Here is an 89,484-nt window from a genome sequence, read left to right as displayed (position 1 = left end):
ACCACGAGGGGTCCCCCCCCCCTCTCCCACCGGGGGAGGGGGCGTGCCCCTGGGGTGGGGGGAAAGGGGGCGGGGGGGGGGTGGGGGGCGCCCCCCCCCCCCCCCCCCCCCCACGAACCTGCGAAACCGGCCTCAGCTCTGCGGACGCTTGCCGTGGTTGGCGCCGTTCTTGCGGCGGGCCTTCTTCTTACGACGACGCTTCGAGGACATCGAACCCTCCTCTTCCCTCTGCTCGGTGGGGCACATCTGATCCTCCGGACCATGGGGCCCGGAGGTGAGGAGGACCACTCCTCGCCCCTACCGTCACAAAGACGGGCCGCGGTCGCAAACCGCCGCCCCGCCGTTCGAGGTCACTTGAACAGGCTCTCGCCGAAGTCCTCCGCGCAGCGGTCCTGTTCGGCCTGGGTGACCGCCTTCTCCATGCAGCTCTCGAAGTCCTTGAACGAACCGGAGTTGACGACGGATATGGCGATGACGAGAACGATGGCCGAACCGATCAGGCCCAGGACACCGAGAACGAGTCCGGCGATCGCCATGCCCTTGCGCGGCGCCCGGCCCTGGCGGGCCCGGAGCGTCCCGAGGATGCCGAAGACCAGCGCGAGCAGACCGAAGAGGAGTCCTCCGAAGACCGTCCAGAAGAAGAGACAGGCGATCAGACCCAGCACGAGGGCGGTGACCGCGAAACCGTTGCTGCGGGCGGGTTCGGGGGCCCCGTAGGGGGCACCGTACGGGGCCCCGTACTGCGCCTGGTCCGCGTTCGGCTGCTGAGGGTAACTGGGCATGGACATCGGATGCGAACTCCTCACAAAAGTTGTCCTGTCCATATGCCCCAGAAGACCGCCCATATGCAAATCCGATCTTTGTCCGGGGGCGCTGCACTACCCCTCGCCGCGCCTGCGGAACCGCGCCGACAGATGGTGCTGCAACGGCTGTCCGACCGCCGCGAGCTCGTGCTCGAAGGTGAGGGTGTCGCCGTCCACCAGGGTGTAGCGGCGACGGGTGGCGTCGACCTGCTTGGCGGTGGGGGCGAGGGCGACTTCGTGGGTGGCGAGGTCGACGGCACCGGCAGCGGCCCGGCCCACGGCGATCTCCGCGACACCGGTGGGCTGGGTGACCAGTGCCTCCACCCGTCCCCCCGGCTGGAGCCGCCACCATCCGCTCTCCCGGGCGGAGGGCCGCAGGGGGTGCCCGTCCGCGTCGACCAGCCAGGCGCGCGAGGAGTAGTGGAGGAACGGGCGTCCGTCATGACTGAAGGTGATCTCCTGGGCGTAGGCGAACGCGTCGTCCAGCGTGGGGTACCCGCCCCTCCCACTCCCCGTCCAGGTGCCCAGCAGCCCGAGCACCGGCGCGAGGAGCGGGTGTGGTGCCGGTGTCTCGCCGGGCCCGAAGGCGTCGGGGTAGGGGTGGAGCGGTGCGGGGTCGGACATGGGTGTGCTCCTGGGTCGCTGCCGGTTCGGGTGCCGGGCAGCAGCCTAGGGGCCAGGCCCGTCATCCCCGGCGGAACAGCGCACGGCGTCGGACGCGGTGCATCGCGAGGCGGAGGGGCGTCCGCGTACGGGAGGCGCTCGGGGCGTTCCGACAACGCGGCGAGGTGCCGTAGCCGTCGTTGCCGCCGCCGGTGAGGGCGCCGTGCAGCTGCGCCCCGGTACCGAGGGACAGGGCGGCCACGTCGGCGGCGGCGCGGACCTTTCGCCTCGGGGCCGGTCCCCCAACAGGGGCACTTCGGGGTCCTGGGCGAAGGGGACCAGGCAGCGGGTCCGGGGAGGAGGTGATCGTAGGGGCCCGCATCAGCTGCCCAGGCCGCGCCTTCGCGGCCTGTCCCGGTGAGACGGGGGCCCGCCTCGCGGACAGCGTCGGAGAAGTCGTCGAGCGGGATGCCGAGTGCGGCGGTCATCGGACCGGGGCGGGGTGGGCGGTGGGCGTCCGGCTCTGTGCCGCCCCCCGTGCGAGGGCGAGTCGGGTGCCGAGGGCCGCCCCGGTGCTCACCGGCCCGGCTCCGATGAGGAACCCTCGGCGGGCGACCGGGTGCGGCGGCTCGGGGAAGGGCTCAGGCCGGATCGGCCGCCATGCTCTCCATCAGGCTCTTCGGCCGCAGGTCCGTCCAGTTCTGCTCGACGTAGTCGAGGCAGGCCTGGCGGGTGTCCTCCGGGTGCGCCACGGTCCAGCCGGCGGGCACCTCCGCGAAGGCGGGCCACAGGGAGTGCTGGCCCTCGTCGTTGACGAGCACAAGATAAGTGCCGTTCTCGTCCTCGAACGGGTTGGCCACCGATCCTCCTCGAATTTAGGCAAGGCTATCTTTACCAGTGACGACAGCGATCGTACCCGCCCTGCTGTCGGTTGACTCACCGAATCCCGTAACTCCCATGACTACCAGGCGGATTGCCGACCGAAGTCGGACGCCACCACCCCGGCCACCCGCTCACAGGGTGCCCCTGCCGCGCCGCTTGACCAGCACCCGGGCGAGGTGGACACCACCCGGCACGGCCGTGAACCGACGAGAAGCAAGGTGCGCGGCAGGCGGCCCCGACACACCGTCTCCCGCGCCGCCACGGCGCGGGACGGTCGACGCTCCCGTCACAGTCCGAGGTCACTGAGGCGCGCCTCATAGCGGATGGCGACGTCCTCCTCGTCGTCGGCCGGGGCGTCCCAGAGGGCCACCAGCTCGGCGCGGACGGCGTCCGGCAGGGCCTCGTACCGCTCGTTCCAGCTGTCGGCGTTCGGTATCCAGTAGCCGACGACCTTGAACCTGGTCGCGGGCAACCCCAGCTCCTTGCGGAGGTAACGGCGTGCGGTACGCAGCGCGTTGGTCTCGCCGGCGACCCAGATGTAGCCGCCGGTCATGTCCGTGCCGGCCGGGACGGCACCCTCGACCAGCTCGGCAAGCCGACTGGCGCCGTGGCCGTTGCCGCCGTAGGTCCAGGTGACCTTGGTGCCGGGGAGCGGCTGAACGGCCTCGGGGCCGGGCAGTTCGACGACCACGCGGGTGGCGACCGTGTCCGGGGTGTTCTCCAGCAGACGGGCCACGGCCGGCAGACCGGTCTGGTCCGCGATCAGCACCTGCCAGGCGAGGTCGTCCGGCGGACTGTAGAGCCCGGTCGGGTCGTTGACGCCGAGCACGTCCCCGGGCCGCGCGTCGGCCACCCAGGTCGAGGCGACCCCGGTGTCGTGGAGCACGAAGTCGACGTCGATCTCGTCGACCTCGGGGCGTGCCGCCCGGACCGTGTACGTGCGCATCGGGGCGACGGGCGCACCCTCGGGGGTCTCCCAGCCCTTCTCCGTGGTCAGGGGCAGGGAGACGTCCTTGCGGTCCGGGCCGTGCGGGAAGAAGAGGCGGACGTACTCGTCGCCGACCCCGGTGGACTCGAAGCCGGCCAGCCCTTCGCCGTGCAGCGTGACGCGGGTCATCGTCGGGGTGAGCGGCTGGACTCGGGCGACGACGGCTCGATGGATCGTCATGGACGTACCCCTTCGTACGGAGTTCCGGGATCGACTTAGGTCAGCCTAACCTTCTGTGGGGGGTTGTTCGATACCACCTCGGCGTTCCCGGTTGGGGTCCCCCGGGTCCGGTATCAGCAGAGGTACGGCACGTGCTCGCGGAGCGGCATGTCCACCGCCCGCGTTCCGCCGGGGCCGGTGGGGCCCCCGTCGCCGGTGGGCCCGGCGGTGCTCGGCAGATGCTGACCGACGGGTCGTGCTCGGATGTGCCCAGCACGCCCGCGTCCGCCCCGGTGGCGGTCGGGGGTGTCCATGAGCCCGCCTCAGGTCGGACCGCGGCAGGCGCTTCTCGCGGACAGTCCCTTTCCTGGATACCTCCCGCACGTCCCGGCAGGAACGTGCGGGAATGACGCTGTGGCCTCGATGCCCCCGCGGCGGGGGCAGGCATACCGACGGCCCCCGCCGCGGTACGCGGGCGGGGGCCGTCGGGCACGATCCAGGACTCGGCACGATCCAGGACTCGGCACGATTCAGGACTCGGTGAGCACCGCGTCGATCTCGCGGAGGAAGTCCTTCAGGTCACCGGGGTCCCGCGAGGTGATGAGCGGCCAGCCGCCCTCGTCGTCGCGGACCACCGGCCGGTCGACCCAGGAGCCTCCCGCGTTGGTGATGTCGGTCTTCAGGGAGGCGTAGGAGGTCAGGGTCTTGCCCCGTACGTAGCCGCCCTCGACCAGCGCCCACGGGCCGTGGCAGATGGCCGCGACGGGCCGTCCGGAGGCCGCGAAGGAGCTGACGATCCGGGTGGTGGCGTCCTGGAGGCGCAGTGTGTCGGCGTTGAGCGTGCCGCCCGGGACGAGCAGGAGGTCGTACGCGGCGGGGTCGACGTCCGCCAGGGTGAGGTCGGGGCGCACGCTGTCGCCGGGGTCGCGGTCGCCCACGAGGGTGCGGATCTCCTCGTCGGAGAGCGCCGCCACGCTCACCTGGGCCCCGTGGTCGCGCAGGTGTTCCACGGGGACGACGAGTTCGTCCTGCTCGACTCCGTAGTTGGTGACGATCGCCAGGATCCGGCGGTTGCCGTGATCGGTGGTGGCCATGTCTCGCTCCCTTCCTCGTACGTCATGCGGTCGTGTCCGTCCGGTGCCGCTTTGCGCTATCCGCCGGTGAGGCGGACGCACTCCGCGACGGTGTCACGGAGGCTGCCGGTCCGCTCCAGCAGTTCGCGCTGGATCCGGGCCCCGTTGCCGCGCCGCTCCAGGGCGGCGAGCGCCTTCTGCGCGGCCTTGAGGTCGCCGCTGTCCTCCAGGGAGTCCCGCACATGTGCCAGCAACGCGCCGAGTACCTCGGCGGCGGGCTCGGGCCGCAGGGTGCGGGGGTGGATGAGCCGGTCGTCGAGGCCGGAGCGGGCCGCCTGCCAGGATGCCACCCGCACCAGGGCCACCTCGGTGTCCTGGGGTGGTTCCCCGGCCCGCCACTCCCGCGCGGCCGTCTCCACCAGCGCCCTCACGAGCGTGGCCAGCAGCGCGGTGTCCGCCGGGTCGAGGCAGACGTCGGCGATCCTGACCTCCACTGTGGGGTAGCTGTGCGAGAGGCGCGCGTCGAAGTAGACCATCCCCTCGTCCTTGAGGACCCCGGTGGAGATGAGGGCCTTCACCTGCTGGTGGTAGCGCTGGGCGGAGCCGTGGATTTCCACGGGACCGGCCGAGGGCCACCGGCCCCACACCCGGCTGCGGTAGCTGGCGTACCGGGTGTCCTGCCCCTGCCAGAAGGGGGAGTTGGCGGTCAGGGCGAGCAGGACCGGCAGCCAGCAGCGCACCCGGTCGAGGACCGCGACCCCTTCCTCGTCCGACTCCACGGAGACGTGGACGTGGCAGCCGCAGGTCAGCTGCTCCTGGGCGGTCAGCCCGTAGCGCTCGGCCATCCAGCGGTACCGCTCCCCCGTCCCGATCATGGGGCTGACCGGCAGCGGCGAGGTCGCCAGGGCCGCGACCGACGCGCCCACGTCCGCGGCGTGGCGGCTCGCCTCGGCCCGCCACCGGTGGACCGCGTCGGCGATCTCGGCCATGTCGCGGCAGGGGTGCGTGGCGAACTCCAGCTGCTGGCGGTGCAGTTCCGCCTCGAAGGCCGACTCGCCCTCCGCGTCCTGCTCGGCGCGGGCCAGCACGGCCGTGGAGAGGGCTCGTGCCTCCCCGCTCTCCGGGTCGACCAGCAGCAGCTCTTCCTCGACGCCCACGGTGCGTACCACTGCGCCCACCCCTTCGGTGATCATCCGTCGGCCGTCGCTCAGGCCGAGAGGATGGAGTCGTCCTCGGGGCGGGCCCCCGGCAGCCGGTACCGAGCGGCGACCAGGGCGCTGTCGACATCGCCCGTGCCGGTCGAGACGCACAGGGTGTAGGCGACGTCGTCCATGCGCTGCCGCGCCTGGGTGCTGCCGCTCTCCGCGTGCAGCAGACGCAGGGCCTCGTACTGCTCGACGAGATTACGCAGCACGGTGGGGTGGGCCATCAGCATGCGGGGGTCCTTCCGGGCGGTTCGTCGTGTGCGTGTCCTGATTGCCCGGTCCGTGTCCCCGGGCACAGCCCCGAGTACCCCCGTCGGAACCGGCCACACCTGGGTGAATCGTTCCCTCCGCAGGGGGTACCCAGCACAACGGACCATCCCTCCCCGGGCGCTCCGGGGCACCACGGAAGGACGCTCCCATGACCGACCGCAGGCCGGAAGGCACCGCCTACAGCGGGGCTTCCCCCAGTCCGCCCCCTGTCGGGGCGGATCTCCCGGACCAGCAGGTGAGGGAGGGCGAGGACCCTCTCGACATACCGGTGCCGGAGCGGGTCGCCCGCGAGAGCGGCGACGGGCCCGACCCGGACGAGGCGGGTTCGGGCCGGGGCGAGCCGCGCAACGCCGGGGTCCACCCCGAGAAGCATCCGACCCCGGACGAGTCCACCGGGTAGCCGCCCGCCGGGGCGGGGGTCTTCCGCGCCCGTCCCCGGTAACGCCCTTGGGCCCCCGGGACGCGGTGCGTCCCGGGGGCCCAAGAGGTCGTAAAACCCGGATCAGGCGGTGGTGATGTTCTCCGCCTGCGGGCCCTTCTGGCCCTGGGTGATGTCGAAGGTCACCGCCTGGCCTTCCTGGAGCTCACGGAAGCCGGTGGAGTTGATGTTGGAGTAGTGCGCGAAGACGTCGGGGCCGCCGCCGTCCTGCGCGATGAAGCCGAAGCCCTTTTCCGAGTTGAACCACTTGACGGTTCCGCTGGCCATGCCTGTACCTCTCAGCAGTAAACGGATCCGCACCGCGCGGACCCGGAGGTGATCGCCCTGGTTCTCAGGCACTGCACAGCAAAACGCCCGCGCCAGGCGCGGGCAGGTACTGCGAACCACGACATCTGCCGGCGACGCTACACGGCGGGATCACTCCTCACCAGAGAGCAACGCCATTTTGGCGTGGATCTTCCCCCTCCCGTTTGGCTCGAACGGTACGCACGGCGTCCGATCAGGGCGTTCGGCCATCCGCTACTGGATGAACCGGGGCAGCCACCGTGCCTGGTAGTCCGGGTGTCCGGCGTACTCGGCGGCGAGCTGGCGTACGGCGAAGCCCAGGCCCACCGCGCGTCCCGAGCCGAAGTCCTGCGCCGGGCGGTCGGTGTCCAGCTCGGCCACCTCCACGTACTCCCCCACCAGCACCCGGTGGGTCTCGATCCGCTCCAGGGTGCGGGCCGGGTCCTGGAGCGCGATGTGGTGGTCGAAGCCCCGGTCCCGCACCGTGAACGCGACGCCGCCCTTGCGGTCGTGGACCTCGCCGGGCACATCCGCCGGGCACCGCCATCGGTCCCCGCCGGCAGCCAGTGCGACCTGTTCCTCATCGGCGAGACGCGCACGGACGAAGGCCACCATGTCTGCGTTGCCGGCCATTGGATGCTGCTCCCTCGTGTCCATGGATCACTGCGGTGATACGGGGAGCATTGTGGTGGACCGGAGCGGCACGATCCACCGCGGCGTGCGGCGCGGTCAGTCCGCGCTCCCGCCGCTCCCCTTGGCGGCGAGGTCGGCGAGGACCCGGTGGAGGGGTTCGGCGAGCCGACGGCGGTACTCCTGCACGGCCCAGCCGTTGCCGTCGGGGTCGGTGAAGTACATGAACGTGGCCCCGTCCTCGGGGGCGTACCTCTGGGGTTCGGAGACCTCGACCCCGCGGGAGACCAACTCCGCGTGGGCGGCGTCGATGTCGGTGACGCAGAGCTGGAGCCCGTGGTACGTGCCCGGTTGCGGGTCCCCCGTCGGGTTGGGTACGCCGTCGGTGAGGGCGATCGAGCAGCCCGAGCCGGGCGGGGTGAGCTGGACGACGCGGGCACCCGGCATCACCTCGTCGTCGATGTCGACGTGGAAGCCGAGCTTGTCCCGGTAGAAGTCGCGGGCCCGGTCCAGGTCGGTCACGGGGAGCACGATCACTTCGAGGGTCCAGTCCATGGCTGCGGTGCCTTTCACTGTTTCGGGGGCGCACGTGAGGTGTCGTCGGTTGCCTCGGGGACGGCCTGTTCCGGTGCCGTCACCTCCGGCGCGGATGCTCCGGGGACGGTCTCACCGTGGGTGGCGCCGCTCTGGAGTCCGGCCGGGTCACAGGCGCGGACCTGGACGGCCCGCATGGCGGCCGGGGCGGCGGGCACGGCGCAGCGGGCCGCGGCGGCGAAGGCGCTGGGACACCGGCGGAGAGGACCTCGCGCTCCGGGGCGGTGGCAGCTCCCCGGTCGTTGGGAACTGCGGCCGCCGGGCCGAGGCCGCCTCTTCCGGGAAGCGCGGCACCTGCTCGGTGGCCTCGTGGCGGCTGGCCGTGCCGTCCATCGTCATGAGAACGGAGCGTCCGAGGAGCCGCCGACCGGACGCTCCCCCGCAGGGGCGGTCGGTCTCCCGCGGGGCGGGCGAGCGCGGGGCGTTCACCCGGTCGACGTTATGACGGAACCCGGAGCCCCGCCATTCGATCACCGGAGGGCCGGGCGCCCTACTGGAGGGCGCGGACCACCGTACGGAAGAGGGCGGGCGCGTGGTGGGCGGCGGTGACGATCAGCGGGCGGGTCGCGGGGCGGGTCGCGGCGCCCAGGAGGGCCTGGGTGAGCAGCCGGTAGCGGCGGGTCGCCCGCCGCCACCGCGCCGGGTAGTCCTCGGGGCGTCCGGCGGCCAGGCAGCCCACGGCCGACGTCGCGGTGGCAACGGCGAGAGCGACGCCCTCCCCGGTCAGCGCGTCGGTGTAGCCGGCCGCGTCCCCGACCAGCAGGACCCGCCCGGCCCGTGGTCCGCGCGCCCGCTGCCGCAGCGGTCCGGCCCCGCGTACGGGGGTGGCGCCGGGGCCGGTCAGCCGGGCGGCGAGGGCCGGGAAGGCGGCGAGGTGATCGTCGTAGGGGCGGCGGTCGCGGCTGAGGACGGCCACGCCGACCAGGTGGTCGTCGACGGGGGTCACGTACGCCTCGGCGTGCGGGGACCAGTGGACCTCGACCAGGTCGCTCCAGGGTGCGGTGCGGTAGTGGCGGCGCAGCCCGTAGCGGCCGGGCCCGGGTACGGGGTGGTCCAGGCCGAGGGCGCGGCGCAGCGGGGAGTGGAGCCCGTCGGCGGCGATGAGCCAGCGGGCGGTGAGCCCGGCGGCGGTGACGGTGAGCCCGTCCTGCCTGATCTCGCGGACCTTGCCCTCCACGGTGCGTACGCCGAGGGCTTCGGCCCGCTCGCGGAGGGCCGTGTGCAGGGCCGTGCGGCGGACTCCGAGCCCGTACGCGCCCCGGAACGGCGCCTGGGCGCTGCGCAGCCCGTCGGTGTATCGGATTCCGCGCAGGGGGTGTCCGGCCGGGCGGACTCCGAGAGCGTGGAGGGCGGCGAGGCCGCCGGGCATGATGCCCTCGCCGCAGGCCTTGTCGACGGGAGCGGGCCGGGGTTCGACCACCACCGCCTCCATACCGGCCTGGGCGGCACGGATGGCGGCGGCCAGGCCGGCGGGGCCGCCGCCCGCGACCAGGATGTCGATCACGCCCGCGCTTCCGCTGCCGGGAGGCGGGCCAGCGCCTCGTCCTCGCACCGGATGCGGACGGCCATGAGGGCGGCGTTGAGCACGGTGAAGGCGATGGCGGTGCTCCAGGCCCCGTGGACGAGGGGCAGCGCGAGCCCTTCGGCGGCGACGGCGACGTAGTTGGGGTGGCGCAGCCATCGGTAGGGGCCGCCGGTGACCGGCGGCAGGCCGGGGACGACGATGACACGGGTGTTCCAGCGGGGGCCGAGGGTCGTGATGCACCACCAGCGCAGCAGCTGTGCCGCGACGACGACGACCGCCATGGTCCAGCCGAGGGCGGGCAGGAAGGGGCGGTCGGCGAGATGGACCTCGCCGACGCAGCCGGCCAGCAGGGCGGTGTGGAGGGCGACCATCGCCGGGTAGTGGCCGCTTCCCGTCTCGGTGCCGCCCCGGGCGAGGCTCCAGCGGGCGTTGCGGCGGGCGACGACGAGTTCGGCGAGGCGCTCGACGGCGACGGCGAGGACCAGGGCGGTGTACCAGATCACGGTCCGAATCCTTCCTACCAGCGCAGCAGCACCAGTTCGCAGCAGAAGCCGGGGCCCATGGCCAGGAGGAGGCCGGGGGTGCCGGGTTCGGGGCGGCGGTGTCCGAGGGTGTCCCGCAGGACGTGCAGGACGGAGGCGGAGGAGAGGTTGCCGACGTCGGCCAGCGAGCGCCAGGTGACGTCGAGCGCCCCGTCGGGCAGGTCGAGCACCTCGGTGACGGTCTCCAGGACCTTGGGGCCGCCGGGGTGGCAGACCCAGCGGGCGATGTCCTTCGGCTTGAGGCCGTGATCGTCGAGGAACTCCCTTACGTCGTCGGCCAGATACCGGCGTACGACGTCGGGCACGCCGGGGTCGAGGACCACGCCGAATCCGGTGGAGCCGATGTTCCAGCCCATGACGTGTTCGGTCTCCGGGTACATCCGGCTGCGGGTGGCCACGATCTCGGGTCCGGCCACGGCCCGGCGTCCGCCGAGGGCGACGACCGCGGCCGCCCCGTCGCCGAAGAGGGCGGTGGCCACCAGATTGGCGGGGGTGGTGTCGTGGTGCTGGAAGGTGAGGGAGCACAGCTCCACGGAGAGCAGGACGGCCACGTCGTCGGGACGGCCGAGCAGATAGTCGTGGATCCGGGCCACCCCGGCCGCCCCCGCGACACACCCGAGGCCGAAGACGGGCAGCCGTTTGACGTCGGAGCGCAGGCCGAGGCGGTTCACCAGCCGGGCGTCGACGGAGGGGGTGGCGATGCCGGTGACCGAGGTGAACATCAGCAGGTCCACGTCGGTGGGTCGCAGCCCCGCCGCGCGGAGGGCGCCGCGCAGGGCCTGGCCGCCGAGGTCGACGGCCGAGCGGATGAACACGTCGTTGGCGTCGCCGAACCCTTCCAGGTCGACGTACGCGTCGAGCGGCAGCACGGTGTGCCGGGTTCGGACGCGGGCGTTGCGGTGGAGTCGGTCCAGGACGCGACGGTCGGCTCCGGGCGGCAGACAGGTCCGGGCCACCATGTCGGTGACCTCGCGCTGGGGGTGGCGGTGGGGCGGCAGGGCCCCGTGGACCGCGGCGATCCGGGTCATTGCGGCTCCTGCGTCGGGGACGTCATCGCCCCATTCTGACCGGAAAATCCGGTGAATCCCGGTAAGGGACCCGTGTGGTCACCGTGTTGACGGGCTGCCAGGTCCCTACGATCGCCCGATGGATGCCATGGACGGGGCAGCAGCGGTGACGACGGCGGTCCGGCGGCCGGGCCGGGGTGTGGGGCTGGCGCTGGCCTGCCATCCGGGGCCGGTGGCGGCGGTGACCGCACTCGCCTGCGCCCTGGCCGCCGGGGTGGGACTCTCCCCCGGACGGCTCGCCCTGGTGGGGGCCGCGGTGCTCGCCGGGCAGCTCTCGGTGGGCTGGTGCAACGACGCCCACGACGTGCGGCGCGATGCCCTCGCCGGGCGCCGGGGGAAGCCGGTCGCCGACGGCGCGGTCCCCGTCCGGGTGGCGTGGGGTGCGGCGGCGGTCGCGGGCGTCCTGTGCGTACCGCTCTCGCTGGCCTGCGGCCTCCTCGCCGGTACGGTGCACCTGGCCGCGGTCGCCGCTGCCTGGCTCTACAACCTCCGACTGAAGGCGACGGCACTCTCCTGGGTCCCGTACGCGGTGGGGTTCGCCGCCCTCCCCTCGCTGGTGGCGCTCGCCGCGCCGGGTGCGCCCTGGCCCCGGTGGTGGGCAGTGGCGGCGGGGGCACTGCTCGGGGTGGCGGCGCACCTGGGTGACACCCTGCCGGACGTCGAGGCGGACCGGGCCGCCGGGATCCGGGGTCTCCCTCACCGGCTCGGCGCCACGGGTACCCGGCTGCTGCTGCCGGTGCCGCTGCTCGGGGCGACGGCCGTGCTGGCGCTCGGCCCGCCGGGTCCGGCGGGCGCCGGAGCCCTGGCCGCCCTCAGCCTGGCGGGCGTGGTGGCCCTGGCGGGTTTGGTGCTCGGCCGGTGGTGGCGCAAGGCCGCGCTGGCGGGGGCGGTGGCCGTGGCGGCCGCGAATCTGGCACTGCTGCTCGCGAGCGGCACGGCGCCGGCCTGAACCGCGCACCCCCGCACGGTCTCTGACGGGCCGCCGTTCCGCCTGCCGTCGACGGGAGACGCCTCGGAGGCTTCACCACGCAGGCCCGTACCGCTCGCGTGGCGTATCTCGTCTCAGCAGAATGAAACAGGTTCCACTGTCGATCGCGTGGTGAGCCACGAAGAACTCGGGGGCGGCTTCGCGGGGCGCCCGAGGGGCCCTGGACCGTGCGGTCCAGGGCCCCTCGGGTTGTCGTACGCCGTGTACGCGTGGGGATCAGTAGGCGCCGAAGACGTTGTCGATCGAGCCGTAGCGAGCCGCGGCGTAGTTGCAGGCGGCGGTGATGTTGGCGACCGGGTCGTAGCTGTCGGTCGAGGTGCCGGGCACGTGGTAGGCCCGGAAGGTCGGGTCGATGACCTGGAGCAGCCCCTTGGACGGTGTGCCCTTGGCCGCGTTGGAGTCCCAGTTGTTGATGGCGTTGGGGTTGCCCGAGGACTCGCGGATGATGTTGCGGTGGATGCCCTCGTAGGTGCCGGGGATGCCGTGCCGGGCCATGACGGCCAGCGACTCCTTGATCCAGCCGTCGAGGTCGTTGGTGTACGCGACCGGGGCGGCCTTGGCGGCGGCGGCGCGCGCGGAGCGGTCGGCTCGCTCGGCCGAGGCGGCACGGTCGGCGGTCGGGGTCGACTTGCCGGCCTTGCCGGCCTTGGCGTCTGACGAGGCGGCAGCCTTGGCACCGACGGTCAGCGTGACACCCGGGTGAATAAGGTTCGGGTTCTCCCCGATGACCTTCCGGTTGCCTTCGTAGAGCTTTTTCCAGCCGCCACTGACGGAATAGTCGCGGGCGATCTTGGAAAGCGTTTCGCCGGACACCACGGAGTGCTTGACGGGCGCGGCCTTCGTCACGGAATTCACCTGGGCGGTCACGGAGACGGCAGCCACGGGCTTTTCGGCGACGGCGGGCACGGGGGCGGCCAAGGCGGTGGTGGCACCGAGGACCGGCAGGGCCAGAACGGCTCCACCCGTGGTCACGGCGGCGATGCCACGGCCCAGCGAGACGGACTTGGGACGGCGGTGCTTACCCTGTGCGGGCATGGGGAATTTCCTCTCCGGCGCCTACGGGGTGAGCTGTCGGGTTCAGACGGGAGATGTCTGGCCGCATGGACATGCGACTTCACCCCTAGCCGCTCCGTGTTCCGGATCGGCGACTTACCTGGGTCCCCCGCTCCTGCCGTACGTGAGTGGGTTGCGGATTCCCGGACGGCGGCAGGATTCGGCGTTCCATCCGGATTGCCGTGACCGTAGGCGAAAAACATCGGGGGGAACAAGCCCTGAATTCTGGATCTTCTTTTTCCGCAAGATCGAACAACGGAATTCCGGGCCGGGGCCGACTCCGTCGCGGTGTCAACTTTCTTCGCGCAGAAGGGAACCGAACCCTCCGCTTCCGCGTCCGCACTCCCGGGCGTGACGCTCGCCACTTCACGCGAGGGCGGCCGAAATGGCTACAGTCAAAATTACCCAAGAACCCCAATAGGCCCCTTTACGGAAAGGAGTAATAAAAGGGTAAAATCGCCCAAACCGCTTCACGAAAACGGACTTATCGGGCGGCTCCGTAGGGCGGGTCGGAAGCCGCACCCGGCCTTGGCTTACCGTGTGGGGTGGACACTAGTAAGCCCACCCTTACTTGCCGCGTACTCTGTAACCTGCCCGACCTGCCTGACCTGCCCGCGTTCGCCCGCCTTAAGGATCAACACGCCATGACACGCCCCGTCCGCGTCGCCATTGTCGGAGCCGGCCCCGCCGGTATCTACGCTGCGGACGCGCTGCTCAAATCCGAGGTCTGCCAGGACCCGGGGGTCTCGATCGACCTGTTCGAGCGCATGCCCGCTCCCTTCGGTCTGATCCGTTACGGCGTGGCCCCCGACCACCCCCGGATCAAGGGCATCGTCAAGGCGCTGCACCAGGTGCTGGACAAGCCGCAGATCCGTCTCTTCGGCAATGTCAGCTACCCCGACGACATCGACCTGGACGACCTGCGCTCGTTCTACGACGCGGTGATCTTCTCCACCGGCGCCGAGGCCGACCGGGCCCTCGACATCCCCGGCATCGAGCTGGACGGCTCCCACGGCGCGGCCGAGTTCGTCTCCTGGTACGACGGCCACCCCGAGGTCCCGCGCACCTGGCCGCTGACCGCCGAGAAGGTCGCCGTCCTCGGCGTCGGCAACGTGGCGCTGGACGTGGCCCGTGTCCTGGCCAAGACGGCTGACGAGCTGCTGCCGACCGAGATCCCGGACAACGTGTACCAGGGCCTCAAGGCGAACAAGGCGCTGGAGGTGCACGTCTTCGGGCGGCGTGGCCCGGCGCAGGCCAAGTTCAGCCCGATGGAACTGCGGGAGCTGGACCACTCCCCCAACATCGAGGTCATCGTCAACCCCGAGGACATCGACTACGACGAGGGCTCCATCGCCACCCGTCGGGAGAACAAGCAGGCCAACATGGTCGCGCAGACGCTGGAGAACTGGGCGATCCGCGATGTCGGCGACCGCCCGCACAAGCTCTTCCTGCACTTCTTCGAGTCCCCGGTCGAGATCCTCGGCGAGGACGGCAAGGTCACCGCGCTGCGCACCGAGCGGACCGAGCTGGACGGGACCGGCAACGTCCGGGGCACCGGCGCGTTCACCGACTGGGACATCCAGAGCGTCTACCGGGCCGTCGGCTACTACTCGGAGGAGCTGCCGAAGCTCCCCTTCGACGTGGCCTCCGGCACGGTCCCGCACGAGGCGGGCCGGGTCGTCTCCGGTGGCGAGCACATGGCCTCGGTCTACGTCACGGGCTGGATCAAGCGCGGCCCGATCGGTCTGATCGGCCACACCAAGGGCGACGCCAACGAGACCGTCGCCTGCCTCCTGGAGGACCGCGCCGCCGGCCGGCTGGCCGAGCCGGCGACGCCCGCCCCGGAGGCCGTCGAGGCCTTCCTGGAGAGCCGGAACGTCCGCTACACGACGTGGGAGGGCTGGCACAAGCTGGACGCCCACGAGCAGGCGCTCGGCGCGGCCCAGGGCCGTGAGCGGATCAAGGTCGTGGAGCGCGAGGGCATGCTGGACGCCTCGGGCGCCTGAGGCATACGGGGCTGTTGCCCGTCAGGCCGGGCCCGGGGTGCTTCCCGCGCCACCCGGGCCCGGCCCGCGGAAGGTCCGCCACAGGTCGGGCGGGGCGGTGCCACGGGACGGCGGCGGCGGCTTCTCGGGAGTGTGCGTCCAGCGGGCCGCGAGCAGCAGGGCGATGTCGTCGGGGCGGTCCGCCGCCTGCCGGGCCTCCCCCATCACCCGGTTCGCCGTCTCGGCCAGCGGGACGGTGCCGACCCCGGCGATCGTGGCGCGCAGCCGTTCGATGCCCTCGTCGATGTCGGTGCCGGGCCGTTCGATGAGCCCGTCGGTGAAGAGGGCCAGCATGTCGCCCGGTGCGAGGGTCAGCTCGGCGACCGGGTAGGTCGCGTGCCCGTCGACGCCGAGCACGATGCCGCCGGGCAGGTCCAGCACCCCGGTCCGGCCGTCGTGGTGGCGCAGCACCGGCTGCGGATGGCCCGCCCGCACGGCGCGGGCCCGTCCGGTGACCGGGTCGAGCACGATGTAGCAGCAGCTGGCGAACTGCCCCGGGTCCAGGTCGATGAGCAGCCGGTTGGTGCCGCTCACCACCTCCTGCGGATCATGGTCGCTGAGGGCGAACGCCCTGACCGCACTGCGCAGTTGCCCCATGGTGGCGGCCGCGGACACACCGTGCCCCTGGACGTCCCCGATGACCAGGGCGAGCTCGTGGCCGGTCTCGATGACGTCGTACCAGTCGCCGCCCACCTCCATGTCCTGGGTGCCGGAGAGATAGCGCCCGAGCGTGTCGACCCCCTCCACCTCCGGCAGCCGGTGGGGCAGCAGGGCGTCCTGGAGCCCCCGGGCGAGCGCCGACTCGCTGTCGTACCGCTGCGCGCGTTGCAGGGCCTGGGCGATGAGTCCGGCGAGGGCGGTCAGGACGGTGCGCTCCTCCGGGCTGAACCCGCGCGGCCGGTCGAAGCCGAGGATGCACGAGCCGACGGGCCGCCCCGAGGCGATCAGCGGCAGGAACGCCCGCGCCCCTACGTCGGTCTCCATCGGGATGCCCGGGTAGGCGTCGGCCAGCCGCTGCATGGACTCGAAGAAGATCGGGCGCCCGGTGGTGAGGGTCTCCACGCCCGGGATGGAGACGTCGAGCCCGACCCCGTCGAAGCGGTCGAGGAACCCCTTGGGGAACCCCGTCTCCCAGGCGAGGTGGAGGTGGCGCTCGCTCAGCAGGTAGATGGCGAGCTGCCGCCCGCCGAACGCGGGCAGCAGCTCCTCGGTGACGACGGCGGAGACCTGACGGGCCGTGACCGCCTCGGTGAGCGCGATGGCCAGGGCGACCGGGCGGTAGAGCGCGGAGGCCCGGTCGGCGGCGGAGCCGATGCCCAGGCCGGGCGCGGTGACGGAGCCGGGAGCGTACGCCGGCTGTTCGGTCGCCTGGAATACCGCGCTCAGCCCGTCGTGACCCGGGTAGAGGGAGACGGAGAGCCAGACGGAGGGGTCACGCCGGGCGAGGAAGTGGACGGGTTCGTCGGAGATCAGGGCCGCCCGCCAGTGGTCCTCGTACGCCGGATGACCGAACCACGGCAGCACCTCCCACACCACATGGCCGACCAGCTCCCCCCGTGGGCGGTCGAGCAGCTTCTCCGCGAGCGCGTTGGCGTAGGTGATGCGGCCGATCCGGTCCAGGGAGACGATTCCCCGGGGCAGCCGATCGGCCGCCTCCGCGACGACGGGCCCGGCGCCGAAGTCGACGACGAAGCCGGTGAGATGGCTCTCGGCGCTCTCGCCGTCCGGATGGGTCCAGCGGCCGGAGAGCTCCAGCAGGTGGTAGCGGCCGTCGGGGCCGCGCAGCCGCATCCGCCGCACCACCGGATCGGCGGACTCCACCGCCTGCCGGGCCAGCGCCCACAGCCCGTACACGTCCTCCGGCACGAGGCGTTCCGCGAGGGCGTCGACCGTGCCCGGGAAGTCCTCCGGCTCGGTGCCGAAGATCGCGCACAGGTCGTCGTCCGCGGTGAGGCCCCCGGAGTGCAGGTCCCAGTCGAAGCGCCCGACCCGCACCGGCGGTGCGGGAGCGGCCGGCAGCTGGACGGGGATCGGCTCGCTCTCCCAGACGACGGGGAAGGACCGCGACTCCAGATCCGCGAGCGCGGCCCCCAGCCGACGGCCCAGGCTCAGCAGCCGCTCCCCGACGGCGGGGTCGACCTCCTCGCCGGGGGTGGCGGGGCGCAGGATGGCCAGGACCCCCATGCTGCCGTTCGGGCCGGCGATCGGGATCCAGAGCGAGCCGAAGGGGAACGGCAGCCCTGCCATCAGCTGCGGAAAGCGGCGCATGGCCTCCTCCGCGTCGGCGAGCAGCACGGGGCGCCCGGTGCGGTAGGCCTCGGAGACGGGGAACGGCCGGTTGATGTGCATCCGCCACCAGGGTCGGAAGAGCGGTCCCGGCAGCCCGGCCAGCACGGCCAGGCGCAGCAGGCCGTGGGTACCGGAGCGGAGATAGACGCCACCCGCGTACCCCTCGGCGGACTCGACGGCGCTCACGATTCCCTGCGCGAGTACGAGGGACAGCTCGTCCGGTACTCGGCCGCCGTGGGCTTCCCCGGCCGCGGCCCCGCTGCCGGGGAAGCGGGCCGGGCGGGTCGCATCGTGCCGGGTCACACAGCCAGGATGCTCCAGGCGGAGGGGGCGGGCACGTCGGCGGACCGGCCGGGAGCCCCTCCGGCCGGTCCGCCGCGCCTGTCTCAGTGCAGCTTGGCGACCGCGGTGGCAGTGGTCTTCTTGAACCCCTTCAGCGGGGCGCCGTCCAGGCCACCGAGCTGTCCCCACTCCAGGACGGTCACCGTGCGCCCGTCCCGGCCGACCGCGTAGAGGCCGATGTCCGTGGAGCCGGCCTCGGGGTGGGAGGTGTCGATGCTGTAGACGTACGCGCCCTCCTCCACGTTCACCCGCCCGTGGTACCGGCTGACGCCCTCGATGCCCGGGTCCTGCTCCTTCATCCGTCCCAGGCAGGTCGCCAGCGCGGTCCGCAGCTCGGCGGCGAGCGCCTTCGCCTTCGCGGTGGTGGGTGCGACGGTGATCGTCTGGCGGGCCCCGGTGTCCAGCTCGGTACGGAAGTCCCGGTGGCGGGTGCCCGGGGCCGGGGTGGTGCCGGCCGTGCAGAAGGAACCGTCCTGGGGCAGCCCCTTCCGTACCGGACCGGCGGTCCAGGGGGTGTGGGAGGCGGGCCACTGCGCGGCGGAGAGGAACTGCGGCGCGGCGGAGGCGGAGGGCGCGGGGGCGGCGGAGACGGGCGCCGAGGACAGCGCGGTGACGGCCAGGCCCGCGGCGGCGGCGGTCAGGAGGGCGGTGCGGAGCGTACGAGTGGTGCGCATGGTGGAACTCCCCGTTCAGGTGGTCGCAGTCGGTCGGTGTGCCGGATCGGTCGGCACGGCAACAGACTGGGGCGGGTGCGGGGGCGCCGACAAGAACGACACCGGTTCCGGTCGGCACGGAACCGTCCCACCCCCGCTGACGTGGGTGTTCCCAGGGGGGTGGAACGCCCCTGGGACGGCCGGGGAGGCCGGGAGGAGGACTGCGGGTGTCGGACGAGGAGCGGGGAACGGCCGGGGGTTGCGCCCGCGAGGCGTTGGCGGAGCGCCTGCGAGGGCTCCGGGCGGACTCCGGCCGGACGTACGCGTCGCTGGCCCGCCGGATCGGGGTGAGCACTTCGACGCTCCACCGCTACTGCACCGGGCAGACCGTGCCGGCGGAGTTCGCCCCTGTGGAGCGGCTGGCCCGTTTGTGCGGCCGCACGCCCGAGGAGCGCCGGACCCTGCACCGCCTGTGGCTACGGGCGGACGCGGAACGGGTGGAGCGGATGGAGGCGGGGGCCGGGGCCGGGCAGGGGGCCGACGCGGGCCCTGCCCCGCTCCCGGTCCGGGCTCCGGGCGCCGAGGGCCTGGCAGCGGTGGGTACGGACTTGCTCGACGACGCGAGCCCCCGGGCGTCGGCTACGGACGGGACCGGCACCGAACGCCCGCACCCACCGGGAGGGGGCGCGCCCGGCGGTTCCGTGCCGCCCGCCGCCGGGCGACCTGCCGTGCCCGGCACCCCCGCCTCCGCCCCCGCTTCCGCGCACCCCGACACAAGTCCGTCCACCCACGCCGGCGCACCGCCCCCGGCCCGCCGCGCCCCCTCCGTACGCCGCTGGGCCCAGGCTCTCTCGGTGTGCGGGGCCGTCGCCGTGCTGGCACTCGCCCTGGCCGGGTCCCTGCCGAAGCGGGCCGAGGGGGCGGCGGACGTGTCAGCGCCACCGGCTCCCCCGTTCACCTGGACCAGTGACGATCACGTGTGGAAGTACGGCTGCGGGCACTCCTATCTCGTCGCCCGGCCCCCGGCCGCCGTCCCGCCGCCTCCGGAGGAGGCCGACGCGAAGGTCTGGGCGGCGGCGCTCGGCGCGGTGCACGCGGGTGAGACCGGCGTGCGGATCACCCTCCAGGGCAAGGACCAGGGGGCGGTGGTGCTGGAGGCGCTGCGGATCCGGGTGGTCGAGCGGCGGGCGCCCGCCGAGGGGCGGGTGCACCGGATGAGTTCCGGGTGCGGCGGGGCGCTCACGCCGCGGATGTTCGACGTCGATCTCGACAGGGAGCGTCCCGTGGCCCGGTCCGTGCCGGGCAACGACACGGGGGAGCCGATCCCGGCGGTCTCCTTCCCGTACCGGGTCTCGGCCTCGGACCCCGAGGTGCTGCTCGTCACCGCGCGTGCGGCCCGCTGCGACTGCGACTGGGTGGCGGAGCTGCGGTGGAGCGGCGGCGGCCGGTCGGGGACGGTACGGATCGACGACGGCGGGCGCCCGTTCCGTACGAGCGGGGCGCCGGGGCGGCCCGTCCACGACTACGACCACGGGGCCGAGCGCTGGGCCGTCGGCCCGTAGAGCGCTCCGGGACCGGTGCGGTGGCCGTACGGGGGCCGGGGCGGCCATCCTGGTGGGAGGCGGCCCGGACAGGGGTATCGGCCGGGCGGCCGACGAGCCTGTGGAGGTGCCGATGGACCCCGTCACCGCTCTGCGGCGGATCGCGTTCCTGCTGGAGCGCTCGCAGGCCGCCACCTACCGGGTGAAGGCCTTCCGTAGGGCCGCCGAGGTCGTGGCCTCGATGGAGCCCGGTGAGGCGGCCGAGCGGGTGGCCGCCGGGACCCTGGAGCGGCTCTCCGGGATCGGGCCGCGTACCGCCCAGGTGATCCGGGAGGCCCAGGCGGGCGAGGTGCCCGGCTATCTGGAGCGGCTGGAGGAGGAGGCCGCCGCCGAGCCGCCGCCGGATGCGGGCCGGGAGCTGCGCGCCCGGCTGCGGGGCGACTGCCATCTCCACTCCGACTGGTCCGACGGCGGCAGCCCGATCGTGGAGATGGGCCTCACGGCGGCGGAGCTGGGGCACGAGTGGGCGGTCCTCACCGACCACTCGCCCCGGCTGACGGTGGCAGGCGGTCTGTCGCCCGAGCGGCTGCGGGAGCAGTTGGAGGTGGTGGAGCGGCTCAATGAGGAGTGGGCGCCGTTCCGGCTGCTGACCGGGATCGAGTGCGACATCCTGCCGGACGGTTCGCTGGACCAGGAGCCGGAGCTGCTGGAGCTGCTGGACGTGGTGGTGGTCTCCGTCCACTCCAAGCTGCGGATGGACCCGGCCCCGATGACGCGGCGCCTGGAGGCGGCCGTACGCCATCCCCGGGCGAACGTCCTCGGTCACTGCACGGGCCGGCTGCTGTCCGGGCGCGGCAGGCCCGAGTCACGGTTCGACGCGGACCGGGTCTTCGCCGCGTGCGCCGAGGCGGGGACGGCGGTGGAGATCAACTGCCGGCCGGAACGGCTGGACCCGCCCCGCCGTCTGCTGCGCCGGGCGGTCGAGGCCGGCGCGCTCGTCTCCATCGACACGGACGCGCACGCCCCCGGCCAGCTGGACTGGCAGCCGTACGGCTGCGCGCGGGCCGAGGAGTGCGACGTGCCGGCGGACCGGGTGGTGACCACCTGGCCGGTGGAACGGCTGCTGGAGTGGGCGGCCTGAGCACACCCGCGCTCCGTCACTTCTGCGGATGGATGTCTCCGGCGGCCATACCGCTCTGCTGCTCGCTCCGGTCCCGCATGGAGCGGGACTTCCTCTCCAACCGCTCGCGTTCCCGCGGGTCGCTCGCGCGTTCCGCGGCCTCCGCCAGCTGCTGGGCCTTCTCACGCATCTGCCGCGCCAGGTCGGCGGGTTCGTCGGATCCGCTCATCACCACTCCTCGGTCTCTGGATGTGCTCCTGCTTGCCCTGGCCTTCTCGGACCTTCTCGGACAGCGGGCACCACTGCCCTCAGCGAACCAGCGACCGGAGCCGTCCGCATCCCGCGCGCGCCACCCGGACGGGTCACGCCCCGGTCCGGCTCAGCCGCCGCACCAGCGCACGGACCCGCGGGTGGCGCTCGTGGGCCTCGGACGAGCGCCGGTCCAGCTCCTCGCCGAGCCGCTTCGTCCGCTCGTCGATGTCGAGTTCGGCCAGCACCCGGTCGATCTCCGCGAGCAGCGCCCCGTGCAGCTGCCACTCGCGCGGGTGCTCCTGGACGTCCTCCAGGAGCAGGTCGGCCACCCGGTCCCGGGTGGCGCGGCTGCGGGCGAGGGCTTCGGCGAGCCGGTCCTCCGCCGCCTCGCCGTCGGCGGCGAGCGGGGTGGTGACGAGTACGGCGAAGGCCTCGATGGCGTCCGCGAGCCGGCCGAACAACTCCTTCAGCAGCTCCGCCACATCCGCCGGGAACAGCGTCTCCTCGGTGCGGGCCTTCGCCAGGTCGGTGAGGGTGCGGGACAGGACGCGCAGCACGACCGCGCAGATCTCCAGCGTGTCGAGCCCGGTGCGCAGGACCACCCGGTTCAGCAGCCCCTGTCTCACCCTGGGGTTGAGGGTGAGACTTTCCTCCGCCTGGCGGAGCGAGGCATCGACCTCGACGATGTCGTGGTCCAGCCTGCGGGCCTCGTGGAGCCGGGCCGCCGCCTGCGGGACGGGGTTGTTGCCCGTCACCTCCTCGCCCATGCTGCGGAGCATGGTGCCCATCCGACCGGCCAGGGAGGCGATCGACGCGCCTGCCGACCTGACCCAGACGGGCGGCGCGAAGACCAGGTTGAACAGCAGCCCCACCACCGCCCCGATGAGCGTCTCCCAGACCCGGTCCCAGGCGGTGTCCGCGACCTGCGAGACGCCGAGCACGAGCATCGCGCTGATCGCCACCTCGGGGACGAACTCGTTGACCCGCACCAGCCGCCCGATCAGCAGCGAGGTGAAGATGGTCAGCCCGAGGCTCCACCAGCTGAGCCCCACCAGGGAGCTGAAGGCGATGGCGATGAGGACGCCGACGACGACGGAGTTCACCCGGCGGATGCCGGTGGTGAGGGTGGCGTAGAGGGTGACCTGGACGACCAGGAGCGCGGTGAGGGGTGCGGTCAGCGGGGCCGGTTCGGGCAGCACCCAGACGGCCACGGAGTAGGCGATGACGGCGGCCGCGGTCGAGCGCAGCGTCTGCACCCCCGCCGGTTCGGTGGTGCGCTGCACGAGTTTGACGACGGGTGCGGGTGCGGAGACTGCGGGCATTCCTTGACGGTGCCCGGTTTTCGCCGCGCCGAGCGGTCTGCGGGCGGGGTGCCTCCGTACGGCCCTGCGCAGGTGGAGGAGCGGGGCCGGATGGCTACGGCGTGCGCCGGGGCCGGGACGGGGGGACGCTGGAGACATGGCTGTTCTGCTGAATCCCCCAGGAGAGACGCCCCCCGCCGAGGGCTCGATCGGCGAAGCCCATGAGGAGCGCCCCGACGGCGGTGTCTGGGAGCACCCGGCCGTCTGGATCGGCCTCATCGTGCTCGGCGCACTGCTGGTCGCCGGGTTCTTCCTCGCGCGGGTCTTCGGGCTGGCATGAGCGGGAGGCGGTCGCCCCCGGCGCGCCGGACCGTCGACGCGCTGGTGGCGGAGTGCGGGCAGACGTACGCCGAGGAGGCGGGCATCCGGCTCAAGGACACCCCGCAGCCCCTCTACCAGCTCCTGGTGCTGAGCCTGCTGCTCTCCGCCCGTATCCGCGCCTCGGTCGCCGTGGCGGCCGCCCGCGCCCTGTACGACCACGGCATGCGCACCCCGCGCCGGATGGTGGACGCCACCTGGCAGCAGCGGGTGGACGCGCTGGGCGAGGGCCACTACCGGCGCTACGACGAGCGCACCGCCACCCAGCTCGGGGAGGGCGCCCAGCTCGTCCTGGACACCTGGCGCGGCGATCTGCGCCGGTTGCGCGCGGAGGCCGACGGCGACCGGGACCGGCTCGTGGAAGGGCTCCAGCGGGTGCCGGGCATCGGACCGGCCGGCGCCGACGTCTTCGTACGGGAAGTGCAGTCCCTCTGGCCGGAGACCGGCCCCTGGGTGGGGGCGAAGGGGCTGCAGGGCGCCGAGCGGCTGGGCCTGCCCACCTCCCTGGGCCGGCTGGCCCGGGCGGCGCGCGGACACGACGGGGCGACGTTCGCGGCCGCGCTCGTCCGGGCGGCGCTGGACAAGGACGTCGCCGCCGCGGTCACGGAGCGGGCCCGCACGCGCTGACAGACGGCTGAGGAGCAGGAGGACGGCCCGGTCGGGGCGCCCGGACCGTACCTCGACTCCGTGACGACGGTCCGCGCCTCTCTTCCTCTCTCTAGAGCACCGGACCGCCGTCCTCGTCCGCCGGGCCGCCGGCCTCCACCCGCAGCGCCAGGTCCTGGAGGACGTCGGCCGAGGAGACGTCCGTCTGCCCGGAGTCGTGCACCTGCGCCAGCATCGTGAAGGCGAGGGTGAAGGCGCTCACCAGCTGCTCGACCGCGCCGCCGACCTCCCGCCCGACCACGGTCACCACCTCCTCGACGGAGAAGTCGTCGGGGATGGCGATGTGGGGCATCGTCTCGTTCAGCAGCGCCGTGACGGCGCCCGCCCCCGCGTCCAGGTCTTCCCGTTCGAGGTCCGCCTCCAGCAGGCGCTGCATTTCGCGCGCCTCTGTGAGGATGCCGATCACACGCTTCACGACTTCCCGTTGCTCCATGGCCGCGAGCATAGGGCGTGCGGCCCGGTCACCACGTCCGATCAGCACGCCCACGGCTCAGGCGGTGTCGTGTACGGCGACGATGCCGTCGAAGGCGCCGACGTACGCCCTTGCCGTCGGGGCCGACGGCAACGGCCCGCGACACACGGGCGGGGCGACGCCCCGGGGAACACGCCGAGGAGCGCACCGGACGGGCGGGCGGCGGCTTCGGGCCCGGGGCCCTCTCAGCGCGTCGGGGGCTTGCGGTGGGTGCGGTTCTCCACCATCGCCCGGCGGATCCGGGCCGCCGCCGCACGGGCGTGGTCCGGGTCGGCGGTGTGGCCGGCGACCGAGGTGACGAACCGGTGCAGCGGCTGTCGGCAGCGCGTGCAGGGGGCGTCGGTGGTGGTGAGGTGGCCGTCCTCGCACTCGGGGTCGGGGCAGGAGCCGGGCATCAGCAGTTGCTCGGCGATGTCCTGGGCGCTCCAGCGGCGGCGGCCGTCCTCGTCGCGCTCGTTGAGGGCGTGGGACCAGCGCTGGTTCCAGCGGCGTTCGATGCGCTCACGCAGGAGACCGGCGGTGCGCTTGCGTTCCAGCTCCTGGTGGATCAGGTCGTGGACGGTGCTCGGGATCCGGCCGCCGAGGGCCTGGACGAGCTGATGCGGCAGGGCCTGGAGGACATAGCCTCTGGGGTTGCTCTTGGCGTTCTCCCTCCAGCGGTCGCAGCCGCAGCCGCCGTCGGGCCGCCTGGGGGCGTTGCAGCGGCCGCAGAGGCCTCGGCACTCGGCGCAGAGCCCTCCGTCGAGCCCGTCCAGGTGGGGCGCGGGGGCCCGGCCGCACGCCTGGCAGCAGGCGGCGCACGGCCCGCAGAGCCGCTCGTTGCCCGCCTGGGTGGTCCAGACACGCATCTGGCACCGGCAGCAGAGGACGGTGTTGCAGTGCTCGTGGTGGGCGGCGCCCGAGTGCCGGCCGGAGGACGGAAAGGACATCCGCCCATTGTGCTCGATCGCCGGGCGCCGTGCGTACGGTCCGGGGCCCGTGCCCCCCGGGGCCGGGTCGCCCGGGGCCGGGTCGCCCGGGGCCGGGTCGCCCGGGGCCGGGTCGCCCGGGGGTCACGGCCCCTGACCCGGGCCCGGCTCAGGGGTGCAGGCCGCTGACCAGGTTGGCGGTGGCGCCGATCCCGTCGTGGATGGTCGGCGCCATGCTCGTACTGGCCAGGAGGAAGCCCAGCAGGGCACAGACGATCGCGTGCGAGAGCTTCAACCCGCCGTTGCGGAGGAAGATCACCGCCAGGATCGTCAGCAGCAGCACCAGTGAGATCGAAATGACCACGGCCAACCTCCTCCGCCGCGCCTGATTTGCGGCATTCGGCCGCCAGTGTGGCGCAGCGGGGCGGCCGTTCGGCGCACTGGCGTGTCCGCCGAACGGGTACTTCGCGGCTGTGCGGTGTTACGGGAGGCGGGACGCGCCCGCACGGGCACGGAGGAAGCGCTCGAGTCCGGCCGGGTCGTCGGTGTTGAGGTGGTCGGCCCCGGCGGCCAGGAGTTCGCTCCAGACGGCCTCCCGGGCGGGCCCCGGCTGGTCGGGGGGCCGGTCAACGATCATGGAACGGGGAGGGTGCGCTCCGGCTCCGCCCGGGCGCCCCAGCGGACCGTCCGGTCGCACCAGCGCTCCAGAAGCACCCGGTCGTGGCCCACGGCCAGCAGTGCGGCGCCGGACCGGGTCCGGTAGGCCTCCACCACCGCGACCAGGGCTGCGGTCGTGGAGGCGTCGAGCATCGCGGTCATCTCGTCGCAGATGAGCAGCCTCGGCCGCAGCACCAGCGCCCGGGCCAGGCAGGCGCGTTGGAGCTGGCCGTCGCTCACCGCGTGCGGGCGGCGCTCCAGCAGTTCGGTGGAGAGGCCGACCAGGGAGGCCAGCTCCGCCACCCGCTCGGGGACCTCACGGCGGCGGCCGGTGGCGCGGAGCGGCTGGGCGATGACTTCGCGGAGGCTGAGGCGGGGATCGGCGGAGAGCCGGGGCTGCTGGAAGACGACGCCCACGGTGGTCCGCTGGTCCCGCGGGGCGCGGTGGCGCCAGCCGCGTACGACCGTGCCGTCCAGGGTCACGGTTCCGGCGTCCGGGCGGTGCAGGAGAGCGGCCACCCTGGCCAGGGTGGACTTGCCGCAGCCGCTGGGGCCGAGCAGTCCCACCGCCTCGCCGTGGCCGACGCTCAGGGAGACATCGCGGACGACGGGGTCGCGGCGGTCGTAGCCGGCGGTGATGCCGGTCAGCTCAAGCATCGGCGGCCTCCTTCACGAGGGAATGCGTACGGCCGGTCAGCCCGTGGTGGCAGGCGAGCCGGTCCTCGAAGGCCGGGCGCTCGGCGGTGCAGCGGGCGTCCGCGCGGGCGCACCGGGCGGCGAAGGCGCAGCCGTCGGGAAGAGCTCCGAGTTCGGGCGGCATGCCGGGGATCGGGGCGAAGTCCCGTTCTGGCAGGGCGGCCAGCAGCCCCTCGGCGTACGGGTGGCGGGGGCCGGGGACGCCGAAGAACGGCCCGGCGTCGGAGATCTCCACGATCCGGCCCGCGTACATCACCGCGACCCGGTCCGCGATCCGCTCGGCCGCCGCCAGGTCGTGGGTGATGATCAGCAGCGCCCGGCCCTCGTCGGTGTGGCGGCGCAGCTCGTCCACGGTCCGCTCGACGAGGTCCCGGTCCAGGCCCGTGGTGGGCTCGTCCGCCAGCAGCAGCGGGGCGTCCCCGATCAGGGCGAGGGCGGTGGCCGCGCGCTGGGCGAGGCCGCCGGAGAGTTCGTGCGGGTAGCGGTCCAGGTGGTCGGCCGGGAACGAGGCCCGGGCGGCGGCCTTCTCCGCCGCTTCCCGGGCGGCTGCGGCCCCCCGCACCCCGGTCAGCTCGCGGAGGGTCTCCTCCAGCTGGGCGCGGACGGTGCGCACGGGCGTGAGATGGGCGGCGGGGCTCTGCGGTACGAGGCCGATGCGCCGCCCCCGTACCGTGCGGGCGAGGGTGCGCTCACCTGCCGTCAGCAGGTCGATCTCCCCGCCGAGCACCGCGCTGCCGGTGGTCTGCGCGTTGGCCGGGAGCAGGCCGAGCAGCGCGGAGGCCAGAACGGATTTGCCGCAGCCGCTCTCCCCGACCAGAGCCAGGCACTCCCCCGGGGCGACGGAGAACCGGGCGTCGGTGACGGCCGCGATGTCCCGCCCGCCGCGCATCCGGAAACGTACGGAGAGGTCCCGGACATCCAGAACGGCGGACTCGGGGATGTCCGTGGTCCCAGTAACCTCAGGGGTCTCCAAGGCCCCGGGGATTCCAGAAGCCCCGGGCGTCTCGCGGTCGGCGGTCACAGCATCAGCTCCGATTTCCGGCGCGGGTTGATCCGGTCCCGCCAGGCTCCGGCCAGCCCCGCCAGGGCGAGGGTCGGGATGATCAGGAAGAGGCCGGGGAAGAGCGTGGGCCACCAGTCCCCGGCGAGCAGCGAACCGCGCGCGGACTGGACGAGGTTGCCCAGGCTCGCCTGGTGGGCGGGGAGGCCGAGGCCGAGGAAGGAGAGCGCGGACTCGTGCCACATGGCGTGCGGGACCATGAGGACCGCCGCGAGCCCGGCCTGCGGCAGCACCCCGGGCAGCAGATGGCGGACGATGACCCGGCCCCGGGACGCACCGCCGGAGACGGCCGCGTCGATGAAGGGGCGCGAGCGCAGCGAGAGCACCTCGGAGCGGACGATCCGGGCGGTGGAGATCCAGTGGGTGAGGGCCACCGAGACGATGACCGGCCAGACACCGGGCCGGAACATGGCGACGATGAAGATGCCGAGCAGCAGATGCGGGATGGAGGACAGGGTGTCGACGACCCGCATCGCGATCCGGTCCGGCCAGCCGCCGAACGCCCCGGCGAGCGCGCCGATCGCCGTGCCGACGACGGTGGCGGTGAGGGCGGCGACCAGGCCGACGAGCAGCGAGACCCGGAGCCCGTAGACACAGCGCAGCAGCAGGTCGCGGCCGACGTCGTCGGTGCCGAAGGGGTGCGCCCAGGACGGCGGGTGGAGCTTGTTGGAGAGGTCGACGGCCTGCTCGTCGAGCTGGGCGAGCGGCGGCACGACCAGCACGGCGAGCGCGACGGCGACGACGACGGTCACGGAGGTGACCACCCGGATGCGGCGGGTGGTGCGGCCCGGCAGCGGGGCGGGCGCGGTCTCAGCCATCGAAGGCCACCCGGGGGTCGGCGAGCCCGTAGAGCAGGTCGGAGAGGAGGTTGCCGAGCAGGACGGCGGCGGTGGCCAGCACCGTGAGCGCGGCCAGCAGGGAGAAGTCCACCGAGGTGGCGGCCTCCACGGTGGCGGCGGCGATGCCGGGCCAGCTGAAGACGGTCTCGATGAGGAGCGCCCCGGTGATGAGTTCGGGGACGCGGGAGCCGATCAGGGTGAGCATGGGGAGCATCCCGGAGCGCAGGCCGTGGCCGAGGAGCACCGTGCGCTCGTTCAGTCCGCGGGCGCGTGCCCCGCGTACGGGGTCTTCCGCGAGGGCGTCGACGACCCCCTGGCGTACGTACAGGAAGAACCACGGCAGCTGGGAGATGCCGAGGACGGCCGCGGGCAGCACCAGGTGGGAGGCGACCTGGCCGAAGGTGACCACGTCGCTGCCCGCGTCGGTGAGTCCGCCGGCCGGGAGGACGCCCAGCTTCAGGGCGAAGAGCCAGATGGCGAGAAGGCCGAGCCAGAAGGCGGGGGCCGCTTCCAGCGTGTACGCGGCGGAGCTGACGGCCCGGTCGAGCCAGCCGCCGGGCCTGCGGGCGGCGAGGACACCGAGCGCGGTGCCGAGCAGGATCGCGATGACGAAGGCGGAGGTGGCGAGCAGGGCGGACCAGCCCATGCGCTCGACGATCACGTCGGCCACCGGCTGGCGCATCACGCTGGAGTCCCCGAGGTCGCCCTGGAGGGCCGAGGTCAGCCAGTTCCACCAGCGGGCGACGAGCGGCTGGTCCACACCGAGGTTGGCCCGGAGCTGGTCCAGGTTCTCCTGCGATGCGGTCAGCCCCGCGGTACCCGCGTACGCCTTGACCTGGTCGAAGGGGGACGCGGCCGCGACGGCGAAGACGCCGAAGGTGACGGTGAGGAGGACCGGGACGGCGAACAGGGCCCGCCGTCCCGCCATCCGTGCCATCGGCCCCCAGGGGAGGCGGGGCTTCACTTCTTCGTGTCTCCGGTGGCCTCGGTCTTCCACTTCTCGACGTTCCACCAGGGGCCGGAGGCCAGGCCGTGGTCGTGCGGCTCGACCTGGGTGGTGAGGGGGCCGAAGCGGTCGTCGACGACGTAGAGGTGGTCGATGTGGGTGAGGAAGGTGTAGCCCGGGTTCTTCACCAGCTCGCGCTGGACGGTGTCGTACGCCTTCTTCCGCTCGGCCTTGTCCCCGCTCTTGCGGCCGGCTTCGATCGCCGCGTCGACGGCCTTGTTGTCGTACCAGGCCATGTTGTTGAAGCCGTCGCCCGCGAGGGAGGACTTCAGCAGGGTGTACTGGTCGAAGTCGGGGTCGGCCGGGGAGCCGCCGCCCGCGAGCACGGCGTCGTGCTTCATCCGGGGCTCGATGACCTCCCAGGTCCCGGCCTCGGTGCGGATGTCGATGCCCGCCTTCTTGGCGTCGGAGGCGTAGGCGAGGGCGTGCTCCTGGCGGAGCTTGTCACCGCTGAGGTACCAGAGCGGGAAGGTGGCCCGTACCCCGTCCTTCACCCGGATGCCGTCCTTGCCCGGCTTCCAGCCGGCCTCGTCCAGGATCTTCCGGGCGGCGGCGAGGTCGTGGGTGCGCTCGGTGCCCCGGGTGAACCACTCGCTGTCGGTGGGGACAGGGCCGTAGGCGGGCTTTCCGCTGCCGTTGAGAATGGCGTCGACCATCGCCTGCCGGTCCACCGCCACGTCGAGGGCGCGGCGGACGGCGGTGTCACCGGCGACCTTGTTGTGGGTGGGCAGGGTCACCGTGCGGTAGTCGTAGCTGCTCGCCGCGTACGTCTTCTTGCCCTTGTCGCTCGCGAAGCCCTTGGCCAGGTTGGGCGGCAGGATCGCGCCGTCCAGGTCGCCGGAGCGCAGCCGGGTGGCGCGCACGTCGTCGTCCTTGATGATCGCCATGGTGAACTTCTTCACCTCGGGTGCGCCGCCCCAGTAGTGGGGGTTGGCGGTGAAGCTGAGCTTCTCGCCCTTGGACCAGTTGGTGAGGACGTACGGCCCGGTGCCGATGGGCCGGGTGGTGAAGGCCCCAGTGTTGACGTCCTGCTCGCCCGCGATGTGCTGGGGCGCGATGGGCAGGACGGTGCGCTGGGCGAAGGGCGCGTAGGGGTACTTGAGCGTGAAGACGACCGTGTCCTCGCCCTGGGCCGTGACGTCCTTGACGGCGTCCAGCTCGGTGCGGGAGGGGTTGTTGGTCTTGGCGTCCAGGATCGTCCGGTAGGTGAAGACGACGTCCTTGGCGCCGAACGGCTTGCCGTCGCTGAACTTCACGCCCTGGCGCAGCTTGTACGTGTAGGTCAGCCCGTCGGGGCTCACCTCGGGAAGCGCGGTGGCGAGGGCCGGCTGGAGCTTCATGTCGGCGTCCAGCGTGAGCAGCCCGTCGAAGATCTTCGAGTTGCCGTCCTTGCCGTAGCCGAGCAGGGGGCTCAGGCTGTCGGGCTCGTAGGCGATGCCGACCACGGCCGAGGTGGTCGCGGTCCCGGAGCCGCTGCCGGGGCCCTCCGGGTCGGAGCAGGACGCCGCGGTCAGGGACAGGGCGGTCACCAGCGTGGCGGCGACCGCCCCGCGTATCGATCGGGCCGTCATACTCTGCACATCCCTGTTCAAGATCGACTGTTTTTGCGAACAGCATGCAATTAAACAGGATGTAAAAGGCCCTGGTACACCCCGCCCCGCCCGTCGGGGCGGGGTGTACCAGGGCCGGTACGACAGGGGACGGGCGCTCGGGGAGCCGCCTCGCCCGCCTACAGCGAAGCGTCGGCCAGGTCGATGGTGAGCACGTCGTCGTCCCTCGTCAGGTGGTCGATCGTGATCGACCCGGCCGCGCCCGCATAGGCTTCCGTCCCTCCGGTGACCGCGAAGACGTGGGACCACGGCTGGGCGTTCACCGGGGACTCGGTCACGGCGGGGAGCGGCCGCTCGAAGGCCGTGGCCGCCGTGATCAGGCCGTCGTCGAGGCTCAGGACCAGCGTCGCCAGGACGAAGGAGCCGTCCAGCCCCACGGCGACAGGCAGGCAGTGCGCGTTCTCGGTGCCCACGCTGTCGCCCTGCGCGTCCGTCAGGTCGTAGCGGACGAAGTACGGGACGCCGGCCGTGAGGACGTCCGGGATGTTCGCGCCCGTGCGCCTGCCGGTCAGGACGATCCGGCGGGCCTCCCTGTGCTCCGCGTGGGCCACCCCGCCCGCCCCGGCGACCAGCCCCCCGGTGATGGTCGCCGCCGAGGTCAGCCGCAGAACCCTCCTGCGATCCATGTCCGTCATCGCCTGCCTCACACCCTTGTCGGTCGTCTGCCCGAGCGCGCTCGCGCCCCAGGGACCAACGCCCACCGGGGCGGAACGCATCGCCCCGCAGGCGCACACCACCGCAATGGACGAGCGCACCGATGTGCCCGAAGGCGAGCGTGCGCTATGGCGGGACAGCCCTTACGGAGCCGGCAGCTCCGCCAGTTCCGCGACGGCCTCGCGGTGGCTGCCCGACGAGCCGTACGCGATGGAGTCCGCCTTGGCGCGCTTGAGGTACAGGTGCGCCGGGTGCTCCCACGTCATGCCGATCCCGCCGTGGAGCTGGACGCACTCCTCGGCCGCGTGGACCGCCACACCCGAGCAGTACGCCTGCGCCACCGCGACGGCGAGCGGGGCGTCGGGGCTGCCGGTGGCCAGCGCGTCGGCGGCGTTGCGGGCGGCGGCGCGCGCCGAGACGACCTCCAGCCAGAGCTGGGCCATCCGGTGCTTGAGTGCCTGGAACGAGCCCACGGGCCGGTTGAACTGGTGCCGTTCGCGGGTGTACCGCACGGTCTCGGCCAGACACCACTCCGCGATCCCGAGCTGTTCGGAGGCGAGCAGCCCCGCCCCGGCGAGCAGCCCGCGCCGTACGGCGGTGGCACTGGCCTCCGGCGCGGCCAGCAGGGTGCCGGTCGCGCCGGAGAGGGTGACGGCGGCGAGGGGGCGGGTGAGGTCGAGCGGTACGAGGGGTTCCACCGCCGCTCCGGGGGCCGTGGCGTCGACCGCGTACAGCCCTTCGGCGGTCGGGACCAGCAGCACGTCGGCCACGGCCGCGTCCGCGATGCCCCGGACCGTACCGTCGAGCGCGGCGAGGGCAGCCGCCGCGCCTGCGGGCGGGGTGGCGAAGGGGACGGCGAGGACGGCAGTACGGGTGCCGGAGGCCAGCTCGCCCAGGAGCGCGGCGGCCGGTCCGCCGTCCCCGGCGAGGGCGAGCAGGGTCTCGGTGGCCACGACGGAGCTGGTCAGATAGGGGGCCGGGGCCACGCTGCGGCCCAGCTCCTCCAGGACCACGGCGGCCTCCCGGTGGGACGCGCCCTGGCCGCCGAGCTTCTCGGGGACGAGGAGTCCGGCGGCGCCGATGCCGGTGGCCAGGGCCTCCCAGAGCCGGGGGTCGTACGGTGTGCCCGCCTCGGTGGCCGCGATCACCGTGGGCGCGTCGGCCCGGTCGGCGAGGAGGGCCCGTACGGCCGCGCGCAGGTCCTCCTCGTCCTGGGAGTAGAGGAGGCCGGGGGCGGCGGCGTGGGGCAGGGGATCGGTGGGCGCGGTCATCGGCTCAGGTCCTTCCAGGCGACGTCCTTGTCGCTACGGGGTTCGGCGGGCAGCCCGAGGACGCGTTCGGCCACGATGTTCAGCAGGACCTCGCTGGTGCCGCCCTCGATGGAGTTGCCCTTGGAGCGGAGGTAGCGGTAGCCCGCGTCCCGCCCGGTGAAGTCGACCAGCTCCGGGCGGCGCATGGTCCAGTCCCCGTACAGCAGCCCTTCGTCACCGAGCAGTTCGACCTCCAGGCCGCTGATCTGCTGGTTGAGGCGGGCGAAGGCGAGCTTCATGCCGGATCCCTCAGGGCCGGGCTGCCCGGCGACGAGCTGCTGGCGCAGCCGCTCCCCGGTGAGCCGGGCGACCTCGGCCTCCACCCAGAGGGTGAGCAGGCGTTGGTGGATGTCGTGGGTGCGCAGTTCGGGGCGGTCACGCCAGGTCCGGGAGACCGGGCCGATCATGCCGCCCTCGCGCGGGATGCGGGAGCCGCCGATGGAGACGCGCTCGTTCATCAGCGTGGTCTGGGCGACCTTCCACCCCTCGCCGACCGGGCCGAGACGACGGCTGTCGGGGATGCGTACACCGGAGAGGAAGACCTCGTTGAACTCGGCCTCCCCGGTGATCTGGCGCAGCGGCCGGACGTCCACACCCGGGTCGGTCATGTCGCAGATGAAGTAGCTGATGCCCCGGTGCTTGGGGAGGTCCGGGTCGGTGCGGGCGATGAGGATCGCCCAGCGGGCCACATGGGCGCTGGACGTCCAGACCTTCTGCCCGTCGACCACCCAGTCGTCGCCGTCGCGGACGGCGCGGGTGGCGAGCGCCGCGAGGTCGGAACCGGCGCCGGGCTCGCTGAAGAGCTGGCACCAGACCTCCTCCCCCACCCACAGCGGGCGCAGGAAGCGCTGCTTCTGCTCGTCGGTGCCGAAGCCGAGGACGGTGGGCGCGGCCATGCCGAGGCCGATGCCGATGCGGCGCGGGTCGTTGTCCGGCGCGTCGGCGGCGGCGAGTTCGGCGTCCACGACCTGCTGGAGGGAGCGGGGCGCGTCCAGGCCGCCGAGGCCCACGGGGTAGTGGACCCAGGCGAGACCCGCGTCGAAACGGGCCTTCAGGAAGTCCGTACGGTCGGTCGTGGCAGGCGGGTGCGCGGCGAGCAGCTCATGGGTGCGGCGGCGGAGTTCGGCGGCGTCGGCGGCGGGGCTCATCGGGCACCTCCGGGCAGGACGACGATCCGGCCGGTGCTGGTGCCGTCGGCGACGCGCTGCACGGCGTCGGCGGCCCCGGCCATCGCGACGCGCTCACTGACCAGCGGCTTCACGATGCCCTGCGCGGCCAGCTCGGTGAGTTCGTCGTGACAGGCGCGGACGGCGGCCGGGTCATGGGTGTTGTAGAGGCCCCAGTGCAGCCCGACGATCGCGTAGTTCTTCACCAGGGCGTGGTTGAGCGCCGGGGCGGGGATGGTGCCGCTGGCGAAGCCCACGACGAGGACACGGCCCTCGAAGGCGATGCACTTGACGGACTTGGCATAGGCGTCGCCGCCGACCGGGTCGTAGACGACGTCGGCGCCGCGCCCGCCGGTGGCCTCCTTGACGGCTGCCACGATGTCCTCGCTCCGCCGGTCGACGACCAGGTCACAGCCCAGTTCGCGGGCGACGGCCGCCTTCTCCGGTCCGCCGACGACCCCGATGACGGTGGCGCCCGCCGCCTTGCCGAGCTGGACGGCGGCGCTGCCGACCCCGCCCGCCGCCGCGTGGACGAGCAGGGTCTCTCCGGGCTGGAGGCGGGCGCGGCGGTGGAGGCCGAACCAGCCGGTCTGGTAGCCGATGTGGAGAGCGGCCGCTTCGGCGTCGTCCAGGGCGTCGGGGGCGGGCAGCAGGGCCGCCTCGTCCGCGACGACGTACTCGGCGAAACCGCCGTACGGCAGGGCGGGGGTGGCGAGGACGCGCCGCCCGTCCTCCGTGGTGCCGCACACCTCGACGCCCGGTGTGAACGGCAGCGGCGGCCGCACCTGGTACTGCCCCCGGCAGAGCAGGGCGTCCGGGAAGTTGACGTCGGCCGCGCTCACCCGGACGAGCACCTGCCCGTCACCGGGGGTGGGCCGGTCCGTCTCCTCCAGGCTCATCACCTCGCCCGGCTCGCCGTTCCGGTGCACTCGCCATGCCTGCATGAGGGGGCCTCCACAACACTGTCGGCACTTGTCGGCATCAACCGCTGCCGCTGTCGGCACTATCACTGCCGCTGGGCATACTAAGCGGTCGCTTGCCGCGCTGGGAACACCCCTGCACCCCCGAGGCGCGGGCCCTCTCACCCCCGCTTCGGCTTCGCCCGTACGTGCATCCGCTCCCCCTGCGGCCCGAAGAGGCTCAGGAACTCCACCGGCTTGTCCTCCGCGGGACCGAACCAGTGCGGCAGCCGGGTGTCGAACTCGGCGGCCTCCCCGGGCTCCAGCACGAGATCGTGCTCGGCCAGCAGCAGCCGCAGCTTCCCCGAGAGCACGAACAGCCACTCGTACCCCTCGTGCGTCCGCTGCTCCGGCTCCTCGCCGTTCCCCGCCTCCTGCACCATCTTGTACGCCTGGAGCCCGCCGGGCCGGGCGGTCAGCGGCACCATCGTCCGCCCGTGCCGCACGATCGGCTTGGCCCGCACCCGGGGGTCCCCGACGGGCGGGGCGCCCACCAGATCGTCGAGCGGGACCTCATGGGCCCGGGCGATCGGGAGCAGCAGCTCCAGGCTGGGGCGACGGCCGCCGGACTCCAGCCGGGAGAGCGTGGAGACGGAGATTCCGGTGGCGGCGGAGAGCGCGGAGAGAGTGACCCCGCGGTCCTTGCGCAGGCGGCGCAGCCGGGGGCCGACCCCGGTGAGCACGGCGTCGAGTTCGGGGTCGTCCCGGTCGTGTTCCTTCATGGGGCCATTGCAGAATCGGCAACCGGTTTTGTCAATCCCGGCCTGTGGCCGGACCGCCCGCTCAGTGGCCGAAGACCTCGAAGGGGACGGCCGGACGGCCGCCGAACCGGTCGGCCTCGGCGCGCACCATGCCCTCCAGGAAGGACCGGCAGTACTTCTCCGGCGCCTCCTCGGTCAGCGCCTCGATGTAGGTGCGGTGTTCGAGCAGCGACCGCACCGACCGCTCGAACCCGGGCGTCGCGTCCACGGCGTGCGTGGGCCGGTCACTGCCCGCCACGGCGCTCCAGCGCACCCCGGACCACGGCTCCAGCCCCGCTTCGGTCAGCTCCGGGAAGATCCACCGGTTGCCCGCGTCGGCCACCGCGTCCAGGGTGGCACGGCCGACCGCCCGGTGGTCGGGGGTGTTCCAGGCGACACCGCCCCAGGTGTCGCGGTGGTTGAGCGTGACGACGAGTTCGGGGCGGTGGCGGCGGATGGCGGCGGCGATGTCGCGGCGCAGCCCGATGCCGTACTCGATCACCCCGTCCCGGTGGTCGAGGAACTCGACCGTACGGACTCCGACGACGGCGGCGCTCGCCCTCTGCTCCCGCTCGCGCAGCGGGGCGCACTCCTCGGGCGGCAGGTCGTCGATCCCGGCCTCGCCCCGGCTGGCGAGGAGGTAGACGACCTCACGGCCGCCGTCGGTCCACGCGGCCACGGCGGCGGCCGCGCCGTACTCCAGGTCGTCGGGGTGGGCCGCCACCGCGAGGGCTCGGCTCCAGTCGGTGGGCAGGGGGGCGAGTGGCTGCTGCGTCATACCGGCAGGCTACCGACGATCACCTGCGGTGGCCGTGAGCGGCGGGTTTCCGGGTACGAGGGGAATGCGGGCGCGCCGCACGGTACGGGAGAAACGTACAACCGCCGCTGGGGGCACGTGTAGAGTCCCAGCCCTCCCGCCGCCCGCCCCGGCCGTCGAAAGGACCCCCACCCGTGACCAGCCCCGCCTCCCTCTCCCCCGCCCAGGCCGCAGCCCGCCTGGAGGAGTTCACCGTCGTCGACGTACGGGCTCCCGGCGAGTACGCCGCGGGCCACGTGCCCGGCGCCCTCAACATCCCGCTCGACAAGCTGTCCGAGGCCCTGCCCGCCCTGAAGTCGGCCTCCGCCCGGGGTTCGCTGCTGGTGGTGTGCGCCTCCGGGGTCCGCTCCACCCGGGCCTGCGAGATCCTGGCGGGCGCGGACATCGAGGCCGTGACGCTGACCGGTGGCACCTCCGCCTGGGAGGGGGACGGCCGTGGCCTGGACCGGCCGGAGGGCGCCCGGGCGGTCTGGCCGATGGAGCGGCAGGTGCGGCTGGCGGCCGGTTCGCTGGTGGTGGCCGGGCTGGTGGCGGGCATCCGCTTCCCGGCCGCGCGCTGGCTCGCGGCCGGGATCGGTTCGGGCCTGGTCTTCTCGGCCGTCACCGACACCTGCGGCATGGCCTCCCTCCTGTCGAAGCTGCCGCACAACCGGGCTTCGCGCTCCGGCACCACGGACCTGGACGCGACGCTGGAGGCGCTCCAGCGGTGATGTCCGCAGCGCCGGTCAGGCTTCGCCCCTGACCATCGCCAGCAGCCGGTCCAGGACGCGCGGCCCGCCGGCGCGCACGCCGTCGTGCTCGTACTCGTTCGTCACCCAGGTGCGAAGTCCCCGGATCGCGGCGGCGGTGCGCAGCGAGTGCCCGGTGTCGACGTACATGTCGTCGTGGTAGACGGCCGCGGCGACGGGCACCTCGTTGACGGCGAGCCGCTCGGGATCGTAGAGGACGGGCCAGTCGGTGCGCCGCGCGAGGAGTTCGGCGGTCTCGCGCAGCGGGCGCAGCGCCGGGTCGACGTCGAAGTGCCAGGGGTGGATGGTCTCCCCGGTGAAGAGGAGCGGCCCGTCGCCCGCCAGAGCCGTGGCGGCGTCGAACCGGGGGAACTCGGCGCGTACGCGGTCGGCGGCCCAGGCGGTGGCGCGCTCGCCCTGTCCGTAGATCGCCTCGTGCAGCAGGGCGTAGAGCGGGTGTCCGGCGAAGGAGGTGGCGGAGCGCAGTCCCTCCTGGAAGGTGTCGGAGAGTTCGGTGCCGTGCGGGGTGCGGACGAACGCGTTCTCCAGCAGGTAGTGGAGCTGGTGGCTGCCGCTGCCGGAGCCGAGCAGGATGCCGAGCGACTGGAAGAGTTCGGGGGTCAGCCGGTGCCCCGCGCTCTCGGGGCGGTGCCCGGCGAGGTGTGCGGCGATGGCGCGGGCCCGGTCGACGTCCTGCGGGTAGCGGGCGTAGTGCGCGGCGACCTTCCGTTCGACACGGGGGTACGCGGCCCGGTAGACGTCGTCCGCGTGCGCGTCCAGCGAGGGCAGCCCGCCCGTGATGAGGACCGCCGCGAGCCCCTCGGGCGCCGAGGAGAGATAGCGGACCGCGCAGAACCCGCCGAAGGACTGGCCGAGGACCGTCCAGGGGGCACCACCGGTGACCTGCTGCCGGATGGCCTCGCAGTCGCGGACGATGGCGTCGGAGCGGAAGTGGGCGAGGTAGTCGGCCTGTTCGCGGGGGCCGCCGCGGAGCGGGAGGGTCTGCCGGTTGGCGGGGGTGGACAGGCCGGTGCCCCGCTGGTCCAGCAGGAGCACCCGGAACTCGCGCAGGGCCCGGCCGAGCCAGGCCTCCGTGCCGGTGAACCGGCGGGCGCCGAAGCCGGGGCCGCCCTCCAGGTAGACCAGCCAGGGCAGCGCCTCACCGGCCCGCCCGGCGGCCACGGCCTCGCGCCCGTAGACCTCGATCCGCTCACCGCCGGGGTCGCTGTGGTCGAGGGGGACGGTGAAGCGCCGGTCGGTGAGGACGACGCCGGGCTGGTGGTAGCTGGTCACGGATGCTCCTGGGTCGGGGGCCGGGCCTGATGGAGAACCCACTTCAGCACGTGGCTTGTCGTGGACGGCGAAGGGGCGGGCGGGTTCCCCGGAGGGCCCCGTGAGCAGCGGGCGGCCGGTGCGGGGGTCGGCCCGCGGTCCGGCCGCTCCTCGTATCTCCCCTGAGGGGACGGTCAGTTGAGCAGGGCGCGGGCGAGCGCGCCGAACGCACGGCCTATCGCTCCGAGCGCCCCGGTCTCCACCGCGACCTCCGCCACGTCGGTGCCCGTGTCGGCCGCGTCGACCCCGTGTTCCTTCAGCCGGCACCGGCGGCATACGCCTCGCCGCAGCCGCCCCCGTCGCGTGCACCGCGTGCACGCCTTGCGCAATATCCCCATGGGGCCAGGATCTCATCCCGGCCCGCAGGGGCGTCGCGTCACCTCACGCGCCGGTAGCTGCTGCCGTCCCGGGGGCGGACCAACTGCCCGCCGTCGACCAGATGGCGGCGCAGCGCCGAGCAGTCCTCGTGGACGGTGAGCAGCGCTTCGTCGACCTCCCGCTCGGTGTACGGGCGGTCGCGCTCGAACAGCGTCTCGGCGAGGTGCGTCAGCAGCTGCTCCAGCCGGGCCCGTCTGCGGGGGATCGTGGTCAGGCGGCCGTGCGAGAAGAGCGCGGTGACCTGGAGCGTACGGCGGACGGAGGGCTGCGGCGGGAGGGTGTCGTGGCGGGGCATGCCCCGACCCTCGCAGCCGCCCGACCGTACGCTGCCGGTCGTCGTCCTGGAACTCCCCGACCCGCGGACACCGGCCCCCGCCATCACCTCGCTGGCCGGCAAACTCACCGAGGTGCACACCTGGCTGCGCGGCCAACTGGCCCGGGTGCACGCGGAGACGGAAGCGCACTTCGCCGCCCGCGCCGCCCATCGGGGAGCCGGCGCCCCGCCCCTTCCCGGCCTCGGCCTCCAGATCCGGCAACGGTGTCTGGCGTTCTGCCAGGCACTGGATTTCCACCACACCGCCGAGGACGGCCATATGTTCCCGGCGATGGAGGGGTACCACCCCCACCTGCGCCCGGTCTTCGAGCGGCTCCGGGAGGAGCACCGGTCCATCGCCGCGGTGCAGTCGGAGCTGGCGGCACTGCTGGCCGGTGTCGCCGTCGCGGACCCGGGCCGCTTCCGCGCCGAACTTGCCCGGATGACCGAGCAGTTGGCCGCCCACCTCGCCTATGAGGAGGCCGAGATCCTGCCCCTGCTGGCGGACGTCCCCTGGCCGCCGACGCCTTGAGTGCCGTCACCCGCCCATTCCAGCCTGGCCGCGGGTCCGCCGCTCCTCCTGTTCGCCCGCCCGGGAGGTGGTTGAGCGAGTGCTCAACCACCTGGTAGCGTCCTCGGCACCAAGCGGTTGAGCGCCCGCTCAACCCAGCGCGGCCATCGGGGGGCAGGCATGGGGCTGTACATCGAGGCGCTGATCCGCGCCGACCCGGAGATGCTGTGGGAGCGGACCCAGGAGCCCTCGCTCCACCAGCGGTGGGACCTGCGGTTCACCGAGATCAGCCCGCTCCCGGGCGGCCCCGGGAACGAGCAGCGGTTCCGGTACGCGACCCGGGTGCTGCCCTTCGTCACCGTGGCGGGGACCGGCACCAGCGCGGGTGAGCGGCACCGGGCGGACGGCGAGCGGGTCTCGGCCCTGCGCTTCGCCTCCCCGCAGCGGCTCTCCCTGCTCGCCGAGGGCAGCGGCTACTGGCGTTACGTGCCCACACCCGACGGCATCCGCTTTCTGACCGGATACGACTACCGGACCCGGTGGGGCCGCTTCGGGGCGCTCGCGGACCGCCTGGTGTTCCGTCCCCTGATGGGGTGGGCCACCGCCTGGTCCTTCGACCGGCTGCGGCTCTGGTGCGAGCGCGGGATCAGCCCGGCACGCTCCCTCGCGCACGCCCTGTTCGAGGTGGTGGTGCGGATGACGCTGGTGGTGGCCGCACTGCCGCTCGGCCCGGCAGCCGTCCTCCCGGCCGCGCTCGCCGCGCTGCTCCTGCCGCCCCTGCCCGTGACCCCCGCCGCCCGCCGCTGTCTGCGCAGACCGCCCGGCCGGACGGCCGCCGCACCCCCTTCCCTCCTCACCCGACTGGAGCGCCCGTGACCTCGATCTTCCGCCGCGCGATGGGCGACGACTTCGACCGGCTCCACCCCCAGCTGCGACGGCGCTTCTCGGTCGGCCTGGAGAGCGGGGAGGCGTGCATCGGGCGCGGCTCCATGGACCGGATCTGGCACGGCCGCGCCTTCGTGAAGCCGTTCCTCGCGCTCGGCGCCACCCGGAACATCCTGGTGCCCCGGACCGGCCGCAATGTGCCGTTCACCATCGAGAACATCCCGTACGTCGATGCGTACGGCCGCGAGACCGTGACCTTCGTCCGCACGTTCGCGCTCCCCCGCGGGCCGCGCCGCTTCGACGCCACGATGGTGCACAGCCCCGAGCGGTCCTGCGTCCTCGACTACCTCGGCACCCACCAGCACCTCGCCACCGATCTGCGGCTCAGCGCCGAGCCCGACGGCTCGCTGCTGATCCGTTCGGGGGAACACCGCTTCCGCGAGGGCCCCTTCGACCTGCGGGTCCCGGAGCTGATCGGCGGCGAGGCCGAGGTGCGCGAGTCCTTCGACGACGCGACGGGCCGCTTCCGCATCCGGGTCCGGGTGGTGAACCGGCGCTTCGGGCCGCTCTTCGGCTACGAGGGAACCTTCCGCGCCCGCTATGTGGACGCGCTGCGCCACGGCGTACGCGCCGGTCTCCGCCCCGTACGCGAGGAGGCCCGGGCATGAGCGGCGGCGGAGCCGGGAGCGGCGGGCCGGCCGAGGGCACGCCGGGGAGCGAGCCGGGAACCGGCGCCGGGAGAACGGCCGGGAGCACCGCAGACGCCAGGAGAGCGACCGGAGCCGGGAAAGCGGCCGGGGCGGACACCCGGGTCAAGCTCCTGGAGGGCGCCCTGCGCACGCTCGCCGAGCAGGGCATCGCCAAGACCTCCGCCCGCTCGGTGGCGGCGGCCGCCGGGGTCAACCAGGCGCTGGTCTTCTACCACTTCGGCTCCGTCGACGAGCTGCTCGCGGCGGCCTGCCGCTACGGCGCCGAGCAACGCGTAACCCACCACCGCGACCGGCTCGCCGCCGTCACCACCCTCGCCGAACTGGTGACGTGCGGGCGGGAGCTGCACGAACAGGAGCGGGCGGGCGGCCAGGTCGCGTTCCTCGCGCAGCTCCTGGCCGGCGCCCAGACCCAGCCCCGGCTGGCGCCCGCCACCGCGGCCGGGCTCGACCTGTGGACCGCCGAGATCGAGAAGGTGCTCGTACGCGTCCTGGCGGGCTCTCCGCTGGGCGAGTTCACCGATCCGGTGGGGCTCGCGCGCGCGGTGGCCGGGTCGTTCGTCGGTCTGGAGCTGTACGAGGGGGTCGACCCCGAGGGCGCGGCCCGGGCGTTCGACGCCCTGGAGCAGCTCGCCGAGCTGGCGGCCGTCCTGGACGAGCTGGGCCCGGTGGCGCGGCGCGCGGTACGCCACCGGCTCCGGCGCACGGGCAAGGGGTAGGGGCCTCGGGGCGCACTGCGCGGAGCGGTCCGCCGCCGTACGGTGGAAGGAAGGCAGCCACACACGCCCCTACGTCCTGGCGAAGACGGCGGGAGGTGCCCGCGATGGCCGGTGAGATCTCGTTCTTCGAACTCGGGGTGGACGATCCGGAGAAGGCCCGGACGTTCTACGGTGCGCTCTTCGGCTGGCGCTTCGATCCGGGCCCCTCGGGCGAGGGCGGCTATGCGATCGGGACGCCCAGCGGGCAGGGCGGTGTCCACGGCGGCGACCCGGGGGCCGGGCCGTACCTCTTCTTCCGGGTCGACGACATGGCGTCCGCGGTGGCGCAGGTGCGCGAGCTGGGCGGCAGCGTGCAGGGCACCGACCCCGGCGAGGACGACGAGTCGGCCGCGCGGTTCGGACGGTTCCGGCTCTGCCGCGACGACCAGGGATCCCCCTTCGGCCTGCACGAACCGCCGGGCGTCCGCTGACCGTTCCAGGACCTCGACCACGGCCGGACCACCCGGAAGACGTTCCGGGAAGGTTCCGGGGAACGTTCTGCGCGGTGCGAGCAACCCCCGGCGCCTCGCCGCCGTCTTGATCACTGACAGAACGGTTCGTCGCCCCAGGCCGGGCGGCGTCCGCCCCACCTGTACCGGGCGGCCCACCGAACCGACCGACTATGCACTCCATGTATACACATGGCTCATAGTGGTCACCGGGCGGCCCGGCCACCGCGCGGAAGGCACCCATGCAGACCAAGGCACTGGCGCCCGAGTACCAGGGCGCGCTCACCAGGATGTCGGTGAACGCCTCCCTCACCGATGTACTGGCCGAAGGCGTACGGCATCTGAAACAGGCCGAGCTCTCCGGCTCCCAGGAGGAGGTGGCCCGGACCGGGCTCGCCGTGGCCGAGGCGCACCGCCGACTGGGTCAGGTGGAGGAGGCGGACCGGGCGTGGAAGGCCAGTTACCGGGCCGCGCGTTCGGCAGGGGCGACCGGGGCGATGGCCTGGGCGTTGTGGAGCGGGGGCACGCTGGCGCGTCAGCGGGGTTCGCTGCGCCTCGCGTTCCGGCTGCTGGGGCTCGCCGCCGAGCTGGGGAAGCAGGGTGGGGACGTGGTGGCGCGCGGCTACTCGCTCGCCGGGCTGGCCGAGACCGGGCGCATCCAGGGCGACTACGAGACCGTCGCCACCCTGCACGAACAGCTGCTCGCCGAGGCCCGCGCCCGCGGCGAGGCCCGCCACACGGTGTGGGCGCTGGAGGGGATCGCGCAGATCCACCGCAACACGGGCCGGCTCGACTCGGCCCTGGCCATGTTCGAGGAGGCGGCGTCGCTCGCGGGCGACGCGGACGACCGGCGGGGCCGGGCCTGGGCCCTGCGCGGCATCGCCGACATCGTTTCCCTCCGGGAGGGCGGGACGGAACGCGCGCTCGCCCTGCTCTCCGAGGCCGAGGCCACCTGCCGGGAGATGAAGCTCTCCAGCGCGCTCGCCTACAACCACAAGATGCGGGCCAACGTGTTCTTCCGCGCCGGACGGTACGAGGAGGCCCGCGAGGTCTACGAGCAGGCGCTCGGGGAGTTCCGCGCGATGACCGAGCCCCGGGGCGAGGCGCTGGCGGCCCTGGGCCTGGTCAAGTCACGGGCCCGGCTCGGCCGGGACCGCGCGGCCACCGCCGCCGACCTGGACGAACTGCGCGGCAGGCTCAGCCGGATCGGGCTGCTCAACGCCCGGGAGATGGTGGAGAAGGCGTACGCGGAGCTGGGGGTCGAGCCGGGCGCGGAGCGCGACACCCCCGGCCCCTCCGCCGCCCACGAAGGGGCCCCCGTCCGATGACGCTGTCCACGACCCGTCAGGCGGCCGCCCCCGAGATACTCGACCGGTGCCGCGAGCTGGTCCGGCCCGCGCTGGTCGAGTCGGTGCGCCGGCTCCACCCGTGGCACGCCGAGACCGCCGCCTTCTCGCTGGGGTGGAGCGGGGCCGACGGCGTCCCGGCCCCCGGTTCGCAGGGCAAGGGGGTCCGCCAGGCGCTCGCGGTGCTGGGGGCCGAGGCCGCCGGGGGCAGCGGCCCGGACGCGGTGGCCGGCGCGGTCGCCGTCGAGCTGGTCCACACGTTCTCCCTCATCCACGACGACATCATGGACGGCGACGAGACCCGGCGCCGCCGCCCGACGGTGTGGAAGGCGTACGGCACCGGGCCCGCGGTCCTGGCGGGGGACGCCCTCTTCGCCCTGGCCGTCCGGACGCTCACCGACGTCCCCGCGCCCACGGGCTGGACGGCGGTGCGGCGGCTGTCGGGGGCGCTCGGTGACCTGGTGCACGGTCAGGCACAGGACCTCCTCTTCGAGTCCCGGCCATGGACAGGTCCCGAGGCGGTCCTGCCGCATGAGTACCGCGCGATGGCCGCACAGAAGACCGGCTCCCTGCTCGGCTGTTCGGCCGCCCTGGGCGCGGTGCTGGCCGGGGCTCCGGCGGCCACGGCCGACGCACTGGACCGGGCGGGACGGCACCTGGGCGTGGCGTTCCAGGCGGTGGACGACCTGCTGGGAATCTGGGGCGATCCGCAGCTCACGGGGAAGCCGGTCCACAGCGATCTGCACCGGCTCAAGAAGACCTTCCCCGTCCTGGCGGCCCTGGCGTCCGACCACCCGGCGGCCCGGCGGCTGGAGGCCCTGCTCACCGGCCCGGGCCCGCTCGACGAGGCGGGGCTGCACCGGGCGGCCGGGCTCGTCGACGAGGCGGGCGGGCGCCGGGCCACGGTCACCGAGGCCCGCGAGCACCTGCGGGCCGCCCGCACCTGCCTGGACGGGGTGGATCTCGCCGAGGGCGCGCGGGGCGACCTGCTGACCCTGATCCCGTTCCTCGTCGACCGCGCGGGGTGACTCCGGGACCGGCGGGCGTTCCCCCCTCGCCACCCACAGATCACTCCCGGCCTCCCGGATGAAAGGATGAACGGCACACCAGGAGACCTCTGGTGGACCCGTGATGGGGCATGATCCACGACCGCGAAAGGCCGGAGCCCGTATGAACCGCCTCCCCGCCCCCGTACAGGCGCTGATCGTCGTGGACCTCCAGTCGGCCTTCGTGTCGGGCGACCGCCCGGTGCCCGACGCGCCCCGGCTGCTGGACCGGGTGGGCGGCCTGGTCCGCCGGGCCCGGGCGGCCGGGGCGCTCGTCGTCCACCTGCAGAACGACGGGCCGGCCGGGGAGCCCGACGAACCGCACACCCCGGGCTGGGAGTTGCACCTGCCCGTGCACACCGGCCCGGCGGAGAAGGTGATCCGCAAGAGCGAGGACGACGGCTTCGAGGGGACCACGCTGGCGGAGACGCTGACGGCCGCCGGGGTCGGTTCGCTCGCGGTGTGCGGGGTGATGTCGGAGATGTGCGTCCTCGCGACCGCACGCCGGGCGCTGGAGCTGGAGTACCGGGTGGTGCTGCCGCACGACGCCCACGCCACGTACGACATTCCCGCCGCGCCGGGAATCAGCGGGGCCGTTCCGGCTGCCATGGCGTCCCGGGTGGCCGAATGGGCCCTGGGCGACGAGGTGGAGATCGTCGCCCGCGCCGAGGACGTGCGCTTCCCGGCCACCCGTGCGGAGCTCTCGGCCGACCATAGAACTGCCTGACCGTCACACTGATGGCGATGCCATCCACTACGGCAAACGGCCTCTTTCGACGTGCGTGAACAGGGTGACACCTGACCCGAGCAATTCCCCCGCCGCGCCCCTCAATTCGCCCGCCGTCTCTCCACCGCTGCCCTTTCGCCGCAGGAATCCGATGCCTCCCGGGCAGCACGGAGCGACCTCACGGGCCACCTGATCAGCGGAATCATGCGCGTAATCCTCACGTGGTCGTATGAGCGAGTCACGCGCACGATTTCGCCACATGTCTGCCACAGTGCACTTCGGCTTTACTCACCGGATTGAGCGAAGAGAGCCGTACGTGCTGCACATGCGTCGTGCCGAAGAAAGACAATTGACGGTCCTTCATTTGGTTCAGCCCGTGGACGGTGGAGTGGCCAGGGTCGTCACCGATCTCGTCAGGGCCCAGGCCGGGGCCGGACTGCGGCCCGTGGTGGCCTGCCCGCCCGGGAGCCCGCTGGCCGCCGGGGCGGCCGCCGCCGGGGCGGGGGTCCACGGCTGGTCCGCCACCCGGGCCCCGGGCCCGCGGCTGGCCGGCGAGGTGGCCGCCGCGCGGCGGATCGTCCGCGACTGCGCCCCGCACGTGGTGCACGCGCACAGCGCCAAGGCCGGTCTCGCGGGCCGGATCGCCGTCCGGGGCAAGGTGCCCACGGTGTTCCAGCCGCACGCCTGGTCCTTCGAGGCCGTGGCCGGGCGTACCGCCGAACTGGCCCTGGGCTGGGAGCGGTTCGGAGCGCGCTGGGCCGATCACATCCTCTGCGTCAGCGAGTCCGAGCGGCGCACCGGCCAGGAGGCGGGCATCGCCGCCCGCTGGTCGGTGATCCACAACGGCATCGACCTCGACCGCTTCCGACCCGGCGGGCCGTCCGAGCGCAGCGCGGCACGGGCCGCGCTGCCCTTGCTCGACGCAGTCTCCCCCCAGGCCCTCCTCGTCGTCTGCGTCGGCCGACTGACCCGTCAGAAGGGCCAGGACGTGCTGCTCGACGCCTGGCGGCGCGTCGACGTTCCCGGGGCGCGTCTGGTCCTGGTGGGCGACGGCCCCGACCGCCCCGGCCTGGAGGCCGCGGCCCCGGCCGGGGTCCTGTTCACCGGGGCGTGCACCGACGTACGGCCCTGGATCCACGCGGCGGACGTCGTCGTCCTGCCGTCCCGCTGGGAGGGCATGGCGCTGGCCCCGCTGGAAGCCATGGCCTGCGGCCGGCCCGTGGTGCTCAGCGAGGTCGGCGGGGCGCGCGAGAGCGTCCCGCCGGGCGAGGAGGAGCACCTTCTCGTACCGCCTGAGGACCCGGCGGCGCTGGCGGCCTCGCTCACCGCGCTTCTCACCGATCCGGAGCTGCGCGAGGCGGTGTCCCGCCGCGCCCTGGGCCATGCCCGGGCGGCGTTCGACGTCCGACGGACCGCGGGGGCGGTTGCCGGTCTCTACCAGGAAATTGTCTCCCTGTCCGGCCCCACGATGAGGAAGCGCACCGAGCGATGACGATGGAGAGTGCACCGGTTCCCGGCGTCGGCCAGGCCACAGCCGTCCAGGCTCCCACGGTTCATCCGCCGCGAAGAAGCGACGGCGGTACCCGGGAGCTGGGCGGCGGGCGCTCCGCCGTGCGGGTCGGGCCCGCCGCGCAGCTGCTCGGCGCCGATGTGACCGCGCTGGCCGTCACCTTCGTCCTCTGCGCCCCGGCCGGGGCGCCCTGGGCCGTGCTCGCCGCGCAGGCGGTGGCGCAGGTGCTGCTCCACGCGTACCGGGGGCTCTACCGGCTCGCCCTCTCCCCATCGGTGCTCTCCGAAGTCCCCGCGCTCCTCGGCCTCGCGCTGCTCCAGTGGTACGTGACCATGGAGGTCGTCGAGTCCTGGGCCCCGGCCCACGCGTTCGGCTGGGCGGTCCTGGCGTACGCGGCGGCGGCGCAGACGGTGCTGTGCGCCTGCGGCCGCGCGGTGGTGCACCGGATCCGGCACCGCGCGGCGGTCCGCAACCCCCTGTCGACGCTGGTCGTGGGCCAGGGCACGGTCGCCCGCCAGGTGACGGCCGCGCTCTACGACCACCCCGGGTACGGGCTGCGCCCGGTCGGCCGGGTCGCCTCCTCCGCCGCCCCGGAGGAGGAGGTCCCGGCGGGGCCCGACGGTGGTGCACCGCTGCCGGTCCTGGTCTCTCCGCAGGAGGTGGGGCGGGCCGTGGTGCAGAACAGTGTGCGGCACGCCGTCTTCACCGCCCCGCCGGAGACCACGCCCGACGGTCCGGCCCTGTTCGCCCTGCTCACCGGGTACGGCTGCCGGGTGTGGCTGGTCACCGGCGACACCGCCGTCGCCACCCGCCCGGCCGGGGGCCGCCCGGACCATTTGTGGGGGTTCGCCGCCCACCCGCTCCAGGACGGCACGCACCGGCCCGTGGGCCATGCGGCGAAGCGGGTGATGGACGCCGTGCTCGCGTCGGCCGGCCTGGTGCTGCTCTCCCCGCTGATGGCGGTGTGCGCGCTGGCGGTGCGGATCTCGGACGGACCCGGGGTCGTCTTCCGGCAGGAGCGGGTGGGACGGCACGGACGTCCGTTCGTCCTGCTCAAGTTCCGTACGCTGCGGCCCGCCGACGCCCAGGAGTCCGCGACCCGGTGGAACGTGGCCTCGGACGGGCGGATGAGCCGGGTCGGCCGACTGCTGCGCCGCACCTCGCTGGACGAGCTGCCGCAGCTGTGGAACGTGCTGCGCGGCGATATGAGCCTGGTCGGCCCCCGCCCCGAACGCCCCTTCTTCGTCGACCGGTTCAGCCGTTCGCACCCCGGCTACCAGGACCGCCACCGGATGCCGGTGGGCATCACGGGGCTGGCGCAGGTGAACGGGTTGCGCGGTGACACCTCGATCGAGGAGCGGGCCCGGTTCGACAATCGGTACATCGAGACCTGGTCCCTGTGGCAGGACGCCTGCGTGCTGGTGCGGACCGCGGCCTCCTTCTTCCGGCTGGGAGGCAGCTGACCATGACCGCCGCACTCTCCTCCCCGGCGCTCGACGCGCCCGCCGCTGTCCCCGCACCCGCCCGTCCCGCTTCGCTCCGGTGGCTCCGCCACTGGCCGCTGCTCCCGCTGATCGCGACGGTCCTGCTGCCCGCCCTGCCGTACGGGCCAGGCGACGGCGGCGGCCCGGCGGTCGGGCCGGCCGACATCGCCTCCGGAATCGCGGTGCTGGTCTGTGCGGGGCGGCTGCTGTACCTCCGGCAGCGTCCGCTGAGCGGGGCCGCCGCCCTCGTGCTGGGGGTGCCCGCGGTGGCCTTCGCGGTGGCGACGGTGACGGCCGCCGATCCGGCCGCCGCCCTGCCGGGTCTGGTCCGCTACCTCCAGGTGTTCGTCCTGGTCCCGGCCGCCGTCTGCCTGCTCCTCAAGGATGCCCACGGCTTCCGGATCGTCGCCGGGGCGCTGGTGGCCCTGGCGCTCGTGCAGGGCGTCGTGGGGGTCGAGCAGTACGTCACCCAGACCGGCGCCTCGTACATGGGCGAGCAGGTCCGCGCGGTCGGCACCTTCGGGCCCAGCGACATCATGGGGATGGCCACGGTCGTCGCGTACGGGCTGCTGGCCGCCGCCGCGTGGGCCCTGCGGACCCCGCGCACCGCGCCCGCCTGGCTGCGCCCGTGCGCGGCGGTCGTCGCCGTCGGCCTGATCGTGCCACTGACGCTCTCCTTCAGCAGGGGCGTGTGGATCGCCACCGCGGCGGCCCTGCTCGTGGCATTGGCCCTGACCGGCCGCCGACAGGCGATGACGTCGCTGGCGGTGCTCGGGGCCTCGGCCGTCGTCCTGGTCGGCGGGTTCGGTATCGGCTCGGAGATGATCGCCGAGCGGGCCGTCAGCGTCACCCAGGTGACCCGCGCGCCGGACCGTTCGGTGAGCGACCGGTACGCCATGTGGAACGCGGCGGGCTCCATGTGGCGCGAGCACCCCGCGACCGGCGTCGGCCTCAAGGGGTTCCCCGCGCACCGGGACGCCCACGCCTCGGTCGGCCTCTCCTCCGGCAGCGACACGGCGGGCGCGGGCCAGGAGTTCCGGCGGCAGGCGCTGCTCTCCCCGCACAACATGTACCTGCTCATCCTCGGCGAACAGGGCCTGATCGGTCTGACCGCGGTCGTGGGCAGCTGGGCCGCGATCCTGGTCGGTGCCGTAGGGAGACTGCGGCGCGCCCGGTCGCGCGGCGACGCGGCGACGGACTGCGGTCTGGTGGCGGTGGCCCTGATGACCTGGAGTTGCGTCAACTTCCTGTACTCCGACATCGGTGGTCCCACCACCGTGCTGAGCGGCGTCGTCCTCGGGCTCGCCGCCTGGTGGGCACTGGCCGAGCCGGAGAGGGTGCGCACTCCGGCCGCGCCGGGGAAGGCGGGCACCGCGTGAAGGAGACCGGTACGGGGACGGGGGCCGAGGCTCTCCCGCACGCCGACGCCGCCCCCCGGGCGGAGGTCCTCCCCCGCGCGGAGCCCGCCCCTCCCCTGCTCCCGGCGCCCGGCCAGCCCCCCGGCTCCGGACCCGGCGGCCCCGGGACCACGGCCCTCGATCCCGCTCTGGACCCCGCCGACAGCGGCGAGGCTCCGGGCCTCGGCTCGTTCCTCGCCCGGGCGGCGGCGGCCACGGCGGTCCTCACCGTGCTCGGGGCAGCGCTCGGGCTGGTGCGGGACCAGGCGATCGCCCGGTACTTCGGCGCGAGCGACGCCAGCGACGCGTTCCTGATCGCCTGGACCGTGCCGGAGATGGCGGCCACGCTCCTCATCGAGGACGGGATGGCGCTGCTCCTCGTCCCGGCCTTCAGCCTCGCCCTCACCCGCCGCGCGGTCGACCAGGCCCCCGCGGAGCCCGGCGCCGGGAGCGCCCGAGCCACCGGGGAGCGCCGACCCGACCCCGTACGGGAACTCGTGGCGGTCACCCTCCCCCGGCTCTGTCTCCTGCTCACCGCCGGGGCCGCCCTGCTGATGCTCGGCGCCCCCTGGGTGGTCGCCGTCCTCGCGCCCGGGCTCGCCGATCCCGGGCTGGCGGTGGACTGCACCAGGCTGACCGCCGTCACCGTGCTCACCTTCGGCATCACCGGCTACTTCAGCGCCGCCCTGCGCGCCCACCGCAGCTTCCTGCCGCCCGCGGGGGTCTATGTCGCGTACAACGTCGGCATCATCGGCATGACGCTGGCGCTGCACTCCGTGTGGGGCGTACGGGCCGCGGCGGCGGGAGTCGCCGTCGGCAGCCTGTTGATGATCCTCACCCAACTCCCCACCTTCCTCAAGCTGTTGCCGCTGGCCAGGCCGCGTCTTCGGCGTCCGGTACGGCTCGGGCGGCGGGCCGTGCGGACCGCGCCGCTCCTGGGCATGACGGTCCTCGCGCCGATCGTGCTGTTCGTGGTGAGCCGCCAGTCGCAGGTACTGGTCGAACGGTTCCTCGCCTCCACGCTCCCGGCCGGGGCGATCTCGCATCTGAACTACGCGCAGAAGGTCGCGCAGATGCCGATGGTGCTCTCGCTGATGATCTGCACGGTGACCTTCCCGGTCGTCGCGCGGGCGATGGCCGCCGGGCAGCAGGAGAAGGCCCGGCGGCGGGTCGAGCGGGATCTCGCGCTGGCGGGCATGGTCGTGCTGCTCGGCACGGCGGTGGTGCTCGGTTACGCGCCCCAGATCATCGAAGTCCTCTTCCAGCGCGGCGCGTTCGACGTCTCCGACACCGAGGCCACCGCCCAGGTGATGCGGGTCTACGCGGCGGGGCTGCTCGGCCACTGCCTCGTCGGCGCGCTGAGCCGCCCGTTCTTCTCCTCGACCCGGCCCACCTGGTTCCCGGCGTTCGCCATGGGCACCGGGCTCCTGGTCACGATGGGCGCCGGATACGCGCTCACGTACCGCTTCGGCGTCGACGGCATCGCCACCGCCAACGCCCTCGGGATCAGCACCACCGCGCTGCTCCTGCTGATGGGGCTCGGCACCCGGGTGGTCCCGATCCGGGCGCGGGCGGTCGCCGTGTCGCTCGGCCGCCTCACGGGCGCCGCCCTGGTGGCCGGGGCCGCGGGATGGGCCGCGGCCCCGCTGCTTCCCGACGCCCTGCTGAGCCTGGCCGCCGGGTGTGTCCTCGTCCCCGCCGTCTTCTTCCTGACCGGGCTCAGCCTGCGCTCGCCCGAGGTCGTCTCCCTGCTGGCACTCATCCGACGGAGGTTCACTGATGGCCGCTGACCCCTCGGCGCCCTGCGCCGACGCTCCCTCGTCCCGGCTCCGCCCGCACACCCGCCGTCAGCCGTGGATCCTCACGTACCACTCGGTGACCGACACCGACGACGACCCGTACGGCATCACCGTCTCCCCCCGCCGGCTCGCCGAACAGCTCACGTGGCTGCGGAGCCGGGGGCTGCGCGGGGTGGGGGTGGCGGAGCTGATGCTGGCCCATGCGGCGGGACGGCGCGGGCTGGTGGGGCTGACCTTCGACGACGGGTACGCGGACTTCCTCGACGAGGCCCTGCCGGTGCTGCGCGGCCACGGCTGCACCGCGACCGTCTTCGTCCTGCCGGGGCGGCCCGGGGGCGTGAACGAGTGGGACCCGCTGGGGCCGCGCAAGCCGCTGCTGACCCACGACGGGATCCGGCGGGTCGCCGGGGCCGGGATGGAGGTCGGCTCGCACGGGCTGCTCCACCGGGACCTGACCGCGCTGACCGACGAGGAGCTGCGCCATGAGACCGTCCGCAGCCGTGAGTTGATCGGTGACCTGACCGGCGAGCCGCCGGCGGGCTTCTGCTATCCGTACGGGACGCTCGACCGTCGGGTGATGGAGGCCGTCGGTTCCGCCGGGTACGGGTACGGCTGCGCGCTGGCCCCCGGCCCCCTGCTCAGCCGGTTCGCCCTCCCCCGTACCCACATCAGCCAGGCCGACCGGGGCGTACGGCTCTGGGCCAAGGACCTGCGACACGGGCTGCGGCACGGCGCGGTCCCCGGCTCCCGGTCCCGGACCGCGCCCCCGGTGCGGGCGGGTGGCACCCGGTGAGGGCGCTGCACGTCATCACCGGGCTCGGAGTGGGCGGTGCCGAGCAGCAGTTGCGGCTGCTGCTGCGCCATCTGCCGGTGGAGTGCGACGTGGTGACGCTCACCAACCCGGGCCCGGTGGCGGACGGCCTGCGGGCCGACGGGGTACGCGTCATCCACCTGGGGATGCGCGGCAACCGGGACCTGTCGGCGGTCGGCCGGCTCACCCGGCTCATCCGCGACGGCCGCTACGACCTGGTCCACACCCACCTCTACCGGGCCTGTGTGTACGGCAGGATCGCGGCACGCCTCGCGGGGGTGCGGGCGGCCGTGGCGACCGAACACTCCCTGGGGCGCGCCGAGATCGAGGGCCGCCCGCTGACCCGGGGCATCCGCGCCCTCTACCTCTCCACCGAGCGGCTGGGCGCGGCCACGGTAGCCGTCTCCTCCACCGTCGCCGGGCGGCTGCGGGACTGGGGGGTGCCCGCCGAGCGGATCCGGCTGGTGCCCAACGGCATCGACGCGGACCGCTTCCGCTTCGACCCGGGGCGGCGGCTCGCCGTGCGGGCGGCGCTCGGGATTCCCGAGGGCGCGTTCGTGGTCGGCGGGGTGGGGCGGCTGGTGCCAGGCAAGCGCTTCGACGTGGCCGTACGGGCGGTCGCCGCCCTGCCGGGGGCCCGGCTGCTGCTGGCCGGGGACGGGCCGGAGGCACCGACGCTCCGGGCGCTGGCGGCCCGGCTCGGGGCCGCGGACCGCATCCGGCTCCTCGGGGAGTGCGGTGCGGAGGGAGCCGGTCCGGTCCCCGGGGTGCCCGCGCTGCTGAGCGCCGTGGACGCCTTCGTGTCGACCTCCCGTGAGGAGTCGTTCGGGCTGGCCGCCGTGGAGGCGCTCGCCGCCGGGCTGCCCGTGCTGCACGACGCCTGCCCGGCCATCGACGACCTGTCCGCCGCCCATGCCCCGGGCGCCACCCGGATCGCCGGGAGCCCCGACGAGCTGACAGCCGTGCTGCGCCGGCGGATAGATGCCTGTCCGGACCGCCGCCCGCCGCCCCGGGCCGTCGGCCACTACGACATCCGGCGCAGCAGCGAACGCCTGATGGATGTGTACGCGTACGCCCTCGACACCGCCCCACCGAACCGGAGAGCCCTTTCATGACCGACTCCCCCGAGCAGCAGCGCCTCGTCCTCACGCGCCGCCGGCTGCGCACCGTCCTGAACCGGCTGCCCCACTGGTGGCCGCTGCCCGCCTGTGTGCTGCTCGGCGCCGCGTCCGGGCTCTCGTACGGGCTGCTGGCAACCCCCCAGTACGAATCCACCAGCTACGCCATGGCGGTCGTCGAGGAGGAGACCAACCCCGCGGCCGCGCTGGGCTACGCGCAGTCCTACGGGCGTCTGGTCACCAGCGACGCGACCCTCTCCTACGCGCAGGGCGCGGCCGGTGAGCCGATGAGCGCGCTCCGCTCCCAGGTGCGTTCCGAGACCTCCCCCGACTCACCGATGATCGCGGTGACGGGCACGTCGGACGACGCGCGCAAGGCGGCCGACATCGCCAACGCGGTGATCGAGGCGGTCATCGTGAGCAGCGGCCACGTCTCCAAGGACACCGGGGTGAAGCTGATCAAGTTCACCCACGCCATGAAGCCGGACCAGCCGGTCTCGCCGTCGGTGCCGCTGGGCACCGCCGTGGGTGTGGCCGCGGGCGGTCTGCTGGGCGGGCTCGTGCTGCTGGTGCGGCCCCGGCGTACCGAGCGGAGCGTATCCGCCCCGGTGCCCGCGCCGACCGCCGCCGAGGGCCACGCCCCCGCCGAGGAACGGGAGCTGGTGCGATGACGGCCGACCGCGCGGGCCGTCTGGCGGTGACGCTCTGCCGCGACTTCCGGGAGTTCGGCGCGCTCGCCGGGGAGTGGGACGCGCTGCACCGGCGCTGCGCCACCGCCACTCCGTTCCAGAGCCATGCCTGGCTCCATTCGTGGTGGATCTCCTACGGCCAGGAGGGGCGGCTGCGGGTCCTGCTGGTGCGCCGGTCGGGACGGCTGATCGGGGCGGCCCCGCTGATGCTGGCACACCGTCCGATGCCGCTGCTGGTGCCGATGGGCGGGGCGATCTCCGACTTCTTCGACATCCTCGTGGACGAGGAGGAGGCCGGGTACGCGGTCGGGGCTCTCCAGCGTGGTCTGGACCGGGCGGCCCGGCACTGTGTGGTCGATCTGCGGGAGGTCCGCCCGGACGCGTCGGCGCAGCTGCTGTTCGGCCGGTGGCCGGGGGCCCGGAGCCGGCTCACGGACTCGACGTGCATGGAGCTGCCCGCGCGTCCGCTCGGCGACCTGGTGGCGCGGCTCACCGGCTCGCGGGGCCAGCGGCTGCGGGCCAAGCTGCGCCGCATCGAGGCGCTGGGGGTGGAGGCCCGCAGGGTCCCGCGGGACGGGGTGCCGGCGGCCGTCGGCACCCTGCTGCGCCTCCATGAACTCCAGTGGCGCGACCGGGGGGTCAACCCGGAGCATCTGCGGGCCCGGTTCTCCGACCATCTGGTCCGGTCGGTGGGCCGGATGGTGGGGGACGGTTCGGCCGCCGTCACCGAGTTCCGTATCGGCGGCGAGGTCGTGGCCGCCAATCTGTCCCTCCAGTCCGCGCGGCTGGCGGGCGGCTATCTGTACGGGGCGGACCCGGCGCTGCGGGAGCGGAAGGTCGACGTGTCGACCATGCTGCTGCGCGAGGTGTCCCAGCAGGCGTCCGACACCGGCCGGGAGGTGCTGAGCCTGCTGCGCGGCGCGGAGCAGTACAAGAACCACTGGCAGCCGGTGACGGTGGTCAACCAGCGGCTGCTGCTGGCCCGGCCGGGGCTGGAGCCGCTGCTGCGGCTGCGGGAGTCGCAGGTGGCGGTGCGGGAGCGGGCGGTGGAGACCGTGAAGGCGCGGTTCCCGGCCGCCCGGGACTGGCACGGGCGCCTTACCACGCTTCCGGTCATCGGGCGGTGAGGCGGGCGGCGACCGGCCGCAGGACAACACCGGCGACATCGCCTGGTCGTCGAACCGTTACCGGGCGGCGGTTCTCGCGTTGTCAGGGCATGCGGGCCTCGTGCTCCGCACCAACCCCCCTTTCTCACAAGGAGTTCTTGATGTCGCGTATGACGAAGGTTGCCGCTGTGATGGCGGGCACCGGTGCCCTGGTCGCCGGCGGCGCCGGCCTGGCCGTCGCGGACTCGGGCGCGCAGGCCGCGGCCATCGGGTCCCCGGGTGTCGCCTCGGGCAACATCCTCCAGCTCCCGATCCACATCCCGGTCAACGTCTGCGGCAACACGGTCAACCTGGTCGGCGTGCTCAACCCGGCGTTCGGCAACACCTGCGTCAACGCCTCCGAGGGCCACGACGACAAGGGTGACTACGGCTACGGCCGCTGATCCCCCGCTCCACAGCACAACGGCCGGCTCCCTCCTCCCGGAGGGGCCGGCCGTCGCGCTGTGCGCGCTCACGCGTAGCGGTAGACCTTGCTGTGGTCGAGGAGCGCCCGCGGGGTCACGTTCCAGGGGGGCATCGGGTCGTCCAGCCCGAAGACGTGACGGCGCTCCCGGTCGGGCGCGTCGGGCTTGCGGCCCGGCACGTAGGCCGCCTTGGGGTGCGCCTGGCGCCAGCGGTCCCAGAGCAGGTCGATGAAGGAGTGGTGGAGCCAGAAGACCGGGTCCTCGGGGGAGGCGGCCCCGGCCATCGGGCCGCCGACCCACTGGTGGACCCGGTTGTGGTTGCCGACCGCGCGCACCCGGTGGATGCCCCAGCCCTCGATGCGGTTGCGGAACCCCTCGGTGCTGACGCTGTTCCAGGGCTCGGTGTCGTAGACCGGGTCGTTCAGGGCCCGTGCCACGTCGTCGGCGGTGGGCAGGGAGACCGGGGCGCGGCCGGGCCTGCCGAAGTTGCGGGTGAGCCAGTTCTGGTCGGTGATCCCGGCGCCCACCTTCCAGTTGCCGGCGTCGTAGGCGAACGGGCCGGTGGTGACGCGGCGGTCGCCGGGCCTGCCGTTGCCGCCGAGGAAGTCCTCCGCCCAGAGCGAGGAGGTGGTCGAGCGGTCCTGGGTCCAGTCCCAGTAGGGCACGCTCACTGAGGGGTCGACGGCCTGGAGGGCCCGTTCGAACTCCAGCAGGTAGCGGCGGTGCCAGGGGAAGAACGAGGGCGTCATATGGGCGGGGCGCGACCGGTTCTCGGTGTCCATGACGTAGTACTCGCGGTGCATGACGACGAAGTCGTCGTAGCGGCCCGAGCGCTTGATCTTCAGGATCGCGTCGACGAGGCGCCGCTTCTCGGTACGCGTAAGGTCGCGCTGGTTCTTGCGGGTGTACACCGGTTCTGGTCCTCCTGGTTCACATGCGGTGCGACGTTCACTTGCCGTCCGGCGCCCCCGTGGGGTGCGGTACCTGCGGGCGGTGCGCCGCTCACCGGTGGCGCGACGCGGGCAGCGCGAGGCGGGCTGTGCCCAGCTCGTCCACGGCGGCGCGGGCCGTCTCGCGGAGCGTGGGGAACGACTCGTAGTGCGTGACATCGCTGAGGTAGGTGCCGTCCGCGCGTTGCATCACGTGCAGCGGGCGGCCGTCGATGCGGATCTCGGCCACCGGCTCGCCATGGTGCGCCCGGCCGTCGCCCGGCCCGGCGGCCGGGACCAGGACGCTCACGCCGCCGCGGATCTCCCGGCCCCGGTACATCTCGGCGAACTCCTCGGCCCCGGCGGCCCCGGCGGTGGCGCGACCGGGCCCCTGCCCGGGGGCGGTGTCCTGCGGGCGGTCGTGGAGCGGGGTGAGGACCGCGGCGGTGCCGGCGGCCACGACCGCGGTGAAGCCGGTCCGCAGGAGGATCCGGCGCGACGGACCGCGCGCTCCACGACGCGGTGCGTCGCCCGCTTGGGTGGTTCTGCTCATGGGTGACTGCCTCTCGTCGACTCGTCCGATGTGCTGTTGCTCGCGATGGTGGCAACGACACGGCGGCGAATCAGTTCTGCCGGGCGCGGCGTCGTCCGCGTTCCGTCAAACGCGTGACCGTGGACGGCCATCCGCGCCGGGGAACGCGTCGCGCGGTCCGCCCCGCGCGCCCGAGCCGACGATGGCCTGGCGAACTCGTGGAGGTGGATGGAGATGACCGTTACCGATCAGGTGTCCGGCGACCGTGCGGCACACCGCGATCTCGCCGACCCGGCCTTCTGGCAGCTGCCGCGCCCGGAGCGGCTCGCCGCCTTCGCCCGGCTGCGGGAGTTGGAGACCCCCGTACTGTTCACGCCCCGGCCGGGCACCGCCCGTACCTCCGGAAGGCCGTTCTACGCCCTGGTGCGCCACGCGGACGTGATGACCGCGAGCCGCACCCCGAAGGTCTTCGCGAGCGCTCCGGGGGCCACCACCCCGGAGCCGGCGGGGTGGGCGAAGGCGCTGTTCGGGAACTCGATGGTGAACATGGACGGGGCCGAGCACGCGGCGCTGCGCCGGATCATCTCGCGGCGCTTCACGCCCCGGCTGCTCGCCGCCGCCGAGCAGAACATCGGCACTCTCGCCGGACGGCTGGTCGACGAGATGACCGCCGAGCGGCCCAGCGACTTCATGGCGTCGGCGGCCTCCCGGCTGCCGCTGGAGGTGATCTGCGACCTGATGGGCATCCCGGCGGAGCACCGGCCGCGGATCGCCGCCCAGATCGGCCACGCGTCGGAGCAGGTGGGCGTCGAGCGGCGCGGCCGGGCCCGGCTGCGGATCCCCGGCCGGGGGACCGCCTCGCTCGCCATGATGCAGCTCGTCATGGCGCGGCTGGCCCGGGAGCGCCGCCGCCGTCCGCAGGACGATCTGGTCTCGGCGCTGGTGCGGGCGGACATCGACGGCGAGGGGCTCTCCTCCCGGGAGCTGGGCGCCTTCTTCTCGCTGCTGCTGGTGGCCGGGGTCGAGACCACCCGCAACGCGATCGCGCACGGGCTGTCGCTGCTGGACCGGCACCCGGAGCAGCTCGAGCTGCTGCGGTCGGACTTCGACCGGTACATCGGAGGTGCCGTGGAGGAAGTCGTCCGCCATTCGACGCCCATCATCCAGTTCCGCCGGACCGTCGTTTCGGAATTCGAGCTGGGCGGCCGGACCTTTCTTCCCGGGGAGAAAGTCGCGCTGCTCTACGCGTCCGCCAATCGCGATGAAGCGGTTTTCACCCGTCCGGATCTCTTCGACATCACCCGGTCGCCGAATCCCCACCTCGGTTACGGGGGCGGCGGCCCGCACCACTGCCTCGGCGCCCATCTGGCCCGGCTCGAAATGACGGCCCTGTTCCGGGAACTGCTCACCCGGCGGACCGTCATCCGGCGGACGGGCGACCCGAAGCTGGTGGATTCGAATTTCGACAACCGGGTCGGTTCCCTGCCGCTCTCCGTGGGCCCGACGATCACCTGATCGGACCGGTCGCGGCATAGAAATGCGATAAATGGACCATTCTGTTCGCATGTGACGCGTAATGATGGAACTCTCATCACATCGGGCCGAACCGGCCGGAATTTCCTTTCAGCCAGGAGGAGTCATGCCGGCCAAGCGCCGACTCATCACCACATGCATCGCCGCGGCCGTCCTCAGCCTGCTCGCGGGGGGCGGCATCGCGGGCCAGCCGCCGCCGGGCACCGATTCCGTTGACAGCGCCTCCCCCGGACCGCAGGGCAACCGGGGCCCCGGCACCACGGCCCACGGCGCCTATCTCGACTACGGGCCCGCCGGCGTACGCAGGATCGGCGAGCTGTCCCGCTGGCTCGGTGGCGCGGAGCTGCGGGTGGGCCACACCTATCTGCCGGGCGACATGTGGGTGAACATCGAGGGCGCGCCCGACTTCCTGGAGGCCTGGGCCGACTGGCGCAGGGCGGACCAGGACCGGATGTTCGTCCTCAACGTCCCCATGCTGGAGCGGAACGAGGAGCGCGTCCCGGACGCCCGGGTCCGCCGGCTGCTCCGGGCGGGCGCGGCGGGCGACTTCGACCGGCACTTCACCAGACTGGCGGAGCGGCTGGTCTCGCTGGGCGTGCCCGACACGGTGATCGTGCTCGGCTGGGAGATGAACGGCACCACCTACACCCACCGCTGCGGCCCCGACCCCGCCTCCTGGAAGGCGTACTGGCAGCGGATCGTGGCGGCGATGCGCGAGGTGCCCGGCCAGGAGTTCCGTTTCGACTTCACGCCCAGCCGGGGCCTGGACGCGGTGCCCTGGACCTCGTGCTACCCGGGCGACGACGTCGTCGACATCATCGGCATGGACTCCTACGACCAGCCGCCGGGCCGGACCTTCGACGACCAGGTCAACGACCCGTTCGGACTCCAGAAGCACGTGGACTTCGCGGCGGAGCGCGGCAAGCCGATCTCGTTCCCGGAGTGGGGGCTCTTCCGCAACGGCGACAACCCGGAGTACATGCGGCGGATGCTCGACTGGATCGACCGGCACCAGCCGGTGTACCAGACGATCACCGACTACTGCCCGCACGGGGTGTGGCAGTGCCGGAGCAACCCCCGCTCCACCCAGGTGTACCGGACGAAGCTGGCGGAGATGGCCGCGCCGGTGCGGCCCGTCCCGAGCCCGACTCCGCCGCCCACTCCGACGGCCCCCGCGCCGACACCCACGGTGCCGCCGACCGACCCGACCCCGCCCGCTCCGCCGACCGTACCGCCCACGCCGACGGCTCCGCCGACGCCCGTGGCCCCCGAGCCGCCGACCGGCCGTGAGTGGTGCATCACCGTGCCGTTCGGGGACTGGCTGAGCCAGTGGCTGAAGGATCGGAAGTTCTGCTTCCGCTTCTGACCGGCACCCACGGGACGCCGCCCGCGCCCATGGAAACGGCTCCGGCCCTCCTCTGGGGGGCCGGAGCCGTCCACCCACACGGGTCCAGCGCGGGGGCAGGGGGACAGAGCAACCGCTTGTCACTCCCCCAACGGGGGCGCGCCCTGCCGCGTCACGCCGCCGAACGGGCGAAAGGGACCCGGTCGGCAGACGGCCCGGTGCGCGCGCGGGACTGACGCGCGACCATGGAAACCTACAGATGGTGGTGAGGTGCATGGCATCCGCCGACGAGGGCCCCCCGGCGGGGCCCGGCCCGCTGCCCTCCGCGGACCCGCGGGGCCCCGTGCGGCTGAGCGACGACGCGGTGGCGGTGGTCGCCGGGGACGGGACGGTCATCGGCTGGACCCGTGGAGCGGAGGCGCTGCTCGGGTACGCGGCGGCCGAGATCATCGGCCGCTCCGCCGCGCTGCTGCTGGCCGGGACCCCCGATCCCCGGCGTACCGCCGCGGTCGCCGCCCGGGCCCGTGGCGGGTCGGGGTGGAGCGGGCTGCTCGCCCTCCGCGCCCGGGACGAGCGCCGGGTCGACGTCGACGTGCGGGTCTCCGCCTCCTTCCTGATCGCCGGGCGCGAGAGCTTCCTGCTCTCGGGCCGGGAGCGCACCCCGCAGTGGACGGTGGAGGGGTCGGTCCTGGAGGGGTTCCTCGCCCGGTCGCCGGTCGGCATGGCGGTGATGGATCCGCAGCTGCGCTACATCTGGCTCAACGACACCCTGGAGCGGTTCGGCGGGGTCCCCCGGGAGCAGCGCCTGGGGCGCCGGCCCGCCGATGTGCTGCCCGGACTGCTCGCGGCGCCCATCGAGCGGCTGATGCGGCAGGTCCTGGCGACCGGCGTACCCGTCACGGACTACGAGTACCTGGGGTGGAGCTGGTCCGACCCCAACCGCCGGCGGGCGTACTCCAGCTCGTTCTTCCCGCTGGTGGACGGCCGGGAGAGCCTGATCGGCATCGGCTACATGGTCCAGGACGTGACCGACCGGTGGAACGCGCGCAGGCTGCTGGCGCTGGTGAACGAGGCGGGGGCCAGCATCGGCTCCACGCTGGACGTCCAGCGCACCGCCCAGGAGCTGGCCGACTTCGCGGTGCCCCGGTTCGCCGACTTCGTCTTCGTCGATCTGCTGGAGACCCCGCTGGGCCGGGATCGGGATGCCCCGCCGCCCGCGGCCAGGGCGCGGGGCGGCAGACCGTCCATGCGCCGGATGGGGATGAGTTCCGTACGCGAGGGGTGTCCGGAGGCGGTCGTACGGATCGGGGAGAGCGTCGACTTCGTACCACCGCCGCACGACGCGCGCTTCCTTCTCGACGGCGACCCGGTCCTCCTGCCGCGGCTCGACCCGGACAGCCACGGGTGGGCCGTGGAGCAGCCGGACCGGGCGGCCCGGATCCGTGAGTTCGGGCTGCACTCGCTCATCTCCGTGCCGATGCGGGCGCGGGACACCGTCCTCGGGCTGACCACGTTCATCCGGTCGCAGAACCCGGTGCCGTTCGACCAGGACGATGTGGCACCGGCCCGCGAGCTGGTGGCGCGGGCAGCCGTCTGTGTGGACAACGCCCGCCGCTACACCCGGGAGCACACCGCCGCGCTGGTGCTCCAGGAGAGCCTGCTGCCGCACACCCTGCGCGGCGGGACGGCACTGGACGTGGCCTCCTCCTACCTCTCGGCGGACGCGAAGGACGGGGTGGGCGGGGACTGGTTCGATGTGATCCCGCTGTCCGGGGCCCGGGTCGGTCTGGTCATCGGTGATGTGGTGGGGCACGGGATCAGCGCGGCGGCGACGATGGGCCGGCTGCGGACCGCCGTACAGACGCTGGCCGACATGGACCTGGCCCCCGACGAGCTGCTGGCCCGGCTGGACGACCTCGTGATGCGGCTGAGCGAGGAGGAGCAGGCGGGCGGGAAGGCCGACCGCGGCGGGACGACGGTCCTGGGCGCCACCTGCCTCTACGCCGTCTACGATCCGGCGAGCCGGTGCTGCACGATGGCACGGGCCGGGCATCCGCCGCCGGTGGTCGTCACCCCGCAGGGCGAGGTCGTCTTCCCCGACCTCCCCCCCGGTCCGCCGCTGGGGCTGGGCGGGCTCCCCTTCGAGTCCCTGGAGGTCGAGCTGCCCGAGGGGAGCCTGCTCGGCCTCTACACCGACGGCCTGATCGAGGGTACGGACAAGGACACCGAGCGGGGCAAGGTCCGCCTGGGGCGGGCGGTCTCCCGGGAGGGGCTGCCGCTGGACGAGCTGTGCGCGGCGGTGGTCAAGGAGTTGCTGCCCGTCCCGCAGCCGGACGACATCGCTCTGCTCCTCGCCCGCACCCACGCCCTCAGCCCCGACCGGCTGGCCTCGTGGGACGTCCCACTGGACCCGGCCGCCGTCGGAACGACCCGGAGCAAGGTGGCGCGCCAGCTGGAGGCGTGGGGCCTGGACGAGCTGACGATGACGACCGAGCTGATCGTCAGCGAGCTGGTGACCAACGCGATCCGGTACGCCTCCGGTCCCGTGCGGCTGCGGCTGCTGCTCCAGTCCGTGCTGACCTGCGAGGTCTCCGACGCGAGCAGCACCACTCCGCGGTTGCGGCACGCCCGGACGACGGACGAGGGCGGACGGGGTCTGTTCCTCGTCGCGCAGCTCGCCCGGCGCTGGGGCACCCGGTACACCCACCGGGGGAAGATCATCTGGGCGGAGCAGGGTCTGCCGTCGCCGCTGCCCGTTCCGCCGGGCTCCCCGCTGCCTCCTGCCTCTCCCCCGGCTCCCGGGCCTCCGCCGCCGCCCGGCTGAACAGCCTGCTGAACGCGGTGCCGCTCCTGGCCAGCTCGGACCAGGTGCCCTCCTCGACGATGCGTCCGCCCTCCAGCACGGCGATGCGGTCGGCCCTGCGGACGGTGGCGGGCCGGTGGGCGATGATCAGCGTCGTACGGGTACGGGCCCGGAGGTCCGCCGCGAGCGACCGCGCCAGCTCCGCGTCGCCCCGGTGGTCGAGGTGGGCCGTCGTCTCGTCCAGGACGAGGACGCGGGGGTGGCCCAGCAGTCCCCGGGCCAGGGCGACCCGGGCCCGCTGGCCCCCGGAGAGCGTGGCGCCGCGCTCCCCGACCGGAGTGTCCAGGCCCTGCGGCAGGGCGTCGACGACGGGGGTGAGGCCGCAGGTCCTCACGGCGGCGGCCAGCTCCCGGTCGGTGGCGCCGGGGGCGGCGAGGCGGAGGTTCTCGGCGAGGGTGCCGTGGAAGAGCGGCGCCTCCTGGCCGACCACGCAGACGGTGGCCCGGAGGTCGTCCTCGGTGAGGTCCCGCAGGTCGACGGGGCGGGCGGTGAAGGCGGGGGCGGCGGAGTCGGCGGCGCTCGTGGGCACCAGCTCCACCGTGCCCTCCTGCGGGTCCCAGTAGCGGGCCAGGAGGTGGGCGCAGCTGGTCTTGCCCGCGCCCGAGGCCCCGACGAGGGCCACCGTCTCGCCCGGCCGTACGGTGAGGTCGAGCCCGTCCAGGACGGGGGCGGCGCCGTAGCCGAACCGTACGCCGCGCAGCCGCAGACCCAGCGGCCCCGGTGGAACGGGCACCGGCGAGGCGGGAGCGGGGGCACCGGCGGGGGCGTTCACGGCCGCGCGGACCCGGGCTGCGGCGGCGCGCAGACTGCCCGCCCGGCCCAGTGCGGCCGCCGACTCGGCCACCGGGGCGAGCGCGCCGAGGGCGAGGGCCATGGCCGCGGGGGCCCAGGCTCCGTCGAGCCGCCCGCCGCCCGCCGCGTGCGCGGCGGCCGCGACCACCCCGATGACGGCGGCGACGACCAGCAGGTCGCGGGCGGCCCCGGCCCCCGTCTCCCAGGACTGCTCGGCGCGCTGGGCGCGGGCCAGCCGTCGGCCGCCGGAGCGCAGCCGGGCCCGGGTGCGGCCCAGGGCACCCGCGGCCAGCAGTTCGCGGAGCCCGTCGACGGCCTCCGTGCTCTCGGCGGAGAGGTCCGCGAGCGCGGCCCTGGTCCGTGCCCCGCGTTCGGCGCGGCCCCGCGCCTCCACCAGGGGCGACCAGAGGAGCAGCAGGGCGGCGGGCACGACGGCGAGCAGCAGCCACGGCCCGAGGATGCCCAGCAGGGTGGCGGCCGCGGCGAAGACGAGTCCGGAGGCCAGGAGTTGGGCGATGGCATGGGCGTAGAAGAACTCCAGCGCCTCCACGTCGGCGAGCGCGGTCGAGGCGAGGTCCCCGCTCCGCCGCCCGGCGATCCGCGCGGGGGCGGAGCGGGCGAGCCCGTCGAAGACGCGTACGCGCAGCTCGGCCAGGACCCGGTAGGCCAGGTCGTGCGAGAGGTCCATCTCCCGCCAGGTGGCGAGCGCCCGGAGCAGGACCAGCCCGACCAGGACGCCCACGGTGCCGGGCGAGGGGGCCCGGTGCTCGATGACCGCCGTCCCCACGGTGTGCGCGGCGAGGGTGACGAGGGCGACCAGGGCCGCCTGGTCGACGAGGGCGGCGAGACAGGTGCGCAGGACGGTGACGCGGTGGGCGCCGAGGACGGGGAGGAGGGAGCGGAGGGCGCCGGTGTCGGGGGCGAGGGTGGTCCGGGGCGCGGACCGAGGGGTCCGGGCGTTGCGTGGGGCGGCGGGGGCGGCCTCGGGGGCAGGGGCCCGGGTGGGGGCGGCTGCGGAGGCGTTCTCGGAGGCGGACACGGCTGCGGTGGCCCTCTTGGAGGCGGCGACGCGGTCCGACGCGGGTGCGGCGGCTTTCCGGGAGCCGGCGGCGGGTTCGTTCGCGGGGGTGGCGGGCGGGGTCATGCGGCGTGGTCCTCCTGGACGGGGCGGCCGGCTGCGACGAGTGAGGCGTACACCCCGCTGTCCGCGAGCAGCCCGCTGTGGTCGCCGCACGCCTCGACCCGGCCGCCGTCGAGGACGACGATGTGGTCGGCGTGGCGTACGGCGTCGAGCCGGTGCGCGACGACGAGGCAGGTACGGCCCCGGCTCGCGGCCACCAGCTCCCGGACGATCCGGGCCTCGCCGCGTTCGTCCACCGCGCTGGTGGCCTCGTCCAGGATCAGGACCGGCGCGTCGGCCAACAGGGCGCGGGCGAGGGCGAGCCGTTGGCGCTGGCCGCCGGAGAGCGTGGCACCGCGTTCGCCGACGAGGGTGTCGTACCCCTGCGGGAACGCGGTGATCTCCTGGTCGATGCCCGCCGACCGGGCGGCGGCCCGCAGCTGTCCGTCGGTGGCGGCGGGGCGGGCGATGCGCAGGTTCTCCGCGATGGTGGCGTGGAAGAGGTACGTCTCCTGCGAGACGACGGCGATCCCCCGGCGCAGCGCGGTGAGGCTGTAGGCGGCCGTGTCGGTCCCGGCGATCGTGACACGGCCCCGGTCCGGGTCTCGCTGGCGTAGGAGCAGGCTCAGCAGGGTGGACTTCCCGGCTCCCGAGGGGCCGACGATCGCCGTCGTGCGCCCGGCCGGGGCGGTGAAGGTGACGCCGTCCAGGGCGGGTCGCTCAGCGCCCGGGTGGGTGAAGTGGACGTTGAGGAAACGGACTTCGGGGGCGGTGTCCCAGCGCGCGTCCACCGTGCCCCGGTCCGCGACGGCGGGTTCGGCGGTGCGCAGGGCGGCGATCCCGTCGGCGGCGGAGACCCCGAGATAGCCCGCGTGCCACTCGCGGGAGAGGTCCCGGATCGGGCGGAAGCACTCGGAGGCGAGCATCAGCAGGAGGTACGTCCCGGTGGCGGCGGTGCGTCCGGTGGCCGCCGAGGAGCAGGCCACGAGAACGGCGGCGGCGGTGCCGCCCTGGACGGCGAGGTCGGTGAGGCCGGTGTCGACGAGCGAGACGCGGAGTTTGGCGACGGTCGCCCGGTGGAGTGCCGCCGACCGCTTCTCCAGCCGCTCCCGTACGCGGCCGACGGCACCGGCCGCGCGCAGGGTGGCCATGCCCTGCAGAGCCTCCAGGTAGTCGGCGGCGAGGGTCTCGTAGGAGTCCCAGTGCTCCTTGCCGCGCCGGGCGAGCAGCCGGTCCCACCAGCGCGGTCCGAAGAGCGCGAGCACCAGGGCGAGGCCCAGGGCGAGGGCCGCGTACGGCTCGATCAGCGCGACGGCGACGAGCAGCAGCGGGGGGACGGCGGCGGTGATCAGCGCCTGGGGGAGGTAGCGGGAGACGTACGCGTCCACCCCCTCGACGCCGTCCACGAGCGTGGCGCGTACGGCTCCGGCCCGCGCGCCGGTGACCGCGGTGGGGCCGAGTCCGCCCAGGCGGACCAGCAGGGTGTCGCGGAGCCGGACGCGGACGGTGGCGCCTGCCGTGACTGCCGTCAGCCGCTGGGCACGGCCGAGTCCGGCGCGGACGAGGACCACGGCCGGCACCGCGAGGAGCAGCGGTCCGAGGTCGGCCGTCTCACCTCGGGCGATCCGGGAGAGGACCACGGCCAGCAGGACGGCCTGGGCCAGATGGGTGAGGGTGACGGCGGCGAGCAGCACGGCGGCCAGGCCGAGGGGACGGCGGGCGGTCCGGGCGGCGCGCAGGAGTTCGGGGTGGAGCATCATGGGCGTTCTTCCTTGCCCGACGGGGTCGGTGGGACGGTGCGGGGCGGGCGCGGGTGCGGGAGTGCCGGGGAGTTGGCGGTTGCCGGAGGTGCGGCCAGGGCCAGGCCGTGGACGATCCAGTCCTGGCCGGGGGCATCACCGAGCGCGGCGCCCAGGTCGGCCTGTTGCCAGGAGCCGATGGGGCGGGAGCGGAGCCCGAGGGCGGTGGCGTGGGCCTGGGCGACACCGGCGGCGTACCCGGCGGCGAGGTGGCTGCCGCGGACCAGGGCCGGTGGGGCATCCGCCGGGCAGCCGTGGGCCAGGAGCACCGCACCCGCCGTGGCGATCCACCTCTGGCCCGCCGCCCAGCGGGCGAGGGTGGGACGCGCGTCACCGGAGGCGAGGGGGCCTGCGGGGCTGCGGAGTCCCGGCGATGCGCCGCCGGTCGCCGCCGCCCACGCGGGACCGTCCGGCCGGGCGGCCTGCGCGGTCACCAGGACCTGGACGAGCAGCTCCGGGGCGGGCGGGCGCGTCAGGTCGTCGGGGGCCGCGCTCCTTCGCGTACGGAGGGCGTCGTCGGTCACCGGGGCGGGGCGACGGGCAGGGTGCCAGGTGGCGGTGGATGCTTCCGCGCGGTGGCCCAACACGCTTTGTGCAGCGGCGAGTTCAGGGGGCGGCGCGGCCAGGTCGCGCGGCTGGGGCAGGGGCTCGGCCCCAGGGGGGCAGGGGTGGGCGGACCACTCGGCCAGCGGGTCGTGTGCGTCCGCGGGTGGCCGAGTGGGCGGCAACCACACGGCCGCGAGAGGGATTTCGGCTTCCACGCCGGGCCACCGGGCCTCCCACTCGGCCGCGCGGGGCAAACCGGCCGCTGCGGCGAGGTCGGCGCCGTCCGCGTCGAGCGAGACCCGTACGTCACCGGGAGCGGCGGCCAGCGCCAGGGCGGCCGCCGCGTGGCCGGCGTCCAGCAGGAGCAGCGGCCAGGCGCGGTGCCCGTAGTGCGCGACGGTCCGGGAGGCGATGACGGTGAGGACGGCCACGGCTCCCGGGGGCGCGGCGGCGGGGGCCGGGCCGCGCGGGTGGGCGCGATGGGTGCGCGGGTCGTAGGCGTACCGCCCGGGCGGCAGGGAGCAGCCGGGGCCGACGAGCAGGTGCGCCCGTACAGGATGGAGCGCGCCCGCCGAGGGGACGGGCCGCAACCGGCCGCCCGCCTTGTGGGGTGCGGCGAGCGAGAGGCGCAGGACGCGGTCCAGATCCACCGCCTTCCCAGGCCTGCCCAGGGGCAGCCCCGGGCCACCCCAGGGGAAGGCCGGCTCCGGCACATAGGGAACCGTGCGCGGCACGCGGGGCGATCTGGCGTCGGCCAGGGCGCGGCGCAGGGACTCGAAGGCCGCCGGAGGAGCCTGGGTCATCGGGGCACGCTCCTTCACATGTGCGGCGGCGGTGCGAGGGTGAAGTCCGCCGGTACGGTGGGGGGTTGGATGCGCCAGCCCCGGGCGAGCGCCGCTTCGGTGAACCGCGGGCAGCCCAGGTAGGCGAAGGCCGCGGGGGCGTTGGGGATGAGGCCGGAGACCAGGACGCGGGCGACCCGCAGCGGGGTCTCGGCGATGTCCTCGGTGGTCAGGTCGGCGGTGATCACACGGTGGCCGCCGGCGGCGAGGGCGGCGTCCAGAGCGGAGCGGCTGCCGGGTGCGATCTCGGTGACGGGGACGACACCGGCGGCCGGTTCGGTGAAGCGCCGGGCCAGCGGAGCCATCCGGTCGTCCAGCCACACCTGCACATGGGCGCCCAGGTCCCGCACGGCCGCGAACTCCGGTCCGCAGTCGTCGAGATAGCGGCGGTCGGCCCGGTGGTCCAGGTAGAGCCCCCGGGCGAAGAGGCCGGCCTCCACCGAGCGGTGGACCCAGCCGTCGGCGTCCACCGCGCCCTGGGTGAACACCCAGGTGTGCACGGCCTCCAGCACGGCCTTGCGGGCCGCCTCCGCCGGGTCGTACCGGCAGGCGAACCCGGCTGCATGGATGCCGCGCCGGGGGTCGTGGACCAGGGCGGCCACGCAGGGGGCGAACTCGGAGGGCATCTCCACGATGTGGACGTCGAGTTCAGCTCCGGCCAGGTCCTCCGTGAGGCCGGGTACGCTCGCCGGGTCGATACCCCGGGTGGGGCCGTCCAGGTGCCACCACAGCTCCAGGGCGTCGCGCTCGACGACTTCGAGCAGCCCTCGCTCCACGGCGTCGTCGAAGCCCTGACCGGTGGCTATGCCCGCGTAGTTGAGGTGGTGGGTGCGCGGGAGGGAACGCAGGTCGCCCTGGCGCCAGTTGAGGTGGGTGAGAGCGACGGGCGCCCAGCAGGGCTCCCCGTTCTCGGTGGCCGGGGTCCACAGTGCCGGTGTGTGGGGGGTGAGTTCGGCGTACGGGAAGCGGGGACGCTCGTACTGCCAGGAGGCGTAGCGGGGCAGCGCGCCGGGCCCGTACAACCGCAGCCCCTCCGCGGCCAGTTCGGCGGCCGTGGCCCGGCGGGGTGCGGCGGGGTGGCCGGGCGGCGGGACGCGGTTGCCGCAGTAGCGTTCCACGGCCTCGGCCACGGCGGCGATCCAGGCGCCTTGAGGGTCCCCGAAGGTGGTGCCGAGCGAGACCCGGTCGGCGGGCCAGGCCCCCAGGCGCCGGGCGTCGGAGACCTCGGCGGTCATCGCGGTGTAGCGGGGCGGCGCTCCCGCGGGGTGCTCGACGGGCTCGACGCCACGGATCAGCCCGCAGACGGGATCGACCAGGGCTTCGACGGGCAGGGTGCTGGTCAACGGCATATCTCCGGTACGGGCTCGACGTAGTGGCGCCGGGCGACGACGGTCAGGTGCAGGGCGCTTCCCCGGGCCGTGACGGCTCTGCGGGAGGGGGCGAGGCGGGTGGCGGTCACCGGGTTCTCGCCGGTGTGCGGGTTGCGGGCGTGGGCGGGGAAGTGGTGCCCGGCGATCTCCGCGCGCAGGCGGGTCCCGGCGGGCAGTCGGCGGCCCAGGGTGCCGAGCGGCACGGTGACCTCCACCGTGCGCCCGGGCGGGTCGGCCCGCCGGACGATGCCGAAGGCGAGCGGGTCCGCGCGGCCGGCCGGGTCGAGTGCGGTGACGCGGACGGCCCAGTCGGCGGCGGGGGTGTCCGCGGTGGCGTGGAACCGGGCGGTGGCGGGTCCGGCGAGGTCGAGTGGGCGGGACAGGGGCGGGGACAGGAGGAGGCAGCGGTCGGCGGGGGCGCCGTCGGCGGGGACGGGGACGGTCAGGTCGTCGGAGCGGACCGGGCGGGCCGGGTCGGCGGTGAACTCGGCTCCGTGCAGCGGCCGGAGGCCGGTGGGCGTGTCGAAGGCCCAGGTGGCGGTCCGCGTCGAGGCGCCCCCCGGCGCCCGGGGGCCTCTTTCGCGTATGCGGTGCCAACGCCCGCTTCCGCTGAGGGAGATGACTCCGTGCCGCTCGGGGTCCAGCCGTCCGGCGAGGGCGGCGCGGGCCCACCGGACGTACAGCGCACCGAGGTTGATGCGGTCGGCGGCGATCTCGGGCCGGTCGGCGGTGAGGCGGTGGCCCCAGGGGCCGAGCAGCAGACGGGCGGGTCCGCCCCAGCCCCGCCACAGTGCGACGGTGTCCTCGGCGAAGGGGTCGCGGGTGCCGCCGACGGCGAGGAGCGGAAGGTGGGAGGCGGAGCCGCGCGCGACGATCCTGCCGCGGACGCAGTCGTCCCAGAGTCCGGGCCAGGACGGCAGGGGGCGGCCCAGGCGCTCGGGCAGCCGGGTGAGCGGGAGGTGTTCCAGCAGCCGGGGGTCGTCGGTGAGCGCGCGGGCCAGGGCGTCGGGGGCCGAGTCGGGGCGGTCGCCGTGGGCGGCCCACCAGCCGGCGCGCGCCCCGAGGCGTTCGGGGCCCGCGGGTTCGCGGGCGGTCTCGACGAGGCCGAGTGCGGGGACGGCGGCGATGACGGCGTCGGGGCGGCCGACGCCCGGGGCGCCGAGCGCGGTGACCAGGGCGCAGTGGGCGCCGTAGGAGGAGCCGACCGCGACGACCGGCCCGCCGCCGCTCCACTCCTGCTCACGCACCCACGCCACGGTCGCGGCGCCGTCGCTCTCCTCGTGGTCCCGGTAGGGACGCCAGGGACCCGTTGAGCCGTGTCGGCCGCGCACGTCCTGCGCGAGGGCGGCGAACCCGTGGGCCGCCCAGCCGCGCAGCTCGGCGCGGTGGGCGGTGCGGCCGTAGGGGGTGCGGATCACCACGGCGGGGTGGGGGCCGGGTGTGTCCGGCAGGCAGAGGTCGGTGGCGAGGAGGGTGCCGTCGGGGGCGGGGATGTGCAGGGTGGCGGGGTTCGTGTGCGTGCCCCCGCGGGCAGCGGTGGTCGCGCGCTCACCCTCGCGGGAAGCGGGGGTCATGCCTTCGCCCGGGTTGCGGGGGCGGGCAGCGGGGCGACGTCCGGTACCGGGAGCACGGGGTGTTCGGTGACGGCCAGGTCGCGCAGGTCGATCCGGCGCAGTCGGCGGCGGGCGGGGAGGGTGGCCCCCTGGCGGTGCCCGTCGCCCGCCCAGGCGATCAGGTCGGCGGTGAGCAGCGCGGCGATCAGCGCGGCCGACGCCTCGGTGGGGTGCGGTCCGGTGTCGGGGGTGCGGTGGCCGGTCCAGTAGGCGGCGAGTTCGCGATGGGCGGCGGTCGCCGCGAGTCTGCGCAGCCGTACGTGGGCGGAGGTGACGTCGCCCGGCGCGCAGGCGAGGGGCTCGATCCAGGCGTGGGCGCCCTCGCGGTGGCAGCGGAGCCAGGCGGTGTGCCGGGCGGGCAGCCCGTCGGCCTCGGCCCAGAGCCCTTCGGGTACGGGCGAGTCGAGGCACCAGACGACGGCGGTGCCCCGCCGCCCCGCGAGCCCGGCCAGGGCGTCGGCGGTGGCGGGGTGGACCTCGGCGCCTTCCGCCGCGGCGTACCGGGAGAGCGGTCCGGTCAGCACGGGGTCGCCCAGGAGGTGGACGGTCCGCCCGGTGAGCGGTGGGCGGCGGGGTTCGGTCACCGCGTGCCCGGCCTCCTCGAACGCCGTCACCAGACGGTCGAGCTCCTCCGACGACGCCTCGCGCTCCCGCGCCACCAGCCGGGCCACCAGCGCCTCCGGGTCGACGCTCCCCGTGTCGATGCGGAGGAACTCCCCGTCGGCGGTGCGGAGCACGGGCCGGTCGCCGGGGACGGTGACGATCCCGGTGCCGGGAGCGAGTCGACTGGGGTTCACGGGGGCCTCCGAGGAGCGTGCCGGTACGGGAGGGGGCGGGTGGTGCGTCACGGGGACGGGCCCGTCCGGGGATTGACCGGACGGGCCCGCCACGCGAGGAGCGGGAGCCTGCCTCAGCGGCAGGTGCCGCTTACTTCTCGTCCGCGGTGTCGGCCTCGACCGCGTCGTCGAAGGGGTTCTCGACGAGGGCGTTCGAGTGGGTGGCGGAGAGGTGGGCGAGCTGGCCCTGGTCGGCGATCGGGCTGAACACCTTGTTCTGCTCCATGAGTTGGATCCTCCATGTCGATGAATCGGGTGATGGTCGCGACGTCGTTCCTTGCCGCACCACAGACACTAATGAATATGATTTTCATTCCGCAATAGCTGGGGCGAATCGAGAGGGTGATCTGGGTAACAGACGGGCCAGCCGCCTTCTGCATCGATCCCCACCCGCCCCCGCACGCCCAGGACTTCGGCCAGCAGCCGCTCCGTGACGACCTCCCCGGGCGGACCGTCGGCGGCGATGCGCCCCTCGCGCAGCGCGACGATCCGGTCCGCGAACCGCGCGGCGTGGTTGAGGTCATGGAGCACCATCACCACCGTGAGCCGTCGCTCGGCGCGCAGCCGTACGACGGTCTGGAGCACCTCCAGCTGGTGCCGCAGGTCGAGATAGGTGGTGGGCTCGTCCAGGAAGAGGAGCGGGGCGTCCTGGGCCAACGCCATCGCGAGGCGCACCCGTTGGCGCTCCCCGCCCGAGAGCGCGTCCACCGGGCGGTCCGCCCAGCCGGTCACACCGACATCGGCGAGGGCCCGGGCCACCACCTCGTCGTCACCGTCCCGCAGCATGCCGAGCGGCCCCCGGGCGGCGTACCGGCCCTGGCGTACCAACTGCCGTACGGTCAGAGCCGGTACGGCCGGTGCGGACTGGTGCAGCAGCGCCACACGGCGGGCGGCGGCCCGCCTGGGCAGGCCCGCCACATCGTCGCCGTCGAGCAGGACCCGGCCCTCGCCGGGGACGAGCAGCCCGGCGGCCAGCTTGAGGAAGGTGCTCTTGCCGCAGCCGTTGAGGCCGATGAGGGCGACGAGTTCGCCGGCTCCGATACTCAGGTCGACCCCGCGCAGCACCTCGCGCCCCGGATAGCCGAAGCCGAGCCCCTCCGCCCGGATCGCGGCGGGCGCTTCCACGCCCCGGTCCCGCCCGTCCGGTGGATCCGCCGTGCCGTTCGTCCCCGCTTCGTCGTTCGCGCCCACCGTCATGCCTCTCGTGCGTGCGGCCATGTCCGGCCTCCTGCCTGTCATCGTTCGTCCGCCCGTCGCCGTGCCACGACCAGCAGCAGCCCGGCCCCGACGAAGGTGGTCAGCGCGCCGACCGGCAGGGTCAGCCGGTCCGCGTCGAGCGCCACCACCAGGAGCCGGGAGAGCAGTTGGGCCGCCGCGTCCGCCCCGCACACCACCGCCGCGCCGAGCAGCGCGGCCCCGGGCAGGGTGATGCGCAGATCGGCGCCGAGGACGGCCAGCGCCAGATGCGGCACCAGCAGGCCCACGAAGCCGAGCGCCCCCACGGCCGAGACCGCCCCCGCCGTCAGGGCCACCGCGCACACGAGCGCGGCGGCCCGGCCCCGCCCTGCGTCCAGCCCGGCGGCAAAGGCCTGTTCGTCGCCGCAGCGCAGCAGGGTCAGTGGCGCGGCGAGCAGCCAGGCCGCCGCTCCCCACACCGCCGCCCACGGCCACAGCAGGTGCCAGTGCTGCCAGACCCGGCCCTCGGTGGAACCGATCAACCACTGGACGACACTGCCGAGTTCGCCCGGGGCCACCAGCAGCACGACGGCGGTGAGACCGGCCAGGACCGCCGACACCAGCACCCCGTACACGGCGGTCTGCTCGGGGTCGCCCTTCTCCCGTCCCGCGAGCAGCCACAGCAGCCCTGCCCCCGCGAACCCGCCGAGGCAGGCGGCCACGACGACCGCCGTCGGGGAGTCCCAGCCGGCCAGGCCGAGACCGGTGGCGGCGACCGCACCGAGGACCGCTCCAGGGGTGACCCCGGTGACCTCGGGCCCGGCCAGCGGATTGCGCAGGGCCGACTGGAGGACGAGCCCGGCGACGCCCAGGCTCGCCCCGGCGACCAGGGCCACCAGGAGTCGGGGCAGACGGAGTTGGAGGACGATGTGCTGGGCCATGGGGTCTTGGCCGCCCAGGAGCACGGCCCGTACTCCCCCGGGCGTGACACCCCGCCCGGCGAACAGGTCCGCACAGGCGACGACTGCCACGAGCACCACCAGGGCGCCCAGCCGCACACCCGGTGAACGCCATGTCCGCCGGGCCGTTCCGGGAGCCGCTTCGGACACGCTCATCGCTCCGCCTTCCGCAGAAGAGGTACGGGCTCCGCGCCCGGCACAGGCTCTTCGGCCTGCCCTGGCAGGGACGCACCGGATGCGGGCACCCGGTCGCGCCGGCCCGCCACGCGCCGCCCCCGCTTCAGCAGCACCACCCCGACCGGCACCCCGACCAGGGCGGTCCACGCCCCGACGGGCGTCTCGACCGGGGCGAGCGCCAACCGGGCGGGCTGGTCGGCGCAGAGCACCACCACCGCCCCGCACAGGGCTGAGCGCACGAGCCACCCTGCCGCCCCGCCGTCCGGCTTCAGCCGTCGGGCGAGGTGGGGGGCGAGGAAGCCCACCCAGGCCACCGGGCCGCAGACCGCCACCACGGGGGCGATCAGGACGACGGCGATGCCGAGCGCGGCGACCCGGGCGCGTTCGACGCGTACGCCGAGGGCGCGGGCGTCGTCGTCACCGAGCCGCAGCACCCCGAGCACCGGCACGCAGAGCACGAGCGCGGGGACGGCGACGGCCAGCCAGGGCAGCAGTCCGGTGACGTCGTCCCAGGTGCGGGCGGAGAGACTGCCCAGGAGGTAGCGGTAGATGAGCTGGAGGTCCAGTTGGTCGGCCATCACCATGAGCACCAGCAGTCCGGCCTGGAGCGCGGCGGCGACGGCGGCCCCGGTGAGCAGCACGGACGACGGGCTGCGGCCGAACCCGGCGGCGACCAGCGTCAGCAGTCCGCCGAGCGCCGCCCCGGCCAGGGCCAGAAAGGGCTGGAGGCCGAGGGGCACGGAGAGGGCGAGCACCAGCGGTGCCGCCACGCCGAGCGCCGCCCCGGAGGAGACACCGAGCATCTCCGGAACGGCGAGCGGATTGCGCAGCGCCTCCTGGAGCACCAGTCCCGCCGCCCCCAGACAGGCACCCGCCACCAGCGCCAGCACCATGCGGGGCAGCCGCAGTTCGGTGACGACGATCCCCGCGAGGCCGTCGGCTCCGAGTGTGGCGGGGAGCCGGGCGGGGGACACGTACGGCGTACCGAGGCTCAGCGCACACACCGCGCCCGCCAGCGCGACGACCGTCAGCGCGATCGGCACCACACGCGACCGCGCCACCGGACGGCGGCGACCGCCCAGCGCACCGCGCTTCACCACCGCACGGCGGTCACCCGCCCCGCCACCCTGCGCCGCAGGACGGCCGACGCTCGCCGCACCGCCCCCCACAGCGCCACAACCACCCTCTTGCGAAAGGTCGTTCACCGCAGTGCGGCCGTCGCCTCGTCGAGGACGATGCCCAGGGACCGGGTGCCACGGCCCTTGGCCCAGACCTCGGAGTCGACCTCGATGACCTTGCCGTTCTTCACCGCCGGGATGCGCGACCAGAGCGGGTTCTTGGCGAGCTTGTCGGAAAGCTTGCCGTCCGGTGCGCCGAAGGAGAGCGTCTCCACGAAGAGGACGTCGACGTCCCGGGCGAGGATCTCCTCCAGGCTGTAGGAGCCGTCGACTCCCCTGCTCTTCCAGGGGTAGTGGGAGATCTTCGGGAAGAGTCCGGCGGCCACGTCGGTCTCCGGGGTGGCCACGCCGAAGTTCTCGTCGCTGCCGAAGATGATCAGCGAGGTCTTCTCGCTCCGGCTCTGCTCGGCCTCGGCCAACCGGGTGCGGAACGTCTTCTCGGCCTTCTCCCCCTGTTCCGTGCGGCCGGTGAGCGCGGCCAGGTTCCGCAGGTAGCCGACGCTGTCCTGCCAGGAGCCGGGCTGCACGGGCCAGAAGGTGGTGGCGCCCTTCAGGGCGGGGGCGAGCTTGCCGTGGGTGTCCTCCAGGCCGATCACCAGGTCGGGCCGGTGGGAGAGGATCGCCTCGACCTCGGGACTGAGGAAGCCGCCGGGCACGGCCGGGACCTTCGCGGCCTTCTCCTTGCCGAGGAATTCGGGGTGGGCGAGGACGGCGGAGTTGGTGGCGGTGGGGACCATGCCCAGCTCGACGAGGATGTCGTCGCAGAGGGCGACCAGGCAGACGATCTTCTGCGGGGGCTTCTCCAGCGAGACGGTGACGCCCTTGGCGTCGGTGATCCGGGTGGCTGCCTCGATGGGCCGCACCTCGGTGCTGGTGCGGGCCTTGTCCCCGGCCGCCGCCGGTCCGGCGGCGGCCGGGGAGGTGTCCTCGGTCGTGCCGCAGCCGGCCAGCAGCCCTCCCAGTACGGCGATCGCGGCCCAGCGGCGGACTCTCAGTGCGGTACGTGGCATCGGCTGTCTCTCAGATTCTGTACGGCCCCGGGAGGAGTCAGGTGCCGCGGCGGGGCCCGGGGGCCGTCCCCACCGCAGACCGGAACCTTACACATGATTATCATTTCCACTAAAGCGGGCCAAGGCTTCCCGCCGCATTACCGGATCCCACCGGCCGACCCCAGGAGACCCCCATGCCGCATCGCCCCCACCTGCCGCCGCGCCTTCTGGTCGCCGACCAAGTCGCCGGGCGGGTCAGCCTGTTGGACCTTCCGGACGGTGCCGAGGTGGCGGCGCTCGACCACCGGCACCCCGCCGAGCACGCGGGGTTCCTCGCCCTTCCGGGCGATCTGGTCGCCTGCGTGGACGACCGGGCGGGCGAGCTGCTGGTCCTCGATCCGTACGGCCCCGACACGGACCGGCCCCTGGTCCGGCGGCGGATACCGGTCGCCGTTCCGGCCGAGCACCTGGCGGCCGCACCGGACGGGCGGCGCCTCGCGGTGACCACCGGCCTCGGGCGCAACGAGGAGGCCTGGACCGGGCTGCTGACCGCCGTCGACCTGGACGCCCCGGACGGGGCCGTCGCCGTACGCACCCGGGGGCGGATCGGGGAACCCGGCGCGACAGTCCTCGGCGGGCCCTCACCGCTCGTGGTGCTGCGCCACCGGGAGCCCGGCGAACTCCTGGTCCACCGGCACCGCGACCTGATGGCCGCACCCCCTTCCTGTCCACCGGTGGAGCCCGTCCAGCGCATCGAACTGCCGGACGCGGACGGGCACGGGGATGCCCACGACCCGGTCACCGGGCGGGTGTTCGCGGCGGCGGGCTCGGGTGTGCACCGGGCGCACCACGAGGGCGAACGGATCACACCGGAGCCGCCGCTGCCCTGGGACGCCGACGGGCGGACCGGCGGGCGAGGCTACTACCTGCGCCTCGACCCCGTACGGCGCACACTCTGGTCCTGCGTACGCGGGGGGCCCTCCGCGCCGGGACAGTGGCCGGAATGGACCAACGACGCCTGGTGGCACGGGCTCGACACCGGCACCACGGGGCGGCTGGAGCTGGGGCCCGGCCTGGTGTTCCGGCTCGCGGTGACCGCCCGGCACATCGCGTACTCGCGCATCCACCCGGACGGCGACGAACTGATCCTGCTCGCCGCGCCCACCACGCCCGGCGCCCGACCGCACATCGCCGCGCGCCTCCCGCTGCCCGCGATGACGGGTGCGCCCCGGCGCGGCGGCACCCCGTGGGACGGCGTCCAACGGCGGGCGATCGCCGCCTCCCCCGGCGCCGGCCTGGTGGCGGTCAGCCGGGGCGGCCACGGCGAGGTCCATGTCTTCGACGCCGACCGGGCGGAACAGATCACCACCCTCACCCTGCCCACCCCGCTCGACGACGGCGGCCACCTGGCGCTGGTCAGCCCCGGCGACGGCGCGCATGCCGACCCGGTGGGGCGGTGACCGGCAGCTCTCCGCATCACGACCGGGCAACCCTCCTCGCAATATGGAAACGATAGTCATTTCCCTATATGGTCGACATCACCGACCGGCCCCCACCACCCTCAGGAGAGACCCATGGCAGTTCCGAAGCGGAAGATGTCCCGCAGCAACACCCGCCACCGGCGCGCCCAGTGGAAGGCCGCGACGCCCCAGCTGGTGCCGGTGACGATCGACGGCGCGGTCCACCAGGTGCCGCAGCGGCTGGTGAAGGCGTACGAGCGCGGGCTGCTGCGCCCGGAGAGCTGAGCACGTACACCGCGAAGGGCGGGTGGCAGCGCGGCTCGATCGCCGCGCCACCACCCGCCCTTCGCACGCTCAGGCCGGTGTCACCAGGAGGACTTGGTCACCCCGGGCAGGAATCCGGCGTGCGCCTGCTCGCGCATCCGGACCCGGGAGAGGCCGAAGGTCCGCAGATAGCCGCGGGGCCGACCGTCCACGCTGTCGCGATTGCGGACCCGCGTGGCACTGGCGTCGCGCGGCTGGCGGCGCAACTCCTCGACCGCCGCCGCCCGTTCGGCCGCCGACGTGGCCGGGCGGCGGATGACCTCCTTCAGCTCGGCCCGACGGGCCGCATACCGCTCGACGATCGCCTTGCGCTTCTCGTTCTGCGCGATCTTGCTCTTCTTGGCCATCAGACCTTCCCCCCTCGGGCGCGGATGCGCGCGACCGCGGCCTCGATACCGATGACGTCGATCGTCTTGATCGCGCGGGCACTGAGGGTCAGCCTCACATGGCGCCCCTCACTGGGGAGCCAGTACCGCTTGCGCTGGACGTTCGGGTCGAACCGGCGTGACGTGCGGCGGTGCGAGTGGGAGATGGAGTTGCCGAATCCCGGCTGCGAGCCGGTCAGTTGGCAGTGGGCGGACACGGGCGTTACCTGCCTCTCATCGATGGGTCCATTATTGGAAATGGAAACCATTGCCATATAGTAGCGCCCATGGCTCGCAACGACGTACGCCCGGTCATCAAGCTCCGCTCCACCGCGGGGACCGGCTACACCTATGTCACCCGTAAGAACCGCCGTAACAACCCCGACCGGATGGTGCTGCGCAAGTACGACCCGGTCGCCCGTCGGCATGTCGACTTCCGCGAGGAGCGCTGAGATCTCGCTCCCCGCCCCGCAGCCACCTCCAACCGCTAGGACCCCCTCATGAAGCCCGGAATCCACCCCGCCTACGGCCCCGTCGTCTTCCGCGACAAGGCCGCCGACTTCGCCTTCCTCACCCGCTCCACCCTGACCAGCGACAAGACCGTCGAGTGGGAGGACGGGCACACCTACCCGGTCGTGGACGTGGAGATCTCCTCCGCGAGCCACCCCTTCTACACCGGCACCGCCCGCGTCCTGGACACCGCGGGCCGCGTCGAGCGCTTCGAGCGCCGCTACGGACGCGGTGAGGCCCGGTGACGGAGGAAGGGCGCCGGAAGCTGCCCGTCGTCATCGTCTGCGGGCTGCACTCCGAGGCCCGCCGCCAGGTGGTGGACGGGCTGCTCGCCACGGTCCCGCACAGCGTCGCGCTCCACCACGACCTGTCCACGGCGACCGGCGGCACGGTGCGCCGCATCCTGCGGGACGCCACCGGGGAACTGTCCACGGGCGAGACGCCCCTGGTCAACGACTGCGCGTGCTGTGCGCTGCGGGAGGACCTGGTCCCCGAACTGGGACGGCTGGCCGACGGCGGGCTGACCCGGCTCGCCGTCCTGGAGCTCTGGGACTCCGTCGAGCCGAAGTCGATGGCCGAGGTCATCGCGGCCCACGGGGCCGACGGCTTCGAGGTCACCAACGTCGTCACCGCGATCGACCCCGCGCTCGTCCTGCCGTGCCTCACCAACGGCGACGACCTGGCGGAGGCCGGTCTCGCGGCAGCCCCCGCCGACCAGCGGACCATCGGGGACACCTGGGCCCGGCAGGTGGAGTACGCGCCCGTCCTCGCCCTCGTCGACAGTCCGGCGGCGGACGACGAGGACCGTGCGCTGCTCCGGCAGATCAATCCCATGGCTCGTCGGATTGCCGCCGATGACGCCGAGTTGGCCCGGCTCGCGGTCGCCGGGTTCGACGTGGGGGCGGCGGCCGCGGGGCAGCATCCGGCCTGCGCCCTCCTGCCCCAGGAGGCCGAGGAGGCCGGGGTCTCCACGCTCGTCTGGCGGCGCCACCGCCCCTTCCACCCCGAGCGGCTGTACCACGCACTGGAGGACCTGTGCTGTGCGGCGGCCCGCAGCCGGGGGCGGTTCTGGCTGGCGGACCGGCCCGACACGCTGCTCTCCTGGGACGCGGCGGGCGGCGCGCTCTGCGTGGAGAACACCGGCCCCTGGCTCGCCTCCCTCCCGGACGCGGCCTGGGCCATGGTGGAGCCCTACCGGCGGGCCGCCGCCGCGCTGGACTGGCACGCGGAGCACGGCGACCGCTGCCAGCACCTGGTCTTCGTCTCCCCTGGCCTCGACCGCGACGGGCTGACCGGGCTGCTGGAGTCGTGCCTGCTCACGGACGAGGAGTACCAGGCGGGCCGGGAGGCGTGGAAGAACCTGCCGGCCGCCTTCGACGCGCTCCTCGACCCGGTGTGAACCGGGAATCCGCCCCCATACCCCGACCACTCGGACAAGGAACCACGATGGCACGCAAGCACGACCCCCGTAAGCCGCTCAAGACCCGCCCCAACCCGCTGGACGCGGCGGGGATCACGTACATCGACTACAAGGACACCGATCTGCTGCGCAAGTTCATCTCCGACCGCGGCAAGATCCGCAGCCGCAGGGTGAGCCGGGTCAGCGCCCAGCAGCAGCGGCAGCTCGCCGCGGCGATCAAGAACGCCCGGGAGATGGCGCTACTGCCGTACTCCGGCTCCGGGAGGTAGCCCCGCGCCACGGGGGCGGGGGCGCCTCGGGAGGCAGTGCCGCGGCAGGCCGCGCACCACGAACGTACGGGCACAGACGCCTCCAAGGGGATGGCCCTGATGCGGAGTGCCGATGGCCTTCATCGGCCGGACGACCGCGAGGCCGCCGCTCCCGACACCCTTCGGCCCGGGGACCTGCTGCGGAACGGCGAACCGTCCGGCCCTCGCGCCCCCCTTCGCGCTGCGCCACCCGGGGGCCCGGGTGGCGCAGGTTCCCCGGAGGGGCCGACCGGGCTCAGAAGGAGTAGACGGCGCTCTCGCTCATGCTGCCGGCCAGCTCGCAGGCATTGCCGTACGTGGTCGAGAACGCGACGCGCTGACCGTGCCAGACGCCGTGGGCGGTGATCACGACCGGGTCCCACTGCCGGGTGCACATGCGGTCCGGGGAGGTCCGGGCGAGCGCGGTGAACCGACCGCCCACCGACTCCAGTTCGGCACAGGCGGCCTCGGGGTCCGGGTGGGTGCCCTGGGCACCGGGGGCACAGGTGAGCGTGACCGCCCGCTTGACCGTCGCGGTGAGCGGGTCCTCGCCCTGCGCCACGGTGAGGACGAGGGCGGAGGGCGCGTAGAGGCTCGCGGGCTTCGCCGGTGCCGCGTGGGCGGAGGTGGCGGCGAGACCGCCGAGAGCCAGTGCGCTTGCGGCGACCGTTGCAAAGATTGCGTGACGGTTGTGTCGCATGGGTGAAAACTCCTCGCTCGGGTGCTGATTGCGGTCAGGAGTCTTACGCATGCGGAAAGTAGGCGCACATCGACAGCCCGCTTCCAGCCGCAGACATTCGTTCGAACCGACCGGATGGTCGTTCGGGCAGCTCACACGGGGCGCGAGGGCCGTCCAACATATGGACACCCTCCGGCCGTTCAACGGAGAACGACCCTCTGACCTGCGGTGATATCCAGGCGGCCAGAAACCCCCGCAAGCCGCTTCGACCGGAAAGCAACGCCCTGCGGACCTGTTCACACCCTCGGTGGGCGGGCCGGCGCGGCCTCCGGTGTCCCGCCGTGCTCCGGGCGCGGCCGTCGGGCGGGCGCGCCTCAGCTCATGGCCGCGGCCCGTCCGCCCTCCCCCGATCGTCGACGATGCCGGATCAGCGCGGTCCGCCGTACCGCTGTTCGAAACCGGCGAACGCCGCTTCCTGGCGCCACTGGATTGCCGCCTTCGGGTTCTCGTCCAGGTGGCGGGCGCAGGCCGGAGCGGGCGGGGCGATGCCCGGCCGGGCTCCGGTGCAGGCGCGCACGGGGCGGTAGGCGGTGCGGTCGGGCCGGGTGGCCCACAGGCCGGACCCGTCGACGAAGGCGTACTCGAGCGAGGCGCGGGCCAGGTCCTTCAGCTCGGGGTAGGTCAGGCCGTAGGTCTCCCGGGCGTACTGGTACTCGTGGCTGATGTCGATGCGCGAGACGCCGGGGTCGTCGGTGGCCAGGACGACGGGGACGCCGTAGCGGCGGTAGGTGTTGAAGGGGTGGTCGTCGCCGGTCACGCCCAGGATCTGCTTGTTGCTGCTGAACGGCACCTCGACGGCGACGCGCCGCTCGGCCATCGTCCGGGCGAGCCCGCGCCAGTCGTCCTCGTGGACCAGGTCGACGCCGTGGCCGATGCGTTCGGCCCCGGCGACGAGCACCGCCTCGCGGATGTGGAAGGTGAGGTCCTCGGGCTTGACCAGGCCGGGGGTCAGCTCACCGGCGTGCAGGGTGAGCCGGACGTCCGGGTACTGGGTGCGCAGGTACTGGAGCATCCGCATCTGGAGGCTGTAGTTGCGCAGCGCGCTCTCCCCGTCCTCCGGCTGGACGAGGTTGACCGCGACGAACCGCGGGTCGCGCTCGGCGAGTCGCAGGCCGACGGCCATCTGGGTGAAGACCCGTTCCGGCGAACTGCCCCGGGAGACCTGGGAGATCCACCGCACGGGCAGTCGGCAGCCCGGGGCGGGGCGGGCGGTGTCGCACCGCGCGGCCTCGCGGAACTGGGCGTCGGCGGCGTCGGCCTCGGTGACGGCCTCCGCGACGACCCTGTCGAGCTTGCCGCCGGCGACGAGCTTGCGGTGGAGGGCGGCGAGGTCGGCGTCGTAGCCCACGGACTCGGCGAGCTTGCGCGCGCTGTCGGAGGCGGGGGTGACCAGGGTCTCCAGATAGAACTGGTTCTGTTCCACCACGGTGTCGGCGACATTCGCGAGGAGCTTCCCGCGATCGCGCGTCGCCTCCCCGAACTTGCCGAAGGTGTCGAAGAAGTGGTCGTGACCCGACTGGTCGGCGGGGAAGTCCTGCATCGACCAGGCGCGGACGATGCGTTGGCGGAACTCGGCGTCGTCACGGGCGTCGGCGGCCGGCCGTGTCCCGGGCCCGCAGGGCGGCAGGACGGCGGTGTCCGTCGCGTCGATGCAGAGCCCCCGCTCGCCCGCGAGCTGGATCAGGTACTCGGTGGTGACCGCGCCCGACAGGTGGTTGTGCAGGTCGGCGCCCTTGGGCAGTGCGGCGAAGAACCCCCTCAGCCCGGCGGGATCGCCTTGCAGGGCGTCGAGTTGGGCGGAGGTCCGACGCTCGGCCGGGGTCAGGGGGCGGTACGCCACGGGCCCGGCCGCCGGGGCGACCGGCTCCTGCGCGGGTGCGGCGGTGGCCGGGACGGCGGGCAGCACCGCGAGGAGGGCGAGTGCGCCGATCCCGGCCGGGACAAGGGACTTGGGACGGCGTCGTGCCGTCCGGTTCGAGGAGATCACCGCCGAATGATCGCGTCGCCCGCGCCCTTCCCGTACGGAATCGCATGGACAGGCGGCAAGATCCACCCGATCGAGTGGGGGCACCGCTTTGCGGGTCGCTCCCCTCGTCCGCGGGGCTCATCCCTGCCGCGACCGTCCCGGCACCGCGGCGGATGGCGGGGGCGGGCTCTTCGGTACGGGGGGTTCCGCGAGTGAGCGGAACAGCAGCCAGCTGAGGGCGGGCATGGCGATCAGGGGCGTCAGGGCGGTCTGCAGCGAGGTGGCGTCGGCCAGGCGGCCGATCAGGGGGCTGAGCAGACCGCCGATGCTGATCGTGAGCCCCAGGGTGATGCCGCTCGCGGTGCCGACCCGGCTGGGCAGGTAGTCCTGGGCCAGGGTCACCTGGAGCGAGAAGGGCGCGTAGAGGCCCACCGAGGCCAGGGCGAGGCAGAGGTAGAGGGCCGGCCCCGGGACAAGAACGACCCCCGCCACCGCGGCCACGGAGAGCAGGTAGGACCGGCGCACCACGGTGACACGGTCCCGGCGCTCGGCGAGACTGCCGCCCAGGACCGTGCCGACCGCGCCGCCGAGATAGAGCACGACCAGGGCCGCGGCCCCCGCCGCCGCGCCTTGGCCCGTGCGCTCGCGCACGTAGAAGGAGATGAACGTGCTCAGGCCGATGAAGACGACCGAGCGGCAGACCACCGCCAGGGCGAGTCTCACGAACGAGGCCACGTCGTCGGGGGCCAAGGGGGCCGTGTCCGTTGTCGGGGCGGCCGATGTACCGCGCTCCAGGCCGCGCAGGACGGGCAGGGTGAGCAGGCTTCCGACGAGGGCGGGGATCACGAGGAGCGGGGTGAGCCCCAGCCCGCCCGCCCCGACGACCACGGCCACGAGGACGGGCGCGAGGGCGAAGCCGAGGTTGCCGCCGAGGGAGAACCAGCCCATGGCCGTGTGGCTGCCGCCACTGGCGACGCGGGCGATGCGGGCGGACTCCGGGTGGTACGCGGCCACGCCGATCCCGCCGATGCCCACGAACAGCAGGGTCAGCGCGTAGGAGTGGTGCAGCCCGCTCAGGGCGATGCCCAGGCCGCCGACGAGCGTGCTCACGGGGAGCAGCCAGGGGGTGGCCCGGCGGTCGGTCGCCATGCCGAACAGGGGTTGTGCCACGGAGGAGAGCAGCGACGCGGCGAGCACGATGCCGGAGGCCGCCGCGTAGGTATAGGCACGTTCGGCGACGAAATAGGGGACGAGGGCGGCCACGGCCCCCTGGTAGACGTCGACGCAGGCATGCCCGATGGACAGCAGGGTGATGGGTCGGTTCTTCGCCACTCGGCCATCGTCGCCACCCACGGACCGGCGGACTTCCGATATAACGACAGTCAATGACCGGTATCCGCCATGAGCCGTCCGCCCCGACCCGCGTCCAGTGGCTGGCGCCCGGGTCGGACATCGACGCCCACCGCCACGACGACCACCAGATCGTCTACGCGGCACGCGGTGTGCTGGCCGTCACCACCGAAGCCGGTACGTGGATCGTTCCGGGGAACCGGGCCGTCTGGGTGCCGGCCGGAACCGTGCACGCCCACCGGGCCCACGGTTCCCTCGAGTTGCGGTTGGTCGGCCTGTCCGCGGCGGAGAACCCGCTGGGGCTGGACGCGCCGGCCGCGCTGACCGTGGGGCCGCTGCTGCGGGAGCTGATCATCGCCCACACCGCGGCCGCCAGGGACGACGACAGCCCGGAGCACCGCCGCCTCCGTGCCGTACTGCTGGACCGGCTGGTGGCCTCCGGGCAGCAGCCGGTCCGGCTGCCGACGCCCTCCGATCCGCGGCTCCGGCGGATCCACGACCTCCTGGACGCCGACCCCGCGGACGGGCGCACCCTGGCCGCGCTGGGCCGGGAGGCGGGTGCGAGCGCGCGCACGCTGTCACGGCTCTGCGCCGCCGAGCTGGGTATGACGTTCCCCCAGTGGCGCACCCAGCTGCGCCTGCACCGGGCCCTGGTGCTGCTGGCCGAGGACACTCCGGTGACCACGGTGGCCCACCGCTGCGGCTGGGCGTCCGCCAGTGCGTTCATCGATGTCTTCCGCCGCGCCTACGGCCACACCCCGGGCCGGCACCGGCACGGCTGACGGTCCAGGGCGGGGCCTCCCGACCGGATCCCCGTCGGGAGGTCCCGCCCGCCGTCACCGCTTCATCCGGCAGTCGGCCGTGGGGCCGGGGTCAGAAGCGGTCCGGGGCTCGCTGCGGGAGCGGAGAGCCGGGGACGGTGTCCGGCCGCTGGTTCTCGCGGGCCTCCGCGTTCGATTCGGCGGTGGCCCGGCAGGCGACGTCCTTGGCCGGGAGCTTGCCGGTGAGCAGATAGCGGGTGACCGTGCCGTCCGTGCAGGAGTTGCCGCTCGGGTAGACGCCGTGGCCCTCGCCGCCGAGGACGGTGACCATCTTCGAGCGCTTCATGACGGTGTGCAGGGCCTGGGCGCTGGGCAGCGGGGTCTGGGAGTCCCACTCGTTCTGGACGATGAGGGAGCCGACCCTGTTGTCCACCTCGGTGGCCGGCTCCACGGACGTGTTCCAGAAGGCGCACGGCTTGATGCTGGAGGCGAAGTCGCCGAAGAGCGGGTAGCGGACCTTGTCGGCGATGGCGTCCTGCCGGTAGCGCTCGGGGTTCCGGGGCCACGCGGCCGAGTTGTCACCGCACACCACGGCCCAGAAGCTCGCCGTCATGTTGTCGTCCGGCACCCCGGCGGTCCTGCGCGCCGGCTCCGTGGACCCGGTGAGGGCCGAGGCCTTCTCGGCGGTGGCGGGCTGGCCGTCCGCGGCCTTCTTCACCTCGACGAACGCCTCGGTCGCGGACTTCGGGCTGAACACCGCCCCGCGCATGCCGCCACGGATGTCGTCGCCGGTGAGCTTCATCCCGTCGAACTCGATGGGCTTCCGGTCGGCGCGCGCGATCAGCTCCCAGAAGGTCCGGTCGACCTTCTTCGGCGTGTTCCCGAGGCCGTACGTCTCCGAGCGCGCGGCGGCCCACTCGGTCCACCGGTCGAAGGCGGGCTCGGCGCCCTCCGCCCACCACTGGACCATTCCCCGCCAGGCGCGCGCCGGGTCGACCGCGCTGTCCAGCACGAACCGGTCGACGCGGCCGGGGAAGAGCTGGGCGTAGACCGCGCCCAGGTAGGTGCCGTACGAGTAGCCGACGTACGAGAGCTTCTTCTCGCCGAGGACCGCCCGGAGCACGTCCAGGTCGCGGGCGGTGTTGCGCGTCGTGATGTGCGGGAGGACGCCGCCCGACCGGGCCCGGCACTTGTCCGCCACCTTGCGTGCCCAGGCGACGTCCCTGGTGAACGTCTCCTTCTTGTACGGGCGGAGCCAGTCCTCCTCGTCCGGGGTCAGGTCGCAGCTCACCGGGGAGCTCTCGCCCACTCCGCGCGGGTCGAAGCCGATGAGGTCGTACTTCCGCGTCACGGACGCGGGCAGTTCCTCCCGCAACGCGAGCGGCATGAAGATGCCCGGACCGCCGGGGCCGCCGGGGTTGGAGAGCAGGACGCCCTGGCGCTTGCCGGGCGCGGTGCTCTTGATCCGGGATATGGCCAGGTCGATCCGCTTGCCGCCGGGGGCCCGGTAGTCCAGCGGGACCTGGATGGTGGCGCACTGGAACTCCGCCGGGGCGGTGGCTTCGCACCGCTTCCACGTCGGTTTCTGCTGGGTGTACCGGTCCAGCGCGCCCGTGGCCGCGGCCGGGGACGCGGTGGACGACGGGGCGGAGGCCGGGGCCGCGGTGGCCGCGGTGGTGGCGAGTGCGGGAGCCAGCAGGGCCGTGATGCTCACGGCCATGAGGGGCGCGAGACGTCGTCTGCGCACGATATCGGTCCTTCCGGTCACAGAGTGGGACGGAGAAGATCATTCAGGAGCGCGGCGTCTTGGCGGATCCCTCGCCGGGGCCGCACTTCCCTCCACCTTGGGAATGACGCAACAGGCTTGCGTGATACCGGAGTTGTAGGACGCGGAGCGCGCCGCCCCCGGCGCCCGGCGCGGGTGGCGGTCACAGCGGGGGCGAGCGTGGCGTGCGACCGGGTTTACCTGCACCACCCCCAGGTGTGACAAGGCGGTAATGCGGTCTTCCTACGATCTCGGGCAGCGGAGCCCCCCACCCCTGCCGGACCTCATCGCCGCACCTCACCCGGTGTACGCGGGGCGGAGAGAGTGGGTCGGGAGAGAGGGAAGGAAGTCTCGTTGACGGCGTCGGGCGCGAAGGCGGAGCCAGGGGCGGACCCGTCGAGGCCGGAGGCAGGCGCGGAGGCGGCACCGGCGGCGGAGCCCGCGGCGGCGAGCGTGCGGACGGTCTGCTCGTACTGCGGCGTCGGCTGCGGGATCCTCCTCGACATCGGCCGTGACGCCACCAGCGGCAGGCGCGTCGTCAAGAAGGCCACCGGCGACCGGAGCCATCCGGCGAACGTGGGACGGCTCTGCACGAAGGGGGCGACCAGCGCCGACATGACGGCCGCCCCGGGACGGGCGGCGAGGGCTCTGGTCCGCGCAGAGCGGGGCGCCGATCCGGTGGAGGCGGACGTGGACACGGCGATCACGGCCGTGGCCGGGCGGCTGCGCGCGATCGTGGACGAGCACGGACCGGACGCGCTCGCCCTCTATGTCTCCGGGCAGATGTCCCTGGAGGCGCAGTACCTGGCGAACAAGCTCGCCAAGGGCTTCGTACGGACGAGCCGGATCGAGTCCAACTCACGTCTGTGCATGGCGAGTGCGGGCTCCGGATACAAGCTGTCGCTGGGCGCGGACGGTCCGCCCGGCTCGTACGGGGACTTCGACCGGGCCGACACCTTCTTCGTCATCGGCGCGAACATGGCCGACTGCCACCCGATCCTCTTCCTCCGGATGATGGACCGGATCAGAGCGGCCGGGGCGAAGCTGATCGTCGTCGACCCCCGGCGCAACGCCACCGCGGAGAAGGCCGACCTCTTCCTCCCGATCAGGCCGGGCACGGACCTCGCTCTGCTCAACGGCATCCTGCATCTCCTGGTGGAGAACGGACACACCGACGAGGCGTTCATCGCGGAGTTCACCGAGGGGTGGGAGGAGATGCCCGCCTTCCTCGCCACGTACACCCCGGCCCGGGTCGCGGAGATCACCGGCCTGCCCGAGGCGGACATCCGGCGGGCCGCGCGGTGGATCGGGGAGTCGGGCGAGTGGATGAGCTGCTGGACGATGGGGCTCAACCAGTCCACCCACGGCACCTGGAACACCAACGCCCTGGTCAATCTGCATCTCGCCACCGGGGCGATCTGCCGCCCCGGCTCCGGCCCCCTCTCGCTGACCGGCCAGCCGAACGCGATGGGCGGGCGCGAGATGGGGTACATGGGCCCGGGGCTGCCCGGCCAGCGGTCGGTCCTGGTGGCCGAGGAGCGGGCCTTCGTCGAGGAGCTGTGGGGCGTGGCGCCGGGCACGCTGCGCACGGAGAGCGGGCGCGGCACGGTCGAGATGTTCGAGGAGATGGCGGCCGGGACCATCAAGGCGTGCTGGATCATCTGCACCAACCCGGTCGCCTCGGTCGCCAACCGCCGGACCGTCATCGCCGGTCTGGAGGCGGCCGAACTCGTCATCACCCAGGACGTGTTCGCGGAGACGGAGACGAACGCCTACGCCGATGTCGTCCTGCC

91 protein-coding genes, 2 pseudogenes and 1 riboswitch (1 of these 94 cut by a window edge) are annotated in these 89,484 nt (G+C 73.9%); of the genes and pseudogenes, 36 read left to right on the top strand and 57 right to left on the bottom strand.

Annotated elements, in window-relative coordinates; all coding sequences use genetic code 11:
* Positions 1-132: 132 nt before the first annotated feature.
* From AC0682_RS09385 to AC0682_RS09350, 8 genes are all read right to left on the bottom strand, one after another.
* Positions 133-210, bottom strand: coding sequence for a 50S ribosomal protein bL37 (locus AC0682_RS09385; protein WP_370454205.1), 78 nt, complete (start codon positions 208-210; stop codon positions 133-135).
* 140 nt (positions 211-350) lie between these two features.
* A complete protein-coding gene (locus AC0682_RS09380) occupies positions 351-788 on the bottom strand; it encodes a DUF4190 domain-containing protein (RefSeq protein WP_478531931.1) in 438 nt (145 codons plus the stop codon).
* A gap of 90 nt (positions 789-878) precedes the next feature.
* Positions 879-1,427: a heme-binding beta-barrel domain-containing protein gene (locus tag AC0682_RS09375; protein WP_478531930.1), complete on the bottom strand. Its 549-nt coding sequence runs from the start codon at positions 1,425-1,427 to the stop codon at positions 879-881.
* A gap of 620 nt (positions 1,428-2,047) precedes the next feature.
* Positions 2,048-2,266, bottom strand: coding sequence for an MbtH family protein (locus AC0682_RS09370; RefSeq protein WP_478531928.1), 219 nt, complete (start codon positions 2,264-2,266; stop codon positions 2,048-2,050).
* A gap of 308 nt (positions 2,267-2,574) precedes the next feature.
* Positions 2,575-3,456 carry a siderophore-interacting protein gene (locus tag AC0682_RS09365; RefSeq protein WP_478531927.1) on the bottom strand — a complete coding sequence of 294 codons (882 nt, stop codon included), beginning with the start codon at positions 3,454-3,456 and terminating at the stop codon, positions 2,575-2,577.
* 509 nt (positions 3,457-3,965) lie between these two features.
* On the bottom strand, positions 3,966-4,529 hold the full coding sequence (locus AC0682_RS09360) for a type 1 glutamine amidotransferase domain-containing protein (protein WP_478531926.1): 564 nt from the start codon (positions 4,527-4,529) through the stop codon (positions 3,966-3,968).
* 56 nt (positions 4,530-4,585) lie between these two features.
* Positions 4,586-5,701: a glutamate--cysteine ligase 2 gene (locus AC0682_RS09355; RefSeq protein ID WP_478531924.1), complete on the bottom strand. Its 1,116-nt coding sequence runs from the start codon at positions 5,699-5,701 to the stop codon at positions 4,586-4,588.
* Between the two features lie 14 nt (positions 5,702-5,715).
* On the bottom strand, positions 5,716-5,943 hold the full coding sequence (locus AC0682_RS09350; protein WP_478531922.1) for a DUF5133 domain-containing protein: 228 nt from the start codon (positions 5,941-5,943) through the stop codon (positions 5,716-5,718).
* Between the two features lie 188 nt (positions 5,944-6,131).
* On the opposite strand from AC0682_RS09350, the gene AC0682_RS09345 reads away from it, so the two are divergent.
* On the top strand, positions 6,132-6,383 hold the full coding sequence (locus tag AC0682_RS09345) for a hypothetical protein (protein ID WP_478531921.1): 252 nt from the start codon (positions 6,132-6,134) through the stop codon (positions 6,381-6,383).
* 102 nt (positions 6,384-6,485) lie between these two features.
* Here the strand turns inward: AC0682_RS09345 and AC0682_RS09340 are convergent, their stop codons facing one another.
* The 7 genes from AC0682_RS09340 to AC0682_RS09310 form a co-directional block, all read right to left on the bottom strand.
* Positions 6,486-6,689 (bottom strand): cold-shock protein, encoded by a 204-nt coding sequence (locus tag AC0682_RS09340; protein ID WP_003964323.1) that lies wholly within the window; start codon positions 6,687-6,689, stop codon positions 6,486-6,488.
* 252 nt (positions 6,690-6,941) lie between these two features.
* On the bottom strand, positions 6,942-7,340 hold the full coding sequence (locus tag AC0682_RS09335) for a DUF6221 family protein (RefSeq protein ID WP_254811228.1): 399 nt from the start codon (positions 7,338-7,340) through the stop codon (positions 6,942-6,944).
* A gap of 96 nt (positions 7,341-7,436) precedes the next feature.
* The gene (locus AC0682_RS09330; protein ID WP_478531919.1) at positions 7,437-7,892 is read right to left on the bottom strand and encodes a VOC family protein; all 456 of its coding nucleotides are present in this window, start codon (positions 7,890-7,892) and stop codon (positions 7,437-7,439) included.
* A 14-nt stretch (positions 7,893-7,906) separates the two neighbouring features.
* Positions 7,907-8,089, bottom strand: coding sequence for a hypothetical protein (locus AC0682_RS09325; protein ID WP_478531917.1), 183 nt, complete (start codon positions 8,087-8,089; stop codon positions 7,907-7,909).
* A gap of 332 nt (positions 8,090-8,421) precedes the next feature.
* Complete coding sequence (locus AC0682_RS09320; protein WP_478531915.1) at positions 8,422-9,435, bottom strand: NAD(P)/FAD-dependent oxidoreductase; 1,014 nt, start codon at positions 9,433-9,435, stop codon at positions 8,422-8,424.
* Entirely contained in the window at positions 9,432-9,959 is a 528-nt protein-coding gene (locus tag AC0682_RS09315; protein WP_478531914.1) for an isoprenylcysteine carboxyl methyltransferase family protein, read from the bottom strand. Before AC0682_RS09315 ends, AC0682_RS09320 begins: the two co-directional genes overlap by 4 nt.
* A 14-nt stretch (positions 9,960-9,973) precedes the next feature.
* Positions 9,974-11,026 carry a type III polyketide synthase gene (locus AC0682_RS09310; RefSeq protein ID WP_478531913.1) on the bottom strand — a complete coding sequence of 351 codons (1,053 nt, stop codon included), beginning with the start codon at positions 11,024-11,026 and terminating at the stop codon, positions 9,974-9,976.
* Positions 11,027-11,144: 118 nt separating this feature from the next.
* Here AC0682_RS09310 and AC0682_RS09305 point away from each other — a divergent pair, with 118 nt between their 5' ends.
* A complete protein-coding gene (locus AC0682_RS09305; RefSeq protein ID WP_478531911.1) occupies positions 11,145-12,014 on the top strand; it encodes a UbiA family prenyltransferase in 870 nt (289 codons plus the stop codon).
* Between the two features lie 255 nt (positions 12,015-12,269).
* Here the strand turns inward: AC0682_RS09305 and AC0682_RS09300 are convergent, their stop codons facing one another.
* The gene (locus tag AC0682_RS09300) at positions 12,270-13,088 is read right to left on the bottom strand and encodes a transglycosylase SLT domain-containing protein (protein WP_478531909.1); all 819 of its coding nucleotides are present in this window, start codon (positions 13,086-13,088) and stop codon (positions 12,270-12,272) included.
* 3 nt (positions 13,089-13,091) lie between these two features.
* Positions 13,092-13,251, bottom strand: a riboswitch (cyclic di-AMP (ydaO/yuaA leader).
* A 499-nt stretch (positions 13,252-13,750) separates the two neighbouring features.
* On the opposite strand from AC0682_RS09300, the gene AC0682_RS09295 reads away from it, so the two are divergent.
* A complete protein-coding gene (locus tag AC0682_RS09295) occupies positions 13,751-15,112 on the top strand; it encodes an FAD-dependent oxidoreductase (RefSeq protein ID WP_478531907.1) in 1,362 nt (453 codons plus the stop codon).
* Positions 15,113-15,133: 21 nt separating this feature from the next.
* Here AC0682_RS09295 and AC0682_RS09290 read toward each other — a convergent pair whose 3' ends face one another.
* Together AC0682_RS09290 and AC0682_RS09285 are read right to left on the bottom strand one after the other, a co-directional pair.
* Positions 15,134-17,743: a SpoIIE family protein phosphatase gene (locus AC0682_RS09290; RefSeq protein ID WP_478531905.1), complete on the bottom strand. Its 2,610-nt coding sequence runs from the start codon at positions 17,741-17,743 to the stop codon at positions 15,134-15,136.
* Between the two features lie 83 nt (positions 17,744-17,826).
* A complete protein-coding gene (locus AC0682_RS09285; RefSeq protein WP_478531903.1) occupies positions 17,827-18,456 on the bottom strand; it encodes a hypothetical protein in 630 nt (209 codons plus the stop codon).
* A 206-nt stretch (positions 18,457-18,662) separates the two neighbouring features.
* On the opposite strand from AC0682_RS09285, the gene AC0682_RS09280 reads away from it, so the two are divergent.
* Positions 18,663-19,997: a helix-turn-helix domain-containing protein gene (locus AC0682_RS09280; protein WP_478531902.1), complete on the top strand. Its 1,335-nt coding sequence runs from the start codon at positions 18,663-18,665 to the stop codon at positions 19,995-19,997.
* A 112-nt stretch (positions 19,998-20,109) separates the two neighbouring features.
* A complete protein-coding gene (locus tag AC0682_RS09275; protein WP_478531901.1) occupies positions 20,110-21,117 on the top strand; it encodes a PHP domain-containing protein in 1,008 nt (335 codons plus the stop codon).
* 16 nt (positions 21,118-21,133) lie between these two features.
* On the opposite strand, the gene AC0682_RS09270 is transcribed toward AC0682_RS09275, so the two are convergent.
* Both AC0682_RS09270 and AC0682_RS09265 read right to left on the bottom strand, forming a co-directional pair.
* Positions 21,134-21,325, bottom strand: a complete 192-nt coding sequence (locus AC0682_RS09270) for a DUF6381 family protein (protein WP_478531899.1) — start codon at positions 21,323-21,325, stop codon at positions 21,134-21,136.
* A 133-nt stretch (positions 21,326-21,458) separates the two neighbouring features.
* Entirely contained in the window at positions 21,459-22,670 is a 1,212-nt protein-coding gene (locus AC0682_RS09265; protein ID WP_478531898.1) for an FUSC family protein, read from the bottom strand.
* Between the two features lie 136 nt (positions 22,671-22,806).
* Here AC0682_RS09265 and AC0682_RS09260 point away from each other — a divergent pair, with 136 nt between their 5' ends.
* Both AC0682_RS09260 and AC0682_RS09255 read left to right on the top strand, forming a co-directional pair.
* Positions 22,807-22,989 (top strand): DUF6480 family protein, encoded by a 183-nt coding sequence (locus AC0682_RS09260; protein WP_478531896.1) that lies wholly within the window; start codon positions 22,807-22,809, stop codon positions 22,987-22,989.
* Positions 22,986-23,654, top strand: a complete 669-nt coding sequence (locus AC0682_RS09255; protein WP_478531894.1) for an endonuclease — start codon at positions 22,986-22,988, stop codon at positions 23,652-23,654. Before AC0682_RS09260 ends, AC0682_RS09255 begins: the two co-directional genes overlap by 4 nt.
* Positions 23,655-23,745: 91 nt before the next feature.
* Here the strand turns inward: AC0682_RS09255 and AC0682_RS09250 are convergent, their stop codons facing one another.
* The 15 genes and pseudogenes from AC0682_RS09250 to AC0682_RS09180 all read right to left on the bottom strand — a co-directional run bounded on the left by AC0682_RS09250 (position 23,746) and on the right by AC0682_RS09180 (position 36,548).
* Positions 23,746-24,138 (bottom strand): hypothetical protein, encoded by a 393-nt coding sequence (locus AC0682_RS09250; protein ID WP_478531893.1) that lies wholly within the window; start codon positions 24,136-24,138, stop codon positions 23,746-23,748.
* Between the two features lie 212 nt (positions 24,139-24,350).
* Positions 24,351-25,094, bottom strand: coding sequence for an FYVE zinc finger domain-containing protein (locus AC0682_RS09245; RefSeq protein WP_478531891.1), 744 nt, complete (start codon positions 25,092-25,094; stop codon positions 24,351-24,353).
* A gap of 148 nt (positions 25,095-25,242) precedes the next feature.
* Positions 25,243-25,437: a hypothetical protein gene (locus AC0682_RS09240; protein ID WP_018487623.1), complete on the bottom strand. Its 195-nt coding sequence runs from the start codon at positions 25,435-25,437 to the stop codon at positions 25,243-25,245.
* 117 nt (positions 25,438-25,554) lie between these two features.
* Positions 25,555-25,692, bottom strand: a pseudogene (locus AC0682_RS09235) (hypothetical protein); the annotation flags it as partial.
* 14 nt (positions 25,693-25,706) lie between these two features.
* Positions 25,707-26,387: an ABC transporter ATP-binding protein gene (locus AC0682_RS09230; protein ID WP_478531889.1), complete on the bottom strand. Its 681-nt coding sequence runs from the start codon at positions 26,385-26,387 to the stop codon at positions 25,707-25,709.
* A complete protein-coding gene (locus AC0682_RS09225; protein WP_478532057.1) occupies positions 26,380-27,315 on the bottom strand; it encodes an oligopeptide/dipeptide ABC transporter ATP-binding protein in 936 nt (311 codons plus the stop codon). Before AC0682_RS09225 ends, AC0682_RS09230 begins: the two co-directional genes overlap by 8 nt.
* A 128-nt stretch (positions 27,316-27,443) precedes the next feature.
* Positions 27,444-28,304 (bottom strand): ABC transporter permease, encoded by an 861-nt coding sequence (locus AC0682_RS09220; RefSeq protein ID WP_478531888.1) that lies wholly within the window; start codon positions 28,302-28,304, stop codon positions 27,444-27,446.
* Positions 28,297-29,262: an ABC transporter permease gene (locus AC0682_RS09215; RefSeq protein WP_478531887.1), complete on the bottom strand. Its 966-nt coding sequence runs from the start codon at positions 29,260-29,262 to the stop codon at positions 28,297-28,299. The genes AC0682_RS09220 and AC0682_RS09215 overlap by 8 nt, the downstream gene beginning before the upstream one ends.
* Before the next feature lie 23 nt (positions 29,263-29,285).
* Positions 29,286-30,902, bottom strand: a complete 1,617-nt coding sequence (locus AC0682_RS09210; RefSeq protein ID WP_478531886.1) for an ABC transporter substrate-binding protein — start codon at positions 30,900-30,902, stop codon at positions 29,286-29,288.
* Between the two features lie 158 nt (positions 30,903-31,060).
* Complete coding sequence (locus tag AC0682_RS09205; RefSeq protein ID WP_478531885.1) at positions 31,061-31,576, bottom strand: hypothetical protein; 516 nt, start codon at positions 31,574-31,576, stop codon at positions 31,061-31,063.
* Between the two features lie 162 nt (positions 31,577-31,738).
* Positions 31,739-32,866 (bottom strand): acyl-CoA dehydrogenase family protein, encoded by a 1,128-nt coding sequence (locus AC0682_RS09200; protein ID WP_478531884.1) that lies wholly within the window; start codon positions 32,864-32,866, stop codon positions 31,739-31,741.
* A complete protein-coding gene (locus tag AC0682_RS09195; protein WP_478531883.1) occupies positions 32,863-34,053 on the bottom strand; it encodes an acyl-CoA dehydrogenase family protein in 1,191 nt (396 codons plus the stop codon). Before AC0682_RS09195 ends, AC0682_RS09200 begins: the two co-directional genes overlap by 4 nt.
* On the bottom strand, positions 34,050-35,015 hold the full coding sequence (locus AC0682_RS09190; RefSeq protein WP_478531882.1) for an NADPH:quinone oxidoreductase family protein: 966 nt from the start codon (positions 35,013-35,015) through the stop codon (positions 34,050-34,052). The genes AC0682_RS09195 and AC0682_RS09190 overlap by 4 nt, the downstream gene beginning before the upstream one ends.
* Before the next feature lie 137 nt (positions 35,016-35,152).
* Positions 35,153-35,752, bottom strand: coding sequence for a helix-turn-helix domain-containing protein (locus AC0682_RS09185; protein ID WP_478531881.1), 600 nt, complete (start codon positions 35,750-35,752; stop codon positions 35,153-35,155).
* A 61-nt stretch (positions 35,753-35,813) separates the two neighbouring features.
* A complete protein-coding gene (locus tag AC0682_RS09180; protein WP_478531879.1) occupies positions 35,814-36,548 on the bottom strand; it encodes a PIG-L deacetylase family protein in 735 nt (244 codons plus the stop codon).
* 173 nt (positions 36,549-36,721) lie between these two features.
* Here AC0682_RS09180 and AC0682_RS09175 point away from each other — a divergent pair, with 173 nt between their 5' ends.
* Positions 36,722-37,297 carry a rhodanese-like domain-containing protein gene (locus tag AC0682_RS09175; protein ID WP_478531878.1) on the top strand — a complete coding sequence of 192 codons (576 nt, stop codon included), beginning with the start codon at positions 36,722-36,724 and terminating at the stop codon, positions 37,295-37,297.
* A gap of 15 nt (positions 37,298-37,312) precedes the next feature.
* On the opposite strand, the gene AC0682_RS09170 is transcribed toward AC0682_RS09175, so the two are convergent.
* The 3 genes from AC0682_RS09170 to AC0682_RS09160 form a co-directional block, all read right to left on the bottom strand.
* Positions 37,313-38,608: an alpha/beta fold hydrolase gene (locus AC0682_RS09170; RefSeq protein WP_478531877.1), complete on the bottom strand. Its 1,296-nt coding sequence runs from the start codon at positions 38,606-38,608 to the stop codon at positions 37,313-37,315.
* Positions 38,609-38,781: 173 nt separating this feature from the next.
* Complete coding sequence (locus AC0682_RS09165) at positions 38,782-38,985, bottom strand: hypothetical protein (protein WP_478531875.1); 204 nt, start codon at positions 38,983-38,985, stop codon at positions 38,782-38,784.
* A 38-nt stretch (positions 38,986-39,023) separates the two neighbouring features.
* Positions 39,024-39,320: a DUF2087 domain-containing protein gene (locus tag AC0682_RS09160; protein ID WP_478531873.1), complete on the bottom strand. Its 297-nt coding sequence runs from the start codon at positions 39,318-39,320 to the stop codon at positions 39,024-39,026.
* Positions 39,321-39,342: 22 nt separating this feature from the next.
* Here AC0682_RS09160 and AC0682_RS09155 point away from each other — a divergent pair.
* The 17 genes and pseudogenes from AC0682_RS09155 to AC0682_RS09075 all read left to right on the top strand — a co-directional run.
* Positions 39,343-39,870 (top strand): annotated as a pseudogene (locus AC0682_RS09155) (hemerythrin domain-containing protein); the annotation flags it as partial.
* 159 nt (positions 39,871-40,029) lie between these two features.
* Positions 40,030-40,725, top strand: coding sequence for a hypothetical protein (locus AC0682_RS09150; protein WP_478531872.1), 696 nt, complete (start codon positions 40,030-40,032; stop codon positions 40,723-40,725).
* The gene (locus AC0682_RS09145; protein ID WP_478531871.1) at positions 40,722-41,402 is read left to right on the top strand and encodes a DUF4166 domain-containing protein; all 681 of its coding nucleotides are present in this window, start codon (positions 40,722-40,724) and stop codon (positions 41,400-41,402) included. Before AC0682_RS09150 ends, AC0682_RS09145 begins: the two co-directional genes overlap by 4 nt.
* A complete protein-coding gene (locus tag AC0682_RS09140) occupies positions 41,399-42,160 on the top strand; it encodes a TetR/AcrR family transcriptional regulator (RefSeq protein ID WP_478531869.1) in 762 nt (253 codons plus the stop codon). Before AC0682_RS09145 ends, AC0682_RS09140 begins: the two co-directional genes overlap by 4 nt.
* Positions 42,161-42,264: 104 nt before the next feature.
* Positions 42,265-42,630, top strand: coding sequence for a VOC family protein (locus AC0682_RS09135; RefSeq protein WP_478531868.1), 366 nt, complete (start codon positions 42,265-42,267; stop codon positions 42,628-42,630).
* Between the two features lie 260 nt (positions 42,631-42,890).
* Positions 42,891-43,976 carry a tetratricopeptide repeat protein gene (locus AC0682_RS09130; protein WP_478531867.1) on the top strand — a complete coding sequence of 362 codons (1,086 nt, stop codon included), beginning with the start codon at positions 42,891-42,893 and terminating at the stop codon, positions 43,974-43,976.
* Entirely contained in the window at positions 43,973-45,022 is a 1,050-nt protein-coding gene (locus AC0682_RS09125; RefSeq protein ID WP_478531865.1) for a polyprenyl synthetase family protein, read from the top strand. The genes AC0682_RS09130 and AC0682_RS09125 overlap by 4 nt, the downstream gene beginning before the upstream one ends.
* 142 nt (positions 45,023-45,164) lie before the next feature.
* The gene (locus tag AC0682_RS09120; protein ID WP_478531864.1) at positions 45,165-45,767 is read left to right on the top strand and encodes a cysteine hydrolase family protein; all 603 of its coding nucleotides are present in this window, start codon (positions 45,165-45,167) and stop codon (positions 45,765-45,767) included.
* A gap of 325 nt (positions 45,768-46,092) precedes the next feature.
* Positions 46,093-47,259 carry a glycosyltransferase gene (locus AC0682_RS09115; RefSeq protein ID WP_478532055.1) on the top strand — a complete coding sequence of 389 codons (1,167 nt, stop codon included), beginning with the start codon at positions 46,093-46,095 and terminating at the stop codon, positions 47,257-47,259.
* The gene (locus tag AC0682_RS09110) at positions 47,256-48,740 is read left to right on the top strand and encodes a sugar transferase (RefSeq protein WP_478531863.1); all 1,485 of its coding nucleotides are present in this window, start codon (positions 47,256-47,258) and stop codon (positions 48,738-48,740) included. Before AC0682_RS09115 ends, AC0682_RS09110 begins: the two co-directional genes overlap by 4 nt.
* Positions 48,741-48,742: 2 nt before the next feature.
* On the top strand, positions 48,743-50,140 hold the full coding sequence (locus AC0682_RS09105) for an O-antigen ligase family protein (protein WP_478531862.1): 1,398 nt from the start codon (positions 48,743-48,745) through the stop codon (positions 50,138-50,140).
* Positions 50,137-51,948 (top strand): murein biosynthesis integral membrane protein MurJ, encoded by a 1,812-nt coding sequence (gene murJ / locus AC0682_RS09100; protein WP_478531860.1) that lies wholly within the window; start codon positions 50,137-50,139, stop codon positions 51,946-51,948. The genes AC0682_RS09105 and murJ overlap by 4 nt, the downstream gene beginning before the upstream one ends.
* Complete coding sequence (locus AC0682_RS09095; protein ID WP_478531859.1) at positions 51,938-52,750, top strand: polysaccharide deacetylase family protein; 813 nt, start codon at positions 51,938-51,940, stop codon at positions 52,748-52,750. Before murJ ends, AC0682_RS09095 begins: the two co-directional genes overlap by 11 nt.
* Positions 52,747-53,883: a glycosyltransferase gene (locus tag AC0682_RS09090; RefSeq protein WP_478531857.1), complete on the top strand. Its 1,137-nt coding sequence runs from the start codon at positions 52,747-52,749 to the stop codon at positions 53,881-53,883. The genes AC0682_RS09095 and AC0682_RS09090 overlap by 4 nt, the downstream gene beginning before the upstream one ends.
* Positions 53,880-54,557 (top strand): YveK family protein, encoded by a 678-nt coding sequence (locus AC0682_RS09085; RefSeq protein WP_478531856.1) that lies wholly within the window; start codon positions 53,880-53,882, stop codon positions 54,555-54,557. Before AC0682_RS09090 ends, AC0682_RS09085 begins: the two co-directional genes overlap by 4 nt.
* Positions 54,554-55,702: a GNAT family N-acetyltransferase gene (locus AC0682_RS09080; protein ID WP_478531854.1), complete on the top strand. Its 1,149-nt coding sequence runs from the start codon at positions 54,554-54,556 to the stop codon at positions 55,700-55,702. Before AC0682_RS09085 ends, AC0682_RS09080 begins: the two co-directional genes overlap by 4 nt.
* A gap of 140 nt (positions 55,703-55,842) precedes the next feature.
* Entirely contained in the window at positions 55,843-56,124 is a 282-nt protein-coding gene (locus AC0682_RS09075) for a chaplin (RefSeq protein ID WP_478531853.1), read from the top strand.
* 68 nt (positions 56,125-56,192) lie between these two features.
* Here AC0682_RS09075 and AC0682_RS09070 read toward each other — a convergent pair whose 3' ends face one another.
* A complete protein-coding gene (locus AC0682_RS09070; protein WP_478531851.1) occupies positions 56,193-57,056 on the bottom strand; it encodes a tyrosinase family protein in 864 nt (287 codons plus the stop codon).
* A gap of 91 nt (positions 57,057-57,147) precedes the next feature.
* On the bottom strand, positions 57,148-57,627 hold the full coding sequence (locus tag AC0682_RS09065) for a tyrosinase family oxidase copper chaperone (RefSeq protein ID WP_478531849.1): 480 nt from the start codon (positions 57,625-57,627) through the stop codon (positions 57,148-57,150).
* 213 nt (positions 57,628-57,840) lie between these two features.
* On the opposite strand from AC0682_RS09065, the gene AC0682_RS09060 reads away from it, so the two are divergent.
* From AC0682_RS09060 to AC0682_RS09050, 3 genes are all read left to right on the top strand, one after another.
* Positions 57,841-59,121: a cytochrome P450 gene (locus AC0682_RS09060; protein WP_478531847.1), complete on the top strand. Its 1,281-nt coding sequence runs from the start codon at positions 57,841-57,843 to the stop codon at positions 59,119-59,121.
* 124 nt (positions 59,122-59,245) lie between these two features.
* Entirely contained in the window at positions 59,246-60,505 is a 1,260-nt protein-coding gene (locus AC0682_RS09055; RefSeq protein ID WP_478531846.1) for a glycoside hydrolase family 26 protein, read from the top strand.
* A 253-nt stretch (positions 60,506-60,758) separates the two neighbouring features.
* Positions 60,759-63,308, top strand: coding sequence for a SpoIIE family protein phosphatase (locus tag AC0682_RS09050; protein ID WP_478531844.1), 2,550 nt, complete (start codon positions 60,759-60,761; stop codon positions 63,306-63,308).
* On the opposite strand, the gene AC0682_RS09045 is transcribed toward AC0682_RS09050, so the two are convergent.
* The 11 genes from AC0682_RS09045 to AC0682_RS08995 all read right to left on the bottom strand — a co-directional run bounded on the left by AC0682_RS09045 (position 63,202) and on the right by AC0682_RS08995 (position 76,765).
* Positions 63,202-65,283 carry an ABC transporter ATP-binding protein gene (locus AC0682_RS09045; RefSeq protein ID WP_478531842.1) on the bottom strand — a complete coding sequence of 694 codons (2,082 nt, stop codon included), beginning with the start codon at positions 65,281-65,283 and terminating at the stop codon, positions 63,202-63,204. The genes AC0682_RS09050 and AC0682_RS09045 overlap by 107 nt on opposite strands.
* Entirely contained in the window at positions 65,280-67,019 is a 1,740-nt protein-coding gene (locus AC0682_RS09040; RefSeq protein ID WP_478531841.1) for an ABC transporter ATP-binding protein/permease, read from the bottom strand. The genes AC0682_RS09045 and AC0682_RS09040 overlap by 4 nt, the downstream gene beginning before the upstream one ends.
* Complete coding sequence (locus AC0682_RS09035) at positions 67,016-68,407, bottom strand: nitroreductase (RefSeq protein WP_478531840.1); 1,392 nt, start codon at positions 68,405-68,407, stop codon at positions 67,016-67,018. The genes AC0682_RS09040 and AC0682_RS09035 overlap by 4 nt, the downstream gene beginning before the upstream one ends.
* A gap of 14 nt (positions 68,408-68,421) precedes the next feature.
* Positions 68,422-69,789, bottom strand: coding sequence for a YcaO-like family protein (locus AC0682_RS09030; RefSeq protein WP_478531838.1), 1,368 nt, complete (start codon positions 69,787-69,789; stop codon positions 68,422-68,424).
* Entirely contained in the window at positions 69,786-71,390 is a 1,605-nt protein-coding gene (locus AC0682_RS09025) for a CocE/NonD family hydrolase (protein ID WP_478531837.1), read from the bottom strand. Before AC0682_RS09025 ends, AC0682_RS09030 begins: the two co-directional genes overlap by 4 nt.
* Positions 71,387-72,226, bottom strand: a complete 840-nt coding sequence (locus AC0682_RS09020) for a hypothetical protein (protein ID WP_478531836.1) — start codon at positions 72,224-72,226, stop codon at positions 71,387-71,389. The genes AC0682_RS09025 and AC0682_RS09020 overlap by 4 nt, the downstream gene beginning before the upstream one ends.
* 130 nt (positions 72,227-72,356) lie before the next feature.
* Positions 72,357-72,491: a streptamidine family RiPP gene (gene amiA / locus AC0682_RS09015; RefSeq protein ID WP_018487574.1), complete on the bottom strand. Its 135-nt coding sequence runs from the start codon at positions 72,489-72,491 to the stop codon at positions 72,357-72,359.
* A 68-nt stretch (positions 72,492-72,559) separates the two neighbouring features.
* Positions 72,560-73,483, bottom strand: coding sequence for an ABC transporter ATP-binding protein (locus AC0682_RS09010; protein ID WP_478531835.1), 924 nt, complete (start codon positions 73,481-73,483; stop codon positions 72,560-72,562).
* Between the two features lie 17 nt (positions 73,484-73,500).
* The gene (locus AC0682_RS09005) at positions 73,501-74,556 is read right to left on the bottom strand and encodes a FecCD family ABC transporter permease (protein ID WP_478531833.1); all 1,056 of its coding nucleotides are present in this window, start codon (positions 74,554-74,556) and stop codon (positions 73,501-73,503) included.
* The gene (locus AC0682_RS09000) at positions 74,553-75,638 is read right to left on the bottom strand and encodes a FecCD family ABC transporter permease (protein WP_478532053.1); all 1,086 of its coding nucleotides are present in this window, start codon (positions 75,636-75,638) and stop codon (positions 74,553-74,555) included. The genes AC0682_RS09005 and AC0682_RS09000 overlap by 4 nt, the downstream gene beginning before the upstream one ends.
* A gap of 140 nt (positions 75,639-75,778) precedes the next feature.
* Entirely contained in the window at positions 75,779-76,765 is a 987-nt protein-coding gene (locus AC0682_RS08995; protein WP_478531832.1) for an ABC transporter substrate-binding protein, read from the bottom strand.
* Positions 76,766-76,938: 173 nt separating this feature from the next.
* Between AC0682_RS08995 and AC0682_RS08990 the strand changes: the two genes are divergently transcribed.
* Both AC0682_RS08990 and rpmF read left to right on the top strand, forming a co-directional pair.
* The gene (locus tag AC0682_RS08990) at positions 76,939-78,204 is read left to right on the top strand and encodes a hypothetical protein (RefSeq protein ID WP_478531831.1); all 1,266 of its coding nucleotides are present in this window, start codon (positions 76,939-76,941) and stop codon (positions 78,202-78,204) included.
* Between the two features lie 114 nt (positions 78,205-78,318).
* Positions 78,319-78,489: a 50S ribosomal protein L32 gene (rpmF, locus tag AC0682_RS08985; RefSeq protein ID WP_478531829.1), complete on the top strand. Its 171-nt coding sequence runs from the start codon at positions 78,319-78,321 to the stop codon at positions 78,487-78,489.
* Positions 78,490-78,569: 80 nt separating this feature from the next.
* Here the strand turns inward: rpmF and rpsN are convergent, their stop codons facing one another.
* Together rpsN and rpmB are read right to left on the bottom strand one after the other, a co-directional pair.
* Positions 78,570-78,875, bottom strand: a complete 306-nt coding sequence (gene rpsN / locus AC0682_RS08980) for a 30S ribosomal protein S14 (RefSeq protein ID WP_478531828.1) — start codon at positions 78,873-78,875, stop codon at positions 78,570-78,572.
* Positions 78,875-79,111, bottom strand: a complete 237-nt coding sequence (gene rpmB / locus AC0682_RS08975) for a 50S ribosomal protein L28 (RefSeq protein ID WP_019762862.1) — start codon at positions 79,109-79,111, stop codon at positions 78,875-78,877. The genes rpsN and rpmB overlap by 1 nt, the downstream gene beginning before the upstream one ends.
* Before the next feature lie 69 nt (positions 79,112-79,180).
* Between rpmB and rpmG the strand changes: the two genes are divergently transcribed.
* From rpmG to rpsR, 4 genes are read left to right on the top strand one after another with little or no spacing between them, the layout of a single operon-like run.
* Positions 79,181-79,345, top strand: coding sequence for a 50S ribosomal protein L33 (gene rpmG, locus AC0682_RS08970; protein WP_019762863.1), 165 nt, complete (start codon positions 79,181-79,183; stop codon positions 79,343-79,345).
* A 48-nt stretch (positions 79,346-79,393) separates the two neighbouring features.
* Positions 79,394-79,648 (top strand): type B 50S ribosomal protein L31, encoded by a 255-nt coding sequence (locus AC0682_RS08965; RefSeq protein WP_311605620.1) that lies wholly within the window; start codon positions 79,394-79,396, stop codon positions 79,646-79,648.
* Positions 79,645-80,802: a CobW family GTP-binding protein gene (locus tag AC0682_RS08960; protein ID WP_478531827.1), complete on the top strand. Its 1,158-nt coding sequence runs from the start codon at positions 79,645-79,647 to the stop codon at positions 80,800-80,802. Before AC0682_RS08965 ends, AC0682_RS08960 begins: the two co-directional genes overlap by 4 nt.
* Before the next feature lie 47 nt (positions 80,803-80,849).
* Positions 80,850-81,092, top strand: coding sequence for a 30S ribosomal protein S18 (gene rpsR, locus AC0682_RS08955; protein ID WP_478531826.1), 243 nt, complete (start codon positions 80,850-80,852; stop codon positions 81,090-81,092).
* A gap of 274 nt (positions 81,093-81,366) precedes the next feature.
* On the opposite strand, the gene AC0682_RS08950 is transcribed toward rpsR, so the two are convergent.
* The 3 genes from AC0682_RS08950 to AC0682_RS08940 all read right to left on the bottom strand — a co-directional run bounded on the left by AC0682_RS08950 (position 81,367) and on the right by AC0682_RS08940 (position 85,147).
* Positions 81,367-81,810 (bottom strand): subtilase-type protease inhibitor, encoded by a 444-nt coding sequence (locus AC0682_RS08950; RefSeq protein WP_478531825.1) that lies wholly within the window; start codon positions 81,808-81,810, stop codon positions 81,367-81,369.
* A 406-nt stretch (positions 81,811-82,216) separates the two neighbouring features.
* Positions 82,217-83,836 carry an adenosine deaminase family protein gene (locus tag AC0682_RS08945; RefSeq protein ID WP_478531824.1) on the bottom strand — a complete coding sequence of 540 codons (1,620 nt, stop codon included), beginning with the start codon at positions 83,834-83,836 and terminating at the stop codon, positions 82,217-82,219.
* Positions 83,837-83,953: 117 nt separating this feature from the next.
* Positions 83,954-85,147, bottom strand: a complete 1,194-nt coding sequence (locus tag AC0682_RS08940; RefSeq protein WP_478531822.1) for an MFS transporter — start codon at positions 85,145-85,147, stop codon at positions 83,954-83,956.
* Between the two features lie 53 nt (positions 85,148-85,200).
* On the opposite strand from AC0682_RS08940, the gene AC0682_RS08935 reads away from it, so the two are divergent.
* Positions 85,201-85,947: an AraC family transcriptional regulator gene (locus tag AC0682_RS08935; RefSeq protein WP_478531821.1), complete on the top strand. Its 747-nt coding sequence runs from the start codon at positions 85,201-85,203 to the stop codon at positions 85,945-85,947.
* 91 nt (positions 85,948-86,038) lie between these two features.
* Here AC0682_RS08935 and AC0682_RS08930 read toward each other — a convergent pair whose 3' ends face one another.
* On the bottom strand, positions 86,039-87,646 hold the full coding sequence (locus tag AC0682_RS08930) for an alpha/beta hydrolase (RefSeq protein WP_478532051.1): 1,608 nt from the start codon (positions 87,644-87,646) through the stop codon (positions 86,039-86,041).
* A 498-nt stretch (positions 87,647-88,144) separates the two neighbouring features.
* Between AC0682_RS08930 and AC0682_RS08925 the strand changes: the two genes are divergently transcribed.
* Positions 88,145-89,484, top strand: the start of a protein-coding gene (locus AC0682_RS08925) for a molybdopterin-dependent oxidoreductase (protein WP_478532050.1). It continues 3,040 nt past the right edge of the window; the window shows 1,340 of its 4,380 coding nt (coding positions 1-1,340); the start codon lies at positions 88,145-88,147; its stop codon lies beyond the right edge, outside the window.

Source organism: Streptomyces sp. NPDC043746, assembly GCF_056436485.1.
Note: the sequence above shows the minus strand (reverse complement) of the source record. Positions and strands in the feature narration are given on the sequence as shown.

Coding starts and splice junctions, on each gene's coding strand:
- AC0682_RS09225 (WP_478532057.1), bottom strand. CDS start 27,315: ATGCGCGGCGGGCGGGACATCGCGGCCGTCACCGACGCCCGGTTCTCC.
- AC0682_RS09270 (WP_478531899.1), bottom strand. CDS start 21,325: ATGAGCGGATCCGACGAACCCGCCGACCTGGCGCGGCAGATGCGTGAG.
- AC0682_RS09250 (WP_478531893.1), bottom strand. CDS start 24,138: ATGCTCGCGGCCATGGAGCAACGGGAAGTCGTGAAGCGTGTGATCGGC.
- AC0682_RS09040 (WP_478531841.1), bottom strand. CDS start 67,019: ATGATGCTCCACCCCGAACTCCTGCGCGCCGCCCGGACCGCCCGCCGT.
- AC0682_RS09080 (WP_478531854.1), top strand. CDS start 54,554: ATGACGGCCGACCGCGCGGGCCGTCTGGCGGTGACGCTCTGCCGCGAC.
- AC0682_RS09095 (WP_478531859.1), top strand. CDS start 51,938: ATGGCCGCTGACCCCTCGGCGCCCTGCGCCGACGCTCCCTCGTCCCGG.
- rpmG (WP_019762863.1), top strand. CDS start 79,181: ATGGCTCGCAACGACGTACGCCCGGTCATCAAGCTCCGCTCCACCGCG.
- AC0682_RS09165 (WP_478531875.1), bottom strand. CDS start 38,985: ATGGGGATATTGCGCAAGGCGTGCACGCGGTGCACGCGACGGGGGCGG.
- AC0682_RS09375 (WP_478531930.1), bottom strand. CDS start 1,427: ATGTCCGACCCCGCACCGCTCCACCCCTACCCCGACGCCTTCGGGCCC.
- AC0682_RS09260 (WP_478531896.1), top strand. CDS start 22,807: ATGGCTGTTCTGCTGAATCCCCCAGGAGAGACGCCCCCCGCCGAGGGC.
- AC0682_RS09305 (WP_478531911.1), top strand. CDS start 11,145: ATGGATGCCATGGACGGGGCAGCAGCGGTGACGACGGCGGTCCGGCGG.
- AC0682_RS09285 (WP_478531903.1), bottom strand. CDS start 18,456: ATGCGCACCACTCGTACGCTCCGCACCGCCCTCCTGACCGCCGCCGCC.
- AC0682_RS09140 (WP_478531869.1), top strand. CDS start 41,399: ATGAGCGGCGGCGGAGCCGGGAGCGGCGGGCCGGCCGAGGGCACGCCG.
- AC0682_RS09200 (WP_478531884.1), bottom strand. CDS start 32,866: ATGACCGCGCCCACCGATCCCCTGCCCCACGCCGCCGCCCCCGGCCTC.
- AC0682_RS09205 (WP_478531885.1), bottom strand. CDS start 31,576: ATGACGGACATGGATCGCAGGAGGGTTCTGCGGCTGACCTCGGCGGCG.
- AC0682_RS09275 (WP_478531901.1), top strand. CDS start 20,110: ATGGACCCCGTCACCGCTCTGCGGCGGATCGCGTTCCTGCTGGAGCGC.
- AC0682_RS09060 (WP_478531847.1), top strand. CDS start 57,841: ATGACCGTTACCGATCAGGTGTCCGGCGACCGTGCGGCACACCGCGAT.
- AC0682_RS09035 (WP_478531840.1), bottom strand. CDS start 68,407: ATGACCCAGGCTCCTCCGGCGGCCTTCGAGTCCCTGCGCCGCGCCCTG.
- AC0682_RS09355 (WP_478531924.1), bottom strand. CDS start 5,701: ATGATCACCGAAGGGGTGGGCGCAGTGGTACGCACCGTGGGCGTCGAG.
- AC0682_RS09050 (WP_478531844.1), top strand. CDS start 60,759: ATGGCATCCGCCGACGAGGGCCCCCCGGCGGGGCCCGGCCCGCTGCCC.
- AC0682_RS09105 (WP_478531862.1), top strand. CDS start 48,743: ATGACCGCCGCACTCTCCTCCCCGGCGCTCGACGCGCCCGCCGCTGTC.
- AC0682_RS09210 (WP_478531886.1), bottom strand. CDS start 30,902: ATGACGGCCCGATCGATACGCGGGGCGGTCGCCGCCACGCTGGTGACC.
- AC0682_RS09085 (WP_478531856.1), top strand. CDS start 53,880: ATGACCGACTCCCCCGAGCAGCAGCGCCTCGTCCTCACGCGCCGCCGG.
- rpsR (WP_478531826.1), top strand. CDS start 80,850: ATGGCACGCAAGCACGACCCCCGTAAGCCGCTCAAGACCCGCCCCAAC.
- AC0682_RS09160 (WP_478531873.1), bottom strand. CDS start 39,320: ATGCCCCGCCACGACACCCTCCCGCCGCAGCCCTCCGTCCGCCGTACG.
- AC0682_RS09010 (WP_478531835.1), bottom strand. CDS start 73,483: ATGGCCGCACGCACGAGAGGCATGACGGTGGGCGCGAACGACGAAGCG.
- AC0682_RS08965 (WP_311605620.1), top strand. CDS start 79,394: ATGAAGCCCGGAATCCACCCCGCCTACGGCCCCGTCGTCTTCCGCGAC.
- AC0682_RS09220 (WP_478531888.1), bottom strand. CDS start 28,304: ATGGCTGAGACCGCGCCCGCCCCGCTGCCGGGCCGCACCACCCGCCGC.
- AC0682_RS09045 (WP_478531842.1), bottom strand. CDS start 65,283: ATGACCCCGCCCGCCACCCCCGCGAACGAACCCGCCGCCGGCTCCCGG.
- AC0682_RS09300 (WP_478531909.1), bottom strand. CDS start 13,088: ATGCCCGCACAGGGTAAGCACCGCCGTCCCAAGTCCGTCTCGCTGGGC.
- AC0682_RS09075 (WP_478531853.1), top strand. CDS start 55,843: ATGTCGCGTATGACGAAGGTTGCCGCTGTGATGGCGGGCACCGGTGCC.
- AC0682_RS08935 (WP_478531821.1), top strand. CDS start 85,201: ATGACCGGTATCCGCCATGAGCCGTCCGCCCCGACCCGCGTCCAGTGG.
- AC0682_RS09360 (WP_478531926.1), bottom strand. CDS start 4,529: ATGGCCACCACCGATCACGGCAACCGCCGGATCCTGGCGATCGTCACC.
- AC0682_RS09385 (WP_370454205.1), bottom strand. CDS start 210: ATGTCCTCGAAGCGTCGTCGTAAGAAGAAGGCCCGCCGCAAGAACGGC.
- AC0682_RS09335 (WP_254811228.1), bottom strand. CDS start 7,340: ATGGCCGGCAACGCAGACATGGTGGCCTTCGTCCGTGCGCGTCTCGCC.
- AC0682_RS09310 (WP_478531913.1), bottom strand. CDS start 11,026: ATGACCCGGATCGCCGCGGTCCACGGGGCCCTGCCGCCCCACCGCCAC.
- AC0682_RS09255 (WP_478531894.1), top strand. CDS start 22,986: ATGAGCGGGAGGCGGTCGCCCCCGGCGCGCCGGACCGTCGACGCGCTG.
- AC0682_RS08950 (WP_478531825.1), bottom strand. CDS start 81,810: ATGCGACACAACCGTCACGCAATCTTTGCAACGGTCGCCGCAAGCGCA.
- AC0682_RS09185 (WP_478531881.1), bottom strand. CDS start 35,752: ATGAAGGAACACGACCGGGACGACCCCGAACTCGACGCCGTGCTCACC.
- AC0682_RS09340 (WP_003964323.1), bottom strand. CDS start 6,689: ATGGCCAGCGGAACCGTCAAGTGGTTCAACTCGGAAAAGGGCTTCGGC.
- AC0682_RS09065 (WP_478531849.1), bottom strand. CDS start 57,627: ATGAGCAGAACCACCCAAGCGGGCGACGCACCGCGTCGTGGAGCGCGC.
- AC0682_RS09055 (WP_478531846.1), top strand. CDS start 59,246: ATGCCGGCCAAGCGCCGACTCATCACCACATGCATCGCCGCGGCCGTC.
- AC0682_RS09110 (WP_478531863.1), top strand. CDS start 47,256: ATGACGATGGAGAGTGCACCGGTTCCCGGCGTCGGCCAGGCCACAGCC.
- AC0682_RS09135 (WP_478531868.1), top strand. CDS start 42,265: ATGGCCGGTGAGATCTCGTTCTTCGAACTCGGGGTGGACGATCCGGAG.
- AC0682_RS09215 (WP_478531887.1), bottom strand. CDS start 29,262: ATGGCACGGATGGCGGGACGGCGGGCCCTGTTCGCCGTCCCGGTCCTC.
- AC0682_RS09295 (WP_478531907.1), top strand. CDS start 13,751: ATGACACGCCCCGTCCGCGTCGCCATTGTCGGAGCCGGCCCCGCCGGT.
- rpsN (WP_478531828.1), bottom strand. CDS start 78,875: ATGGCCAAGAAGAGCAAGATCGCGCAGAACGAGAAGCGCAAGGCGATC.
- AC0682_RS09230 (WP_478531889.1), bottom strand. CDS start 26,387: ATGCTTGAGCTGACCGGCATCACCGCCGGCTACGACCGCCGCGACCCC.
- AC0682_RS08990 (WP_478531831.1), top strand. CDS start 76,939: ATGCCGCATCGCCCCCACCTGCCGCCGCGCCTTCTGGTCGCCGACCAA.
- AC0682_RS09350 (WP_478531922.1), bottom strand. CDS start 5,943: ATGCTGATGGCCCACCCCACCGTGCTGCGTAATCTCGTCGAGCAGTAC.
- AC0682_RS08995 (WP_478531832.1), bottom strand. CDS start 76,765: ATGCCACGTACCGCACTGAGAGTCCGCCGCTGGGCCGCGATCGCCGTA.
- AC0682_RS09245 (WP_478531891.1), bottom strand. CDS start 25,094: ATGTCCTTTCCGTCCTCCGGCCGGCACTCGGGCGCCGCCCACCACGAG.
- AC0682_RS09195 (WP_478531883.1), bottom strand. CDS start 34,053: ATGAGCCCCGCCGCCGACGCCGCCGAACTCCGCCGCCGCACCCATGAG.
- amiA (WP_018487574.1), bottom strand. CDS start 72,491: ATGGAGCAGAACAAGGTGTTCAGCCCGATCGCCGACCAGGGCCAGCTC.
- AC0682_RS09115 (WP_478532055.1), top strand. CDS start 46,093: ATGCGTCGTGCCGAAGAAAGACAATTGACGGTCCTTCATTTGGTTCAG.
- AC0682_RS09120 (WP_478531864.1), top strand. CDS start 45,165: ATGAACCGCCTCCCCGCCCCCGTACAGGCGCTGATCGTCGTGGACCTC.
- AC0682_RS09180 (WP_478531879.1), bottom strand. CDS start 36,548: ATGACGCAGCAGCCACTCGCCCCCCTGCCCACCGACTGGAGCCGAGCC.
- AC0682_RS09190 (WP_478531882.1), bottom strand. CDS start 35,015: ATGCAGGCATGGCGAGTGCACCGGAACGGCGAGCCGGGCGAGGTGATG.
- AC0682_RS09345 (WP_478531921.1), top strand. CDS start 6,132: ATGACCGACCGCAGGCCGGAAGGCACCGCCTACAGCGGGGCTTCCCCC.
- AC0682_RS09125 (WP_478531865.1), top strand. CDS start 43,973: ATGACGCTGTCCACGACCCGTCAGGCGGCCGCCCCCGAGATACTCGAC.
- AC0682_RS09365 (WP_478531927.1), bottom strand. CDS start 3,456: ATGACGATCCATCGAGCCGTCGTCGCCCGAGTCCAGCCGCTCACCCCG.
- AC0682_RS09380 (WP_478531931.1), bottom strand. CDS start 788: ATGTCCATGCCCAGTTACCCTCAGCAGCCGAACGCGGACCAGGCGCAG.
- AC0682_RS09005 (WP_478531833.1), bottom strand. CDS start 74,556: ATGAGCGTGTCCGAAGCGGCTCCCGGAACGGCCCGGCGGACATGGCGT.
- AC0682_RS09025 (WP_478531837.1), bottom strand. CDS start 71,390: ATGACCCCCGCTTCCCGCGAGGGTGAGCGCGCGACCACCGCTGCCCGC.
- rpmF (WP_478531829.1), top strand. CDS start 78,319: ATGGCAGTTCCGAAGCGGAAGATGTCCCGCAGCAACACCCGCCACCGG.
- AC0682_RS09150 (WP_478531872.1), top strand. CDS start 40,030: ATGGGGCTGTACATCGAGGCGCTGATCCGCGCCGACCCGGAGATGCTG.
- AC0682_RS09330 (WP_478531919.1), bottom strand. CDS start 7,892: ATGGACTGGACCCTCGAAGTGATCGTGCTCCCCGTGACCGACCTGGAC.
- AC0682_RS09265 (WP_478531898.1), bottom strand. CDS start 22,670: ATGCCCGCAGTCTCCGCACCCGCACCCGTCGTCAAACTCGTGCAGCGC.
- AC0682_RS08930 (WP_478532051.1), bottom strand. CDS start 87,646: ATGGCCGTGAGCATCACGGCCCTGCTGGCTCCCGCACTCGCCACCACC.
- AC0682_RS09130 (WP_478531867.1), top strand. CDS start 42,891: ATGCAGACCAAGGCACTGGCGCCCGAGTACCAGGGCGCGCTCACCAGG.